This is a genomic window from Streptosporangium sp. NPDC023963 (assembly GCF_040639135.1).
Taxonomy (GTDB): Bacteria; Actinomycetota; Actinomycetes; order Streptosporangiales; family Streptosporangiaceae; genus Streptosporangium.
In genome coordinates this window covers 6883-120163 of sequence record NZ_JBEZZK010000020.1, presented here as the reverse complement: position 1 = coordinate 120163, position 113281 = coordinate 6883, and the positions used below count along the sequence as shown (strand labels likewise).

The window sequence follows — 113281 nt, the reverse complement described above, 5'->3', positions numbered from 1 at the left end:
GTCGCCCACGCCGAGCGGCTGGCCTCCTCCCCAGACCCGCTACTGGCGCTGTCGGAGTGGATGGAGCGGGCCGTACGGCACTTCAGCACCTTCCGCGGGCTGGTCGGCATCCTCGCGCAGAGCATGTACGACGAGGGGACCCCCTCGCACGCCATGTGCAGCGCGATGCACCACGGCGGCGCGGACCTGCTCCGCGCCGCGCAGGCCGCCGGCCTGGTGCGCGCCGACCTGACCCCCGACGAGCTCTTCGCCGTCCTCAGCGGCGTCGCCTGGGTGCGCGAGCAGTCCCTGCCCGGCAGGGACGGCAGCCCTCGCATCCTCCGCCTCTTCCTGGAAGGGATCACCACGCGCGACCGGGAGCCCTGAGCGGGCCCCGACCCGCCCGTCCCCGGCAACGGGTGACCGGGCGCACCGCGCGATCCCTCGTCGATGGATGGTGATAAAAACCAACCGACCAGATAGTTTTATAGTGTTTTCCGTCCGCGCCGACGGAGCGCGGGGGGCGGCGCCGGGGCGCACCGGCCCGTGCGGGCCTACAGGGATGAGACGACCTTGGCGAGCAGCTCGTACGAGCGGATCCGGGCGGCGTGGTCGGGCACCTGGGTGAGCACGAACAGCTCGTCGGTGCGGGTCTGCCGCAGCAGCCCGGCCAGGCGGGGGGCGATCCGGTCCGGGGAGCCGACGAACTGCGGCTCGATCCTCTCCCGCAGGAAGCGCTCCTCCTGCGGGGTGAACGTGTGCGCGGCCGTCTCCGCCTCGGTGGGGAGCACGGTGGCCGGGTCCACGGTGCGCATCAGGATCTGGCCGAACACGAAGGAGGAGGCCAGCCGGTACGCCCGCTCGTCGGTGTCCGCGGCGACGACGATCACCGCCACGCACGCGTGCGGTTCGGGCAGCCACGGCGAGGGCCGGAAGGCCCGCCGGTAGGCGTCGAGCGCCTCGGGGGCGCCGCCCCCCACGATCGCGTGCGCGTATACGTAGGGCAGGCCCGCCCGGCCCGCGTAGGCGCCGCTGCCGGCGCTGGAGCCCACCATCCACAGCTCGGGCGGGATCGCGGCCTCCGGGATCGCACGCACGCCGCCGCTGCCCCCGGCGAAGTACTCGCGCAGCTCGTTCAGCGCGTCGCCGAAGTCCAGCCGGCGCGGGTCGCCGATGCGGGCCGCCACCTCGCCCGAGCCGCCCGGGGCGCGCCCGAGTCCCAGGTCGACCCGGCCGGGGTAGAGACCGGCCAGGACCCCGAACTGCTCGGCGACCACCAGGGGCGAGTGGTTCGGCAGCAGCACCGCGCCCGAGCCGACCCGGATGCTGGAGGTCGCCTCCAGGATGGGCCCGGCGAGCACCGCCGGGCTCGACGCCGCCAGTGCCGGCGTGTTGTGGTGTTCGGCCACCCAGTGGCGCCGGTAACCGAGCGCCTCCACGGCCTTGGCCAGGTCGATCGAACGGCGCAGCGCGTCACCCGCCGTGTCGCCGCGCCAGACCGGCGCGGTGTCGTGCACCGAGACCGCGATTCCCTCAGGCAATGCCCTCTCCTTCATCCTGTTCGCACATGTGGAAGCATCCTGTTCGCGTACATGCGGAGGCTTCCTCACGTTATGTTCGCAAGTTAAATCGAGGATGCCTCAGCTTGTCAACGCCGGTTCCGCACAGTGCCCGCACACCGCGGGAAGGTCCGTGGCGCCCGCCGGACACCACGCCGTCCCCGCCCAGGTTCAGCTCCCACCCCAGAACGCGCGGACCGGCCGGCACGCCGGCCTTCCGCGTCGGAACGCCAACGGCGCCCGCTAAAGCAGCACCGAGCGAGCGATGAACCGCCCGGCCGGCGGGCCCGGAACGTCGTCGGGTCGACGTTCACCCGCCGTCTCACCGCGCCGGTCGTGCTCGCGACCAGGCCCTGGCCCACCCCGCCATTCGGCGACTCTCCGCGTTCGCCACATCACCGAACGTGGATGATTGATGCCTGCAAAGGGTACTAAACCTCTTTGAATGCCTAATCAACGGCATCGTCCATCAAGCACAACGGGGGAAACGATGACGGACTCCAAGGACACCAAGGATTCCAAGAACAAGGCCGCGAAGGGCTCGGGGAAGAGCAAGAAGGCCGCGATCAAGGCGACACGCTCGGCGAAGGAAGCGAAGAAACAGTCCGGGCAGCCCGAGGCCAGGGTGCCGGAGACGGGGCCCGCCCACCAGGGCGCGCGTGCCGCCCAGCCGCCGAGGGCGTGAAATCATGATCGGGTGATCGGGGTGAAACCCGGTCACCCGATCATGGAGTGACGCGATGCCCGCCTATCTACGATTTCCCACGATCTTCGGTGACATGGTCGTCTTCGCCGCCGAGGACGACCTGTGGATGGTCACCGCCGGCGGCGGGCGGGCCTTCCGGCTGACCGCAGGGGTGGCCGAGGCCGGATATCCGCGCTTCTCCCCCGACGGTGACCTGCTCGCCTTCGTCGGCCGCGAGGAGGGGCCGGAGGAGGTCTACGTGATGCCCGCCGACGGCGGCGCGGCACAGCGGGTGACCTACCACGGGGCGCGTTCCAGCGTCACCGGCTGGGACCCCCGCGGCGGCGTCGTCTACGCCAGCGACCAGGGCCAGCCCTTCGACGGGCGCACCTGGCTGCACCGGGTGGAGCCGGGCGGGGTGCCCGAGCGCCTGCCGTACGGCCCGGCCAACACCATCTCGTACGGCCCGCGGATCGTGCTCGGCCGCAACACCGCCGACCCCGCCCGCTGGAAGCGCTACCGGGGCGGCACCATGGGCGACCTGTGGATCGAGACCGGCGAGGACGGGCGGTTCCGGCGGCTCACCGCGCTGCCCGGCAACCTCGCCTCGCCCTGCTGGACCGGGGACCGGGTCTACTTCATCTCCGACCACGAGGGGGTCGGCAACGTCTACTCCTGCGACGCGGACGGCGGCGGCCTGCGCAGGCACTCCGACCACGCCGACTACTACGCCCGCAACCTGTCGGGCGACGGCCGCAGGCTCGTCTACCACGCCGGGGCCGAGCTGTACCTGGTGGAGGACGGGGAGTCGCGCCCGATCGAGGTGCGGCTGCGCAGCTCGCGCACCCAGCGCAACCGCCGTTTCGCCTCGGCCGAGGACTTCCTGGACAGCGCGACCCTCAGCCCCGACGGCGTCGGCCTGGCCGTCACCACCCGCGGCAAGGCGTTCTCCTTCGCCGCCTGGGAGGGTCCGGTGCGCCAGCACGGGGCGCTGTACGGGGTGCGGTACCGGCTGCTGAACTGGCTCAACGACGGTGAGCGGCTGGTGGCGGCGGCCAGCGACGAGGGCGACCGCGAGGTGCTGACGGTGCTCACCGCCGACGGCACCGTCGAGCCCGCCAGGCTCGACCACCTCGACACCGGCCGCGCCATCGAGCTGGAGGTCTCCCCCGTGGCCGACCTGGTCGCGGTGGCCAACCACCGCAACGAGCTGATCCTGGTCGATCTCGCGCCCGGCCCCGCGACCGGCGGGGTCTCCGGCCGTACGGGTGAGGAGGACCGGGCGCGGGGCCGGGTGATCGACTCCAGCAGGTTCGGCGCGATCGAGGACCTGGCCTGGTCCCCGGACGGCCGCTGGCTGGCGTACGCCTGCCGCGACACCGCGCAGACGACGGCGGTGAAGCTGTGCCGTGTCGAGACGGGCGAGACGTTCCTCGCCACCCGGCCGGTGCTGTGGGACGCCCGCCCGGCCTTCGACCCGGGGGGCGACTACCTGTACTTCATCGGCCGGCGCGTCTTCAACCCGGTCTACGACGAGCTCCACTTCGACCTGAGCTTCCCCCTGGGCTCCCGCCCCTACGCGATCGCGCTCCGCGCCGACGTCACCTCGCCCTTCGTCCCCGAGCCCCGGCCGCTCGGGGACGACGATGACGACGACGGTGACAGCGGCGGTGACGGCAGCGGTGACGGCGGCGAGAACGGGGGCGAGGACGGCGGGCCGCCCGAGGTGGTCGTCGACCTGGACGGCATCGAGGACCGGGTCGTCGTCTTCCCCGTCCCCGAGGGGCGCTACGACGCCATCGCCGGGATCAAGGGCAAGGCCGTCTACCTGACCTTCCCCGTCGAGGGCAGCCTGGGCGACGACTACGCCGACTCCTCCGACGGCACCCTGCACGTCTACGACTTCGCCAAGCAGAAGCAGGAGACCCTGGTCGGGGACGTGTCGGAGTTCGCGCTCGGCCGCGACGGGACCACGCTGCTCTACCAGTCGGGCAAGCGGCTGCGGATGGTCAAGGCGGGCGAGGAGCCCGAGGACGACGACGCGCCCGGCCGTGCGAGCGGGTGGGTGGACCTGTCCAGGGTGAAGGTCTCCATCCGGCCCGAGGCGGAGTGGCGGCAGATGTTCAGGGAGGCCTGGCGGCTGCAGCGGGAGAACTTCTGGACCGAGGACATGGCCGGGCTCGACTGGGACGACGTCTACCGCCGCTACCTGCCGCTGGTCGACCGGGTCACCACCCGGGGCGAGTTCTCCGACCTGCTGTGGGAGCTGCTGGGCGAGCTGGGCACCTCCCACGCCTACGAGAGCGGCGGCGCCTACCGGTCCCGGCCGCACTACCGGCAGGGCAAGCTGGGCGTCGACTGGGCCTTCGCGGACGGCGTCTACCGGATCGCGAGGATCGTCGGCGGCGACCGCTGGGACCCGGAGGCGACCTCGCCGCTCAACCGCCTCGGGGTGGACGTACGGCCGGGTGACGCGGTGCTGGCCGTGAACGGCCAGCCCGTCGGCGCGGACGCGAGCCCGGACGAGCTGCTGGTCAACCAGGCCGACCAGGAGGTCCAGCTGACGGTCCGGCGCGGGGACGAGCGGCGGACCGTCACCGTGCGGGCCATCGGCGACGAGCAGCCGGGCCGCTACCGCGACTGGGTGGAGTCCAACCGGGCCCGCTGCCACGAGCTCGGCGGCGGCCGGATCGGCTACCTGCACATCCCGGACATGGGGCCCGAGGGCTACGCCGAGTTCCACCGGGGCTTCCTCGCCGAGTACGACCGCGAGGCCCTCGTGGTGGACGTCCGCTTCAACGGCGGCGGCCACGTGTCGGCGCTGCTGCTGGAGAAGCTGGCCCGGCGCCGCCTGGGCTACGACTACCCCCGCTGGGGCGTGCCCGAGCCCTACCCCGACGAGTCGCCGCGCGGCCCGATGGTGGCCATCACCAACGAATGGGCCGGCTCCGACGGCGACATCTTCAGCCACACGTTCAAGCTGCTGGGCCTGGGTCCCCTGATCGGCAAGCGCACCTGGGGCGGGGTGATCGGCATCTGGCCCCGGCACCACCTGGCCGACGGCACGGTCACCACCCAGCCGGAGTTCTCCTTCGCCTTCGACGACGTGGGCTGGCGGGTGGAGAACTACGGCACCGACCCCGACATCGAGGTCGACATCACCCCGCAGGACTACGCGGCGGGGGTGGACACCCAGCTGGACCGCGCGATCGAGGCCGCCAAGGAACGCCTGGTCCTCCAGCCGCCGCACACCCCCAACGCGGCGGCCAGGCCCCGGCTCGTGGTGCCGCGCCTGCCGCCCCGCTAGACGAACAGGACCGATGTCGTCACCGGCCGTACGCCGGCGTCGAGGGCCGGCCGTCCGCGGGCCACGCGGCGTCGTCGCGCGCGATGGCCGCCGACTTCTCCCACCAGGTGTTCAGGTCGTCGTAGATCTGTTCGATCTTGACCTGGATCCGCTCGATGGTGTCGGGCCCGAGGTACAGGTGCCGGGGCAGGGTGTCCTGGCCGACGACCTCGTGGATCAGGGCCGCGGCCTTGGCCGGGTCACCGAGTTGCGCGTGGTTGGCGTCGTGGGCCCAGTCCAGGGTGACGTGCGCGGGAGTGCCGTCGTAGTCGGCGATCCGCTCCCTCGCCAGCGACAGCGAGCTCGCGTCCAGGAAGTCGGTGCGCAACACGCCGGGCTCGACGACCATGCACTGGATTCCGAAAGGCGCCATCTCCGCGGCGAGAGCCTCGCTGACGCCGGCGACGGCGAACTTGGAGGCGCTGTACAGGCCGACTCCCGGCTCGCCCTCGAAACCGGCCCGCGAACCTATGTTGACGATCTTGCCTGAGCCCTGGCGGCGCATGCCGGGCAGCACGGCCCGGGTCATGGTGATCAGACCGAACACGTTGAGGTCGAACAGGGAGCGCGCCTCGTCGTCGCCGATCTCCTCCAGGGCGCCCAGCAGACCGCGGCCGGCGTTGTTGACCAGCACGTCGATGCCGCCGAAGCGGTCCGTCGCGGCCTGGACCGCGGCGGGGACGGCGGCGCTGTCGGTGACGTCCAGCGTGACGGCGAGGACCCGGCCGGAGGTCCTGAGGTCGTCGGGAAGCCTGCCGGGGTCGCGTACGGCGACGACCACGTCGTCCCCGCCCCTGAGGGCGGCCCGGGCGATCTCGGCGCCGAGGCCGCGGGAGGCACCGGTGATGAACCAGATGGCCATGATGTCGTGTCCTTCTCCTTCGTGAGTCCTGGCGGATCCGTTTCCCGCCACTGACGGATTCGAGTCTGCGCGGCTCACATGCGGGGAGGAAGGTCATGACTTTCCTGGGAGGTCCCCACCCAGGAAGGGGACGCCGGGTGGAGGCCGCGCCGGGCAGGGGACGGAACGAGCCGGGCGTGCCGGCCTCCCCTCCTCGGGACGGCCCGCGGGCGGTCAGGTCGCCTGGCGGGCCCGCGGCGATCTTTCCGTCTCCCGCACGGCCGATGGGCGTAGCCGCTCGAAGGCGGCCGCGGTCGCCGAGACGGGTTCGGCCTGATAGACGACGAGCTGCTGGTTCGGCGCGCCGTTGACGGTGAAGGCGGAGAACTGGATGTCCAGATCGCCCACGCGCGGATGTCTCAGGTGCTTGGTCTCCTGCGTCTTCGGCTTCACCTCGTGGCGGGACCACAGATCGGCGAACGCGGGGCTGGCCGAGCTGAGCTCCTCGGCGAGCCGGTTGATGCGCGCGGACTCCGGGTCGTGGCCGTAGGCGGCCCGCAGTTCGGCCACGCAGGAGTGCGCGGCCCGCTCCCAGTCCCGGTAGAACTCCCGCCCCGCGGGGTCGGTGAACACCATGCGGGCCAGATTGCCGGCGGTGAACCCCTCGTGAAGGGCGGTGGCGAGCGTGTTGGCGGCCAGGATGTCCAAAGCGGGGCCCAGCACGAACGCCGGCGAGGTGGGCCAGCCGTCCATCAGCCGCAGCAGCTGCGGGCTGACAAGGTCATCGGCGGCGTCCCGGCGCCGGGCGGCCGGCCGGACCAGGCGGCGCAGGTGCTCGGCGGCCTCCTCGTCCAGGCTGAGGGCGCGTGCCACCGCCTCGACCACCTGCGGCGAGGGGCTCGACTCCCGGCCCTGTTCGAGCCGTACGTAGTAGTCGCTGCTCATGCCCGCGAGCATCGCCACTTCCTCGCGGCGCAGCCCCTTCACCCGGCGGCGCCCGTGTTCCGGCAGGCCGACGTCCTGTGGTGTGAGGGCCTCGCGACGGGCGCGCAGGAACTCCCCCAAGGGTGTAATTTGGGGCATTTTGCCAGGTTAGATGATGAATTCCGGGTTCTCCATGGCATGACAGCGCCAAGGTGCCTTTCCTAGGAAAAGTACGCCCTGGTTGTGGCGATCCCTTGGCCGTCCCTCTCGTCTAGCCTCGGTTCCATGGACGGTGGCGGCATGACCTTGGGGGAGTTCCTGCGCCACCACCGCGCGTCGACGCGCCCCGAGCAGGCTGGGCCGCGGGCGCGGGACCGCCGGGTACCCGGGCTGCGCCGGGAGGAGGTCGCCCGGCTCGCGGGCCTGAGCGTCGGCCACTACACCCGCCTGGAGCAGGGACGTGAGCTCCATCCCACCCGGCAGACCGTGGAGAGCCTGGCCCGCGCGCTGCGGCTGGACGAGCCGGCCGCGGCCGAGTTGCACCGGCTGGCCCACCCGTCCACCTTCCGCCGGCGCCCGGCGCGGAGAGAGCGCGTGGCCCCGGAGGTGCTCCGGCTCATGGGCGGCTGGACGGACGTCCCCGCGTACGTGCTGGGCCTGTCGCAGGACATGCTGGCGCGCAACCCGCTCGCCGGCGCGCTGCACGGCCGGTTCGCCCGCGGCGACAACCTGCTGCGCATGATCTTCCTCGATCCGGCGGGGCGAGAGTTCTTCCGCGACTGGGACGCCACCGCCCGCGCCGCCGTGGCCGAGCTGCGCGGGACCGTGCTCACGGCGCCCGGCGAGCAGCGCCTGACGGAGCTGGTGGGCGAGCTGTCCATCCAGAGCCCGCCGTTCCGGCGCCTGTGGGCCGAGCGGGCGTCCGGTCCGCCCCCGCGCCGCGGCGCCCGCCTCTTCCACCCGGAGGTCGGCGAGCTCCGCCTGGCCAGGGAGGTCCTCCTCATCGCCGGCACACCCGGCCAGTGCCTGGTCACCTACCAGGCCGAACCGGGCTCCCCGTCGGCGGAGGCGCTGGCTCTGCTCGGCACTCTGGCCGCACCCGACCTCACCGAACGCCGGGCGCTGGGCCTCAACGGCCGAGAGGGTCTCTGACGAGGTCCGGGGCGAGGGGCCGGGGCCATGGTCCGGGGCGAGGAGCCGGGGTCTTGGGCGGGGTGAACGCCGGTGCCGGCCGCCACGAGCTCCGGCCGGGACCCGCGTCTTCCTGGGTGTGACACTCCCAGGAAACCGGCGGCCTTCTTCCCTCCGGGCGAGCTGGACAGACTCGGACCTGTCAGCGGCCGGCCCCGCGCCGCGACGACGGAGGGAAGGTCCCACGAACGCCGGCACGCAACCCGGCCGGCCGCACCGCCAGGCCGCCGGGCCCCTCCCCCGCTACCGCTCCTGCTCCCGCTCTCGAGGGAGGGTCGGCCGGTGAGCCCCGCCCGGAACATTCCACGACTCAGACCAGGAAGGCCCTCCCATGAAACCGAACGTGCTGTTCGCGCTCAGCGTGCTCACCATGCTGACCGCCGCGTGTTCCGGCCCTGAGCCCGGCAGGGCGCCGGCCCGCGGCACCGGTGGCCATCCCCACGTGGGCATGTGGGTGACCGCCGACGGCCGCATCCGGCAGGAACTCCTGCCCGACGGCCGGTACGAGGAGGAGCGCGACGGTCGCGAACGTGCCTACACCGGCCGCTACACCGTCACCGGCGATCACATCGACTACGTCGACGACACCGGCTTCACGGCCACCGGCGACGTCCGCGGCGGTGTCCTCTACCACGAACACCTCGTGCTTTACCGGGAGCGGTAGGGACGCCGTGCTTTAACGGGAGCCGGCCGATCCAGCCGCGGGGAAAGGGAACTCGCCGCCGCCCGCCACGTGCTCGATCAGTTCGAGCACGGCCTGGCGCCCGCCGTTCGCCTCGGCCCAGCGGCTCACCCGGCACGCGGCCTTGGCGTAGAGCCGCTGGTCGGCGCTCGCGGCACGCAGCCAGTCCTCAAGAGTCCCGGGCAGCGCCTCCTCCGAGTCCACCAGGCACCGGTCGCGGGCCGTCTCGGGGGCCAGGTAGCGCGGGTCGCCGGACACCAGGACGGCGAGTCCCTCGTCGAACCACTGCGGGACCCGCCGCGACCCGAGCCGGGCGTGCAGCTCGACGTGCGACATCTCGTGCGAGGCGATCACCGGGTCGATGCCGCGCGGCGACAGCATCACCGTGCGGCTCAGCACCGCGACCCCCCGTTCCCCTCCCCCGCCGATCCTCCGGTAGCACGCGCCGGTCACGCAGGCCAGCACGCCGGGAGAGCTCTCGCGCCCGCCGTAGAAGTCCTCCACCCGCCGGGCGGCCGCGTCGACCACCTCCGCCACCTGCCGTTGCCGCGCCGCGGGCAGGTCCGGCTCGACGTACAGGCCCGGCCCGATCCGCTCCATTCCGTAACAGCCGGGACAGGTCGTGGCGGCGACCGACGGGAAGGCGACCGCGACCCCTGCCAGCGCGGCGACGATCAGCGCGCCGAGCAGGGCGAGCAGCCACCCTCCTCTCCTGCGGAGGGTCCGCCGGCGGTGTCGGTCCATCACGTCACTCCTGTCGCCGATGAGGTGAAGACTCCGGAGAATTCTCACCCACGAGCGACGATTCCCTGCCATCACGGGAGTCCCCTCTTCGACAGGCCATCACCACTCCAGGAGACGAAGATGCCCGCACAGAAGCCCGCGCAGCCGCTCGACCACACCTTCACCGCGCCGATCGAGAAGGACGGGGCCTTCGCCACCTTCGTGACCGTGCCGGGCTCCGCCGAGATCCTCGGGACGAGACGGGCCGTGAAGGTCGGCGGGACGATCGACGGCCACCCGTTCACCGCCACCCTCATGCCGTCCGGCGGCGGGCCGCACTGGCTTCCCATCAGAGCCGCGCTGTGCAAGCTCATCGGCAAGGACCAGGCCGGCACCGAGGTGGCGTTTCACCTCGATCAGCGGTTCAGCTGACGAACCACCCGAGGATCAGCGGTTCAGCCGATGAACCACCCGAGCCGACCGCGCCGCCATACCCGGACCGTGGCGCGCGCCGGGCTCAGGGCAGCGAGGCGGGCAGCCCGAAGCGGACGAAGTGCTCGGAGCCGATGAACGAGGTGATCTCGGCGATCCGCTCGCCGCGCAGGGTGAACACGTTGATCGACCAGGCGAGATGGGCGGCGGCGTCCTCGTCCCAGCGGTAGCAGCCCACTCCGGGCTGGCCGTTCGCACCGACAGGGAGGTGCCGCCAGCTTCCGCAACCGGTCAGCGGGACCCGTACGGCGAAGTCGGTGACGGCCTCCAGACCGCGGTACCAGTGCGCCATCGGCGGCATCGACCAGGTGACGTCCTCGGTCAGCAGCGCGACCAGGGCGTCGGTGTCTCCGCGTTCCAGCGCGGAGGAGTAGCCGGCGACGATCTCTCTTACCCGGGCGTCGCCGATCTTCCGCAGCGTCGGCTGCTGGGCGCGGGGGAAGGCCTTGTCCGCGACGACCTTGCGCGCTCGCGCCAGGGCGCTGTTCACCGACGTGGTGGTGGTGTCCATCATGGTGGCGATCTCGGCGGCGGAGAAGCCGAGAACCTCGAACAGCAGCAGCGCCGCCCGCTGGTTGCCCGGCAGGTGCTGCAGGGCCGCGACGAAGGCGAGCTCGACGGCCTCGCGCTGCTCGTAGCGCGTGTCCGGGCCTGCCGGACCGCCGGTGAGGCCCGCGTCGGGGTAGGGGCTCAGCCAGGCGACGTCGGTCAGCGGGGTGTCACCGAGCACGGCGCGCTCGCTGGAGGGGCCGAGGTCGACGGGCAGTGCCCGCCTGCCCCGGGTGGCGATGATGTCCAGGCAGGTGCGGGTGGCCACGGTGTAGAGCCACGAGCGCAACGAGCCGCGGCCCTCGAAGCGCGTGAGTCCCCGCCAGGCTCGTACCAGGGCGTCCTGCAGGGCGTCGTCGGCGTCGTGGGTGGAGCCGAGCATGCGGTAGCAGTGGGCGTGCAACTCGTGGCGCAACGGCTCCACGAGGCGGGTGAACGCGGCGTCGTCCCCGCCACGCGCCCGGACCAGGTCGTCCTCACCGTCACGCTCCCCCACCGGGTCCATGTCCGCGTCCGTCTCCGTCTCCGCGCCACGCTCTGGGTCCGCTTCCACGCCACGCGTCCGGACCAGGGCGTCCTCCCCGTCACGCGCCCGGACCGGGCCGGCGTCCCCGGCGTCCCCGGCGTCTTCCGCCGCCCCGCCCGCGGACCACGAAGAAATCTTCCTCACGAACGACGATTCTGCCTCACGCCGGAAGTCTTCCTCTCTGAGCACCGCAGCACCGTCCCAGACCTCTCCAGGAGATTGCCATGAGCCCCGCGACGATCGTCACCGCCGATCACCTCAAGGTCCCCGACGCCACGCTCTACTACGAGGTACGGGGCCAGGGGCCCCTCGTGGTGCTCGTCGGCGCCCCGATGCACGCCGCGCACTTCGCACCGCTGGCCGGCCTGCTCGCCGACGACCACACCGTGCTCACCACCGACCCCCGGGGCGTCAACCGCAGTACCCTCGACGAACCCGGCCAGGACTCGACCCCACGGATGCGCGCCGACGACCTCTCCCGGCTTCTGACCCACCTCGACGCCGGTCCGGCCGCGGTCTTCGGCTCCAGCGGCGGCGCCGTCACCGCGCTCGCGCTCGCCGTCGCCCACCCCGAGCAGGTGCGCACCGTGATCGCGCACGAGCCCCCGCTGAACCGCCTGCTCGACGACCCCGAGGAGCGTGACGCCGCGGTCGAGGACATCATCGCCACCTACGTCTCCGGCGACGTCGCGGGCGCCTGGGCCAAGTTCATGATCAACGCCAACATCCCGATGCCCGAGTTCGAGGAGCCGGCGGACGGTCCCGCGGAGGTCCCGGCCAAGCCCGATCCGCAGGAGGCAGCGGACGAGCGCTTCTGGTTCCTGCACGAGATGCGCGCGACCACCCGCTGGGAGCCCGACATCGCCGCCCTGCGTGCCGGGCCGGTCTCCATCGTGGTCGGTATCGGAGAGGAGTCGGCGGGCCAGCTCTGCGATCACGCGTCGACCGCACTCGCCGCGGCGCTCGGCACGAAGCCGACGTACTTCCCCGGCGGCCACATCGCCTTCGCCGACGACCCCGACGGATTCGCTCCCCGGCTGCGCGAGATCCTGCGGGAGAACGAGGTCCCGCGGGAGAACCGAGCGACGACGCCGTGAGCACGTACGAGAACGCACGAGAACGCACGGCCACGTGCTCGCATGTGACGGATCCCGCCGCGGGGGCGGGGATCCGTCACGGCGGGGGCGGGGACGGGGATCAGGCGAGGTTCAGCTGCCAGGAGACGCCGAAGCGGTCGTTGGTCCAGCCGAAGCGCTTGCTGAAGCCGTAGGAGCCGAGCGGCATCAGCGGCTCGCCGTTCTCCGACAACGCCGCGTACAGGCGCTCGATCTCCGCCTCCGACTCGCACTGCACGTACAGCGAGATCGACGGGGTGAAGCCGAAGGCGTGCTGCACATTGCTGTCGATGGCCATGTACTCCCGGCCCGCCAGCGTGAACGTGGCGTGCTGCACGCTGCCCTCCGTGCCGGGCCCCTCGGGACCGTAGCGGGCGATGGCGAGGATCTCGGCGTCGTCGAACAGCGACGTGTAGAAGGTCATCGCCTCCTCGGCGGTGCCCTGGAACATCAGGAAAGTAGTGATCTTCTGCGACATCGGGTGAACTCCTGGCAGGGGTGTGAGGGACGAGGATGCCCCTTGTCACGGGGACGGCCTGTTCGCCGGCGACTCCGGCGCCAGATTCGCCGAAAGCTTAGAACGTGCGCTCGATAACTGTTTCAGAATTAACTTATATAAGTCAAATACGATGCATTGATGGGCGAGGTCCGTGATGCCTCTGCCCTGTCGAACGCTCCGGAGTCGGCGCGGAGGGCCGCCAAGGGGGAATCACGGGAACTCACGGCAAGGGAAGACCGCCCCTGACCTGCAACGCATCAGGTCATAGGGGTGCGTACCGAGATCTTGTAAACTGCAGGTCAGGGGTTCGACTTCCCTCGTCGACCCGCATGCGAAAGGCCTGCTCCCCTTTATCCGTTGGGCCGGCCCCTCCCTGTTCACGGGAACTCCGTGATCTTCCGTGACCGATGGCTTCTCGCGCCTTCTTGAACGTCTGCCGAGCGCCTTGGCGATGACCTCGTCCCGGTCCTGACCAGGATGCCGGTGGCTTAAGCGCCGTCCGCGTGGAGGAGCACCTGTGTGGGATATCAGCCGCTTTCGAGTTCGGTAGGGAATTTCTGCACAAAACATGCACTCAGCTCATTGCGCCAGAAGCTCTTATCCGCCGACTCGCATATCTTCTTGGCGCACAGTTCGTCAACCGAGCGTGCGGTAGTCACACAGCCGAAACAGGATGTCTCTTGACGACCAGTCCCACGATTCGCCGTCATCGAATTCTCTCAGGAGAGAAAGGATGAGCAACTCTCATGAGGCTACAGATTCCAACACGGATCGGATTCTATTAACAACCTCCTCAATTTCATTCCTGTCATGATCATTCGCCCAACTGCGCCAGAACCAAGAATCCGCAGGCACAGCAGCGCCCAACGCCCTGACGGCCAAACCAGAAAGCTCCGGAAGAGCTTTCGGCTCCAGCCACTCGGATATTCCAGGGTAGTCTTCTGCCCAAGAAGTCTCACCCTCACGAGAAACGTTTAATGCACATATGGCAGCAGCAGCGATCACCTCTACCTGGAGGGCGGGGGAAGCCCGCCCCTCTTCTCCCCTCACGATAGAACCGAAAGTCTCCTGAACAGCCTGCACCCGACGCGAGACGGACAGCCCTTCGATCTCGTCAAGAAAGTCCTCGGCGGCGTCATTGTCGAATGGCCCCGTTCCCCATGTTCCCATAATTACTCCACCAAATGATCAGTCCAGATACTTGCCCCGCGGGATTTCGATCTCCTCTCTCCGGTTCAAAAGAGTCACACCCCTGGCCCTCAACCCTTCCATCACGGTCTGCTCCATGCGACGAACTGCATCCTTGGAAGCACCGCAGGCAGAGTGAAGTATGTAATACTCACGATATCACTCAGCTTATATCCAGCCTTCCGGACAGCATGCTTGGACCTCATGGACTTGTTCACCCGCTCCCTGATGCTGGAGATAGAGCTCCCCACGTACTTTTTCCCGTCACGAAGGTGAATCACATACACCCCGGCAGCGGTCGGAACATCGAACTTCGTCCCTGGGCGGGACTGTACGGTTTTCGGCTCTGTCCCGTAATCGGTGGTAGCCGTGCGTGACCGGTGCCAGGGTGGGGTGTGCTGGAGATCGACGCTCTTGCGGGTGTGGTGTTTTCGGGGTTGTCTGCCCTGGTCATCGAGGGTGTGGTGGACGAGGGCAATCTGATTCGGGTGGTGGCGCGGACTCGGGACGATCCCGTGCTGTGTCCGGTGTGCGCGACGCCGACTGGCCGGGTGCATGGGTTTTGCGGCCGAATGGTCGCGGACCTTCCCGTGGACAGCCGGCGGGTGGTGGTGTCGGTGCGGATGCGGCGGATGGCCTGCCCGGTGTGGAGTTGCTCGCGGCGGACGTTCCGGGAGCAGGTGCCCGGGCTGCTGGAGCGCTACCAGCGCCGGACGAACCGACTCGCCGACCAGTTGGGCGCGGTGGTGAGAGAACTCGCGGGCAGGGCGAGTGTCCGGTTATCCCGGGCCTTGAGTGTGCAGGTAGCGCGGTCGACCGCGTTGCGGCTGCTCAGGCGGCTGCCGCTGCCTGCGGTCGAAGTGCCGCGGGTGCTGGGCGTCGATGACTTCGCGTTGAGACGCCGCCACCGGTACGCCACGATCCTCATCGACGCCGAGACCGGGACGCGGATCGACGTGTTGCCAGGTCGCGGCGCCGAGGTGCTGGAGGTGTGGCTGCGTGCTCATCCCGGCGTGGAGATCGTCTGCCGGGACGGTTCCCTCACCTATGGTGAGGCCGTCCGCCGGGCACTGCCCGACGCGGTGCAGGTCAGCGACAGGTGGCACCTGTGGCGGAACGTGTGCGGCAAGACCCTGGCCGAGGTCCGCTCCCATACCTCCTGCTGGGCGGCGGTCAACCCGCCCCGTCCCGGGGGCGTCCGCGAGCGAACCACCCGCGAGCGCTGGCATCAGGTTCACGACCTCCTCGGCAAGGGTGTTGGCCTGCTGGAATGCGCCCGCCGACTCGACGTGTCCCTGAACACCGTCAAACGCTACGCCCGCAGGAGCGAGCCCGAGGAAGTCCGTCGTGCTCCGCGCTACCGACAGACCCTCGTCGACCCCTACCGCGACCACTTGCGCGCCCGCCGCGCTGAGGATCCGGCCGTCCCGGTGATGCGGCTGTTCCATGAGATCAGGGAACTCGGCTACACCGGCAGCCTCAACCTCCTCTACCGCTACCTCACCCAGGGCCGAGCCGAAGGCGACCGGCCCGTCATCACTGCCCGCCATCTGACCCGGCTCTTGCTCACAGACCCCAACCGGCTATGCGACAAGGACGCTGACCTGCTGCGAGATCTCACCGCCGCATGCCCCGAGCTGGCCGCACTCGCCCGCCTCGTCCACGCCTTCGCTGAGCTGCTCACCCCTGCCATCGGAAACGACACCCAGCTCATCGCGTGGATCACCGCCGCACGCGCTGCCGACCTACCTCACCTGCACGGTTTCGCCAACGGAGTGGAGCTCGACCGCGCAGCCGTCGATGCCGCTCTCACCCTGCCCCATCACAACGGCCGGACCGAAGGCGTCAACACCCGCACGAAAAGGATCATGAGACAGATGCACGGCCGCGCCGGATTCGATCTCCTTCGCCACCGCATTCTCCTCCCGTGACCATTACCCAGCGCTACCACCGATTACGGGACAGACCCTGGCGGGAAGGTGACCGTGCGTCACATCCTCATGGACTTGGTCATCCAATCACCTGGAGACGCGAAAGACATGCGTTTCGCAGCCCAAGGGATCGGATTAGAGCAAGTTCCGGACGCGAACCTTCGCGGGATATACGCGGGATGGCGTCGACGGCTGGCCAGCTGCTGAAGCTGGTTATCGGTGCAGGTCGGAAGGATGACAAGAGTTGTGAGTGCGGTTGTCTTCTCATCCGACGGTCGCAGTCATCCGAGCTGCCAAGGTCTCCTGCCCTGACCTTCACGATCCAGTGGTCACAGAGCCGTAGGGAGCTGATCGCCGATCATTTCGAGCAGCGCGGCGTGCGTCTCGTGGTCGGCCGCCGCGACGAGCCCGCCCGCGCCGGTGTACAGCGGCTGGCCGTGGATGCCCGTCACCACACACCCGGCGGCCTGGCACAACGCGATCCCGGCGGCGAAGTGCACGTTGTCCCGCGGGTGGCCGTCGGTGACGTACGCGGCTCGCCGGCCGGCGGCGACCCAGGCCAGCGCCAGAGTGGTAGACAAAACGCGTGGCTGGAAGCGCTCGGCGAACCTCGGGTCGGCGAGCAGACGGCCCGCCCGGAAGCCCGGCTCGTTCGGGAACGGCGGATCGAGGTTGAGGTCCACCAGCCGCGACTCGGACGACGGCACGAGTTCCTCGTCCACGCCGTCGCGGCGGACGTGGGCGCGATCACCGTCCGTCCAGAACACCTCGTCGGCGAACGGGTCTGCCGAGGCGGCCACTGTAAGGTCCCGGCCGACGCGCAGGGCGACGTTCACCGCGACCAGCATGGTGCGCGCGGCGTAGTTCAGGGTGCCGCACAGGGGGTCGACCAGCCACATGCGCTCCGCTCCGGCCGAGCCGGTGCGCCCGCTCTCCTCGCCTGTCACGACGTCGTCCGGCCGGGCGGCGCGGATGACGTCAAGGATGGCGCTCTCCGCGTCGATGTCGGCGGAGGTGGCGAAGTCGGTCGCGGTTTTCGCGAAGCGCTCCAGCGACGCACCGTACATGGCTCTTACGACGGCGGCTCCCGATCCCGCCGCGGTGAGGGCCACTTCCTCGTCCGTGATCGACATGTGGACAGGATAGGCGCGATCCCTCACCTTTTGATCGGCGGGATCGGCGGGATCGGCGAGCACGCGGCCCGCATCCGGCTGCTTCACGACTCGCCGTGACCGGGAGGCACGGGACCCTCGCGAGGCCCGCACCTGACTGCCGGCGGCCAGGCGCCCGCTCCGACCTTGCGGCCGGGATGGCCGGGATGACCGAGACGACCGGCGGGGGTCGGAGGTCGGGGTCGAGGGTCGGAGGTCGAGGATCGGAGGCCGGGGTCAGGGCGGGCTGCCGCCGGCGGAGGCGACCAGGCGGGCGGCCAGCGCCCTGACCTCGTCGCGCAGCTCGGCGGGAGTGATCACGGTGAACGGCCAGCCGAGCCCGGCGAGCATCTGCGCCATCCCGTCCAGCCGCTCGGCCCTGGTGTCCAGCAGCACCCCGCCGGAGGTCTCGGCCAGCGTCGCCGTGGCGGCCGGGATCCGCGCGGCGGCCTCCTCCAGGGTGGTCTCCAGCAGCACCCTGACCTCGTGCCGGTAGGGCACCGCCGACAGTGACCCGACCACGTGGGCCACCGGGTCGAAGCCGTCGGGCACCTGGAAGCCCCGTTCGGTGTGCGCGGCGCTCGCCACCCGGTCCACCCGGAACGTCCTGATCTCCCCGCTGCCGTGGTCGAGCCCGGCGACGTACCAGCGGCCGGAGTGGAAGACGATGCCGTACGGGTCGAGATCGCGCTCGGAGGCGTCGCCGCGCCAGGAACGGTAGGCCAGCCGGACGGTGACCCGGCGCCGGGCGGCGCCGGCGAGGGCGAGCAGCGGTCCCGCCTTCGGGGTGCTCACCTTCGGCGCCGCGTTCCCGGTGTGGCCCAGCGTCTCCGACACCGCGTCGACGCGCTCGCGCAGCGGGCGCGGGAGCACCCGCTGGATCTTGGCCAGCGCGCTCTCGGTCGCGGCCTCCCCCACCGCCAGCCCGGTCCGCCGCCCGGCCAGCAGCCCCAGCACCACGGCGGTGGCCTCGTCGTCGGTGAGCATGAGCGGCGGGAGCTTGTAGCCGGGCAGCAGCCGGTAACCGCCGTGGCGGCCCCGTTCGGCCTGGACCGGCACCCCGAGCTCCGACAGCCTCACCGCGTAGCGGCGGACCGTGCGCTCGTCCACCTCCAGCCTCGCGGCGAGGTCGGGGCCGGTCAGGCCGGGGGCGGCCTGCAGCAGCTCCAGCAGCGCGAGCACCCGGGCGGCGGTCATCGGAATTCCCTCCAAAATCAGGACCGATACTGTCCGGATTCGATCCTAGGGTGAAACCAGGCGAACAGAGGAGAGACATGATGAGCACGTACGTTCTGGTCCCTGGTTTCTGGCTCGGCGGGTGGGCCTGGGAGAAGGTCACCGGGCCGCTGCGCGAGGCCGGGCACGACGTCCACCCGGTCACGCTCACCGGCCTCGGCGACAGGGTTCACCTGGCGGGCCCCGAGGTCGACCTGGAGACCCACATCCAGGACATCGTCAACACCATCGTCTTCGCGGACCTGACCGAGGTGATCCTCGTCGCCCACAGCGGGGCCGGCGCCCCGGTCACCGGCGCGGCCGACCGGATCCCCGAGCGCGTCGCCCGGATCGTCTACGTCGAGAGCGGGCCGACGGCCGACGGGATGACCCACCTGGACCTCCACGAGCCCGAGTGGCGGGCGTTCATCGAGAGGCGGGTCGCCGAGCGGGGCGACGGGGTGCGCTACCCGCTCCCCTCCTGGGAGGAGCAGGAGGAGGCCGGGGCCGGCCTGGAAGGACTGGGCGAGGCCGAGCGCGAGTGGCTCGCCTCCCGCGCGACCCCGCAGCCGTACGGGACGATGACCCGGCCGCTGGTGCTCAAGGGCGGCACGGACGCGCTGCCCAAGACGCTCATCACCTGCTCGTTCCCGCTGGGGCAGGTGCACGCCATGATCGCCTCCGGTCACCCCTTCTTCGCCGCGCTCGCCGGGCCCGAGTGGAGCTTCGCCGAGGTGCCGACCGGGCACTGGCCGATGGTCTCCAGGCCGGAGGAGACCGCCGCCGCGCTGGCCGCGCTGGCGGGCTGAGGGAACCTCAACCGGAGGACGGGACACCGCGGCGCTCCGGGAAACCCTGGAAAGCGGGACGCCGCGGGACTTCTCGGGCTCCGGAAGGACCCAGGAAGGCGGGACGCCCGGAGGACCGGGCGGCACGGGGTGGCAGGACATTTGTCACGGTTGGTTCCGGATCGATGGATCTGCCCCGGATAACGCGCTCTCCGTAGCGTCGTCCGCATGACGAACGACGCGGTGTCCCTCAGGGACGTGACCAAATGTTTCGGGGCGGTGCGCGCCGTGGACGGCCTCAGCCTCGACATTCCCGCCGGGCAGACCGTCGCCCTGCTCGGCCCCAACGGCGCGGGGAAATCGACCACGATCGGGCTGCTGCTCGGGCTGCTGGCCCCCGGCTCCGGGACGGTACGCGTCTTCGGTGACTCCCCCGAGAGCGCGGTCCGGAGCGGGCGGCTGGCGGCGATGCCCCAGGAGGGCGGCCTCGTTCCCCGGACCACGGTCCGCGAGCTGGTCGGTTTCGTCTCCGGGACCTACCGCTCGCCGCTCCCGCTGGAGGAGGTGCTGGCGACCGCCGGGCTGGAAGGGCTGGCCGGCCGCAGGATGGAGCGGCTGTCGGGCGGCCAGGCGCAACGGGTCCGCTTCGCGCTGGCGCTGGCCGGGGACCCCGACCTGATGTTGCTGGACGAACCGACCGCGGCGCTGGACGTGCGGGCCAGGCGGGAGTTCTGGGAGAGCATGCGCGCCTTCGCCGCGCGCGGCAAGACGATCGTGTTCTCCACCCACTACCTGGAGGAGGCCGACGAGTACGCCGACCGGGTGGTGGTGATCGACCGGGGCCGGATCGCGGCCGACGGCACCAGCAGGGAGATCAAGCGCCTGGTCGCGCTGTCCACGGTCAGCGTCACCGCCCCCGGGGAGGCCGTCTCGCTGGAGCGCCTGCCCGGGGTCGTCTCGGCCGAGATCCGGGGTGGGCGGGCCCACCTGCGTACCCGCGACGCCGACGCCACCGTCGTGGCGCTGGCGGCGGCCGGAGCCGTACGGGACCTCGAAGTCGTCCCCGCCGCGCTCGAGGACGCCTTCATCGCGCTGACAGAGCTGACACCGGGATCGGCACCGGCACAGGCGCCCGGACCGACACCGGGGCCGGCACCAGGACAGGCACCGGGACAGGCACCGGGACAGGCACCGGGGATGGCGGAGGTGGAGGCGTGATGCTCGGCTACGTCCGCCTGGAGTTCACCAGGACCCTCCGCGACCCGGCATACGTGATCATGGGTTTCGCGATGCCCGTGACGATGTACCTCCTCTTCACCAACCTCGGCGTGACGGGCGACGACCGCGCCCTGGCCGCCCTCTACGTGATGGTCAACATGGCCGCCTTCGGCGCGATCGGCTCGGCCTTCAACAACGGCGGCGGCATCGCCGAGGACAGGTCGGCGGGCTGGCTGCGGCAGCTGCGGATCACTCCGCTGGCCCCGGTACGGGTGGTCGCGGGCAAGGCGGCCACCGGCATGCTCGTGGTACTGCCCGTGATCATCGGTGTGTCCCTGGCGGCGGCGCTGCTCAACGGGGTGCGGATGGAGCCCTGGCAGTGGATCTCGATCGTGCTCCTGCTCTGGGCGGGCTCGCTGCCCTTCACCCTGCTCGGCCTGGCCTTCGGCTACCTGTTCAGCGGCCAGACCGCCTCCGTGCTCAACATCGCGGCCAACATGTCGATGGCGATCATCGGGGGGCTGTGGCTGCCCGCCGAGGCCTTCCCCTCCTGGTTGCGGGCCGTCGCGGAGTGGACGCCGAGCTTCGGCTACGCCGACCTGTCGCGAAAGGTCGCCTTCGGGGAGGCGCCCCAGGTGGGCACGGCACTGATGCTGACCGGCTGGCTGGTCGTCTTCGGGATCCTGGCGGTGTACGGCTACCGCCGGTCCGGGCGCGTGGGGTGAGCCGCGTGATAGGAGTGGCCGGGTGAGCGGGAAGCCGGAAGGACCGCGAGAGGCGCGACAGGTGAGCCAGGAAGAACCCGGGCTGCCGGAGGAGGCGGCGGAGGTGGCGGCACCGGAGGTGACGGGGCGGAGAGGACCCGGCACGGTGAAACCGGCAGGTCCGGGGAGGGCCAGGCGGGGAGGTCCGGGAGAGCTCGCCTTCTACCCGTGGCTGCTGCTCGTCTACCCCCCGATCAGCGACCTCGTGGCGGGGCAGGTGCGGCCGGCGCCGCCCGCCGCGCTGGGGATCGCCGCCTTCGCCGTCCTGTACGTGCTGTGCATCCGGTTGTCCTTCCGCGACCGGCGGCGCGCGGCGGCCGTGGTGCTGGCCGGGCTGCTGCTGGTGGCCTTCCTGCTGCTGGCGGGGTTCGCGCACAACTGGTTCTACCTCGCGCCGCTGATGACCATCGCCTGCGGGGCCGTGCTGCGCGGGAGGTCCGTCTACCTCCTCCTCACGGCCCTGACGCTCGCACTGGTCGTGGTGATGTGGCGCGCGGGGGCGAGCTGGGCGAGCATCTCCCTGGCCACCTGGGGGACGGCCACCGGCGGCCTGGTGGTCAGCATCGTCCTGAAGCTGTTCTCCGTGATCGACGAGCTCCAGGAGACCCGCGAGGAGCTGGCCCGCGCCGCGGTGGCCGAGGAGCGGCTGCGGTTCTCCCGCGACCTGCACGACCTGCTCGGGCACACCCTGTCGGTGATGGTGGTCAAGGCCGAGGCCGTACGGCGGCTGGCCCCCCGCGACGGCGAGGCGGCGGCGCGGCAGGCCGCCGACATCGAGGCCGTCGGCAGGAAGGCGCTGACCGAGGTGCGGGCCGCGGTCACCGGTTACCGCGGCCGGGGGCTGGCCGCCGAGCTGGCCTCGGCGCGTACGGTCCTGGCCGACGCGGACATCGCCGCCACCGTCACCGTCACCGGGGAGCGACCGGCACCGGAGGCCGACGCCCTGCTGGGCTGGGCCGTGCGGGAGGGGGTGACCAACGTGGTCCGCCACAGCGCCGCCCGCACCTGCGAGATCACCCTGGAGGGAACGACGCTGGAGATCCGCGACGACGGCCGGGGGCGCGGCGGGAGCCACTTCGGCAACGGCCTGCGCGGCCTGTCCGAGCGGGTCGTCGCGCTCGGCGGGACCCTGGAGGCCCGCGACCGCGACGGTTTCCTGCTGAGGGTGACGCTCCCATGACCGCTCCTGACGCTCCCGTGATCAGAGTGCTGCTGGCGGAGGACCAGGGCATGATGCGCAGCGCGCTGGCCCTGCTCCTCGGCCTGGAGGACGACATCGAGGTCGTCGCCACGGTCACCCGGGGCGACGAGGTCGTGCCCGCCGCGCTCGCCGCGCGCCCCGACGTCGCCCTGCTGGACATCGAGATGCCGGGGAGCAGCGGCCTGGACGCCGCGGCCGAGCTGCGGGACCGGCTGCCGGGTTGCCGGGTGCTGATCCTGACCACGTTCGGCAGGCCCGGCTACCTGCGGCGGGCGATGGAGGCGGGCGCCGCGGGGTTCCTGGTCAAGGACGGCCCCGTGGAGGAGCTCGCCGCGGCGATCCGCCGGGCCCTGGCGGGCGAGAAGGTGATCGACCCCGCGCTGGCCGCCGCCGCGTTGAGCGCCGGTGCCAGCCCGCTGACCGACCGCGAGCGGGAGGTGCTGGCCGCGGCGGTCGACGGCGCGACGATCTCCGACATCTCCCGGCGGCTGCACCTGTCGGAGAGCACGGTGCGCAACTACCTGTCCGCCGCGATCGGCAAGACCGGCACCCGCAACCGCATCGAGGCCGCCCGCGCCGCCCGGCACAACGGCTGGCTCTGAGCCGCCGGGGCCGGGACGGGACGGGGTCAACGGGGTCAGAGGGCGGGCACCGGGGCCGGAACGGGGGCGGGGGCGGGTTCCGTGGCGTCCTCGGTGAGCCAGTCGCGCATCATCGCGTAGGTCTTCTCCGCGATCAGCTTCTGGCCCGCGGCGTTGGGGTGGAAGTAGTCCCACTTGCTGAGGTGGCCGACCGTGAACCGCTGCCTGAACACCTCGTTGCCGTCGAACCGGCAGGCGGGACCGTACGCCGCGCAGACCCTGGCGAGCGCGGCGTTGTAGGCGGCCACCCGGGCGCGTACGCGGTCGCGGCGCGCCCGGTCGGCCGCCGAGGTCGAGGTGGGCCGCGCCAGCATGGTGGGGCAGATCCGGCCCACCGCCCAGAACCCGCGCGCCACCGGGTTGCCCTTGCCGATCTGCCACAGCCGCTTGATGTCGGGGACGCTCGCCACGAACACCCGGCCGCCGGGCCGCCCGGCCCGGAACAGCGCCAGGGCCTCGGCCACCCGCCGCTCGTAGACGGCCACCGGGGTCATCAGCCGCTCCGCGGACACGCAGGCGTCCTGGGCGCCGATCAGCACCGTCACGTAGTCGGCGCGCCTGCCGACCGCGCGGGCCACCTGCCCGGCGAGGTCGGCGCTGGTGGAGCCGGGGACGGCGAGGTTCACGTTGTGCCCGGCGACGGCCGCGTTCAGGGCGCGCAGCCTGACGTACTGGCTCCGGACGCTCTGGTGGTCACCGGTGGACCATGAGCGGGAGGTGCAGGTGAGGTACCAGCCGCAGGCGTTGAATCCGGCGCTGATGGAGTCGCCGAGCGCGGCCATGATCACCGGCCGCCAGGGTTCCGCCGTCCGGGTGGCTCCGGCCGGGGCCGCCCAGGCGGTCGCGAGGGCGGCGAGCCCTGTGAATGCTGTCACAGTCGTGCGAAGCATGACACCTCCGCTGAGAGATCGCGTCTGCTTCGGATGTATCACCGCAGGCCAGGACAGTACGGCCCGTTGACCGAGTACCTTGGTTTTCTTGACACCGCGTGGCGGGTGTGCTGACGGGAGAACCGCCGTCGAACACGTTCAGTTTCCCGCATAGAGTGGCGGGGGTGAGTGTAGCGCTCGGATCAACCCGTCCTCTCGTGGTGACGACCACCCCCGTCGACGACCCCGGTGACCTGTTCGCACGACTGCCGGAGACCGCCCCCTACGCCTGGGTCAGGCACGGGGAGGGCCTGGTCGCCTGGGGTGAGGCCATCCGTCTGGCCGTGCCGCCCGGCCCCCGGCGTTTCGACTGGGCCCGTGACCGGCTCTCGGATCTCTTCGGCGAGGCGCACGTCGACGACGACGTGACGGTGCCCGGCTCGGGCCCCGTCGCCTTCGGCTCGTTCACCTTCGACCCGGAGGCCCCCGGCTCGGTCCTCGTCGTCCCCCAGACCATCCTCGCCCGCCGCGACGGCCGTGCCTGGCTGACCACCGTCGGCGAACGGCGGCTCGACGCGATCACCCCGCTCCGCACGCCGGGCAGGATCCGGTACGGCGACGGCAGCCTGACCGCGCCCGAGTGGGAGCACGCCGTGGCCAGGGCCGTCCGGCGGATCAGGTCGGGCCACCTGGAGAAGACCGTGCTGGCCCGCGACCTGACCGCCGTCGCGGAGCGGCCGATCGACGTCCGGCTGCTGCTGGCCCGCCTGGCCGAACGCTATCCGGAGTGCTACACCTTCTCCTGCGCGGGACTGGTCGGCGCCACCCCCGAGCTGCTGGTCCGGCGCACCGGGGAGACCATCGAGTCCCTGGTGCTGGCGGGCACGATCGCGCGGGGCGCCGACCAGGCCGACGACGTGGCGCGCGGCACGGCCCTGTTCACCTCGGAGAAGAACCGCCACGAGCACGCCTGCGCGGTCGCGTCGGTGCGCGAGGCGCTCGACCCGCTCTGCGCCGAGCTGAAGATCCCCGAGGAGCCCGAGCTCCTGGTGCTCTCCAACGTCCAGCACCTGGCCAGCCCGGTGAGCGGGCGCCTGTCGGACGGGGCCTCGGTCCTGGACGTGGTGGCGGCCATGCACCCGACCGCCGCCGTCGGCGGCACCCCCACCGAGGCGGCGCTCGGCGTCATCCGGGAGCTGGAGGGCATGGACCGGGCCGGGTACGCCGGGCCGGTCGGCTGGATCGACGCGCGTGGTGACGGGGAGTGGGGCATCGCGCTGCGCTGCGCCCAGATCGAGGGCTCCAGAGCCCGCCTGTTCGCCGGCTGCGGCATCATGGGCGACTCCGATCCCGCCTCCGAGCTCGCGGAGGCCCAGGCCAAGCTCCGCGTGATGCAGTACGCCCTGGAGGGCTGACGCCGGTCACCCCCCAGGCGTCTCCGGAGAGACCGGACACCTCTGCCGGGTGTTTTCCCGGAGGGACCGGTCACCCTTCCCGCGCGTCCCCGTCCCCGTCCCCGTCCCCGGGAGGGGTCAGCCTCCTGGTCGTCTCCGCCTCGTGGGCCAGGCGCCTGAGGGAGGTGAGGACGGCGTCGCCGACGGCGGTCCAGACGACGACCGCCTCGGCCATGCTGATCAGATCGGGCCGCTCCAGGAGGGCGTCGACCTCGACGGAGGCCAGCCGCCCGGTCGTCGCGGCGTACTCCCGCAGGAGAGGCAGGAAGTCGTCCTGCCCGAGGCGGTGGAGGGCCGCGAGAGCGTCGGCGAGGGTCCGCCTGGCCGGGTTGGAGGACTTGACGGCCCATCCCCGTTCGGCGATCAGCTCGTCCACCTGCCGTGCCGCCCACTCCCCTGCCTCGTCGTCCGCCGCGGGCTGCTCCCTGCGGGGGGTGAGGGCGTACTGCGCCTTGCCGAGGGTGTCGAGGTCGGTGCCCTGGGAATCCATCAGCCGCAGGACCTCGCGGGCGGCGGCGATGGAGAGCCCGCCGACCTCGACCAGCGCCCGGACGAGCTTGATCCGCCTGAGGTGCTCCCCGTCGTACCGCGCCTGGTTGGGACCGGTCCGCTCTCCCTGGGAGACGAGTCCCTCGCGCATGTAGAACTTGATCGTGGGGACCGGGATCCCGCTCCGCCTGCTCAGCTCTCCGATCCGCATGATCCTCCTCTCTCCGCTCCCTATGAGTACCACCACTCGCCGCTTCCGGTGACGGCCGGTGACCGGAGCTCCGCAGGGCCGCGGTCCCACCCGGCCGGGAACGCGGTCCGGGCGTCCACTTGCCGACGCTTCGCCATTCATGGATAGTTTCACTATCGATAGTAGTGCTTACCACTATCCATAAAAAGGAGTGCGATGTTCGCGGCTCTTGGTAGATTCGCCGTCCGGCGCCGGCTGTGGATCGTCGCCGGCACCCTGCTGTTCGCGACGCTGGCCGGAGTGTGGGGCACCGGCGTGTTCGGCAGGCTCGGGGACGGCGCGGGATTCGACGACCCCGCCGGCGAGTCGGTCGCGGCCGACGCGCTCCTGGCGGGCCCCCTCGGCCGCCACGCCGACGACGTCGTGGTCCTCTATCGCAGCGAGACACTCACCGTCGACGACCCCGCCTTCGCCGAGCCCGTCAAGAAGGCCCTGGCCTCCGTGCCGCGCGCCGGCGTGACCAGGCTGGACTCCTACTGGTCGACCGGCTCGGCCGGGTTCGTCTCCGGTGACAGGCGGGCGACCTACGTGAGCGTCCAGTTCGACTCCGGCGACGACCAGGTCAGGGTCCTGCGGCTGCGCGCGATCCAGAAGGACTTCGAGGTCCCGGGGCTCACGGTGCGCTTCGGCGGGGTGACCTCGATGACCGACCAGGTCAACCGCGAGACCATGCGGGACCTCCTGGTCGCGGAGGCGCTGTCGGTGCCGCTGCTGCTGGTCCTGCTGGTCGTCGTCTTCCGCAGCCTGCTCGCCGCGACCCTGCCGCTGCTCGTCGGTTTCAGCGCGGTCCTCGGCTCCCTCGCGCTGTTGCGCCTGGTGACCCTTCTCGTCGACCTCTCCACCTTCGCCATCCAGGTGGTCACCATCCTGGGCCTGGGCCTCGCGATCGACTACGCGCTGCTCGTGGTCGGCCGCTACCGCGAGGAACTGCGGCACGGGTACGGGGTGGACGAGGCGATCGAGCGGACCATGGGCACGGCGGGCCGGACGATCGCCTTCTCCGGCCTGGCCGTCGCCCTGTCGTTCGGCGGGCTGGCGCTCTTCCCGTCCCGGTTCCTGCGGTCGATGGGCTACGCGGGGGCCGGTGTCACCCTCATGGCGGTGCTCGCCTCGCTGACCGTGCTGCCCGCCGTACTGCGGTACGCGGGCCGGCGGCTGCGAGCGCGCGCGCCCCGGCGGCCCCGCACCGGCGACCGCTGGTACCGCGTGGCCCACGGGGTCATGCGGCGGCCCCGGCTCGTCACGGCGGTGGTGGTGTCGGCGTTGCTCGGCCTCGGGCTGCCGTTCCTGGGGGTCAACTGGGCCCGCCCGGCCGAGTGGGTGCTGCCCGCGGGCGCCGACGCGCGAGTGGTGACCCAGGAGCTCGCGGCGGGTTTTCCCGCCGACCCCACCAGGAGGATGACCGCGGTGGTGCGGGGAGGTCCCGCCACCGACGGCTACGTGCGGGAGCTCGGCGAGGTCCCCCACGTCGACGACGCCACGGTCACCGGCACCCACGGCGACCTCACGCGGGTGACCCTGGGCTACTCGGTCGACCCGATGTCCCGCGAGGCCCGCACCATGGTCGAGGACCTGCGCGCGATCCCGCCGCCTCCCGGCACGACGGCCCTGCTGACCGGGATGCCCGCCTCCCGGGTCGACATCGTCGACATGGTGGTCACCCGGCTGCCGTGGATGGCCCTGTACGTCACGGCGGTCTCGTTCCTCGTGCTGTTCGTGGCGTTCGGGTCGGTGGTCCTGCCCCTGAAGTCGGTGCTGCTGAACCTGCTGTCGCTCTCGGCGTCGTTCGGCGCGATCAAATTGATCTTCCAGGACGGCTGGCTGAGCGGGATCCTCGGCTTCGTCCCGGTCGGCGCGATCGACGTGAACTTCCCGGTGCTCATCGTGGCCATCGCCTTCGGGCTGGCCATGGACTACGAGGTGTTCCTGCTCTCCCGGATCCGCGAGGAGTGGGTCAGGACCGGCGACCCCGTCGAGTCGACGGCCGTCGGGCTCCAGCGCACCGCCGGGATCATCACGAGCGCCGCCCTGTTGCTCTGCGTCGTGGTCGGCGGTTTCGCGGCGTCCGGCATCACCTTCATGAAAATGGCCGGTGTCGGCCTGGTGATCGCCGTGGTGGTGGACGTGACGATCGTGCGGATCCTACTGCTGCCGGCCGGCATGCGGCTGCTGGGCAGGTGGGCCTGGTGGGCGCCCGCACCGCTGGCCCGCCTCTGGGAGAGATCGGGTGGTCATGACGGCTGACCTGCCGCCGGGGGCGCCGGGGGCGCCGAGGTTGCCGGGGCGCCGCGTCCGGGCGATTCCCGCCCGGCCTGGTGACCACCCGTCTAATGGGCGTACCCTCACAAGGGCAATACATCGGACATTTCCGGCAAGAAACCGATATTTTCCCAAGATCGGCGTCCTCTCGTCGCCGCACGGCCGGCCAACTCGTCAGGGAGAGGAAAACATGGCACTACTGACCACCACCCGCCTCACGGTGCGTGACTGGAGTCCCGACGACGCCGCTGAGGCCCTCCACATCTACGGCGTCCCCGAGGTCACCCGGTGGCTGTCCCCGACGATGACGGAACTCGAGGGCGAGCAGGCGATGCGCGCCACGCTGGAGTCCTGGACCCGCAGCCGCAGCGCCCTCACGCCCCCGCTGGGCCGCTGGGCGATCGTCCGCAACTCCGATCAGCGGGTCGTCGGCGGCCTCTCCCTGAGGTACCTGCCGCCCGACGAGGAGGACATCGAGATCGGCTGGCAGCTCGCTCCCGACGCCTGGGGGAAGGGCTACGCCACCGAGGCCGGCCGCGCCCTGGCCGAGTGGGCGTTCTCCATCGGCGCCCACGAGCTCGTCGCGGTCGTCCGGGTGAACAACGACCGCGGTGCGGGAACGGCCAAGCGCATCGGCATGCAGTGGGTCGGGGAGACGGACAAGTACTACGAGACGCGCCTCAACGTCTACCGGCTCTGGCCCAGCGACCTCTCCCCCGCCGACAAGGACCCGCTCCGGCCCTGAGAGGCACCGGCCGGCCCGCCGTCTCGTACGCGACGGCGGGCCGGCCTCACCCGTCCTGCTCGCCGGCCCGTTGGACGTGCTTCCGCACGCGGAGGTTAGGGCGATCGTCGAAGCCGGCCGCGCCCGGCGCCACCGCTCTAGGTCGCCGGGTGGTCGCCGGTCCGCGACGGGTCGGCGGCCGGGGAGCGGCGACGGCCTGGCGGCGCATCGTCGTCCAGGACCGGTGCCGGCAGATATTCGGCGTGTCCGCTCCGGCGCGCCCGGAGAGCGGCTGTGAGCCGAGGTGCGGCGGCACGGTCCACCATCGTGAGGCCGTCCTCGACCGAGACGAACCTGTACTCGTCGAGCTCGTCGCGCTGCAGGCTGATTCGATCCTCGTCGAGGACTCCGCAGTCGAACAAGAAGTACATGAGCGGGCGGGGCCGATCGTCTCGGGCCGGAACCCAGTCGACGACCAGCAACGAGCCCACCCTGAGATTCACTCCCAGCTCTTCGCGGATCTCGCGGGCGCACCCTTCGTGGGGAAACTCGCCGGCGTCGAGCGCCCCACCGGGAAAGAGCCAGAACGGCCGGTAATTGGGCTTGACCAGAAGGATCCGGTCCGCCGCGTTGGTGATCAATCCCCCCGTCGCGGCATACGCCGTCGACAACGAGGCGTACCAAACCTCAGGTGAAACCCATTCCCTGCCAGCCATGTCCTGCCCCTGACCTCTGGCTCCCGCCGCATCGGGGGGCGGCGGGAGCGGGTGATCGACCGGAAGTCGAGGATCTGTCCGGCGGCCGGGAACCGGAAGCGGAATCCGGCCTCAGGTCCGGCGGCCGGGAACCGGAAGCGGAATCCGGCCTCAGGTCCGGTGGAGGACCACGGGACTCAGGCGGTCGCCCAGGTCGTGTCACTCCTCGCCGGAGAACCGCCCCCAGGCGGACTGGCGGGTGACCCCGAGCGCCTCACCGATCTTGACCCAGGTGACGCCGCGCCGGCGCAGTTCGTGCACCCACGAGCGCAGATCGGCCTCGGCCTGGTCGATGTGCGCGGCGACGCGCGGAATGTGGCTAAGCATCTCCCCGTCCGTCAACGACTCCCAGGTGGGCACGCGCGGCCTTGCCGGGCTGCCGAGGCTCCCCTCGATGATCGACGCGGAAAGAGCCACGCATTCGTTGCAGATGTACACGCCGGCGCCGGCGACCAGCTTGTCCACCTCGGTGTCCGGCTTGCTGCAGAAGGAGCACCGAGCGAGCTCGGCCAGGGTGTCGGACAGTGTCACAGCGCCTCCTACGTGTCAGGATCTCCCTGACAGCCTAGGAAAGCAGGGAGTCCCTGACAAGTGGTACGCGCGTCGCGCCCTCTTTCGTACTTCCAGGCATCCTTCGGCAGCTCGAACTCGTCACTGTGCGGCAGGCAGTCCACGTCCTGCGTGGACTGGCCGAATCCCCAGTCATCGGCCGAGTCGTACGGCGTGCCGCTACCCTCGCCCGCGTACATCTCCCTGCCCGCTGTCACGACCAGCGTTCCTGAACGGCATGCGGCCGCCATGATCACCGACTGCGAAAGGAGCCCTGACGAGTAGTGGTCCCGGTTTCCGCTCAGTTCCCATCCCCGGGGAAGTGTCAAGCGGATCCCGATAAAACCGACCCGTCGGGCACCGTACGTGGAACAGCCGGTCGGCGCGTCCATGCGGGTTCCCGGCACCTCGTCAGGGCGGGGTACGGATGAGAGCAGGCGGGTTGAGGGTTCTAGTCTGGGGAGATGGCATTCATTCCACGCCACACGTCGGCCGCGACGGCACTCGCCCTACTCGGCGTGACCGGCATCGCCGCGGTGACGGTCGCGGCGGCCCCGCCGGTGCCCGTCGCTCCGGGCACACCACAGGCATCCCCGCCGGTGACCCCTGCCCCGGGCACGTCACAGGCGTTCACCGCCACGGTGACGCCGGTGTCCCCGGGCCAGCTCCGCCATTCCTGGCGTCGGGGATGCCCGGTGGGACCCGACGACCTCAGAATGATCACTATGACCCACTGGGGCTTCGACGGCAGACCCCACACGGGAAAGATGGTGATCAACAAATCGGTGGCCGGCCAGGTCGTCTCGGTCTTCAGGAAGCTGTACGGTCAGCGCTTTCCCATCCGGCGGATGCAGCCGGTGGAGGCCTACAAGGGCAGCGACGACGCCTCCATGGCGGCGGACAACACCTCGGCCTTCAACTGCCGTCGCGTCGGGACCAGCGGCACCTGGTCGCAGCACGCCTACGGCCTGGCGATCGACGTCAACACCCGGGAGAACCCCTACATCCATCCTTATCCGGGCGGCACCGTCGATCCCCCGAACGCGAAGGACTACGTCCGGCGGCCCCTGGATCGGCCAGGGGTCATCAACCCCGGTGACGACGTGGTTCGCGCGTTCGAGAAGATCGGCTGGGTCTGGGGCGGATCATGGTCGTCCTCGAAGGACTACCAGCACTTCTCCCAGAACGGACGATGACGCCTTCGCGCTGAGATCTCCCGGTGCCGTGCCACGGCGGGAGCCGCCGGCGGCCGTCTCGGCGGCATGGGACCGCCGGCCGGTGAGCCCTGGCCGGACATGAGCGGAGGCCGGACCTCAGGGGCAGGACGTCCGACGCGAGCCAGGAATCTACCATGAGCAAGGCTCTGACCTGGCCCTTAGCCATACCGAGCACGCCGCTCACCTGGTTAACCTGCACGTATGGACAACGTTGACCGGAGAGCGCCCGCGGACTTGGGAACGGCCTCCCTCGTGAGCGCCGCTCTGCTCGCACTCGTCATGGCTTTCGGCGGGTTTTTCGGTGCCCGTGCCGCCTCCGCCTCCACGTCCGCCGCCCTGCCACCCCCGTCGCCGGGACGGCAGCTCATCACCGTGACGGCCGACGCCTACCAGAGGAGCACTGCCACGCTGGTCGCCTACACCGCGAAGAACGGCCGCTGGGTGAAGGCGTACGGGCCGTGGACGGCGAACGTCGGGGAGAGCGGCATCGCCCCGCCGGGCCAGAAGCGGGAGGGCGACGGGCGCACCCCGTCCGGCACGTACGGGTTCGACTTCATGTTCGGGGTCAACCCTGATCCCGGGGTGAAGTTCCCGTACCGGCAGGCGTTCTCCCACGACAAGTGGAACGACGATTCCGCCAGTCCCCTCTACAACACATGGGTGGACGCCCGCCACGCCGATCCGGGGACCACTCCCGAGGACATGATGAACCCCCCTGCCTACGACTACGGCGCCGTGATCGCCTACAACACCGGGAACCGCACACCCCACCTGGGTAGCGCGATCTTCCTCCACGTCAGCAACGGCGGGCCCACCAGTGGCTGCGTCAGTCTGCCGGTCGACAAACTGCTGCGGCTGCTGCGCTGGATGGACCCGAAGCACTCCCCGCAGATAGACATCAGGGTCGCCTGACCGAGGAGCGACGGCCCGTACGAGCGCCGCGTCGACGATGCCACCGATCTTCCAGGGGCACTCGCCGACGTCGCGGAGCGCTTTGGAACGCACCTTGAGCCGGGCGTTCGCACGTTCGGCGGGGGTCCGAGCGCACCGTGGACCTTGTCGTGGCGGTGGGGAACCCGAGGTCGCCGGGCATCGCGGGCCGTGCCGCCCCGCCGGAGGTCGGAACTCGAGCTCAGGAGCCGAGATAGCGCAGCACCGCCAGGACCCGGCGGCTGTAGCCGGTGACGTGCAGCAGGCCGAGCTTGTCGAAGATCGCGTTGACGTGTTTCTCGACGGCGCTCTGGGAGACGTGCAGCCGCTCGGCGGTGGAGGCGTTGGTCAGGCCCTGCGCCATGTGGTCGAGCACCTCGCGCTCGCGGGAGGTGAGGCGGCTCAGCGGGTCGGCGTGGGTGGTCCTGGCCAGCAGCTGCCGTACCACCTCCGGATCGAAGGCCGCTCCCCCGGCGCCGACGCGGTCGAGCGCGTCGAGGAAGTCGGCGACCTGGGCCACCCTGTCCTTGAGGAGGTAACCGACCCCGTCCACGTCACCGGTCATCAGCTCGGTGGCGTAGCGCTTCTCGACGTACTGCGACAGGACCAGCACGCGCGTCCCCGGGTGGCGGCGGCGGATCTCCAGCACCGCCCGCAGCCCCTCGTCGGTGTGGGTCGGCGGCATCCGCACGTCGGCGACCACGACGTCGGGCCGGTGCTCGGCGACCGCGGCGACGAGCGCCTCGCCGTCGCCGACCGCGGCCGGCACCTCGTGGCCCTCCTCCAGCAGCAGCCGGACCAGCCCCTCGCGCAGCAGGGTCGAGTCCTCGGCCAGGATCACCCGCACGGAAGCTCCGCGGTGATCACGGTGGGCCCGCCGGGCGGGCTGTCGACATGGAAGCGGCCGTCCAGCGCGGCCACCCGCCGGGCCAGCCCCGACAGCCCGCCGCCCGCCGCGCTCGCCCCGCCCACGCCGTCGTCCTGTATCCGCACGACGACCATTGTGTCGCGTTCGCGAACCTCGACGGTGATCACGGTGGCGCGGGCGTGCTTGGCCGCGTTGGTCACCGCCTCGCTGACCACGAAGTACGACGCCGTCTCCACCGCCATCGGCGGTCGCGCGGACAGCTCGCAGACGACCTTGACCGGGACGCCGGAGCGCTCGGCCACCCCGGCCAGCGCGTTGGCGAGCCCGAGGGTGTCCAGTCCCGACGGGTAGACCCGCCAGGCCACCTCGCGGAGCTCGGCCAGCGCCTGCTGCGCCTCCTCGTGCGCCTGCCCGAGCAGTTCGGAGCGTCCTCTGCGCGCCCGTCCGACCAGCATGGACAGCGCCACCAGCCGTTGCTGCAGCCCGTCGTGCAGGTCCCGCTCGATCCTGCGCCGCTCGGAGTCGACGGCCGCCAGCGCGCCCGCGCGGCTCTCGGCCAGCTCGGCGATGCGGCGCCGCAGCGCCTCGGTGGGGTCGGGCCCGAGCGTGCGCACGGCCAGCCGCCGCTCCAGCGCGTACACCCCCACCAGGCCCGACAGGTCCAGAAACAGCAGGACGACGCCCCCCAGGAGGATGTAGGCGAGCAGCGGCACACTCGGCGTCATGCCGTCGAAGGGCAGGCCCCTCCCCCAGGACCAGGCGAGGGCGAGGGCCGTCCAGGCGCCGCAGACGAGCAGCACGACCACCAGGCCGCCGAGCACGCCCACCGGCACCCTGGCCGCCAGGTAGCGCAGCTCCTGCCCGTCCGGGCGATCCGCGTCGAGTTCGAGGGCGGCGGGGTCGAGACGCAGGCGCCGGGCTTCGAGCACGGCCAGCCGCCGGGCCGCCTCCCGCACGGCCGGGCGACCGGCGAACGGCAGCGCGAGCGGCAGGAACACCGCGCCGAGCAGGGCGGTGACCGTCCCGAGGACCACCGCCCACAGCAGCCGCAGCCCCTCGGCGGCGGGCGCGCGCCGCCTCCCGTGCCGCTCGACCGGCCCGGCGCCCGCGAACACCGGGACGGCCGGGGGCACCGGCGCGATCACCGGCCCCGGCGCCCCGCGGCCTTCCATCGGTCCAACCGGCCCATCTGACATGTTCCAGAGGCTACAAACGATCGGGACGTGACCGGAATGAGGTACGTGGCCGTTTCGGAGCTGCGGAAAACCACACCCCGCCGGAAGCCGCGGGCACGCACGGGCACGGGTCTCAGCCCACCGGCGGGAGCAGGGTGCCGAGTGCGGCGGCACCGTCGAGGAGGGCCCTCGACCGGGCGTCGACGCTCGCGTCCCTGGCGGCCAGCGTGGCCATCACCTCGTCCCAGCGGCGGGAGCCTCGCAGCTCCGGCATCAGAGCCCGGAGCGAGGCGACGCGATGGCCGGCCATGCGCAACTGGTGGACGATCCGCGCGTCCCGGACGTCGTCCGGGAAGTATCGTCGCGGCCCTCCAGGGGAGGTTCGCCGGGGCACGACGAGGCCTTCCGCGTCCCAGTGCCGCAACGTCGAGGGGCGCACGCCGAGCGCGCCGGCGAGCTCGGAGACGCCCATCACGTCCGAGGGGCGTACGTCGCCGATCGACTCCCCGGAGATCGTCGCGGCGGCCTCCCGGGCCAGCGCGAGTTCCCGCCGCTCGGTGTCGAGCCGGGCGTGTGCCGCGTCGAGCAGGGCGAGCAGGTCCGAGGCGGGATACGCGTGCGCCGCGCGCATGATCCTCTTGGCTTCGACCGGTCCCGCGCCGTCCGCGAGGGCCCGATAGGCCACCGCGGAACGCAGATGCGCCTCGCCGTAGATCCGGTACCCCGTGCCGGTGCGCGTCGCCGGAGGCAGCACCCCGTCGCGCTCGAGATTGCGCACCTGCTGGACGGAGCACCCGGCATGCCGCGCGACATCGATCGTCCGCATATTTCCTGATTTGCGACTTTTCACCCGTCCACCTCGACATGTTCGGGGCAAAGTCTCCACAAGCACGTGAATGACACGCTACAACACATGAGTATCGACGAGATCATCGAATTCCTCGCCGGCCTCGACGGGATCCTGATCCTCCGGCCGGCCCCCGGCGACGGTTCACCCGAGATCAGCTGGGGCGACACGTTCTTCTACTACGCGCCCGACGGCGAGGTCCCGAAGGCGACCCAGCCCTTCGCGACGATCGTGACGAAGGACTACCCGGGCGACGAGCTGTCACGGCTGGACCGTCCCGGCGTCTTCCGCCTGAACGTCTTCGCCGGGAAGGACGCCTTCGCCGGCTGGACGGGCCGGCAGCCGCGCGACGCGGCCCCGGGCGAGGCCGACCCGGGCGAGGCCGACTCCGTGATGGCGCACCCCGTGTACGGCACGCTGGGCTGGCTGGCCGTGGTGAACCCGGGGCCGCGGACGGAAACGGCGGTCCGGGAGCTGCTCCGCACGGCCCACGACCTGGCCCGCTCCCGCCACCGGCGGCGCGCCGGATCGGCGTCACCCTGATCCGGGGACGGCCGGAACACGCCGGTGGCGAAGGCGGGCACGGGACGAGGTTCCCGGCCCGCCGCGCGGCCGGCAACGATCACCTCGTCCCGGTCTGGCGCTCGGCGACCAGCCGGAAGACGCGCTTGAACTCCGCGTACTCCTCCTCGCCGACCGCCCGCGCGTGCTCGGCCTCCATCTCCACGAGGACGGCGTCCGACTTCACCATGTGATCGAGGCCCAGTTCGGTGGGCACGACGAGCTTGGCCCTGCGGTCGGCGGGATCCGGCCGCCGCTCCACGTACCCGAGCGCCACCAGCTCGTCCACCAGGTTGCCGATCACCTGCTTGTGCTGGCCCGACTGCGCGGCCAGGTCGGAGGCCCGGCTGCCCTCCACGTCCAGGTAGGCCAGCACGGCCCCGTGCCGCGGCCTGACCTGCGCGTGCCCCATCTCCGCCAGCCGGGAGAACAGCTCTTTCTGCAGGCTGAACAGCGTCCGGCCGGCCAGGATCCCCAGGTCGGGCAGCTCCCGCTTGCGCTCGCTTCTGGACACCGCACGCCTCCAATTTGGTCATAAATTTTGACTGTCACCAATTCTGACCATATCGTCACGGTGTGACGACGACAGTGGAAATCACCAGGTTCCGCGTTTCTCCGGAGCGCGCGGCGGACCTCCTGGCCGCCCGTGGCGGGATGATCACGGACTTCCAGGCCGACCGGGACGGGTTCCTGGGCGCCAGGCTCGTCCAGCTGCCCGGCGGCGAATGGCTGGACATCGTGGAGTGGCGCTCACCGGCCGACTTCGCGGCCTCCCGCGCCAAGGGCGGCAACCTGCCGGGAATCCAGGCCTTCTTCGCCCTGATCGACGAACTCGTCTCCTCGGAAGAGGGGACATCGCGATGACCATCCTGATCACCGGCGCCGACGGATCACCTGCCGGCCGCCGAGCCCGGACGACGCCCGTCCCCTGCCGCTGAAGGCCGGGAGGCAGGAGCGGGACGCGGAGGTCACCAAGACCTGCGACGCGGACCGGGCCTGCTGCACCACGCCCGCGCACACCGCCGTGACGGGCCGTCCGGGCAGGACGTTCGCCCGGTTCGCCCGCGACTACGCCGACCAGATCGGCGGGTGAGGCCGCGCCGCCGGACCGGGCTTCCGGGGGGCGTGTCACGAACGGGAAAGGGCCCGCCGGGGCAGGAGGGGGAACGGCCGGGGAAGGAGACCCCTGCGCGAACCCCGCCGCTATCCGGCAGGCCCTTCGGCGCGTCCACGGCTACGCGTGGTGCCTGCCCTTGCGCCGGTCGGACAGCCTCACCACGATGAAGACCACCACGGCGAGGATCACGATGCCCAGCACCGCCTTCGACACCACCCCCATGTAGCGCTCGACCAGATCCCACTGCTCACCGAGCAGATACCCCGCCATCACGAAGGCCGTGTTCCAGATGAGGCTGCCCAGGGTGGTGAGGAGGGTGAAGATCAGGATCGGCATGCGCTCGACCCCCGCGGGGATCGAGATGAGGCTGCGGAAGATGGGGATCATCCGGCCGAAGAAGACGGTCTTCCTGCCGTGCCTGGCGAACCACGCCTCGGTCTTCTCGATGTCGGAGACGCTGACCAGCGGCAGCTTGGAGGCGATGAACACCACGCGCTCCCGGCCCAGCAGGGCCCCGACCGCGTACAGCGCCAGCGCGCCGACCACCGATCCCAGGGTCGTCCAGAGCACGGCGTCGAACAGTCCCATGTCCCCCTTGCTCGCGGTGAACCCGGCCAGCGGCAGGATCACCTCGCTGGGCAGGGGCGGGAACAGGTTCTCGAGTGCGATCGCCAGCCCCGCCCCGGGCGCACCCAGGGTTTCCATAAGGTTGATCGCCCATCCGGCGATCCCGTCGACATTCGGTGAACTCATAGGGACAAGGCTACGGAGAGCCGCGTACGGTGTGGATGCGGAACGCTCCCCATCTCGCCTGGTACGCGCCGCACAGCACGGCTGCGGAAAACCGCAGCCGCCCGCGGCGCGTCCGTGACGGCCGGGTGTTCTCCGAGATTCCCGCACGTCAGCGAGGTATCGGACGGTCGGGACGGGGATGGCGGTGCCGCCCGCCGAGCCCGTCACGGCCCCGGGACGGGCGGCCGGGGCCGCCGATCGGCGCCCTCGCCCCGCGCCGAGTGTGACCCATCCCACATTCGCCGCCCCCGGGGCCGGCGCGTATCCGGGGTCCTTCCGGGGAAGGATCTCCGGTTCAGGCCCGAACCCGGCGAGAGCCCGGCCCGAACCCGGCGCGGATCAGACAGGAACCCGGCGAGAGCCCGGCCCGGGTCAGGCGCGGGTCAGGCGAGAGGCCGGCCCGGGTCAGGCGCCCCTGAGGTGGATCGCCTCGCCCGGCTCGATCCCGGCGCGTCCGGCGGTCAGCGTGGCGACCCAGCCGGGGAAGGCGGGCAGGTCCCGCTCGCGCACCGCGACGCGGAAGCCGACCTCCTCGCCGTAGACGACCCCCCTGACCTCGTACGGCGAGGCGCGCAGGTCGTTCTCCAGCCGCCCGGCCCTGACGTGGTCCACGGTCACGGTCATCATCCTGGCGGGCACCATCTCGACCAGCGTCGTGAGGTCCAGCGTCTTGCCGACCGACGAGCCGTACGCCCGGACCAGTCCCCCGGCGCCGAGCTTCACCCCGCCGAAGTAGCGGGTGACCACCGCCACCGCGTCGGCGACGCCCCGGCGCAGCAGGGTCTCCAGCATCGGGGTCCCGGCGGTGCCGCCGGGCTCGCCGTCGTCGTCGGCCCGCTGGACCAGGCGGCCGCCGCCGATCACGTACGCCGAGCAGTTGTGCGTGGCGTCGCCGTACAGCCGCCTGCGCGCGCCGACGAACTCCCTCGCCTCCTCCTCCGAGGAGGCCGGGCCGACCGCGCACAGGAACCGGGAGCGCTTGATCTCGATCTCGTGTTCCGTGGTGTCCTGCGGAGTCAGGTACGGGTCGGGCACCCGGCAAGGCTATCCACCCGCCGGCCGCCCCCGGACAGGGCGGTCAGCGGGCCGCCTGGAAGGCGCGGCCCGCGCGGGTGACGGTCCCGTCGTGGCGGAACAGCCCGCTGTTGGGCTCGGTGTCGGAGGAGGGCAGGCCGAACCAGGCGTAGCGCCGCACGTACGGCAGGGAGGCGAGCATCCTGGTGGAGGCGGTGACGAACGCGGCCTGCTGGGCGTCACTGGCGTAGCGGGTGCCGTTCGAGAAGTCGATGAGGGCGTACTCGGTGAGCCAGATCGGCTTGCGGTAGCGCTTGTACACGGCCTGGACGTACGACTTGAGCTGGTTCACCGCGGGCTGGGTGCGGAAGTCCGCCCCGTACCAGTGCAGCGCGATGAAGTCGACGCGGTAGTCCCGCTCCTTCGCACCGGTCATGAAGCGGTCCAGCCAGCCGCCCGGGGTGTCGGCGCCGAACGCGACGGAGGGGCTGCTGAGCACGCGGCCCGCGGACATGAGTTTCGGCCAGAGCGACAGCGCCTCCTCCACGGTCATGTTGGCCTGCTGGGGCAGGTCGGGCTCGTTGAAGGCGAGCAGGTAGGGTCCGGCGCTCTTCGCCTGGGCGAGGTTCTCCGGGGTGACGCTGCCCTTTCCCCAGATCATCGGGACGAACCCGTCGGCCCTGGGGCCGGTGACCCCCTCGCGGCGCGTGGACCAGGTGTAGTACCAGCTCGCGCCGGACTTCGCGAAGGCCGTACTGAGGCCGGGCATCTTCCACACGCCCACGCCCTTCCTGGGGGAGCTCGCGACGGAGGCGGGCGGCGGCGTCCGGGCCGGCGTGGGGGTGGGCGTGCGGGAGGCCCTGCTGCGGCCGGGGGTGGGAGACGGGGAGGGCTCGGGCGTGGCGCTCGCCGACTGAGGCGACGGCAGGGGCGGCGGCGAGGCCGTCCGCGTGGGTACGGCCAGCGGCGGGGCGGGCTCGGGGGCGGGCGCCGTGAGCTGCCCGAAGATCAGGACGCCCGTGACGACGACGGCCGCCGCGCCGCCGATCGTGATCGGGGCCGGGGGCAGCGAGGCCAGCAGGCCCGGCCGCGTCGTCTCCAGGGCGTGCGCGCCGTGGGACGCCCCCCAGGTCGTGGCGTGCGCCACCGCCTCGACGGCGGGAGGAACGGCCTGGAGGTGGTGCAGGGCGAAGCCGACGGGCAGGGGCAGCAGCGGCAGCCCGCTGAGCAGGCGGTCGATGGGCAGCAGGCCCGCCGTGCGCCCCTGGCAGACGGCGCAGTCACGGATGTGCCGGGCGAAGCGCTTGCGCCACAGCGGGCTGGGGGTGCCGTTCCAGTTCGTGGTGAGGGCCGGCAACTCGGGGCACCCGGACTCGGCGCGCAGCGCCCGCACGATGGTGCGCGCCGTCTGGACCTGCTCCTTCATCCGCTGGACGCGTACGGCGGCGTGGCGCCCCGACAGGCCGAGGGCTCCGGCGAGGTCGGCGCGGTCGAGCTCGCCGGTCTCCTCCAGCCACCACAGGGCGAGGAGCGCCTGGTCGTCGCCGTCCAGCCAGCGGGTGGCCTCGGCGACCTCGCGGCGCTGGTCGGTGAGGCCGAGCCGCAGGATGGTCACGGCGGCGAAGTCGGAGGCGGGATCGGGCATCTCCTCGGCGGTGTCGAGGTCGGCCCTGCGGTGCTGGGTGGTCCTGCGGTCCTGCTCGTGGTCGCGCACCTGGCGAACGGCGATGGCCACCAGCCAGGACCGGTACGCCTGCGGGTCCCGCAGGTCGGGCAGGGCACGGACGACCCGGAGAAACGTCTCCTGGACCACGTCGTCGACGTCGGTGTGGCCGTTCAGCGCCCGGCCGACGATGTTGTAGACGAGCGGGAGGGAATCGGCCACCAGGGCGTCCAGCGCCTGCTGGTCTCCGTCGCGCGCGGCGGCCACCATCGCCGAGTCGGGTCCGCCCCTACCGGTTCCGAGCATCGCACTCCGCTTCCTGTCGCCGTCCACGGTTCGTCGTCCCCGCGCAACGCCGGGCGCGGGGCAGGGACGATTCTCTCCATAACTCCCAATAGCGGAAGACCGATGAGCCCCCGTCATGGAGACCGGCGGCAGGTCAGACGGACAACGAAAATTTTTCTCCGGTCTTTTTTTAAGTTTGTGTTGTCGCCCGGCCCGACGCCGGTCTCCTGTGCAGGAGCAGAACACGCCCGGCGCCGGCCGGGACGCCGTCGAGCATCACGTCCATCAGACCTCGATCCCCCTAAGGACCTCATCCACATGAGTGAGACCGTTCCGGGCACCACGGCCCCGGGTCGCAGATCGGGCGCAGAAGCCACATGTCCTACCCGGTGAACGGCGCCTGCCCGGCCTCGCACCCGGTGATCGTGCCCAAGCTGCGCCAGGTGCTGCGCTACCCGGTCAGCGGCGACCCGGCCAGGTTGCGGCTCTCGTCGGGCCCCGGCTACACCATGCACGCCGACTTCTTCAACGCCTGGCCCGAGGCCGAGATGGAACGCCGCGTGCGTGACTGCATCCGTCCGATCGTCAAGTGCGGCGCCGACGGCACCCCCTGAGACGGCAGGTGACCGTCTTCGGGCGGAAGCGTACCGTCTGACCTGAACGGGGCGAGGCCCGGCATACCGGGCCTCGCCTCACCATGGGAACGGCGAGCGAAGGAGCGGCATGAAGGCGTCCACGATCGGTGCGTCAGTACTCGTCGTGCTCACCGTCCTGCTGGTCTCGCGATGTGTCGCCGCCGAGCCCCCGACCCATTCGGCCGCGAATCACCCGCCGTCGCGAAGTGCTCCCGCCGCGCTTCCCACACCGACCGGAAGCGCGTCGGGCTCCTTCAACGGCACCGACATCGCATGGCTGCAACTGATGATCCCGATGACCGAGCAGGCGGTGCGGCTGCTGGAGCTCGCCCCCGGCAGGGCCTCCGATCCGAGGCTCAAGCGGTTCGCCGAGGAGCACGTCGCCGACCGCCGTACGACACTCCGGAAACTGCGCGACCTGCTGCGGCGGTCCGGGGTGCCGGAGAGCGACGAACACGAGGGGCATGACATCCCGGGCATGGTGATTCCCGACGACTTCGCGGCCCTGGAGCGGGCCGACGGCGCCGCGTTCGACCGGCTCCTCACCAAGGACGCGCGCGAATACCTCACGCAGTCCGTCCTGGTCGCGAAGAGCGAGCAGAGGTCGGGCGCCGACCAGGAGACCAAGGCGTTCGCCGCCGCCATGGAGAAGACCCACGGCGCCCAGCTCACCCGGCTGGAGCCGTGAGAGGCGCCGCCCCCGACTCCGGTACGCGCCCGCACGCCGGCACGCGTACCCGGCGGCGCAGGGTTCCCGCCCGCCCGCCCGCCCGCCGGGCACGGCCGTCCCTGGTCCTCGCCCTGATCTACGCCGGAGCCGTCGCGGCGACCGCGACGTGCTGGTCCGACCTGACCTCGGTCTCCGGGCTCACCGGGGCACTCGCCTGGGCGGGCAGGCTCACCGGCCTGCTCGCGGGCTACGCCTGCGCCGTCCTGCTGGGGCTGATGGCCCGCGTTCCCGCGCTGGACCGCGGGGTCGGGACCGACCGGCTGGCCCGCTGGCACGCGACGGGCGGCCGCCACACCGTCGTCCTGTCGGTGGCCCACATGGTGTTCGCCGTCGCGGCCCACGTGGCGCGGTCCGGCGCGGGCGCGCCGGAGGCGATCGCGGGGCTGGTCCTGGACGGCCCGGCCATGCTGGAGGCGACGTTCGCCCTCCTGCTGCTGGTCGGCGTCGCGGTCGTCTCGGTGCGCGAGGTGCGGCGCCGGATGCGGTACGAGACCTGGTACTACCTGCACTTCGTCACCTACGGGGCCGTCTTCCTCGGGTTCGGTCACCAGCTCACCGGTCCGGACTTCGCCGGCGGCGTCGTCATGAGCCTGTTCTGGTACGCGCTGTACGTGTCCGTCGCCGCCCTGCTGGTCTGGCACCGCTTCCTCGTCCCCGTCCACCGCGCCCTGCGCCACGGGCTCCGGGTCGCCGAGGTCCGCCGGGAGTCGTCCTCCGTGGTGTCGGTCTATCTGACCGGCGAGCACCTGGACGAGCTGGGCGCGGAACCCGGCCAGTTCTTCCGGTGGCGGTTCCTGGCCCCCGGCATGTGGTGGACGGCCAACCCCTACTCGCTGTCGGCACCCGCCAACGCCCGCTTCCTGAGGATCACCGTCAAGGGCGTCGGCGACCACAGCCGCGCGCTGGCCGGGCTGCGGCCCGGCACCCGCGTGTGGGCCGAGGGTCCCTACGGCGCCCTCACCGCCGCGCGGCGCCGCAGGCCCCAGGTGCTGCTGGTGGGCGGCGGCGTGGGCATCAGCCCGCTGCGCGCGCTCTTCGAGACGCTGCCCGGCGAGGTGACCCTGGTCTACATGGCGCGCCGCGACGAGGAGTTGATCCTCCGCCACGAGCTGGACGCCATCGCCGCCGCGCGCGGCGCCACGATCCACTACACCGTGGACGAGCTGACCGGATCGTCCGGCGGGCGGAGCGTGCCACTGACCGGGCGCGCCCTGCGAACCCTCATCCCCGGCCTGGCCGTCCACGACGTCTACCTGTGCGGCCCCACCGGGATGACGGTCGCGGCACGCCACGCCCTGCGCCGCGCGGGCGTCCCCAGCCGCCGCATCCACGTGGAGTCCTTCGACTTCTGAGGTTCCCCGGCTCGACCGGCTCGCGCGGTCAGCCGGGACGGCGGTGCGGTCCGTACGGTTGACCGGGGTGGCGGTCCGGTTCGCCTGGTTCGCCCCGGCTCACCGGGGCGGCGGTGCCGCCGGCCCGGCCGGAGGGCCGCCCCGGCTCAGCTCGTGGGCGAGCTGCTCCAGCTCGGCGCCCCCCGCCATCAGGGAGGTGAGCTCCTCGGGGGTGATGTCCGCCTTGGCGTACTCGCCGAGGCTCGCCCCCCGGTTCAGCAGCAGGAAGCGGTCGCCGATCGGGTAGGCGTGGTGCGGGTTGTGGGTGATGAAGACGACGCCCAGGCCCCGGTCGCGCGCCTGGGCGATGTAGCGCAGCACGACGCCGGCCTGCTTGACGCCCAGGGCGGAGGTGGGCTCGTCCAGGATGAGGACACGGGCGCCGAAGTGGACCGCGCGGGCGATGGCCACGGACTGGCGCTCGCCGCCGGACAGGGTGCCGACGGGCTGGTCGACGTCGCGGATGTCGATGCCCATGGAGCGCAGCTCCTCGCGGACCGTCCGCTTCGCTCCCGCCACGTCGAAACGGCGCAGCGGCCCCCGGCCGAGCACGGGCTCGGAGCCGAGGAAGAAGTTCCGCCAGACCGACATCAGCGGGATCATCGCCAGGTCCTGGTAGACGGTGGCTATGCCCCTGTCGAGGGCGTCACGGGGACTGGCGAAGGCGGCGGGGGCGCCGTCCACCAGGTACGAGCCGGAGTCGGGGGCGTGCATGCCCGAGAGGATCTTGATCAGCGTGGACTTGCCCGCGCCGTTGTCGCCGAGGACGCAGCTCACCTCCCCTGCGCGCACCCGCATGGAGACGTCCCGCAGCGCGATCACGCCGCCGAACGTCTTGCCCACGTCGCGGACCTCCAGCAGGGGCGGGGCGTCCGTCCCGCCCTCCGTCACGGTCTCGTCTTCCGCCACGGTCTCGTCTCCCTTCACCGCCGCCCGGCCCGTCGCCGCCTCACGGTTCGTCACGGTCCCGTCTCCCGTCACCGCTTCACCTCCTCCGCGTACCGGCGGACGAACCGGTTGGCGAGCGTGGCCAGCAGCAGCATGGCGCCGAGGAAGAACGTGAACCAGTCGGCGTCCCAGCCGGCGAAGACGATGCCCTTGTCCGCCATGCCGAAGATCACCGCGCCGACGGCGGCGCCGATCGCGGAGCCGTAGCCGCCGGTCAGCAGGCAGCCCCCGATGACCGCCGCGATGATGTAGACGAACTCCTGGCCGACGCCGGAGCCCGCCTGCACCGAGGTGAAGCGCAGCGCCATGATCGAGCCGACCAGCCAGGCGGCCGCGGCGGTGGTCACGAAAAGCGCGATCTTCGTTCGTTCGGCGGGTACCCCGACCGCGCGGGCGGCCCGCTCGTCACCGCCCACCGCGAAGATCCAGTTTCCGGCCCTGGTCCTGGCGAGCACCCAGGTGGCCAGGGCGGTGACGGCCAGCCACCACAGGATCGCCACCCGGAAGTCGGTCCCGCCGACCGGGATCGTCCCGGCGAGCACCGCCCTCACCTCCTCGTATCCCTCGGCCCGGCGCAGGCCGCCGACCTGCACGGTCCCGGTGAGGGCCTTGGTGACGCCGAGGTTGACGCCCTGGAGCATCAGGAAGGTGGCGAGGGTGACGATGAAGCTGGGCAGCCCGGTACGCACCACGACCAGGCCGTTGAGGAAGCCGACGAGCAGCGCCACGGCCAGGGCGGCGAGCATCGCCGCCCACACCGGCAGGTCGTAGCGGGTGGCGAGGATCACCGTGACCAGGCCGACGGTGCCGGTGAGCACGCCGGCCGACAGGTCGAACTCGCCGCCGATCATCAGCAGCGCGATCGCCACCGCCATGATCCCGAGGGTGGAGGCCGGGTCCAGCCAGTTGGCCACGCCCTCGACCGAGCGGAAGACCTCCGACTGCCCCGCGAAGAAGGCGAAGACCCCGAGGGCGCCGACGACCGCGCCGAGTTCCGGCCTGATCAGCAGCCTGCGGGCGACCCCCGTCCCGGCCAGCCGCTCGTCCGCCACCGTCACCGGGTGCCGCTCTCGGCCAGTTTGGCCACCTTCGCGGCGTTATCCCTGGTGACGAAGCCGGGGCCGGTGTTGACCGGGAGCCCTCCGCCGACGGTGTTGAGGTTCTCCTTGTGGAGGGTGAGGAACGTGATCGGCAGCCAGCCCTGCAGGTACTGCTGCTGGTCGACCGCGAACAGGATCTCGCCGTCCTCGATGGCGGCGACCACGTCGGCCGACAGGTCGAAGGTGCCGAGCTTCGCCTTCGAGCCGCCGTCGGCGATGGCGTCGCGGGCGGCCACGGCCACCGCGGGGTTCAGGGTGAGGACGCCGTTGAGGGAGGTGTCCGACTGAAGCCTCGCCTTGATCTTGGATGTGGCGTCGGCGAGGTTGCCCACGTCCACCTGGAGCCGCTCGACGGTGCCGCCCAGTCCCTGGGTCGCGCCGTTGCAGCGCTGGTCGAGACCGACGTTCCCGGCCTCGTGGATCACGCAGAGCAGCTTGGTGACCCCCTCGGCCTTGAGCTTCTCCCCCGCTCCCCGGCCCGCCACGTCCTCCGACTGGCCGACGTGGGTGACCGCGCCGAACTCGCGGGAGACGTCGCCGCCCGAGTTGATGGTGATCACCGGGATCCCGGCGGTCACGGCCTTGCCGACGGACTCCTTCAGGGCGTCCGGGTTGGCCATGGAGACCACCAGGCCGTCGACCTTCTGGCTGACGGCCTGGTCGATGAGCTGGGACTGCCTGGCCGGGTCGCCGTCGCCCTGGTAGGTCACGGTGACGCCGTACCGTTTCCCGGCCGCCTCGGCGCCGTTCTTGACCACGTCCCAGAAGGCGTCCCCCGCGCTCGCGTGGGTGACGACGGCGAAGGTGCCGCCGCCGGCCGCCGGGGCGGGGCCGCTCGCCGCGCCCGCGGTCTCGCCGGAGGGCTGTCCTCCGGCCTGCCCCGCCGAACAGCCGGTCAGGGCGGAGATGCCCAGCACGGCCACCGCGACCAGCCCTGTCGTCCACTTCATCGGTACCTCCGCGCGTCGCCTCGCCGGATCTCCCTCGTCCCTGGTTTGTAACCAACGCATTACCTGCATGTCAATGATTTGTCGTGACATTAGGACTTATGAAATCGCGGCGACGGCCCGCTCCCGCCGGGGTTCCCCTTCGTACCATGACATTCGCGCCCGCCGTGGCCGGGGCTTTCGCCGCTCGTCGGCGTTCGTCGGCGCGGCGTGACGGCACGGCCCGCCAGGGCGCCCACCCCGGCACGGCAAAGCACGGCACAGCACGGCAAACAGCACGGCAACAGCGCGGCAAACAGCGCGGCGAGGGCACATCACGGCACGTCAAGGGCGCCGCGGAAGGTCACCTGACGGCGGTACGGACGGGAGGCCGCCCGTACCGGGGCCTGGGAGAGCGGGGGCGAAGGCCCGCGGGAGACTCGAATCTGAAATACGGCACGAGTATCCTGTTTATTCTCAACACGACAAAACTCCTCCCCCGCAATGAAATAGCGGAAAAGAACTCAGCGTTCACTGAACGGGACGACACCCTTCGCATCCACGACCTGGAGATAGGCGCCGACGACTGGAATCCCCGCAATCGGGTAGCTCTTTGGATCACGGCGATCGCGCGGCCGGACGCTTGCCTTCGCCGGAGAAGAGGCTATATTTACCAATAATCACAGTAGGGATTAAGGGTAATAACGATGCCCCTGCCGAATTTCCTCACGATCGGTGCTCCCAAGTCCGGGACCACCGCCCTGCACGCCGCGCTGGCCCGGCACCCGGGACTGTTCATGTCCCCGGTGAAGGAACCGAAGTTCTTCCTCAGCGACGGCCCTCCCCCGACCAGGGGAGGACCGGGCGACGCGCAGACCTACCGCGAACACGTCTGGAGGCGCGAGGACTACGAGGCACTGTTCGACGCGGCACCGCCGGGAACGCTCACCGGCGAGTCGACCCCGTTCTATCTCTACGACCTGGCGGCGCAGCGGCGCATCAGGGAGGCCATCCCCGACGCCAGGCTCATCGTGGTGCTGCGCGACCCGGTGGAGCGCGCCCACTCCAACTGGACCCACCTGTGGTCGGCCGGACTGGAACCGATCGGCGACGTGGTGCGGGCCTGCGCCGAGGAGGAGCGGCGGATCAGGGCGGGCTGGGCCCCGTTCTGGCACTATCGCGGGCTCGGCAAGTACGGAGAGCAGCTCGAACACCTGTTCACCCTCTTTCCTCGCGAGCAGGTGCTCGTCTATCGCTACCGCGACCTGGTCGACCGCCCCGCCGACACCCTCGACCGGATCTTCCGTTTCCTCGGGGTGGAGGCCGGCGTGGTCACCGAGGTCCCCCGGGAGAACGTGACCGCCCACCCGGAGCCGACCCGCGGGCACCGGGTGCTGTCGCGGGCGCTGCGCGCGGGATCGTCCGTGGGGCGGTTCCTGCCGGTGCGGATGAGCGTGGCGCTGACCGACCCGCTGGAGCGCAGGCTGCAGGAGCGCGCCCGCTCCCGCCAGCCGCTGACCTGGGACCAGCGGGAGAAGCTGATCTCCTACTTCACCGAGGACGTGGCGCTGCTGCAGCAGGTGACCGGGGAGGACTTCAGCGACTGGCTCCGTCCCCGCGAGCGCTCCGGCGGGCTGGTGGGCATCCGCCCCAACGGCCAGCGCCAGGCGCGCAACGGCCGCCCCCAGACCTAGCTGATCGATTCCAGGCCTGACCGAACGATCTCCCGGGACCGGCGAGCCGATCCCGGACACGAACGGGCCGGCCCCGGACACGAACGGACCGGCCCCGGGCACGGACGGGCCGGTCCGGGAGCGACCGTGCCGTGACCGGCGCCGGGGCGGCCGTGCCCGGGATCAGCGCAGTTCGGTGCGGAGCTCGTGCGCCCCGTCCGCGCGGGTGTACTCGTAGTAGAGCCGCCGCCCGCCACCCGGCAGGTCCACGATGTCCATGTAACGCAGGCCGCCGCCCGCGTACGGGGAGACCGCGACGGGCTCGGTGCCGAACGGGGTCAGCTCCGCCGGGTCGGTGCCGACCGCGACACCGGTCTTCTCCTCGTAGTTCTCCGACGCGGTGGCCCTGCCGTCGTAGAAGGCCACCACCCTGTCGCCGAGGAAGCGGACCGCCGCCACCCGCGCGCCCCGGGCGTCCCAGGTGCCGGGACGGCCACTGAGCGCGGTGCCCTGCCAGGTCCACTCGATGCCGTCGGCGCTGGTGGCGTAGTCGGTCACCATCTGGTCGGCCTCGTCGGCCTCGTCCAGCGGGTGGCAGGAGGCCCACAGGTGCCACACGCCGTCCCGCAGCACGATCACCGGGTCCTTGACGCCGGTCTTCGGGTCGCCGGGCAGCACGACCTGCCGCTGCGAGGCCCGGAAGCCGGACGGGTCGTCGGCCTCCAGCACCTCGACCCGCCAGTGCTTGGTGTCGTAGGTGGCGCAGCTGAGGTAGAGCCTCCAGCGCCCCTCCGGCGTGCGGATCAGGGTCGGCCGCTCCAGCGACTCGGTGTCCATCTCCTCCCTGCCGATCGTGAGCAGGGTCTCGAACCGCTCGCCGTCGGTGGAACGGGCGACGGCCACGGCGTAGCCTCGGCCCTCGCCGACGGGGCGGCGCAGCCGGTAGGCGAGGTAGATCAGGCCGTCGCTCGCCACGGCGCTCGGGGCACCGGCCCAGTGGCCGGCACCCGGCTGCGCCGGTTCGATCGCGACGGTGGAACGGTCGGGGTCGGGAAGGAAATCCTCGATTGTCACGACACCGAGATTAGGCAAGCCCTGGGTAGCACTCACGGAGAATCACCAATCATCATCACGAGCTTTGTCACCCCTTGACGGCCAAAGGGCACATCGTCCTTCGTTCCTCCGGCGCGAGAGGCACCGGCTGCCGCCGCCCCTCCCCGGCCGGATCGGCACGGTCGGGCGTAACAGGGGGTGACACGGTCCGGAGTGCCGGGTCGGCGCCGGCGGACGTGTCCGCGGCGCCGGGCCCGGTGGAGGCCTCGATGCCCGACCGTACAGGGTGCGGAGACGTGCGCGGGCGCGGCGTGCCAGGCGGCCCCCACGGTGGCCCCGCAACGGTCCCCGCGTCGCGCCCTCCCGAGCCACCGGGTCACGGCGACCCGTGCCGCTCCCGCCGAAAACCTCACGGCCCTGCCGGCCCTCGCGTCCCGCTCGTCGGCGATGACCGGCCGGCTCACCGGCGACGTGCCTTTCATGATCTTTCAGGACCGGCGGAGCGTCGCGCTCGGCAGCGGGATGGCGGGGAACGGGTTGTCCGGGGGCAGGACGAGCCGCCGGGCCTCCTGCGGGCGGGCGGTGGCGTCCAGGTGCAGGAGGGCGGCCCCGATCCCCGCCGCGCCGACCATGTAGCCGGTGTCGGCGGTGACCTCCCAGGGGCGCAGCCGCCGGTAGGCCTGGTACCAGCGGATGCCCCTGCCGTCGTGGCCGGTGGCCCGGCCGGTCAGGCTCTCCCCCAGCGTGCGGGCGAACTCCAGGTGCCGGCGGTGGCCGGTCGCCGCCCAGAGCCCGACGAACAGCTCCACCAGGCCGGCGGTGCCGCAGCACTGGCAGGCCGAGTTCCAGGATCCGCCGCTCTGGTTGGCGGGGGCGCCGCTGCGGACGATCCCCCTGGCCAGCCGCTCGGCCCAGTCGAGGTCCCCGGCGTCGCCCGACACCCGGTGCAGCTCGTAGAACATCCGGGCGACCCCGGCCGAGCCGGAGCAGAAGCCCAGGTAGTGCAGGTCGCGGCCCTGCGGGATGTGGTGCGGCACCAGCGCGCACCGCTCGGTCACGGCGCTGACCGCGCGGACGAAGTCGGCCCCCCTGCGGGAGGCGCCGAGGAAGCCGCTCTCGCCGGTCACGCCGTACAGGCGGGCGAGCAGGAAGGCGGTCCCGGCGGTGCCGGACAGGAAGCCCGGGGTGACCGCGTCCAGCGGCAGGTCCGCGCAGGCGCCCTCGCCGAAGCGGTGGCCGGGGACGACGAGCGTGGCGATGCGGGCGCCGGCCTCGACGGCGACCTCCTGGTAGGCGGGCACCCCCAGGATGCCCGCGGCGTGCAGCAGGCCGAGGATGATCCCGCCGTCGCCTCGCTGCGCGGGGTCGCCGGTCCAGCCCAGGCCGCCGTCGATGGGGCGGGCGCTGCGCACGATGCGGTCGGCGACGGCGCCGGCCTCGACCTCGAAGGCCCCCTCGCCGGTGGCCCATCCGGCCTCGGCCAGGGCGAACATCACTCCGGCCAGGCCGTGGTGGAGGGAGAGGTCCGCCTGCTCCCGCCAGGTGGCGGTGAGGTAGCGGGCCCCCGCCCTGGCGTCGTCCAGATAGCCGTCGTCGCCGGTGGCCGCGGCGAGCTCCAGGAAGAACAGGATGATCCCGGCCGCCCCCGAGTACAGCGACAGGGGGTGGTCGGGCATGGCGGCCCGGCCCCGGGGATCGGGGTTGGCCCGCCAGTGGCGCCCCCGCTCATCGTCCACCGCCGCCGAACGGATCCAGCGCGCGGCCCCGACCGCGGCGGCCAGCGGGCTCTCGGCCTCCGGCTCCAGGCTCATGGCGGCTCCTTCGTACGGCGAGACAATCATTTTACCTGTATTTCCTACAGGATCAATAGGTAATCCGGTGGCCGACACGCGGAACCCGCCCGCGGGAGTCTCCCGGCGGGCCCGTCCGCGCCCCCTCCCGGCTCACCGGCGCTCAGGCCGGGCGATCGCGGAGGAGCAGGTCGCTCATGACCGACCCCGCCAGGTCGAAGCCTCCGACATGGGCGAGGTAGCCGCCAGGCTCGAAGACCGATCCGTCCAGCGGGATGAAGACGCCACCCGCCTGGCGGATCAGCAGCGACCCCGCCGCCATGTCCCACGGACTGACCCTACTGCCGTAGGCGACGTCCGCCCACCCTCCCGCGACGTGCGCCAGCTTGAGCGCGGTGCTGCCGGGACGGCGCGTGGAGGCGAACGCCTCCACCATCCTGCCGAACCGGCGCAGCGCCTCCTCCCCGCCCTCGGCCAGCTCCCGGGGGGTGGGATAGCTGGTCAGCAGCACCCCCTCCCGGTCACGCGCGGCGCCGGAGCTGCGCAGCCGCACGCCGTTGCACCAGGACCCGCCCAGGTCGGCCCGGAACTCGTCGTCGCGCACCGGGTCGTACACCACACCGGCGACCACCTCGTCCCCGACGGCTGCGGCGATCGACACGCAGAAGAACGGCAGCCCGGCGGCGAAGTTCGCGGTCCCGTCGATCGGGTCGACGTACCAGCGGATCTCGCCGGAGCCCATGCTGCCGCCCTCCTCGCCGATGATCGTGCTTCCCGGGACGCGCCTGTCGATGACCTCCCGGATGGTCTCCTCCGCGGCGTGGTCGTGCTCGGTCACCGGATCGTGGAAGTCGCTCTTGGTCTCGACCGCGGGACGCGACCTGAACGCCTCGCGGAGCCGGTCGCCCACCGCGCGGGCGGCCTCGACCGCGACGGCGGAGAGATCTGCTGCGGTGCTCTGATCCATGCTTCCTCCATTGACGCGAATCCGGCGCGTGAACCCGGCGACGCGAACCCGGTGACGCGAGCCCGGCGACGCGAACCCGGTGCGCGAACCGCCTTCCATCTTGTACGAGGACACCGGCCCCGTACGCGTCCGCCGGGCACCTCGACGGGCCCTGGCCGGTTTTTGTCAAGACATTCTGATGTCCGCTAGCCTGACGGCGCGGCGTGTCAACCGGGAGGGCGAATGACGGCGCAGCTCGCCATCGATCTCGACCGGTCCAGCCCGGTCCCGCTCTACTTCCAGGTGGCCGAGCAGATCTCCGAGGCCATCCGCCGCGGCGACCTGCCCCCGGGATCGCGGCTCGACAACGAGATCCTGCTCGCCGACCGGCTGGGCCTGTCGCGTCCGACCGTCCGCCAGGCGATCCAGTATCTGGTCGACAAGGGCCTGCTGGTGCGCAAGCGGGGCGTCGGCACCCAGGTGGTGCACGGCCAGGTCAAGCGTTCCGTCGAGCTGACCAGCCTCTACGACGACCTGCGCAGGGCCGGCCAGGAGCCGGCCACCAGGGTGCTGGTCCTGGGGCCGGCCCCGGTGGAGGAGGAGGTCGCCACCGTCCTCGGCGTCGCGCCCGGCACCGAGATGCTGCGCCTGGAGCGGATCCGCTACGCCGCCGGGGAGCCGCTGGCCCTGCTGCACAACTGGCTGCCCTCCGGGCTCGCGCCGCTGACCGCCGAGGGTCTCCAGGAGCGCGGGCTGTACGAGATGCTCCGCGCCGCGGGGGTGCGGATGCGCGTGGCGAACCAGCGCATGGGGGCGCGGGCGGCCACGGCGGCCGAGGCGAGGCTGCTCGGCGAGCGGCGCGGGGCACCGCTGCTCACGATGGTCCGCACCACCTACGACGACCAGGGCAGGGCCGTCGAGCACGGCTCCCACGTCTACCGCGCCTCGCACTACTCCCTGGAGGTCACGCTCATCGAGCGCTGACCGGGCGAGGAGGACACGCTCGTCGGACACCGGCCGGGCGAGGAGGGCCCCCTGGCCGAGCACCGGCCGGGCGAGGAGAGCACGCCGACCGAACACCGGCCGGATGAGGAGAGTACGCCGGTCGAGCGCCGGCCGGACGCCGGCGGGATGGCGGGGTGGCGGGGTCCCCGAGGTCAAATCTGTCCCAAACCACCGGCGCGCGGCAGTGCCCGGCGCGTGATGATTCGTCCCTTGGGGATGTCATATGCGTAACCACTGCTCAGGAAGCCCGCCGTATGACCCCAGATCCGAGACAAGACTATGCGCGGCCGGAAAGATGAGTGGGCGGCGGTCCTCGCCCTGCTGGGAGGCGTCACGTCCGCGACCGGGAGCGTCATGCTCGTCGAGGGCGAGCCGGGGACGGGGAAGTCGCTGCTGCTCGCCGAGGCCGCGAGCGTCGCGACCGCGCGGGGAACGGCGGTGGCGAGCGGGCGGGCCGACGAGCTGGGGCGGCTGACCCCGCTGGGACCGCTGCTGGCTGCGCTCGAGGAGTCGCCGACGGCCTCGATGCCCCTGACCAGAAGCGCCTTCCCCGACGGGCCGGGACTGCTGCTGTGGCTGGCCGAGCAGGTCCGGACCTCGCTGGAGCGGAGGCTGACCTCGGGGCCGCTGCTGGTGGTGCTGGACGATCTCCAGTGGGCCGATCCCGCCACGGTGATGGCCCTGCGGACGATGCCCTCGCGGCTGGCCTCGCACCCCGTGGCGTGGCTGCTGGCCTGCCGCGACACCCCGGGACGCGGCGAGGCGGGACGGCTGTTCGACCTGCTGGAGGAGGAGGGGGCCACCCGGATCGCCCTGTGCCCCCTCGACGAGGGGGCGGTGGCCGAGGTCTCCGCCGACATCCTGGGCGCGGCCCCCGGGGAGGGGCTGGCGGCGCTGGCCGCCCAGGCCGGCGGCAACCCGCTCCTGCTCGCCGAGCTTCTCACCGGGTTGCGTGAGGAGGACGCCATCCTGGTCGAGGACGGCGTCGCCCGGCTGGCCGGGATCACCCCCGCCGGGGCGGTGCTGCCCCTGCGCCTGCACACCGCCGTCCGGCGGCGCCTGGACGAGCTCGGCACCAGGACCCGGTACCTGCTGGAGGCCCTCGCGGTGCTCGGACGCTCGTTCACCCCGGCGTACGCGGCCGAGATGCTCGGCGAGACCCCGGCCGCGCTGCTCCCCCCGCTGGAGGAGGCGCTGGCGGCCGGGGTGCTCGTGGCCACCCGCGACGAGCTGACGTTCCGGCACGAGCTGGTGTGGCGGTCGATCGTCGACGAGGTGCCGTCACCGGTGCGGCGGGCCCTGCGGGAGCAGGTCGAGCGCGCCGCCGGGGCCCGCGGGACCCTCGCGGCCCGCGGCGGCGGGACGGGCGGGCTCGTGGACCTGGCCCTGCTCGCGTGGGACGAGGGCGGGCTCTCGCGGGGGCTGGACCTGGCGCGCGAGGCCGTGGAGCGACCGGCCCGCGGCCGGCACCGGCAGCCGAGGGCGGTGCTGGCCTCGATGCTGATCGACCTGTGGCTGCTGGACGAGGCGGAGTCGGCGACGGAGAGCGCCGCCGAGGAGGCCGACGCCGAGGGCGAGCCCGCCTGGGCCGCCGAGATCCCCGTCCTGCGCGCCCGGCTGGCGCTGGCCGCGGGCCGGCCCGGCGGCGCGATCGAGCACGGGGAGGCCGGCCTGGCCGCCGCCGGGACCCTGGACGCCCCGCTCCTGGCCTCCTCGGCCCTGTCGGTGCTCGGCACCGCGTCGCTGCGGTCGGGCGACCTGCCGGGAGCCATCAGGTACATGGAGAGGGACCTGGTCAGGTCGGCACCCGGCATACCGCCGTGCGCCCGGCTGCGGTCGGAACTGGCGGCCGGGCGGATCAGCGAGGCGCGCGACGGCGCGGCGGGCGGCATGAGCTCGCTCGGCGGGATCTACGACGCGCTGCCCCGGCACATCGGGGCACTGAACGGCGAGCCCGCGGCCGCGGCGTGGCTGGTGCGGGTGGCGATGGCGGTGGACGACCGGCGCAGGGCCGACGCGGTGGTCGGCGCGGCCGAGGACATCGCCCGGCGCAACCCCGCCCTGCCCGGCCCGTCGGCGTCCGCCGACCACGCGCGGGGGCTGCGGGAGGGTGACTCCGAGGCGCTGGGCCGCGCGGTGGCCGGGCACGCCGACCCCTGGGCCAGGGGTTCGGCCGCGGAGGATCTCGGCGTGCTGCTCGGCGCGGGCGGCGGCTGCCGGGACCTGGCCGTGGAGAGCCTGAAGACCGCGCTGGCCTGCTACGGGGCCGTGGAGGCCGCCCGGGACGCGGCGCGGGTACGGGGCAGGCTGCGGCTGCTGGGCGAGCGATGCCGCCACTGGGCCAGGACCGACCATCCCGTGTCGGGGTGGGCCAGCCTGACCGGCACCGAGCAGGCCGTCTGCGACCTGGTCTCCCAGGGGCTGACGAACCGGCACGCCGCCGAGCAGATGTTCATCAGCGAGCACACCGTCGCCTTCCACCTGCGGCAGGTCTTCCGCAAGCTGGGCATCCGCTCGCGGGTCGAGCTGGCCAGGCTGGCGGCGGAGGAGAACGGCCACCGGCGCCCCCTCTGAGGCCCGGCCGAGGCGCCTGCCCTGAGGCCCGAGGCCCTGCCGGAGACACCCGGCCGGGGAGACGCCCGGCCTGAGGCGCGGCCTGAGGCGCGGCCTGAAGCCCGGCCGGGCGGGAACGGCCCCGTCAGGCGAGGCTGCGGACCATGCGGGACGTGTGCTGGGGCATCTCCCGCGCGACGTGCTCGTGGACCAGCCGGACCGCCGTCGCCCCCTCCCCCACGGCCGAGGCGACCCGCTTGACCGACCGGCTCCTGACGTCGCCCACCGCGAAGACTCCCGGCAGGCTCGTCTCCAGGGGAAGGCCGCCGTCGAAGCCGGTGACGACGAAGCCCCGGTCGTCGAGGGTGACGGCGGAGGAGAGCCAGCCCGTGCGGGGGTCGGCGCCGATGAGGACGAACAGGGAGCGCGTCTCCAGGAGCGTCCGCTCCCCCGTGCGGCGGTTCTCGACGAGGACCGCCTCCAGCGTGCGGGCGCCGACGAGCTCCCGCACCTCGGTGCCGAGCGTCACCTCCACCCGGGGGTGGTCCCGGATCCGGTCGGTGAGGTAGCGCGACATGCGCTCTCCCAGGTCGCCGCCGCGGACGACCAGGCGCACCGACGAGGCGTACCGGGCCAGGAGGATCGTCGCCTGTCCCGCGGAGTTCCCCCCTCCCACGACCACCGCCGGACCGCCGCCGCACGATCCGGCCTCGGCCACGGTCGCGGCGTAGTGGACGCCGTTGCCCTCGAAGGACTCCAGGCGCGGCACGTCGAGCCTGCGGTAGCGCGCCCCGGTGGCGATGACGATCGTACGGCCCCTGACCGGCCCTCCCTCGCCGAGCCCGACGTCGTAGTGGCCGTCCATCCGCTCCAGGGACACGGCCTCGGCCGGGACGCCGAAGCGGGCGCCGGACCTCCTGGACTGGATGAGGGCCCTCTCGGCGAGCTCCCCGCCGGAGATGCCCGAGGGAAAGCCGAGGTGGTTCTCGACGCGGGGGGAGGCGCCCGCCTGCCCGCCGGCCGCGACCGCCTCCAGCACCACCGTGTCCAGCCCCTCCGACGCCCCGTACAGCGCGGCGGCCAGGCCCGCGGGACCGGCTCCCACGATGACGAGGTCGTGGACGTCCCCGGGCGCGGTCCGGGCGGGCAGCCCGGTCGCGCGGGCCAGCTCGGCGTCGGAGGGGTTGCGCAGGACCCGGGTCCCGCCCAGGATCACCACGGGGGTCTCGTCCGGCGCGACGCCGAGGTTGAGGACGAGCGCCTCGGCCTCCCCGTCCTCCTCCAGGTCGATCCAGCGGTGCGGCAACCGGTTCCTGGCGGCGAACTCCCGCAGCCGCCGGCTGCCGGGCGAGTAGCGGGAACCGACGATCCTCAGTCCGGCCCCGCCGGCGGTGGGCAGCGGGCGGCGGACGAGGTAGGCCCGCAGGATCAGGTCCCCGATCCCGCGGTCGCGGGTGGCGATCCTCCTCAGCCGCTCGACGGGGACCGTCAGGACCTCGCCCGCCTCGCAGACCACCGAGGTCAGGAACGCCCTCCGGCCGGTGATCACCCCGAGCTCGCCCGGGAAACGGCCCGGCCCGTGGATCCAGAGGACCCGCTCGTCCTCGACGACGGCCACCTTGCCCGTGAGGATGACGACGAACTCCGGGTGCTCCTCACCCTCCTTGATCAGGAGCTCGCCCGTCCGGACCGGCCTGCGGACGCCGTGGGCCGCGAGCGTGGCGATCTGCGCCTCGTCCAGGCGGGGAAACGCCCCCTGGTGGTCCGGAGTCTCGGTGAGCGCGTCCATCTCAGCCGCTTCCCTCGCCCACCGGCGTGATCGCACCCTCCGTCCGTGCGCGCGGCGCGGCGCCCGGCGGCATCCGCTTCCTCTTCCCCCAGTTCCGACATCGCACGATATTTGATGACATGACCGGCCATCCTCATCCGTAGGTGACGGCGAGCTCGTCCCCGGCGAGGTCCACCCGGACCACGGCTCCCTCGTCCGCCTCTCCCGACAGGAGCGCGCGGCCGATGCGCGTCTCGACCTCCCTGGCGATGAACCGGCGCAGCGGGCGGGCGCCGTACACGGGGTCGTAGCCCCGCTCGGCGATGTGCCGCAGCGCCGCCTCGGTGACCTCCAGCCGGATGCCCCGCTGCTCGAGGCGGTTCCGCAACTCGACGAACATCAGGCCGACGATGCGCTCGATCTCCTCGGGGGTGAGCGGCTTGAAGATCACGATGTCGTCGACGCGGTTGAGGAACTCGGGGCGGAAGTGGGCGCGCAACTCGGCCATGACCCGCTGCTGCGCCTCGGGCTCGATCTCCCCGCTCGACGTGACGCCGTCGAGGAGGTACACGGAGCCGAGGTTGGAGGTCATGATCAGGACGGTGTTGCGGAAGTCGACGGTCCTGCCCTGCGCGTCGGTGAGCCGCCCGTCGTCGAGCACCTGCAGCAGCGTGTTGAACACGTCGGCGTGCGCCTTCTCCACCTCGTCGAAGAGCACCACGGAGTACGGCTTGCGCCGCACGGCCTCGGTCAGCTGGCCGCCCTCCTCGTACCCGACGTAGCCGGGGGGCGCGCCGACCAGGCGGCTGACCGTGTGCCGCTCCTGGTACTCGCTCATGTCGATGCGGATCATGTTGTCCTCGGTGTCGAAGAGCGCCTCCGCGAGCGCCTTGGCCAGCTCCGTCTTGCCGACGCCCGTCGGCCCCAGGAAGACGAACGACCCGATCGGGCGGCGCGGGTCCTTGATGCCGGAGCGGGCCCGGATGACGGCGTCGGCCACCAGCCGTACCGCCTCGTCCTGGCCGATCACCCGCTCGTGCAGGATCTGGTCGAGCCGCAGGAGCTTCTCCCGCTCGCCCTCGCGCAGCCGGCTCACCGGGATGCCCGTCCACCGGGAGACGATCATCGAGATCTCCTCGTCGGTGACGACCTCGCGCAGCAGGCGCGACGTGCCCTGCTTGGCCGACAGCCGCTCCTCCTCGGACTCCAGCCGCCGCAGCAGCTCGGGCAGCCTGCCGTGCCGCAGCTCCGCGGCGCGGTTGAGGTCGTAGTCGCGCTCGGCCCGCTCGGCCTCCGCGCGTACCTGCTCCATCTCCGCGCGCAGGGCCTGGACGGCGCGCAGGGCGTGCCGCTCGGCCTCCCACTGCGCCCGCATGGCGTCGGACTCGGCGTGCAGGTCGGCGAGCTCCCTGCGCAGTTCCTCCAGCCGGGTCCCGCTCGCGGCGTCCTCCTCCTTGGCGAGCGCGGCCTCCTCGATCTCCAGGCGCATCACCCTGCGGGTGAGCTCGTCGAGCTCGGCGGGCATCGAGTCGATCTCCGTACGGAGCATCGCGCACGCCTCGTCCACCAGGTCGATGGCCTTGTCCGGCAGGAAGCGGTCGGAGATGTAGCGGTGGCTCAGCACGACGGCCGCCACCAGCGCGCTGTCCTGGATCTTCACCCCGTGGAAGATCTCCAGGCGCTCGCGCAGGCCGCGCAGGATGGACACGGCGTCCTCGACCGACGGCTCGTCGACCATCACCGGCTGGAACCGGCGCTCCAGGGCGGCGTCCTTCTCGACGTGCTTGCGGTACTCGACGACGGTCGTCGCCCCGATCATGTGCAGCTCGCCGCGGGCCAGCATGGGCTTGAGCATGTTGCCCGCGTCCATGGCGCCCTCGGCGGCTCCGGCGCCCACCACGGTGTGCATCTCGTCGACGAAGAGCAGGATCCGTCCCTCGGCGGCCTTGACCTCGTTGAGCACCGCCTTGAGCCGCTCCTCGAACTCGCCCCGGTACTTGGCCCCGGCCACCAGCGATCCCATGTCGAGGCTGAAGACCGTCTTGCCCTTGAGCCCCTCCGGCACGTCCCCGTGGCTGATCCGCAGGGCGAGGCCCTCCACGATGGCGGTCTTGCCCACCCCGGGGTCGCCGACGAGGACCGGGTTGTTCTTGGTCTTGCGGGACAGGATCTGGACGACGCGGCGGATCTCGGCGTCGCGCCCGACGACCGGGTCGAGTTTGCCCGAGACGGCGTCCGCCACCAGGTCGCGCCCGTACTTCTCCAGCGCCTCGTACGCCACCTCGGGCATCGCGGACGTCACCCGCTGGTTGCCGCGGATCGCGGTGAGCGCCTTGAGGAAGCCGTCCCTGGACAGTCCCTGCTCGTGCAGCAGTCGCCCGGCGGAGGCCGAGCTGCCCTCCTCGATCAGGGCGATGAGCAGGTGCTCCACCGACACGTACTCGTCCTTCAGCCGGTCGGCCTCCCGCTTGGCCGTCTCCAGCAGGCGCGAGAGCCGCTGCGTCACGTAGACCTGGCCGGGCGAGGCGCCGGGGCCGCTCACCCGGGGGCGGCGGCCCAGTTCCGCCTCCAGATCGGTCCTGAGCCGGTCGGTGTCGACGTTCGCGTACGAGAGCAGGCGGGGGATCAGCCCCTCCGGCTGGTCGAGCAGCGCGAGCAGCAGGTGCTCGCCGTCCACCTCGGTGTGCCCGAAACGCAGGGCCTTGGTCTGCGCGTCGTGCAGCGCCTCCTGCGACTTCTGTGTCAGCCGGTTCATGTCCACGGCGGGCCTCCGATGGGTCGGGGACGACCGCGCTGGGCGGCCTCCAGGTCGGCGATGCGGTCCAGCAGGTCCAGTACGAGGCCGATCGCCGCGTAGTTGATCGAGAACCCGGCCCGCAGCCGCCGGACGCGCGCCATGGCGGGCAGCTGGGAGGGCGGGAGCCACAGGTGCCCGGAGGCGTCGGTCCAGGCGTCGAGCACGCCCAGCACGACGAGCCGCCGCACCAGCTCGGGGTGGGTTCCCGTCGCCCGGGCGAACGTCTCCAGATCCAGGCGCTCGGGCCTGGCCAGCTGGTAGGTCCTGGCCGTCTCCCGCGAGGTCTCCTCCCGGACCTCCCGCCGGTTCTCTCCCCGGGTCTCCCGCCGGTGGGAGGCCGCGCCCTCGCCCGAGACGGGCCCGGCGCGTTCTCCGCCCGCCGGGTCCGCCGGCGGGCGGGCGGGGCGCGGGTCGGGACGGGGCGTCCCGTGCTCGGGGAACGGGTGGGTCATCGCCGCCTCCTCGGGTCGAACGCGGAGACCGCGGCGAGCTGCTCGAACAGCCGCCGCTCCTCCTCCGACAACCGGTCCGGGACCATGATCCGCACCTCGGCGTACAGGTCGCCGGCCTTGTCGCCGCGGCCGGGCATCCCCCGGCCGCGCAGCCGCAGCCGCCTGCCGCCGGACGTCCCCGGCGGCACCTTGACCTTGGCCTCGCCCCCGGGGGTGTCGACCACGACGGGGGCGCCGAGCGCCGCCTCCCACGGGGTGACCGGGAGCAGGACGTGAAGGTCGCGTCCCTCGATCCGGTAGCGGGGGTGCGAGGCGATCCTGACGATCAGGTAGAGGTCACCCGCGGGTGCCCCGTCGCCGCCCCGGCCGCCCTGCCCGGCCAGCCTGATGCGCTGCCCGTCGGTGACGCCCGGCGGGATGTCGATCCGCAGCTCGCGCGAACCGACGGTGATGGAGCGAGGTCCGCCCCGGTAGGCCTCCTCGACGGTCAGGACGATCTCGGCCTCCTGGTCGGCGCCGGGTATCGGCCCCCAGCCCCCGCCCGACCGGCCTCTCCTGCCGGAGAACAGCCCTTCGAAGAGGTCGTCGAGGTCGACCCCCTCCTGGAAGCCGCCGAAACCCGCGCCCCCGCCCCGGGCCCCGGCCCGGCCCGCGCCCGCCCCGCGGTTCCTGGCACGCGCCCACGTCTCCGGGTCCACGTCGTCGGGCACCTGGCGGAACTCCGGCCCGAACGCGTCGTAGCGACGCCGGGTCCCGGGGTCGGACAGCACGCTGTATGCCTCGGAGACCTCCTTGAAGCGGTCCTCGGCGGACGGGTCCTTGTTGACGTCGGGGTGGTGGGCCCGCGCCAGCTTGCGGTAGGCGCGCTGGACGTCCTCCTGGCTCGCCCCCCGCCGCACGCCGAGGATCTCGTAGAAGTCCCGGTCGGGGGGCATCATGCCCCCTTGGCCACCACGACCAGCGCGGGCCGCAGCAACTGTTCGCCGTCCCCGTAGCCGGGCCGGACCACCTGCAGGATCGTGCCGTCGGGAACGCCCTCCCGCGAGAGCACGCCCACCGCCTCGTGCCTGGCCGGGTCGAACACGGCCCCGGTGTCGTCGCGGCGCGCGTAACCGAGGCGGGACACCACCTCCTGCGCCTGGTCGCGGATCGCCCGCATCCCGGCGACGATGGAGCCGGGATCGGTCTCCGCGTGTTCCAGGGCGCGGTCCAGGTTGTCCAGCACGGGCAGCCACTCCCCGGCGGCCCGCGCCCGCTCGTCCGACCGCGTCCGCTCGGCGTCCCTGCCGACGCGCTTGCGCAGGTTGTCGAGGTCGGCGAGGGCGCGCCGCCGGCGGTCCTGGAGATCGGCCACCATGGCCTGGAGCTCCAGGACGCGTTCCTGGAGGTCGTCCTGGGCGTCCGGGGCGTCCTGGGCATCCGGGGCGTCCTGGGTGCCGGGGACGTACCCGCGCCCCTCCTGGACCTCCGGCCCCCGGTCACGCGCCTCCTGACCACCGCGCCGGGTCTCGGACCCCTGGGCGCCCTGAGGTCCCCGGGTTCCGTGCCGGTCCGGGGGCCGGTCCGGGGGCCGGTCCGGGCGCCCGTCGTGGGCTCGCGCCTCGCCGGCGTCCCGCTCCCGGTCGTCCTCCTGGCCGTACGGCTCCCGGCCGGGCGGGTCGTACTCGCCGCGCGGCTCCCCTTCACGGCGCGGGACGTGCCGGCCACGCCCGGGTGTCTCACTCATCGGTCGTGAACTCCGCGTCGATGACGTCGTCGTCCCGTCCGCCCGGGGAACCGGACGCCCCCGCGGCTCCCTGGCCGCCCGCGGCCCCCGGGGCGCCGGAGCCGGCCGCGCCGAGGCTGTGGTAGATCTGCTGGAGCTCGGCGGTGAGCGAGCGGACCCGGTCGAGCGGGGCCTCCTGCTTGATCGCGTCGCGGGCGTCGTGCGCCAGCATGTCGGCCCGCGCCCTCTCGTGGACGGGTACCGAGTCGCCCAGCTCCGTCAGGCGGCGCTCCACCTGGTAGGCGGCGCTGTCGAGCTCGTTGCGCGCGTCCACCACCTGCCGCATCCGCTGGTCCTCCTCGCGGTGCCGCTCGGAGTCGGCGACCATCCGCTCGACCTCGCTCGTGTCCAGGTTCGAGCTCTCGCTGATCGTGATGCGCTGCTCGGCGCCGGTGTCCTTGTCCTTGGCCGAGACGTTCAGGATCCCGTTGGCGTCGACGTCGAAGGTCACGTCGACCTGCGGCACCCCGCGCGGGGCGGGCCGGATGTTCTCCAGCCGGAACCGGCCCAGGGGACGGTTGTCGGCCGCGCGCTCGCGCTCGCCCTGCAGCACGACGACGTCCACGGCGCTCTGGTTGTCCTCGGCGGTGCTGAACGTCTCGGAACGGCGGGCCGGGATGGTCGTGTTGCGCTCGATGACCTTCGTCATCACCCCGCCGAGCGTCTCGATGCCGAGGGAGAGCGGTGTCACGTCGAGCAGTACGACGTCCTTCAGCTCGCCCTTGATGACGGCGGCCTGGACCGCGGCGCCCAGCGCCACGACCTCGTCCGGATTGACCGTCATGTTCGGTTCCTTGCCGCCCGTCATCCGGCGTACCAGGTTCTGCACGGCGGGCATCCTGGTCGAGCCGCCCACCAGGATCACCTCGTCGATGTCGTCGGCGGTGAGCTTGGCGTCGGCCATGGCCTGCTGGACGGGCCCCTTGCACCGTTCGAGCAGGTCGGCGGTGATCTCCTCGAAGGTCGAGCGCCTGAGCGTGGTGTTCAGGTGCTTGGGGCCCGAGGCGTCCGCGGTGATGAAGGGCAGGCTGATCTGCGTCTGGGTGACCGCCGACAGCTCGACCTTGGCCTTCTCCGCGGCCTCGAACAACCGCTGCAGGGCCTGCGGGTCCTGGCGCAGGTCGATGCCGTTGTCCCGCTGGAACTCGTCGGCGAGGTGGTCGACGACGCGCCGGTCGAAGTCGTCGCCGCCCAGGTGGGAGTCGCCCGCGGTCGCCCGCACCTCCACGACGCCGTCCCCGATGGCGAGGACGCTGACGTCGAAGGTGCCGCCGCCCAGGTCGAAGACGAGCACGGTCTCGCTCTCCTGGCGGTCGAGGCCGTAGGCGAGAGCCGCCGCGGTCGGCTCGTTGATGATCCGCAGGACCTCCAGGCCGGCGATCTTCCCGGCGTCCTTGGTGGCCTGGCGCTGGGAGTCGTTGAAGTACGCGGGCACGGTGATGACCGCCTCGGTGACCTTCTCCCCCAGGAACTTCGAGGCGTCGTCCACGAGCTTGCGCAGGACGGCCGCGGCGATCTCCTCGGGCGCGTAGAGCCTCTCGTTGATCTTGAAGCGGACGGCTCCGTCGGGCCCGGGGACGACGTCGAACGACACGGCGGTCAGCTCGCTGGCGACCTCGTCGTGGCGGCGGCCGATGAAGCGCTTGGCCGAGTAGATCGTCCCCTTGGGGTTGAGGATCGCCTGGCGGCGGGCCAGCTGCCCGACCAGACGCTCACCGTTGTCGGTGAACGCCACGACCGAGGGCGTCGTCCGCGCCCCCTCGGCGTTGGGGATCACCGTGGGCTTGTCGCCCTCCATCGTGGCGATCACCGAGTTGGTGGTGCCCAGATCGATTCCGACTGCTTTAGGCATGCTGCCCTCCTGTGCGCTGTGGCTCCCGCTGTGCGCTGTGGCCCCTCCTGTGCGCTGTGGCTCCCGCTGTGCGCTGTGGCCCCTCCTGTGCGCTGTGGCTCCCGGCACTCGACGGACGGCCCGGCGGCGGACACGGGACGGGGGCGCGGACGGGACGGGGGCGCGGACGATGCCGCCCGCGCCCCCGTCCGTGCGGGCTCCGGCCCGGGGACGCCGGTCGGAGCCGGTCAGATCTGCTGATGCATCTGCTGGGACGTGCCCACGTCGAGCAGCCGGCGCGCCTCGGCGGCGTGCGGGGCCGCGACCAGCACCTCGTAGCGGTCGGCGACGATCGCGCTCGACGAGAGGAAGTCGCGCTTGCCCCCGGTGAGCGCGTGGCCGACCAGCCCGAAGATCGCTCCGGCGATGGCACCCCAGATCAGGCCCCACAGGACCAGGATGAAGGGGAACCGTCCGGGAGTGAAGATCGCGAAGAACAGGCCGATCAGCAGTCCGAACCAGGCTCCGGTCGCCGCGCCCATCCCCGCGGCGCGAAGATAGGTCAGCCGCCCGAGCACCTGCTCGACGAGCCGGAGACCGACTCCGACGATCATCGTGTGCTCGACCGGGAACTTCTGGTCCGACAGCCGGTCCACGGCACGTTGTGCCTCGGCGTAGTTGCCGAAACCCGCCACCGTCTCGTGGCCGGTCAAACTGATGTCAGGTCGCATGGCACTTCCCTTCGACGGGCACCCGCGAGGTGAATCCGTACGCGACCCACCCTGATCCCGGGACGGCGTCCCCACATCCCCAGACCTGACAGTCATCGCCGGCCCCGGTCATCCCCGGCGCCGGTGTCCGCCCCGGTCAGCCGGGGCCCAGGCCGTGCCGGAAGGCGTAGGTCACCGCCTGGGCCCGGTCACGCAGTCCCGCCTTGGCGAAGAGGTTGTTGATGTGCGTCTTGACCGTCGCCTCGGAGATGAACAGCTCCCCGGCGATCTCCGCGTTCGAGCGGCCCGCCGCTATCAGCCCCAGCACCTCGCTCTCCCGGCGGGTCAGCCCGTCCGGCAGGCCCGGCGCGCGGCGGCTCCCGGTCACCGCCTCGGCCAGCCGCCGCTGGACGGCGGGGTCGAACTGGGCCTCGCCCTCGACCACGGTGGCGATGGCCGAGGCCAGGGACTCGGCGTCGGTGTCCTTGGTCAGATAGCCCCGCGCCCCCGCGCCCAGCGCGGCGAAGATCGACTCGTCGTCGGAGTACGTCGTCAGGACCACCACGTGGATGTCCGGGTGGGCCTCCCTGATCCTGCGGGTCGCCTCCACCCCGTCCATGCGGGGCATCCGCAGGTCCATCAGGACCACGTCGGGCCCGAGCGAGCCGGCCAGCTCGACCGCCTCCCGCCCGTCGGCCGCGGCCCCCACGACCTCGACGCCGGGCAGCAGGCCCAGCAGCAGCACCAGCCCCTCGCGCACCACCGTCTGGTCGTCGGCCACCAGCACCCGCACGATCACCTCGGCCACCTCGGCCACCTCGTCCCTCGGACCCGCCCGCCTGCCCTCGCGCCGCTCCCGCGCCGGAACGGCCTCACGATCGCGCGGCACCGGCGCGTCGGGGCGTACCGTACCGGCACCGGCGTGAACCGTCCACGGCGCGGCGCCCACCCCCGCGGCGGCGCCGCGCCGCGGGCGGCTCACGCCGGGACCCGCAGCAGGACCTCGAAACCCTCCGTGCCCGGCCGCGCGGCCAGCGAACCGCCGATCAGCTCGGCCCGCTCGCGCATCCCCACCAGCCCGTACCCCCCTTCCCGCGACACCGGCGGGCCCGGCGGGCCGCCCGTGTCGCGCACCTCCAGCTCGCACCACGCGCCGGCGCGGCGCAGAGCCACCGACACCGCGGCGCCCGGCGCGTGCTTGCGCACGTTCGTCAGCGCCTCCTGCGCGGTCCTGGCCACCGCCAGCCTGGCCCCCGCCTCCAGCGAACCGAGGTCCCCGGTGACCGAGACCGCGCAGGGCGAGCCGGTCACCGACCGGAACTCCACCGCCAGCCGCTCCAGCCGCTCGGCCAGCGGAAGCTCCTGCCCGCGCAGCGCGTCGAGCGCCCGGCGGGTCTCCTCCAGCCCGGCGCGCGCCAGCCGCACGGCGCGGTTGACCCGGTCGAGGGCCGCCACGGGGTCCCCGCCCTGCTCCAGCAGCAGCCGCGCGCCCTCCAGGTGGACGATCTGCGCCGACTGCGAGTGCGCCAGGATGTCGTGGACCTCCCTGGCCAACCGCGCCCGCTCGGCCAGCACGGCCTCCCCCGCCCGCGCCTCGGCGAGCGCCGTCGCGTGCTCCCTGGTCGTCCTCACGTGCCGTATCAGGAAGATGACGACGGTGGCGTAGGTGAGGCCGAGGATGTTGCCCCACACCTCCCAGTCCCGCAGCCCGACCAGGAAGGACAGGGCCGCCGTTCCGGCGATGTCGGCCGTGACCAGGAGCACCGCCGACCAGAAACGGGTCCTGAACGGCGCGGTGAAGACGACGAAGTACACGAACCCCATGCCGCTGAAGTCACTGATCGCGTTCAGGACGAACCCGCCGGTCAGGGTGGCCGCGAGCAGCCAGGTGTTGCGCCGCTCGTCCCTGCCCAGCAGCACCCACACGCAGCAGCCGAAGACGGCGGCGCTGAGGGGGAGCAGCTTGAGCACGTCCGGCCAGCCCATCTCGAAAACGGCGAGCAACGGGCTGAAGAGCAGGTACACCGCCAGCGCGACGGCGAGGAACCAGCGCACCGAGGGGCGGCGGAAGAACGTCACGACCACAAATTATCCGTGCCCCCGGCGGCGGGCCATGGGCCCCCGGGTGGAGATCGCCTCCACCCCCGGCCGCCGCGCCCTCCCCCCGGGTGGACATCGCCGGTTCCACCCCGGGGACCGTGCGTCCCCACCCGCCCCGGGGCCATCGTCGAGGCATGTCAGCAATCAGCGTCACCCACCTCGGCAAGTCGTTCGGCGGGGTACGAGCCGTCGACGACCTGTCGTTCACGGTGGAACGGGGAACACTCACGGCCTTCATCGGCCCCAACGGGGCGGGCAAGACCACCACCCTGCGCATGATCCTCGGCCTGGTCACGCCCACCGAGGGCACCGCGACCGTCGGCGGCGGGCCCTACCGCGACCTGGAGCGTCCCGTCGCCACGGTCGGCGCGGTCCTGGAGGCCGCGGCCTTCCACCCGGGGCTGAGCGCCCGCACCCACCTGGAGGCGCTCCGCCTCGCCGCGGGCCTGGGTTCCGGGCGCGTGGATCACGTGCTGGAACAGGTCGACCTCACCGCCTCGGCCGGCCGCAGGGTAGGGGGATTCTCCCTGGGTATGCGCCAGCGGCTCGCCCTGGCCTCCGCCCTGCTGGGGGACCCGGAGATCCTCATCCTCGACGAGCCCGCCAACGGCCTGGACCCGACGGGCATGCGCTGGCTGCGGGGCTTCCTGCGGGCCTACACCCACCAGGGGCGCACGGTCCTGGTCTCCACGCACGTGCTCGCCGAGATCCAGCAGGTCGCCGACCACGCGATCGTCGTACGGGCGGGACGTCTCGCCTGGCAGGGCCCGCTCACCCCGGACACCGACCTGGAGGAGCTCTACATGGAGGTGACCGCGTGAACGGCCTGATCCGCGCCGAACTCCTCAAGGCGCGCGCGAGCCGCACCACCTGGATCCTGGCCGCCCTGGCGCCCCCGCTGTGCGTGGCGTGGGCGGGGCTGATGGTCTTCCTGATGGGGCAGGGCGGCGGGATGCCGCTCGACGCGCAGATCGAGAACGTCTACAGCATGACCCAGCAGGCCTACGTCTTCACCCTGGTGCTCGGCGTCCTCGGCATGGCCGGGGAGAACCGCCACCAGACGATCACCTGGCAGTTCCTGGTCAGCCCCGGGCGGGACCGGGTGGTGACGGCCAAGCTGGCCGCGTACGGGATCGTCGGCCTGGTGATCGCCACGGTCTCGGCGCTGGTCACGCTGGTGGCGGGCCTGGTCATGCTCGGCCTGGCCGGCTATCCCGCCTGGACCCCCGCGGTGCCCGCGGTCCTGCTCGGTTCGGTGCTCGCGGTCGTCCTGTACGGCCTGCTCGGGGTGGGCCTGGGGGCCCTGATCCGCAACCAGGTCGCGGCGGTGGCGGTGGCGCTGGCCTGGTTCATGTACGCCGACTACCTGCTCGTCAGTTTCCTGCCCGACCTGGGCAGGTGGCTGCCGACCGGGGCCGCCCGCGCCCTGAGCGGCATGCCCCTGGGCGGCGAGCTGCTGCCCGTCTGGGGCGGCGGGCTGCTGTTCGCGGGCTACGTCGCGGCGGCCGTGCTCGCCGCCCGCGCGCTGACGCTGCGCCGCGACGTCACGTGACCTCGCCGTACGACGGCACGGGCGGCGGGACGGTCCGCGTCACGGCGTGCCGTCCCGGCCGGCCGTACCGGGTGAGCCCCGGGGACACGCCCCACGGCGTGCCCCCGGGGCTCACGCCATGGCGTCGCGGACGGCGGCGTGGGCCGCGTCGCGCATCGCGGCGTGCAGCCTCGCGTTGGACTCCCGGTCGGTGCGCACCTCGACCATCCGCAGCCCTTCGCCGCGCAGCGCCTTGACCAGCTGGCCCGGCTCGTCCACGAAGGTGTACGGCGTGCCGGTGGCGGCGGCCACGTAGCCCAGGTCCACCCCGTGCGAGGTGCCGAAGACCCGCTCGAAGGGGTCGCGCAGCGCGGCCTGGGGCAGCAGCGAGAAGATCCCGCCGCCGTCGTTGTTCACCACGACCAGGCAGAGGTCGGGGCGCGGCTCGCGGGAGCCGAGGAGCAGCCCGTTCTGGTCGTGCAGGAAGGTCAGGTCGCCCATCAGGGCGTAGGAGGGGCCGTTGTGGGCGAGGGCGGCGCCCATCGCCGACGACACCACGCCGTCGATCCCGGCGGCCCCCCGGTTGGCCATGATCCGCAGGCCCCGCCGGGGACGCATCGCCTGGTCGAGGTCGCGGATCGGCATGGAGGAGCCGGAGAACAGCAGCGCCCCGTTGGGCAGCGCCTCCGCCAGGTCGCGGGCCAGGCGCGGCTCGCTGAGCCCCGAGCCGTCCAGCACCTCGTCGATCGCGGCCCTGGCCGCCGTCTCGGCGCGGCGCCAGGAGTGCAGCCACGTGTCGTCGCCCGCGGAGACCGGGATCTCCACCACCTGGGCCACCTGGGTGGCCGAGCGGGTCGGGTCGGGCCAGCGGGTCATGTCGGAGGCGACCACGATGTGCTCACCCGCGCGCCTCAGCCAGTTGAGCAGCGGCCGGGACAGGCCGGGGCGGCCCAGGGTGACCACGACGTCGGGGCGGTGCCGGTCGGCGAACTCCGGGGTGCCCAGGAGGAAGTGGTAGGCCGACATCGCGTGGTCGCCGTAGCGGGCGCCGCCGTTGGGCTCCGACAGGACCGGCCACCCGGCCATGCCCGCCGCCGCCACGTACCTGCGGGTGTTGGTCGCGCCGTCGCCGACGACCAGCACGCCCCGCCGGGTCGGCGGCAGGTGCAGCGCCACCGGCGGGGAGGCCACCCTGGCGCGGACCCACGGACCCGCGGCGTCGCCCTCCAGGGACTCGGACCACGACGGATCGCCGTCCGGGATCAGCGGCTCGCGGAAGGCCACGTTGAGGTGGACGGGCCCCGGGTCGTACGGGCCCATCGCGCGCTGGTAGGCGCGGCAGGCCGTCGACCGCCAGTAGGCGACCTGGCCGGGGCGGTCCTCGGGCACGCCGATCTCGCTGAACCAGCGCACGGCCGTGCCGTACAGCTTGATCTGGTCGACGGTCTGGCTGGCACCGGTGTCGCGCAGCTCGGGCGGGCGGTCGGCGGTGAGCACCAGCAGCGGCACCCCCGACTCGTGCGCCTCGATGACGGCCGGGTGGAAGTTGGCCGCCGCGGTGCCGGAGGTGCAGATCAGGACGACCGGACGATCGCTGCGGCGGGCCAGGCCCACCGCCAGGTGGGAGGCCGAGCGCTCGTCCACCCGCACGTGCAGCCGGAGGCGGCTGTCGGCGTGCACGGCCAGGGCGAGCGGCGCCGAACGCGAACCCGGTGCGAGCACCACGTCCGTCAGACCGCAGCGGGCCAGCTCGTCGACCAGCACCGTCGCGAGCGCGGTCGCGGGATTCACCGCACCGCCTCCTTATCTCCGTACCCGGGGGTGAGTCCGTCCTGAGGCGCGCGAAGGCGCCCTCGCCTGCGCGGAGCGGCGCGCCCGGGGGCCGGATCCGTTCGGGCCCCCGCCGCCCCCGGGGAGCGGGCGACGTGCCCTCGCCGCCCGCGGCCGCGCCGTAACCTGTCGTCGGCCGCCCCTAGGGACGGCGCGGGAACCTGCCGAAGTCGGGGGAGCGCTTCTCCTTGAACGCGTTGCGTCCCTCCTGCGCCTCCTCGCTCATGTAGTAGAGCAGGGTGGCGTCACCGGCGAACTGCTGCATCCCCGCGGCGCCGTCGGTGACCGCGTTCAGCGCGCCCTTGAGCATGCGCAGGGCCAGCGGCGACTTGTCCAGCATCTCCCTGGCCCACTTGACCGTCTCGGCCTCGAGCTCGGCGAGCGGCACGACCGCGTTGACCAGACCCCAGTCGAGGGCCTTCTGCGCGTCGTACTGGCGGCAGAGGTACCAGATCTCGCGGGCCCGCTTCAGGCCGACGGTCTCGGCCAGCAGCCAGGAGCCGTAGCCGCCGTCGAAGGAGCCGACCTTGGGGCCGGTCTGGCCGAAGACCGCGTTGTCGGCGGCGATGGACAGGTCGCAGCACACGTGCAGCACGTGGCCGCCGCCGATGGCGTAACCGGCGATCATGGCGATGACCGGCTTGGGACAGCGGCGGATCTGGACCTGCAGGTCGAGCACGTTGAGCCGGCCGACGTGCGGGGTGGACTTGTCGACGTAGCCGTCGTCGCCGCGGATCTTCTGGTCGCCCCCGGAGCAGAAGGCCCGGTCGCCCGCGCCGGTGAAGATGATCACGCCGACCTCGGCGTCCTCCTGGGCGACGTTGAAGGCGTCCTTGAGCTCGAAGAGCGTCGTCGGGCGGAACGCGTTGTGCCGCTCCGGACGGTTGATCGTGATCTTCGCGATGCCCTCGCCGGTCTCGTAGATGATGTCCTCGTACTGTCCGGACCTCTTCCAGTCGACCGCGCCGTCGCGCTCGGAGGCCGTCTCCGCCACCACCTGATCGTCCACGCCCGGCTCGACCCGCTCCGTGCCCACGATGGCTTCACCCTCTCCGCTTTACCGGGACCGCCCCGGCTGTTGTCCGGCATTCGGCACTAACCTTACGACTGTGATGACCATTCCTGTGCATGAGGAGTGGCTTTCCGTGCAACGGGAACTGCACGCCGTGGTTTCGGCGCCGGGCCCGGAGCTGTTCCGGGCCGTCGGCGCGGCACTGGACGGCCGCGGTCCCGCCGTGCTGCCCCTCTCCCCCGCCCTGCCCGCCCCCGCTCTGCGGGCGACGCTCGACGCGCTGCGCCCGACCCACGTCGACGGGGTCCGCCGCGAGGGCGGCGTCGGCGTGCCCGCCGAGGTCGCGGTGGTCATCGCCACCAGCGGCTCGACCGGCGCCCCCAAGGGCGCGCAGCTGTCCGCCGAGGCCCTGATCGCCTCCGCGTCGGCCTCGCTGCGGCGCCTGGACGCCGGGGCGGGCGAGCGCTGGCTGTGCTGCCTGCCCCCCTCCCACGTGTCCGGCCTGCAGGTCCTGGTGAGGTCGCTGCTGGGCGGGACCGAGCCGATCGTGCACGACGGGTTCTCCCCCGAGGCCGTGCTCTCCAGCGGCACGGACCACGTCTCGCTGGTGCCGACCCAGCTGCGCCGGCTGCTCCAGGTGAGTTCGCCGCGTCTCCCGCGCCTGTCGATGTTCAGGACGATCCTGCTCGGCGGTGCCGCCGCTCCCCCCGCCCTGCTCGCCGAGGCCCGCGCGGCCGGGGCCAGGGTGGTCACCACGTACGGCATGAGCGAGACCTGCGGCGGGTGCGTCTACGACGGCGAGCCCCTCGACGGGGTGGAGGTCGGCATCGGCGACGACGGCCGGATCCGCCTGGGCGGGCCCGTGCTGTTCTCCGGCTACCGGCTGCGCCCCGACCTCACCGAGGCCGCCCGCGACGGCGGCTGGTTCCTCACCTCGGACCTGGGCGTCCTGGAGGGCGGGCGGCTGCGCGTGCTGGGGCGGGCCGACGACGTCATCAACACCGGGGGCGAGAAGGTCGTCGCCGCGGCGGTGGCCGCCGTGGTGGCCGAGCATCCCGCGATCGTCGACGCCGTCGTGGTCGGCCGTCCCGACCCCGAGTGGGGCGAGCGGGTGGTGGCCGTCGTCGTCTCGCCCTCCCCGCCGTCCCTGGCCGAGGTCCGCGCCTTCGCCAAGGAGCGGCTGCCCGCCTACGCGGCCCCCGCCGAACTGATTGTTGTGACCGAAATACCACTTTTGGCCAATGGCAAGCCGGATCTCGAAGCTCTCCGTTATGGTCGTGATCGGGAACCGTGAAGGTGCCGCGACACGTCCAACAGGTAGCCGAAGCAGGAAGGACAAGCCCGATGAACGTCACCCGCAAGACATGGGTCTCGGCTGGAATCGTGAGCCTGGTCCTCGCCGGCGGCATCTCCGTCACGGCGGCCGCCGCGTCGGGCGGCATCGGGAGGGCGGAGAAACCGTCGGCCGAGCCGGTGCCGGTCGCCCCGAACGAGCCGGGAACCTCCTCCCAGGAGCCGTCCCCGACCGCGCCCGTCCCTCCCGCGGAGGACTTCGTGGTGTCCAGGGAGGTCAATCCCGACCCCCGGAAGGTCGTCGAGTACTGGAGCGAGAACCGCCTGGAGCAGGCGGAGCCCTTCCCGATGCCCATGGTCGACGGCCCCGTGCGCGAAGGCACCGTGGACCCGGCGCAGGAGGGCCCTGCGGAGAGCCCCGTGGAAGTGATCGAGTAGGCCCTCTCGGGCGCCCACGTGCGGGTGGATCGCCGGGAAGGCGGTCCGCCCTTCATATTTTCCGGGTCGGGTCGGGAACAGAAAGTTCTTGCCTGGGGTTATTGGTACTGGTGCGCCGAGCGGCCCCCAGACCGCCCCACCCCAAGACCAGCAGACCGTAAATTCAGACGACTCCGTGATGGAGGAGGTGTCCTCATGCCCCCAACCGCCGTGGCGACCTCATCTGAGGCCCCGACGACCCTCGACCAGCTCCTTGACCGAGGGCGAGTCCAGGGCCATCTTTCACTCGCGGAGCTGCGCCACGCCTTCGCCGAGGCGGGCATCAGCCCGACCGAGGGCAGGTCGATCCTGCGCGAGCTCACCGAGGCGGGCGTCAGCCTGGCGGCCGAGAACGAGCCCGCGCTGTCCGCGTCCGGCGCCAAGAGCACCCGCAAGACCCCCGTCCGCAAGGCCAAGGCCGCGCCCGTGAGGAAGGGGGCGGCGAAGACCGAGACCACGGCCGGCGCCCCGGACGCCGCCACGACCGGCGCGGAGCCCGCGGGCGACCTCAAGACCGCCAGGCCCGTCAAGAAGGCCGGGACCGCCAAGAGCGCCGCCAAGGACGCCAAGGACGCCAAGGACACGGCGGCGGAGCTCGACGACGAGTGGAACCCGCCGGAGGAGGCCGAGGTGGAGGTCGAGCCGACCCTCGACCTCGACGACCAGTCCTCCGTCATGGGCGACTCGGTGCACACCTATCTGAAGTCGATCGGCCGTCGCACCCTGCTCACCGCCGCGCAGGAGGTCGAGCTGGCCAAGCGCATCGAGGCCGGGCTGTACGCCGAGTCCAAGCTGGAGGCCGACCCGGGTCTGTCCGCGGCCGCGCGCGACGATCTGGAGTGGATCGCGGAGGACGGCCGCCGGGCCAAGGACCACATGCTGGAGGCCAACCTCCGCCTGGTCGTCTCCGTGGCCAAGAAGTACACCGACCGGGGCATGGCCCTGCTCGACGTGGTCCAGGAGGGCAACCTGGGCCTGATCCGCGCGGTGGAGAAGTTCGACTACACCAAGGGCTACAAGTTCTCCACCTACGCCATGTGGTGGATCCGCCAGGCCATCCAGCGCGGCTTCGCCGACTCGGCCCGCACCATCAGGCTTCCGGTGCACGTGCTAGAGATGCTCTCCAAGCTGTCGCGCGTCGAGCGTGACATGCACCAGCGTCTGGGCCGCGAGCCCACGCCGGAGGAGCTGGGCGTCGAGCTCGACAAGACCCCCGACCAGATCGAGGAGCTGCTGCGCACCAGCCGCCAGCCGATCAGCCTCAACGCCACCATCGGCGAGGACGGCGAGACCACGATCGGCGACCTCATCGAGGACGTCGACTCGCCCGAGGCGTCGGAGGTCGTCGACCGCCAGCTGCTGGGCGAGCAGCTGCGCGGCGTGCTCGGCAACCTCTCCCCCAGGGAGGCCAAGATCATGGCCCTGCGCTTCGGCCTCGTCGACGGCAAGCCCCACACCCTCGACGAGATCGGCAAGTGTCTCGGCCTGACGCGCGAGCGCATCCGCCAGCTGGAGAAGGAGTCGCTCTCCAAGCTCCGCCACCCCAGCAACACCCGCCCGCTGCTCGACTGGGCCAGCTGACCGGCGTCCGGTCGTTCCGGAGTCCCGACAGTCCCGAAGGGCGCCACCGCGAGACCTCACGGTCCGCGGTGGCGCCCTTCGGCGTGTTTCCGGCCCCTGCGGGGAGTGCCCCCCGGAGGGACCGGCAGGAGCGCGAGGCGCCCCTCCCCGAGGGGCCGGTACGCGGACCGGGGCGACGGTACCCGTACCGGCCCTCGAAGGTCTTGAAGGTCTTGAAGAGGTCAGCCGCCCATCTCGGCGACGAGGCTTCTGGGGCGCATGTCGGTCCAGGAGCCCTCGACGTAGGCCAGGCAGCCGGCGCGGGAGTCCTCACCGTGGACGACCTCCCACCCCGGGGGGACGTCGGCGAACGCGGGCCACAGCGAGTGCTGCCCCTCGGCGTTCACCAGCACCAGGAAGGACGCGCTCTCGTCGTCGAAGGGGTTGGTCATCGGATACCTCCAGCGTGGGTGTACCGGGTGGCGGACCCGGCTGTGTGAATTCGCCCGGCACCGGGATCCCCGGCCGGCGCCGGCCGCCCGCGCGGGCGGCGCGGGAGTTTCCCACCGGCGCGCCCAGGGGTCGGCGACCGCTGTTCCCCACCGGACACGAGGAGCCGTTCAGCGCGAGAAAAGGCAGACGAAAATGACATAACTACGCGCACCTCAGCGAAGTGCCTGGTCACGGCGTTGAGGGAGTGGCCGGGGAGGCCACCGAGACGGAGTACTTTATTAGGGAAGCCTAACCTAAAGTCCGCCATATTGGGAGGCCGGGCCGAGAAGACCGGTCATCAGGGCCGAATCACCGTCGCCTCCCCCGGACCCGGTCCGGAACGGCGAAACCGCCCGTCACGGGAACGCGTGACGGGCGGCGAGAGGCCGTTCGAACCGGGTCCGCGGGTGGAGACCGGCGGGCGGATCAGATCCGCGCCCGAGCCCCCGCGGTCGAAGGTCCCGGTGAGGACCGGGGGCGAGGGCCGGGAATGGAGATCGGAATGGAGCTCAGCGGGCCGAGGCGGCGACCGGGCGCGGCACCCTGGGGATGCCGGTCAGCCGGTTCTGCTCGCGAAGGGTGCGCAGGCGGTTGACCTCGGCGGTCCACTCGGCGCCCTTCGGGGTGGCCCTGCCCTTGCGGCGGCGGATCCGGTCGTCGTACGACCTGATCCCGAACGTCGCGCGCTGGTTGGCCTCGGCCGCGCGCAGGGCCTCGGTGAGCGCCCTGTCGAAGGCCAGCCCGGCGGCCCGCAGCTCCTGCACGGGGGCCGCGGCGGCCTGCGCCCGGCGCACCTCGGCCTCGGCCTCGCGCGCCTTCTCCAGAAGCTCGGGGAAGCTCTTCCCGACCTCCTGGTCAGCGTGGTGACGAACCTCCGCCTCCCGGCTCACGCGCGGTCGGAAAAACGCCATCTTCTTCCCTCTCTCGCCGGTCGCCGGTCTCCTCCGGCAGATCACCGCTCGTAGCCTACGCGGTCCGCACCCGCCCCACACACTCAGGGACCGGGCCTCCCGCGGAGCGGTCCGCACCACCGCCCCTCTCACTGTGCTGCGCCACCGGCCACCTCGCCGCACGGCGCCATCAGCCGCCCCGCCGCACGGTGCCGCCGGCCGCCCCGCCGCACGGCGACGCCGAGGAACGTCCGTCCTGACCGGCGCGCCGTCCTTTACGCAGTAAGGTGAGCGGTGGCAGGATGCCTCCCATGCCTGCCAAGCGACCGCCCGTCCCGCTCTCCAGGGAGCGCATCATCGACGCCGCCCTCCACATCGCCGACGGCCAGGGGCTCCGGCGCCTGACGATGCGGCGGCTGGGCGACGCGCTCCAGGTGGAGGCGATGGCCATCTACCACCACCTGCCGCGAGGCAAGGACGCCCTGATGGACGCGCTGGCCGAGCACGTCACCACCGTCCACGCCGAGCCCGGCGAGAGCTGGCAGGACAGCGCGAGGGCCTGGTGCAGGGCGAGCCGGGCCGCGCTGAGGGAGCATCCCGGGGTGCTGGCCCTGGCCCTGACCAAGCCGCCGAGGGGCAGGGCGGCGATCGCCATCAGGGAGCAGACCGACCAGCTGGCCGACGCGGGACTGGCCGACGCCGCGGGCGCGGTACGGGCCCTTCGGGCCTACGTCTTCGGCGCGGTGGCCGTGGAGGTGCAGCAGTCGGGCTGGGCCGAACCCTCGGGCGACGAGGACGAGCCCTGGCGTCCCCCGTCCAGGGGAGGCGGCAGCCCGGGGGCGGACACCGACTTCGAGCACGGGCTGGACGCGCTCCTGGCCGGCCTGGGCGCCCGGTGAGCGCATCGGACCCGGTAGGGGACGGTCAGGGGTTCGGAAACCCGCGTCGGCGCACGTCAGCAACTTGTAACCGATCGTTTACCTGCTCGGCGGCGTGTCGCACTTGGTCGAATATCCTTATATGAGGCATGCTGTGTTATAGGTCACATCCCCTGATAAAGCCCTGACGGACTGACCCCTTACCAGTTCTCAAACAGTCCTAACGGGCTATGTCGCCAAGGTGCGATCGATCGCACACTTGATCTGCTTGATGTGCGGCTCCCGTTCTGTTAGGGACCGCATGGCCATATATCAACATTCAGATGCTCGTCCCCGTCATACGTGGGAACGGAGACCCATCGGTGACGGTGCCGCCGGATGTCCGATGCCCACCCGTGCCCGGTGTGACCCGGGCGAGCCGACACGAGAGATCCGGAGGCACGCCGATGTGCCCGCACGAGCCGTCCTGTCCGTCCGCCGACGCGCTGGACCGCGAAGCCGCCCGCACCATGGCGGCCCACCCCGAGCAGGGCTGGAGCCTGCTCTGCAACGGTGTGGTGCTGTTCGACGACACCGGCGAGCTCCTTCCGGACGGTGCCGTCATCGAGCCGCACCGGCCACTGGCCGGCGTCGTCTGAGGCCCGTCACACCCGGCCGGTCACGCTGAGCGGGTCCACCGAGCCCGGCCGCATCCTCGTGTCGAGCCACTCGGCGGCCACCTCGCCCACCCTGGCGGGGTTCCTCCCGAGGTCGTGACCCTCTCCCGGCAGCACCACCAGGCGCGCGGCGTCCGCCGCCTCGGGCACGCCGAACGGGTCACGGTCTCCGTTCACCACCAGCACGTCCACACCCGCCGCGCGCAGCTCCCCGGCGCGTGACCGCTCCGGCTTCCCCGGCGGGTGCAGCGGGAACGCCAGCGCGACGACCGCGACGGCCCCGACCCGGTCGGCCGTACGGCACGCGACCCTGGCCCCGTTGCTCCGCCCGCCCTGCGCCAGCGGCAGCCCCGGATAGCGCCCGCGCAGCGCGGCCACCAGCGTCTCCCACGCCTCGTCCTGCTTGACCGCCGACCCCGGCGCGCGGGCTCCGCGCATCCGGAACGGCTGGAGCACCCGCGCGACCGTCGCGCCGATCGCCGTCGCGGCGTCGCGCACGGCCAGCAGGTCGGGGGCGTCCACTCCCCCGGCCGAGCCGTGGGTGAGCACCAGCAGGAAACGCGGGACGGCCACCTCGTCGATCTCCACCAGCGCGGGGCCGTGCGGGGTCGCGATCTCCATGGGAGGGACCGCGCGCGGGGGGAACCCGGATCCCGGCGTGGACGCGCCGGCGGGAGGGGTGGACTCGGAGGTGGACACGGATCTCCTCCTATTGACTGATGCCCGGCGGCCGGCGTGAAGGAACAATCGAAGCGTGCAGGACTATCAAGATATCCGCCAGGACATGCATGCCACCGTCGAGGCCCGGCGCGACCTCGGCCCCGAGTACGAGGCCGCCCTCATCGAGTCGTTCGTGTCACGTCTCGACGCGACCATCGCCCACCGGGTGCGCGCCGAGATGCACGCCGCCGGGGCGCCGAAGGCCAAGTCGGCCAAGTCGCGCAAGGGCTCGAACGGCTCGATCCCGATCGCCCTCGGTTCGATGGGCATCGGGATCCCGCTGACCGCCGTCGCGGCGCAGACCTCCGGCACCGCCGGGCTGCTGCTGGCCTGGGGCGGGATCGTGGCGATCAACTTCGCCCACGCCCTGGGCCGCTGGCGGGAGCGCGACTGACACCCGCCGGGGTCCCGCCCGGTCCCTCCGTCCCGGCCGAGAGGTTCAGCGATCCCGGTCCAGGCCCGGAAGCCTCAGCGATCCCGGCCAAGGCCCGGAAGGCTCAGAGGCCCCGGTCGAGGCCCGGAAGGCTCAGAGGTCCCGGTCGAGGCGGAGGCGGACCTCACCGGCGAGATCCTCGTCCGCGCTGTCCAGGCCGTAGCGCCACACGCGCTCGGCGTCCTCGTCGCGCCCCCTGAGCGGGAGCGTGCGGGCCAGGAGCTCGATGGCCAGCGCACCGGTCTCGACGTCGCCGCCCTCCTCGATCGCGGCGGAGAACTCCGCGCACGCCAGCTCCAGGTGAGCGATGCCGAGCATCACCCGCAGCCTCGGCACCTCGGCCGCGTCGGGCACCGCGAGCGCCTCCAGGAGCACCTGGGCGGCCTCCCCCGGCTCGCCCTCCTCCAGGAGTGCCTCCGCCAGCCGCTGTGCGGCACGAGGAGCGATCTCCGGGTCGGCGGTGGCCAGCGCGTCACGCAGCGACCGCTCGGCCTCCTCCTCGCCCGTGGCGAGCCTGGCGAGGGCCATGTGCGCCAGCGGGACGTAGGCGGGATGGCCCACGCCCAGCGCGGCCTGCCAGGCGGCACGGGCCTGGTCGGCCAGGCCCTCCCGCTCGAAGCTCCCCGCGAGCAGGCAGGCGGCCTGGGCGGCGAACTCCGGATGCCCGGTCGCCAGCGCGGTGCGCGCGGCCGTGCGGGAGCCCGCCACGTCCCCGCTCTCCTCCAGCACCACCGCGAGACCCACCGCCGCCTGTGCCCGGTCGGGCTCGTCGGGATCGGCGACCAGCTCGGCGAAGATCGCGGCGGCGCCGTCGAGGTCGCCCGCCTCGGCCAGTCTTCGCGCGGTGTCCAAGGGACGGGTGTCCACCTCAGGCATGCAGGATCCTTCCGGATACGGAGACGCCCCGAGCCTAACGACTCGGGGCGCCCTCCGTCCTGTCGCATTCCCCGCGAATATCGCGGGTCGCGCGGGCTTGCGGTCCCGGCGGGACCCTGCGGCGATCAGTCCTCGTACGCCTCCAGGGGAGGGCAGGAGCAGACCAGGTTGCGGTCGCCGTAGGCCTGGTCGATGCGGCGGACCGGCGACCAGTACTTGCCCTCGCGCACCGACGGCAGCGGGTAGGCCGCCTCGGTGCGGCTGTAGGGGTGGCCCCACTCGTCGGCGACGAGGCTGTCGGCCGTGTGGGGGGCGTTGCGCAGCGGGTTGTCGGTCTTGTCGTACGCCCCGGAGGCGACCTTCGCGATCTCCTCGCGGATCGCGATCATCGCCTCGCAGAACCGGTCGAGCTCGGCCAGGTCCTCGCTCTCGGTCGGCTCGATCATCAGCGTGCCGGCCACCGGGAAGGACATGGTCGGGGCGTGGAAGCCGTAGTCGATGAGGCGCTTGGCCACGTCGTCGACCGTCACCCCGGTCTCCTTGGTGATCTGGCGCAGGTCCACGATGCACTCGTGGGCGACGAGGCCGCCGCGGCCGGTGTAGAGGACCGGGTAGTGGGGGCTGAGCCTGCGGGCCAGGTAGTTGGCCGACAGGATGGCCTGCTCGGTGGCGGCCTTCAGGCCGTCGGCGCCCATCATCCGGATGTAGGCCCAGGAGATGGGCAGGATGCCCGCGGAGCCGTACGGCGCCGCCGAGACCGGGCCCACCGCGGTCCCCTCGCGCAGCGGGTGGCCGGGCAGGTAGTCGGCCAGGTGGGCGCGGACCGCGACCGGGCCGACGCCGGGGCCGCCGCCGCCGTGCGGGATGCAGAAGGTCTTGTGCAGGTTCAGGTGGGAGACGTCCGCCCCGAACTCGCCGGGCCTGGCCAGGCCGACCAGTGCGTTGAGGTTGGCGCCGTCGACGTAGACCTGCCCGCCGGCCTCGTGCACCAGCTCGCAGATCCGGACGATCGTCTCCTCGTACACGCCGTGCGTGGACGGGTAGGTCACCATGATCGCGGCGAGCTGCTCGCGGTGCTTGTCGATCTTCGCGACGAGGTCGTCGACGTCCACGTTGCCCTGGTCGTCGCAGGCGACCACGGCCACCCGCATGCCCGCCATCACGGCGCTCGCGGCGTTGGTGCCGTGCGCGGAGGAGGGGATCAGGCAGACGTCGCGGCCCGAGTCGCCGCGCGCGGTGTGGTAGGCGCGGATCGCCAGGAGCCCGGCGAACTCGCCCTGGGAGCCGGCGTTCGGCTGGAGCGAGACGGCGTCGTAGCCGGTGACCTCGGCCAGCCAGCGCTCCAGCTGCCCGATCAGCTCGACGTAGCCCGCGGCCTGGTCCTCGGGCGCGTAGGGGTGCAGCCCGGCGAACTCCGGCCAGGTGATCGGCTCCATCTCGGTGGTCGCGTTGAGCTTCATGGTGCAGGAGCCCAGCGGGATCATCGACCGGTCGAGCGCGATGTCCTTGTCCTGGAGCCTGCGCAGGTAGCGCAGCATCGCCGTCTCGGAGCGGTGACTGTGGAAGACCGGGTGGGTCAGGTAGTCGCTGACGCGCGCCAGCGAGGCGGGCAGCGCGTCGTGCGCGGCGGCGTCCAGATCGGCCAGCACGGCGCCGCCGATCCCGAAGGCGGCCAGGACCTGCTCCAGGTGGAGGGGCTCGGTCCTCTCGTCGCAGGTGACGCCCACGTGGTCGGCGTCGACCAGGCGCAGGTTGACCCCGTTGTCGCGGGCCGCGGCGACGACCGCCTCGGCGCGGCCGGGAACCCTGGCGAGCACGGTGTCGAAGAAGGTGTCGTGCACGACCTCGACGCCGCCCTGGCGCAGGCCCTCGGCCAGCACGACGGCGTGCCGGTGGGTGCGACGGCCGATCCTGCGCAGGCCCTCGGGGCCGTGGTAGACGGCGTACATGCCGGCGATCACCGCGAGCAGCACCTGCGCGGTGCAGATGTTGCTGGTGGCCTTCTCGCGGCGGATGTGCTGCTCGCGGGTCTGGAGCGCGAGCCGGTACGCGGGGCGCTGGTCGGCGTCCTGGGAGACGCCCACCAGGCGGCCCGGCAGCTGGCGCTGCAGGCCGTCACGGACGGCCATGTAGGCGGCGTGCGGGCCGCCGAAGCCCATGGGGACGCCGAAGCGCTGGGAGGAGCCGACCGCGATGTCGGCGCCGAGCTCGCCGGGCGCGGCCAGGAGGGTGAGGGCCAGCAGGTCGGCGGCGGCGACCACCTGGGCGCCGCGCGCGTGGGCGGCGTCGGCGATGGCGCGGAAGTCGCGGACCCTGCCGCTGGCGCCGGGATACTGCACGAGCACCCCGAAGCACTCGGGAAGCTCCTCGGTGAAGTCGCTCTCGACCAGCTCGATGCCGAGCGGCTCGGCGCGGGTGCGCAGCACCGCCTTGGTCTGCGGCAGCGCGTCGGCGTCCACCACGAACACCTTCGAGGGGCTGCGGCCCGCGCGGCGGGCCAGGGTCATCGCCTCGGCCGCAGCGGTGGCCTCGTCCAGCAGGGAGGCCCCGGCGACGTCGAGGGCGGTCAGGTCGGAGACGACGGTCTGGAAGTTGATCAGGGCTTCCAGGCGGCCCTGGGAGATCTCCGGCTGGTAGGGCGTGTACGCGGTGTACCAGCCCGGGTTCTCCAGGAGGTTGCGGCGGATGACGCCCGGGGTGATCGTGTCGTGGTACCCCAGGCCGATCATCGAGGTGAGCACGGTGTTGCGCCCGGCGAGGACCCGGAGCTCGGCGAGGGTCTCGGACTCCCCGGCCGCCGGGGGCAGGCTCAGCCGCTCCGAGGAGCGGATCGCCTCGGGCACGGCCACCGCGACCAGGTCGGCGACGGAGGCGAATCCGACCGCCTCCAGCATGCGGGTCTGGCCGGCGTCGTCCGGCCCTATGTGGCGGGTCGCGAAAGCGGGGGAGCCGAGTTCGCTGAGCGATGACAGGTCGGTCATTGGTGAAGCCTCCCGGGACGGGGTGGAGACCGGCGCTGGGCGCGGGCGTATGCCTGGTCTCCCCCTCTGTCATCACGACCGTCGTGCGGGTCGTGACCTGAGAGCTTCACCTGCCCCTTGTCGGGAGGCTTGCACCGTCGGTGAGTCGCGCCTGGCGAGCGCGCCTGCTTTCCAGAGTTGCCTCGTCCGTGCGGTACCGGGTGCCTGAGAGATTCCGGGGAGGTTGCTCCTTCGGCGCCCCGATCGTGGTCGGGGTCTCTCCCGCACAGGGTCAGTGGCAGGTCCGAGTTTACCCGGTTCGTCGTGCTCTGCGACGGCGGGCCAGCTCATCGGCCTGATGATCTCCTAAAGGGCCCTCGCTCGACTCCGCGCGTTCGCCGGGCAGATCCGCGAGGGAGCCCTCCACCTCCTGCCACACCCGTCCCAGAGCTATCCCGAAGACTCCCTGACCGCCCTGGAGGAGGTCGATGACCTCGTCGGGCGAGGTGCACTCGTAGACGCTCACCCCGTCGCTCATCAGGGTGATCCCGGCCAGGTCGTTGACGCCCCGGTCGCGCAGGTGCTGCACGGCGATGCGGATCTGCTGGAGGGAGACGCCGGTGTCGAGGAGACGCTTGACGACCTTGAGGACCAGGATGTCGCGAAAGCCGTACAGCCGCTGGGAGCCGGAGCCGTGGGCGGCCCGCACGGTGGGCTCGACCAGGCCGGTGCGCGCCCAGTAGTCGAGTTGCCGGTAGGTGATGCCGGCCGCGGAACAGGCCGTGGGGCCTCGGTAACCGATGTCGGCGGGCACCTTCACCGGTTGCCCGTCGAACAGCAGACCCTCTTCACCCGCGCGCTGACGTGCCGACTGGCGCCGTTCCGGGTCATCCTGATCGGCGTTTCTACCCTCGCCGCTGCTGACCGCCACGCGGACCTCCGGCTTTCTCTCATCCCACGGCCTGATCTGGGGGTTTACGCACGACCGCGGGTTTCACTTGCACCGTAGGACTGGGGCCAAGTCCAGTCAACGACCCCACTCGGCGCGTCGTGAAGCGTAAATGCACCGAAATTCCTACCCCGCGCGGCCGAAGTCCTCGGGCGTGATCGTGTCAAGGAACTCCCTGAACTTCTCCACCTCGTCCTCCTGGTCGTCCGGGATGATCACCCCTGCCTCCCGGACCACGTCCTCACTCGCGAAGATACGTGCGCCGGTGCGAAGTGCCAAGGCGATCGAGTCCGAGGGGCGCGCGCTCACCTCGACCCCGTTGGAGAACACGAGATCGGCGAAGAAGATGCCGTCGCGCAGGGCGACGATGTTGACCGTGCTCAGCCGGACCCCGAGCCCTTCGAGCACGTCGCGGAACAGGTCATGCGTGAGCGGCCGGGGCGGTGGTTCCTCGGCCTGGGCCATGGCGATCGCCGTGGCCTCCGTCATGCCGATCCAGATAGGTAGGTAACGCTCCCCATGCGTCTCTTTCAGCAAGACGATCGGCTGGTTGGAGGGCATCTCAACTCGAACGCCCACGACCTCCATCTGCAACACGGGCTGCTCCGTCTTCGCTGGATTCCGACCGGTTTGTTCAACGTAACACTCGTGGGGGTACGAGTGCCTGGTCAGGTTCTCACCGGCCCAGGGCCCCACGAACGCCGGAACGCAGCAGGGAGGCGTGCAATTCCAGCAGCAGGCCGGAGATCTCCCTGGCCGTCTCGTCGGCCTGGTCGATGGCCCCGGGCCTGCGGCGGCGCAGGAGCGGGGCGACGGCCTGCTCCACCAGACCGGCCTCGCGCTCCGCGGCGGCCTTGACGGCTCGCAGATGGCGGGCCCGCAGGCCGAAGGCGGCCAGGGCTCCGACGCTGCGGGCCACGGCCAGCGCCTCGGCGTCGTAGTAGCGGGCCACGGCGGCCAGCAGGCCGTAGTCCTCCAGCTCGGCGAGGGTCTCCTCGTCGAGCTCGGCGGCGGCGAGCAGCTCCTCGCGGGTGAGCCGGATCTCGGGGGGCGCGTCGTCGGGGACCGCGCGCGGCCTGGCGGCCGGACGCTCCTCGCGGTCGGCCGCCTCCAGGTGATCCTTGATGACGCGCAGCGGCAGGTAGCGGTCACGCTGCTCGCTGAGGATGTAACGCAGCCGCTCGACGTCGGCGTAGGTGAACTTGCGGTAGCCGGAGGGACTGCGCTCCGGCTCGATCAGCCCCTCGCCCTCCAGGAAACGAATCTTGGAGATGCTGACGTCGGGGAACTCGCCCTGCAGGAGAGCGAGCACCTCCCCGATGCTCATGTGCGCACGAGCGGCCTGCGAGCTCATCATCCTCCAGCGGCGCCGCGGGTGAGGAAGACGAGGCGGAACTTGCCGATCTGCACCTCGTCCCCGCCGTACAGCGGGACCTCCTCGATGCGCTCGCGGTTCACGTAGGTGCCGTTCAGGCTGCCGACGTCGCGGACGGTGAAGACCCCGCCGCCGCGCCGGTAGAACTCCACGTGGCGGCGCGAGACCGTGATGTCGTCGAGGAAGATGTCGCTCTCGGGGTGACGGCCCACGGTGGTGAGGTCGCTGTCGAGCAGGAACCGGCTGCCGGCGTTGGGGCCGCGCATCGCGACCAGCAGCGCGGTGCCCGGGGGCAACTGCTCGACGGCCTGCCGCTCGGCGAGAAGCGTCTCACCTGTCTCCGCCTCGTAGGCCTCGATCCCGGAGAGGGAGATCGTCGATGTGCTGTCTCCGGGGGTCTCGGCTTTGGTAAGCGGCGACCCGCATCGTGAACAGAAACGGGCATCCTCAGGATTGGCATGACCGCACTGCGTGCAGTAGACGCTCGGCATCGATCGGCTCGGCCTCCTACCGCGAAGACGCGGCAACGGTGCTCAGTGATGCGCGCCTCGCTTCTTCGCTTCTCAAGTGTTTTCTCGGACTGCGAATGCCGCAACATACAGTGATGAGGCGCGAAGGTCAAGGTTGACGCTGAACCGCGGGTACGGTCGGTGACAAAGTTACAGTGGGGTACTGTCCCCGGTCCATGGCGCCGCGCTGTCTTTGTGGCAACCGCTCGGCCCGCGGCCCCCGTCCGGGCGCCTTCCCGCGCCTCCGGCGCGCCGGCCGGGGCCGGGGAACGTCAGCCGCCCGCGGCCTCCTCCACCACCCTCGCCCAGTGCTCGATCAGGGTCTGCGCGGAGTCGACGTCGAACCCCTCGGCCCACAGGTGGGTGACCGCCTCCGTCGGGTCGGGCAGCACCAGGGTCCAGCTGCCGTCCTCGGCGACGACCCGCACCCCGTCGGTGGTGTCGATGCGGTAGTGCTCAGCGGCCTCGATGACCGAGCGCATCACCGCGCCCTTGGCGGCCCACGGGGTCGGCACGGTCCGGCGCAGCAGCTTGGCCTCGGGGATCCTGGCGTCGATCTGGCTGAGCGAGAGCCGGGTCCTGGCGACCAGGCCCAGCAGGCGCAGGAACACCGCCAGGCCGTCCACCGTGGGGCCGAACTCGGGCACGATGAAACCGCCGCGCCCGTCGGCCGCGAAGATCATCTCCGGCCCTCTGGCCGCGGCGGTGAGCGCGTCGATCGCGGTGGAGGTCCACTCGGCCTGGACGCCGTGGAACCTGCAGACCTGCTCGGCCACCCGGGTGGTGGTGACCGGCAGCGCCACCCTGCCGCCGCGCCGCTCGGCGGCGACCAGGTCGAGCACCACCAGCAGGGCGCGCTCCTCGCTGATCAGCTGGCCCTTCTCGTCCACCAGCGCGACCCGCTCCCCCACCGGGTCGAAGCGCACCCCGAAGGCGGCCCTGGAGGAGCTGACGAGCTCCGACAGGCGCTGCAGGTCGCGGCGGCGCTCGGCGAGGGTCTCGGTGGGCGAGGCGTCGTCCAGCCGGTTGTTGACGGTCAGCACGTCCACCCCGACCCGGCCCAGCAGGCTGGGCAGCACCAGCGAGGAGGTGCCCCCGGCGCAGTCGACCACGACCTTCATGTCGGCGTCGCGCACCCCGCTGATGTCGATCAGGCGCAGCAGCTCGTGCGTGTAGTCCTCCACCGCCCGGGCGGGGAAGCTCAGCTCGGCGATCTCCCCGGGGAAGGCGCGGCGGAACTCCTGCCGGGAGAAGACCCGGTCCAGCTTGCGCTGGGCCGCCGGGGAAAGGTCCGCGCCGTGCTCGTCCATGAAGACGATGTCGACGCTCTGCGGGTCGCCGGGGGTGGTGCGCAGCGCGATGCCGCCGACGGCGTTCTCCCTGGCGGTGTGGAAGCGGGCCACCGGGAGCGGGGACGCCTCCAGGTCGAGCACGTTGATCGCGCTGGCGTTCAGGGCGCTGATCACGGCCCGCTTCAGCGCCCGCGCGGCGCGGGAGGAGTCGCGGGAGGTGATGACCGAGGCGCCCTTCTTCAGGGTGGTGGCGTAGGCGCTGGCCAGCCGTACGCACAGCTCGGGGGTGATCTCGACGTTGACCAGCCCCGAGACTCCCCGGGGGCCGAACAGGTTGCGCTGGGCGCGCGGCTCCCAGATGACGCTGTTGTTGATCACCGCCCCGGCCTCGATGGTCTTGAACGGGTAGATCTTGACGCCGGAGGAGATGTACGCCTCGGCCTCGATGATGCACTCGTCGCCGACGACGGCGCCCTCCTCGACCCTGGCGCCGGTCATCAGGTCGGTGTTCTTGCCGATCACGCAGCCGCGCAGGTGGGCGCTGGGCCCGACGTAGACGTTGTCGTGGACGACCGCGCGGTGCAGGAAGGCCCCCTCCCTGACCACCGCGTTGCTGCCCAGCACGGTGTACTCGCGCAGCTCGGCGCCCGCCTCGATCTTGGCGTAGTCGCCGACGTAGAGGGGGCCCTTCAGGACGGCGTCGGCGTCGACCGAGGCCCCCTCGGCGACCCAGACGCCCGGCGAGACCTCGAAGGCGTCGATGTCGACCTTGACCCGGCCGGACAGGACGTCGGCCTGGGCCTTGAGGTAGCTCTCGTGGGTGCCGACGTCCTCCCAGTAGCCGTCGGCCACGTATCCGTACAGCGGGGCGCCGCGCTCCAGCAGCCTGGGGAACACGTCACCCGACCAGTCGACGGACTCCCCGGCCGCGATCTCGTCGAGGACCTCGGGCTCCATCACGTAGATGCCGGTGTTGGCGGTGTCGGAGAAGACCTGGCCCCAGGTCGGCTTCTCCAGGAAGCGCTCCACCCTGCCCTGGTCGTCGACGATGACGATGCCGAACTCCAGCGGGTTGGGGACGCGCTTGAGCCCGATCGTGACCATCGCGCCGTTCTCGCGGTGGAAGCGGATCATGTCGGTCAGGTCGATGTCGGTCAGCGCGTCGCCGGAGATGACCAGGAAGCGGTCGTCGCGGAGCCGGTCGGCGGCGTTCTTCACGCTGCCCGCGGTGCCGAGCGGCGTGTCCTCGGTGGCGTAGTACAGGCTCATGCCGAGCTCGTCGCCGTCGCCGAAGTAGTTGCGGACCAGGGCTGCCAGGAACTGCACGGTGACCACCGTCTCGGTGAAGCCGTGCCGTTTCAGCAGGCGAAGCACATGCTCCATGATCGGCCGGTTGATCACGGGTAGGAGAGGTTTGGGCTGGTTCGCGGTCATCGGCCGGAGCCGTGTCCCCTCCCCGCCCGCCATGACGACGGCCTTCACAGATCACCTCTTAAGGCGTTTGGCCTCGCTTGTCAGCTGACGCACCTGTACCCAATACAGCACTCCGGACCACCAGTACAGGCCGGTGCCCCAGATGGCCAGGGACCAGCCGACGATTCCCGCCGCCTCGGCGTACCAGGAGGGATGGTGGGCCAGGAAGAGCAGTGGGAAGGCGTAGAGCAGGTTGGCCGTGGCGGCCTTGCCGAGGAAGTGCACGGGCAGCGCGGGACCGTACCCGAGGCGGCGCAGGATGAGCGGGATGCCCAGCAGCATCACGTCGCGCAGCGGGATGGCCAGCGCCAGCCACCAGGGGATGATCTCGCGCATGGCGAGGCCGAACAGGGTGGCCAGGATGTAGAGCCGGTCGGCCAGCGGGTCGAGCAGGCGGCCGAGCCTGCTGGTCTGGTTCCAGGCACGGGCGATCTTGCCGTCGAGCCAGTCGGAGAACCCCGCCAGCATCAGCAGGGCGACGGCCCAGCCGTCGGCCTTCGGGCCCAGCACCAGCCACAGGAAAACCGGCACCCCCAGAAGCCTGGCCAGGCTCAACGCGTTGGGGACCGTCCAGATTCGGTCCTCGGCCCCCGATGCTTCCGGATTCACCGGCTGATCTCCCTCCCCGTACCTGATGGTGACACTACTGCGTCCGATGCGGCCGGGTGGATGGTGGGCGCGGGGGATACGCGTTATCGTTCCGTTCGACCAACGCGGGAGCCCGGAGAACCGGGCTGAGAGGACGGCCGAGACAGCCGCCGACCGCCAGAACCTGCTCCGGGTAATGCCGGCGAAGGGAGTTTGCGCGATGATCGACGCGCGTATTTCCAGCTCCAAGATCTATCAGGGCGACCTGCGCGTCCCCATGCGCGAGGTGCGCCTGACCGACGGGACCGCGGTCACGCTGTACGACACCTCGGGCCCCTACACGGACCCGTCCGTGACCACCGACGTCACCCGCGGCCTGCCGCGCCCGCGCGAGGAGTGGATCCTGGAGCGGGGCGACACGGTCCGGTACGGCGGCCGGCCCGGCGCCCCCGGCGACGACGGCTACCGCGACCGCGACGCCTGGGCCCGCGACCTGCGCTCCCTCGACGCGGTCTTCACCGGCGGCGGCGACCGGCCGCTGCGCGCGGCGGGGGCGCCGGTCACCCAGCTCGCCTACGCCCGCCGCGGCCTGGTCAGCCGGGAGATGGAGTTCGTCGCGGTCCGCGAAGGCGTGACGCCGGAGTTCGTCCGCGCCGAGGTGGCCGCCGGGCGGGCGATCATCCCGGCCAACGTCAACCATCCCGAGAGCGAACCGATGATCATCGGCCGCAACTTCCTCGTGAAGATCAACGCCAACATCGGCAACTCGGCCGTCGCCTCCACCGTCGAGGAGGAGGTGGACAAGATGACGTGGGCGATCCGGTGGGGCGCCGACACGGTGATGGACCTGTCCACCGGGCGCGACATCCACACCACCCGCGAGTGGATCATCCGCAACTCCCCCGTGCCGATCGGGACCGTCCCGCTCTACCAGGCGCTGGAGAAGGCGGGCGGCGACGCGGCCGGCCTGTCGTGGGAGATCTACCGCGACACCCTGATCGAGCAGTGCGAGCAGGGCGTGGACTACTTCACCGTCCACGCGGGGGTGCGCCTGGCCCATGTGCCGCTGACCGCGCGGCGCAGGACAGGGATCGTCTCCCGGGGCGGCTCGATCATGGCGGCCTGGTGCCTGGCGCACCACCGCGAGAGCTTCCTCTACGAGCACTTCGCCGACATCTGCGAGATCCTGGCCCGCTACGACGTGGCGTTCTCGCTGGGCGACGGCCTACGCCCAGGATCGATCTCCGACGCCAACGACGAGGCCCAGTTCGCCGAGCTCAGGACGCTGGGCGAGCTCACGGGGATCGCTCACGCGCACGACGTCCAGGTGATGGTCGAGGGCCCCGGCCACGTCCCCATGCACAAGATCAAGGAGAACGTCGACCTGCAGCGCGAGCTCTGCGACGACGCCCCGTTCTACACCCTCGGCCCGCTGACGACCGACGTCGCGCCCGGCTACGACCACATCACCTCGGCCATCGGCGCGGCGATGATCGGCTGGTACGGCACGGCGATGCTCTGCTACGTCACGCCCAAGGAGCACCTGGGCCTGCCGGACAGGGACGACGTGAAGACCGGCGTGATCACCTACAAGATCGCGGCGCACGCGGCCGACCTCGCCAAGGGCCACCCGGGCGCGCAGGCGTGGGACGACGCGCTGTCCGACGCCCGGTTCGAGTTCCGCTGGGAGGACCAGTTCGCCCTCTCCCTGGACCCCGGGACCGCCCGGTCCTTCCACGACGAGACGCTGCCCGCCGCCCCGGCCAAGACCGCGCACTTCTGCTCGATGTGCGGCCCGAGGTTCTGCTCGATGAGGATCAGCCATGACGTGCGCAGGTTCGCCGAGGAGCGCGGGCTGACCGGCGCCGAGGCCCTGGAGGCCGGGATGCGGGAGAAGTCCGAGGAGTTCTCCCGCGAGGGCGGCCGGATCTACCTGCCCGTGGAGGGTCTCTGAGCCGCCAAGATCGACCAGGTGGCGTACTGCGGGCGCTCCCGTACCCTCTACCCTTCAAACCATGACCAATGACACCACGCTCTTCCTGGGGCAGTGGATCCGCTCGCCGGGCACCGTCGGAGCGGTGGCGCCGAGCTCGCGGCGGCTCGCCGAGGCGGTGGCCTCGCCGGTCCCGCACCGGGGCGACCCGGTGATCGTCGAGCTCGGCCCCGGCACGGGCGCGTTCACGGCGGAGATCCAGCGCCGGCTGGGCGGCCGGGGGCACCACATCGCCGTCGAGATCAACCCGAGGCTGGCCGAGTTCCTCGCCGCCAGGAACCCGGGAGTGGACGTCGTGGTCGACGACGCGGTGCGGCTGCCCCAGCTGCTCCAGGAGCGCGGCCTGCCCCGGGCCGACGCGATCGTGAGCGGGCTCCCCTGGGCCGCCTTCTCCGAGGAGACCCAGGCCCGCCTGCTGGGCGCGGTCACCGGGATCATGGGCCCGCACACGGCCTTCACCACCTTCGCCTACAGCTTCGCCAAGCGCCTTCCTCCGGCGCGGCGCTTCAGGAGGCGCCTGGTCGACACCTTCGAGGAGGTCGTCACCGGCCGGACGGTGTGGGGCAACGTGCCGCCGGCCTTCGTCTACCACGCGCGCAGGCCGCGGCTGGAGCCCGCCCCGCAGGCCTGATCCCGCGGGCCGGGGGCCGGGACGCCACGAAGATACCGAACTACGTTCTACGATTGCGCCCGCAGCCAGAATGGAGTTGATCATCGTGGACTTCACCCTCCCCGAGAGCGCCCTCGCCGTACAACGCGGCGTCGGCGACATCTGCGCCCGCTACGACCTGGACTACTGGCAGCGGTGCGAGAGCGAGAAACGCTGGCCCGAGGAGGTCTGGCAGGACCTGGCCAAGGGCGGCTGGCTCGGCCTGGCCGTGCCCGAGGAGTACGGCGGCGGCGGCCAGGGCCTGCTGGAGCTGGCCGTGGCCACCGAGACCCTGTCGGCCTCGGGCTCGGCCGGCGGCTCGGCGTTCACCTACGTGCTCACCCCCGGGTTCGGCGCGATGACCCTGTCCAGGCACGGCAGCGAGTGGCAGCGCGACGAGCTGCTGCCCAAGCTGGCCACCGGCGAGCTGGAGACCTGCTTCGCGCTGACCGAGCCCGACGCCGGGTCCAACGCCCTGGGCATCTCCACCTTCGCCCGCCGCGACGGCGCGGAGTTCGTCGTCAAGGGCCAGAAGATCTGGATCACCGGCGTGCAGCGCGCCACCTGGATGCTCCTGGTCACCCGGACCATCCCGGCCGCCGAGGCCAAGCCCCGCTCCAACGGCCTGACCGTCTTCCTGGTGAACGTCCCCGAGGCGGTCGCCGCCGGGCAGCTGTCGTTCCGGCCGATCCCGAAGCTGGGCGCCAACACCACCCCGTCCAACATGGTCTTCATCGACGACCTCCGGGTCCCGGAGAGGAACGTGATCGGCGAGGTCGACCAGGGCGCGCTGGTGCTGTGGGACATCCTCAACCCCGAGCGCGTCCTGCTCGCCGCCTCCGCGCTCGGCGGCGCCGAGGTGGCGCTGCGGGTGGCCGTGCAGTACGCCAAGGAGCGCGAGGTGTTCGGCCGCCCGATCGGCGCCAACCAGGCCATCGCCTTCCCCCTCGCCCAGGTCAAGGCGAAGATCGAGCTGGCCAGGCTGATGCTCTACAAGGCCGCCTGGCTGTTCGACAGGCAGCTGCCCTGCGCCACCGAGGCCAACATCGCCAAGCTGTCCGCCTCGCAGGCCGCGTGGGAGGCTGCGGACCACGCCTTCCAGACGCACGGCGGCATGGCCTACTCGCTGGAGTACCCGGTGGCCAACCTGCTGACCGGCGCCCGCATCGGCAAGGTCGCCCCGGTCACCGAGGAACTCCTGCTCAACTACCTGGCCACCCAGGTTCTCGGGCTGCCCAGGAGCTTCTGACCCGATCACCCGGTGGCCCTGATTACCCGGCGGCGCGCGCGGGCATGACCGTCGGCGACGGCCAGCACGAGGAGTAGCCGATGTCCGCGTACGCCAGCACGGTGATCAACGCCTCCGCCGACGAGGTGTGGGAGTACCTGAGGGATTTCGGCAACGTGGCGGAGTGGCTGCCGGGGATCACCGGCTGCGAGATCGAGGACGGCGGGGACTCCCGGCCGGGCGCGGTGCGCAGGCTGGAGGGCCCCGGCGGAGCCTTCAGGGAGCGGCTGCTCACCCTCGACGACGCCTCGCGCTCGGCGACGTACGAGATCCTGGAGAGCCCGCTGCCGGTCCGTGACTACCGGGCGCTCTACCGGGTCGCCCCCGTCACCGACAGCGGGAGGGCGTTCGTCGAGTGGTCGGCCACCTTCGAGACCGACGACGCGGCGAAGGTGGAGGGGTTCGTCGTCGGCCAGGTCTTCGAGCCCGGCCTGGCCGCCCTGCACGGGCGCTTCTGACCGGGCGCCGCCTCGGGGCGGCCGCCGCCGTACGGGTCCGGGTGGCGTCCCCGGCGGAGGTCGCGGCACGGACCCCGTCCCGTGGTCGCCCGGCAGCCTGTCGTGACGGGTATCGGCCGGCCGGAAAGACCCGTCTACCGGAAGGCCTCCGCGAGGCGGGCCGCGGCGTACTCGCGCGCCTCGGTCGCCTGGTCGAAGAAGCCCGGCAGGCCGAAGAAACCGTGGATGGCCCCCTCGTATCTCCTGACCTCGACCGGCACCCCGGCCGCGGCGAGCCGGGCGGCGTACTGTTCGCCCTCGTCGCAGAGGGGGTCGCACTCGGCGACGATCACCGTCGCCGGGGCCAGGCCGGACTTGTCGGCCAGCCTGGCCGGAGCCAGCCGGGGGTCGGCCGGGTCACCGCCGTACTGCGCGACGAACCAGGCCATCTCGTCCGCGCCGAGCCCGAAGCCGGTGGCGTAGGCACGGTAGCTCCCGGTGTCCATGGCCACGTCGGCCACCGGGTAGACGAGCAGCTGATGGGCCAGCCGGAGCCCGGCGTCCCTGGCCTGCCAGGCGGCCACGGCCGCGAGGTTGCCCCCGGCGCTGTCACCGCAGACCGCGATGCGCCCCGGGTCGATCCCGTAGGCGCCGGGACGGGCGAAGACGTCCTGGACGACGCTCCACGCGTCGTCGGCCGCCGCAGGGAAGGGGTGGTGGGGCGCGAGCCGGTAGTCGACCGAGACCACGACCGCCCCGTTGCGCACCGCGAGGTCGCGGCCGAGGGCGTCGTTGCGCTCGACGCTCCCGAAGACCCAGCCTCCGCCGTGGAGGTAGACGATCGCGGGAAGGGGGCGGTCGCCCTCCTCTGGCCGGTAGACCCGGACCGGCACGCCCCCGACGACCTCGTCCCTGACCATCGGGAGGGGAATGATCGGACCCCGCTGCTCGGCGAAGGCGTCCAGGGTCCGCAGCTCGGCGATCATCTCGGGGGTGAGCGTGGAGAGAGGGGCACCGAGGTCCGTCTGGAAGAGCTTCAGGTAGGCCTCGGCCTGCGGGTGCAACGGCATGATCGGCACTTTACCCGCCGGACGTCACCGCCGGGCCTCCTCGACCAGGGCCTCGATGAGCCGGTTGTCCCCGGCGCGTCCGGGGTTCCACTGCACCCCGACGCAGAACCGGTGCCCCTGCAGCTCGACGCCCTCGACGATCTGGTCGTCGGCCCAGGCCACGGCGAGCAGGCCGGTGCCCAGCCGCTTGACGGCCTGGTGATGGGGCGCGGTCACCTCGGCCGTGTCACCCACCGTCTTGCCGAGCCTGCTGGAGACGCTGATCTGGATGCGGTGCGCCTGGGCTGCGGCGTGGCGGTCGTGGTCGACCACCTCGGGGAGCCAGGGGATCAGGGTCCCGCCCTGGGCGACGTTCAGGACGTGCATGCCCCGCCCCGAGGCGAGCAGCGGCAGGCCGGCCTTGACGGCGGCGCGGGCCAGCGCCAGCTCGAAGCGGTCGCGGTGCGGCTGGGGGTCCCTGACGCGCTCCTCGGGGGCGGCCCCGTAGAGGGAGGGGTCGAGCTCGCCCCCTCCGGCGAGGATCACGCCCGACAGGCCGCCGACGTAGTCGTCGATCCCGCCGAGGTTGAGCGGGGGCAGCAGCACCGGGGCGCCGCCCGCCTTCTCGACGGCCCGCGCGTAGGAGGGCGGCGACAGGACGGCCTCCCTGACCCAGTCGCCCCAGCGGGCGGCCTCGAGGTAGGCGGTGATACCGATCAAGGGTCGGGGCATGCGTTCTCCAGGGGGCGTGCGCGAGGTGGCGCCACCTGTTTCGGACAGCACCGATCCCATCTCCAACAGCTCCTCTATCATGGCGCACTCCATTTCGGTCATGTCACACATTCGAGGTATCAGTGTCGTCTCGCCAGGAGTCCCCAACTCTCACCGCGGGGACGGTTCACACCCCCGGCGACCCGGAACTCCGCCATGACCGCAGGGCTTACGACCAGTAAACTCTCCATTCAAATGGAACGTGATTATTATTCGCCTATGTCGCTCGCCGTCAATTAATTGGTCACGCAAAATAACTTTTCAATTACGGATAGTTAGATTTCCCACCATATTGCTGAGAAACGGTTGTGACGTCTACATGGTGATGGAAGACTCAAATTCGAGTGACCAGGTGAGCCGGGGCTCCCGGTCGCTCGTCACCCGGAGCCGTCAGGGAGGTGGATCTGCATGATCGGACTTTGATCCGATCAATTAGGGTGGGTTCGTTAAATGTCGTTGAATCCGCATCTCGTCAAGGAAAGTTTCGCCCTCGTCGAACCCGTCGCGGACAAGGCCGCGGCGTACTTCTACGGGCGCCTGTTCGCCGAGAGCCCGCACCTGCGGGCGATGTTCCCCCCGGCGATGGACGTCCAGCGCGACCGCCTGTTCAGCGCGCTGACCAGGATCGTCTGGAGCCTGGACAGCCCCGGCAGCCTGGCGTCGTTCCTCGGCCAGCTCGGCCGCGACCACCGCAAGTACGGGGTCCTCGCCGAGCACTACACCGCGGTCGGCAACGCGCTCCTCGCCACGATCAGGCGCTTCGCCGCCGAGATCTGGGACAACGAGATAGAGGCGGCGTGGGTGGCCGCGTACACGGCCGCCGCCAATCTCATGATCGAGTCAGCCGAGTCGGACGCGGGCGTGTCGCCCGCCTGGTGGCTGGCCGAGGTGATCGACCACGAGCTCCGCACCCCGGACATCGCGGTGATCACCCTGCGGCTCGACCAGCATCTGCCCTACGTGCCCGGCCAGTACGTCAACGTACAGACCCCGCGCTGGCCGCGCGTCTGGCGCACGTTCTCCATCGCGAACGCGCCCAGGGACGACAAAACCGTCCGCCTGCACGTCCGCGCGATCACCGGCGGCTGGGTCTCCACCGCGCTGGTCCAGCACACCCGGATCGGCGACACCCTGACCCTGGGTCCTCCGATGGGCACCATGGTGCCCGCCGACTCGGGGCGCGACATCCTGTGCGTGGCGGGCGGCACCGGCCTGGCCCCCATCAAGGCGATCCTGGAGCACGTGATCGGCTCCGGGCGCCGCCCCAACGTCCATCTGCTCTACGGTGCCCGCACCGCCGCCGAACTCTACGATCTGACCGACCTGGTACGGATGGAGTCGGCCTTCCCGTGGCTGCGGGTACTGCCCGTGGTCTCCGGCGAACCGGGGTACGACGGCATGCGGGGCCAGGTGGCCGAGGTGATGGAGCGGTTCCACTCGTGGGCCGACCACGAGGCCTACGTCTGCGGCCCGAGCGCCATGGTCAACGAGACGGTCCGCAGGCTCCAGCGGGGCGGAATGCCGCTGCCGCACATCCACCGGGACATCGTGCAGGGCGAGCTCTGAACGACAATCGGGACTAACGCCCCGAACTGATCACGCAAATTTCATAGAGCACGGCGCGACACGGCGTGGCATGGCAGCATGAGGCCCAATCCGAAAGGAGATGGTCATGCACGACGGCCCCCCTCCCAGCCCGTGCCCACCTCTCGACCGCCACCCGCGCGGACCCGTCCGCCGCCATCGCCATCCGTCCGGCTCTCCGGCCGGAACCGTCCGCCCGCACGCACCCGTCCCCGGTCCCCTCCACCGGCGGCGGCTGCGCCGAGGTCAGGACGACGCCTGTCCCCGGCCCCCGGCGGGTCCAGGCCGCCCTGCCCTGCCCGCCCCTCGCGACACGGTGCGCTGAGCCGATGGCCAGACCCGTCACCCTCGTGACCTTCATGCTTCCCGCCACGCTCCGGCACTGGGCGGGCGAGGCCACCGAGATCCGCGTCTTCGCCGTCGCCGACCACGACGACGGCCACCCCACGCTGGGCTCCGCCCTCGACATGCTCCGCCGCACGCACCCGTCCCTGGAGCAGCGACTCCGCGACGACTACGGGTGCATCCGCCGCCACATCAGCATGTTCGTCTGCGGCGAGAACGCCCGGCACCTCGGCGGCCTCGACTGCGCGCTGCCCCCGGGCGCCGAGATCTTCGTGCTGCCCGCCCTCTCCCGCCGCCAGGAGACCACGAGCTGACCGCCCGCGAGAAACACCGGGCCAGGCGGCGGGCAGGAGACGAGGACCGAGGGGGCGGCGGGCCGGGAGACCCCCGGTCCGCACGCCCCTGGCGACTCCGCAAGGGGGCGACCCTGCTCCTCTAAGGGGCGACCCTGCCGGCGGCCACGAAGGCCGCGTGCGTGAGGGGCATCAGCTCCGCCCAGGCCGCCTCCATCTTCTCCGCCACCATCTCGATCTCGCGCTGCGGGAACGAGGGCACCCTGGCCTGCTCGTTCTTGGTGCGCAGGGAGAGGAAGTGCATGAGCGAGCGGGCGTTGCAGGTGGCGTACATCGAGGAGAAGAGACCGACGGGCAGCACCGCCCTGGCCACCTCCCTGGCGATCCCGGCCTCCAGCATCTCCTGGTAGGCGGCGTAGGACTGCCGGTACGACGACTCCATCGCCTCAGTCACGATCTTGTGCTGCTCGGCGCTGCCCTCGGCGAAGACGTACTTGCCCGGCCGGCCCTCCTGGACCAGCTTCCGCTCCGCCCCCGGAACGTAGAAATTAGGCTGAAGCTCCCGGTAACGCCCACTTTCCTCGTTGTACGAGTTGTGAACGACGATCCCGTTGGCCAGGAAATTGTGCCAGGGACCTTCAACGGAAAGGTCGTAGGTCATTTCCTCGCCACCGTCCTCGATCGAAGTGATCAAATCCGGTTTGGCCACGGAGATCTTGCCCCCGCGCCTGGCCAGTGCCTGCTCCTCGTTGCTCTTCTTGCGGTGACAGGGCAGGCAGGCGGGCGCGAGGTTGCTCTCGTCGAGTGCCTTCAGCAGGTCGGCGGCGACAGGAACAACATGATCGAGCGCCAGGTCCTCTCTGGCGAAGTCACCGGAACAGATATGGCACGTGTCGGTCTCCCCGATGAGCCGCAATCGCTGCATGGAGGTCCAGACGCCGATTCCGGTACGCAGGCTCGGAGGGATCAACGCCTGGGAGGGGCGGGAAACGGCGGCCCCGGCCATCAGCGCGTCCCCGACCTCCAACTCCCCGGCTTTCCGCCATCCGTCGGGAGTGAGCACCGCGTGGTCCACCGAGCACCTGAGCTCCCGCCCGCTCGCGGTGGCCAGGCGAATGAGCTTTTTGACCCCGGACTCCATGACGTCCAGGATCCTGGCTCGTGACGCCTGCAAGGTCGTCTCGTCATAGCAGCGGACGTGGTTACGGCGGACTGAATCGAGCTTTCGCAACCGCTTGGAGGGATGCTCCACCCTGAAGGCGGCCACCGCCCGCTCAGCGGCTTCGCGCGTGTCGTACAGCCCCAGGTAGTGCAACCGATTCATGTGCCTGACCTGAGCGTTCCACTTTTCCGCTCTTTTGTGCCATGACACTCCTCCACCGGCGCGAGGCAGGGTGTCCTCGACGCCGTGGTGCCAGAGCCGGTACAGCTCCTCGATCGTCCGCCGGCGAAGGTGCCCCTTCTCGCTCACCAGCGTGATCTCGGAATCACCGGCGAGGCACCATCCGACCCGGTGCCGGTGGAATTCACGGAAGACGAAGATCGGCGCGCTGACGAGGAACGTCATCGAGTTGTGCTCGAAGGGGCTGCCGTGCCGGTCGCGCATCAGGAAGTTGAGCAGCCCCCTGGAGCGCTCGGGGTCCTTGCCGATCTCCTCCAGGGACTGCTCCCCCGCGGTCGACACCCGCGCGGCCCAGAGCACGTCGGTGTCGGAGGCGCTGTGCTTGACCAACTCCACGGTCACGTCGTCGAGAAAACGTGCCTCTGCCCCATCGCCCGTCAACTGGTTCCCCCTCGTCGCGCCAACAGTCGCCACATTATTCCAGGGGCCCAGCCGCCCCGGGGGCGGGCACCCGTCACAACCGGTATATCCGGCGGGCGTTTCCCGAGCCGATCATCTGGGCCACCCGGGCGGCGTCCGCGGTGCTCCACTCGCCGTCGGCCAGTCGCGCGGCGAGTGCCCCGGCCAGGCCGCGCCGGTAGTGCAGGGCACCGAGGTGGCAGGTCTCGGCCACGCCGTGGCCGCCGGAACCGAACAGCTGCTTGTGGAACGGCACGAGTTCCAGCAGTTCCGCCATGACCGCGGCCGACCCCGTGGCGCTGCGGGTCAGGGCCGCTCCCACGTCGACGTAGACGTGCGGGAGGGCACTCGCCAGATAGGCCGCCTGGCGATGGAACGGGTGGCAGTGCAACAGGACGACGGGGACGCCCATCGGCTGCGTCGCCGTGATGAATCCGGCCACCGGCGCCGGACCGGCGCCGTACGGACCGGAGTCGGGACCCCAGCCGGAACCGGCGTGACCTCCGAAGGGGCCGGGACCTCCGGCGTCCCCGGCGGCACCTGGGCCGCCGTGCCCGCCGTGCCCGCCGCCCCCGTAGGCCTCGTGACCGCCGTACGCGCCGCGACCGCCGGAGGTGGCACGGCCGGCGCGCCCCGGGTGGGCGCCGTGCCGCGTGCCGCCGGCATGGCGGGCGGGGCCGGTGTGGAACTGCAGCGGCCGCCCGTACTCCCTGGCCACGTCGATCGCCGTCCAGAGCAGGTGGCGCAGGAGCACCTGGTCGGTGAGCCTCTCCCCCGGGCAGGCCAGCCGCCGGGTGGCCGCCGCGATCACCGCTCCCCTGCTCGGCCTGGCCGGCTCGAGGGGCCGGCCGGAGCGGTGGGCGGTGACCGACTTCAGCGCGACGGCGCGGACGGCCCGCTCGGCGAGTTTCCGGGCGAGGGCGGAGATGTAGGAGACGCCCGAGACGGCGGTGCCGGCGACCTCCTCCTCGGCCCGCTCGATGTGGACGACCCGCGCGGTGTCCGCGCCGCCCGCGTGCCCCATCTCGGCCGGTGGCAGCACCTCGCCCCCGCCGGGGCCGCCGCCGAGGTCGCCGGAGTCGCCGGATCCGTCGAACAGGAAGGTGGAGATCCCCGCGGCGCCCAGCAGCCGCCGGTTCACCTCGTCCGCGCCGAGCTCCGCCCTGCGGGCCAGGTAGACGGCGGGCGGCACGTGCGGGGCGAGGCCGAGAACGGGGGCGCACCAGCGCCGGACGGCGGCGCCCGCGGGGGTGTCGAAGTGGGTGGTGCCCGGCGGCGCGGGGGCCTCCGCGTCGGTGAGCAGCGTCTCGAACCGAGCCCGGGTCAGCTCGTCGCGGCGCACGCCGCGGCAGTTGTGGTCGACCAGCGGCGCCAGCAGCGCCTCCCGTACGGCGTCGGGCAGCTCGACGGGCAGCACGCCGTCCGACCTCATGCCCGCTCCTCCCCCGCCGCCGGGCGTACCGGCCGGTCCTGGCCCGGTACGCCCGGCGGTCTCCACGACGGGAGAACTCTAGGGTCGCCCGGCGTGACCGCCGGGCGCGGAATACGAGGTCTTTACCCGCTCTTGCGGCAGAGCCGGAGAACATTGGCGATGATCTTCGCTCCCGAGCCCCCCTCGGCGGTGAGGATCGACTCGGGATGGAACTGCACCGCGAAACGGCGTCGCTCCACGTCCTCGATGGCCATCACCGCACCGTCCGGGGTGAGCGCGGTGGCGGTGAACCCGGCGACGCCCGGCTGCTTGGCGTGGACCGAGTGGTAGCGCGCGGCGGTGAACTCCTCGGGGAGCCCGTCGAGCAGGGCGCTGGGGCCCAGCCGCCGTACCTGGCCGCGCTTGCCGTGCTCGGGGTAGGACAGCAACTCGAGGGTGCCGCCGGCCTGCTCCACCATGCCCTGCAGGCCGAGGCAGACGCCGAACACCGGCAGGTCGCGCTCGTAGAGGTCGCCGACCAGGGCGGGCAGCCCGAAGTCGGACGGCCAGCCGGGGCCGGGCGACAGCACCACCAGGGAGGGCGCGATCTCGTCGATCATCGTCACGGGGAAGCCGTGCCTGAGCGTGACGACCTCGGCGCCCTGCTGTCGGAAGTAGTCGGCGAGGGTGTTGACGAAGGAGTCCTCGTGGTCGACGAGCAGCACCTTCATCCCGCTGCCCGGCAGCGCGGCGGCCACCTCCGCCTCGGCCCGCTCCTGCGGGGCCGCGCCGACCGCGGCCAGGGCGCCCAGCAGGGCACTGGCCTTGAGCTCGGTCTCCCGCTCCTCGGCGTCGGGGTCGGAGTCGAACAGCAGCGTGGCCCCGGCCCTGACGGTGGCGACCCCGCCGCGGATCTGCGCGGTGCGCAGGGTCAGGCCGGTGTTCATCGAGCCGTCGAAGCCGATGTAGCCGACCGCCCCGCCGTACCAGCGCCGCGTGGTGGCCTCGTGGTCCTCGATGAACTGCATCGCCCAGGTCTTGGGGGCGCCGGTGACGGTGACGGCCCACATGTGGGTGAGGAAGGCGTCGAGGGCGTCGAACTCCGGACGCAGCCGGCCCTCGATGTGGTCGACGGTGTGGATGAGCCGGGAGTACATCTCGATCTGGCGGCGGCCGATCACCTGGACCGTCCCCGGCACGCAGATGCGGGACTTGTCGTTGCGGTCCACGTCGGTGCACATGGTCAGCTCCGACTCCTCCTTGATGCTGGACAGGAGGGTCCGGATCGCGTCGGCGTCCTCGATGGGGTTGCCGCCGCGGGCGATGGTGCCGGAGATGGGACAGGTCTCGACGCGGTCGCCGCTGACCCGGACGTACATCTCCGGGGACGCGCCGACCAGGTGCTCGCCCTCGCCGAGGTTGAACAGGAACTCGTACGGCGCCGGATTGACCTTGCGCAGCCCCCGGTAGAAGGCGGCCGGGTCGGTGCAGGACGCGTGGAAGACCTGGCCGGGAACGACCTCGAACAGGTCGCCGCGGACGAACTTCTCCTTGGCCGCGGCCACCACCTTGGCGTAGGAGCCCCTCTCGGGGTCGGCCGGGAGTTCGGACGGCGGCGGGGTCAGCGGCACGACCTCCCCCTCGCGGGCGAGCCCGTGGGTGGAGACGCCGTCCACGGTGAACTCGTAGCGGAACTCCTTGCTGGTCTCCCTCTTACGGTCGATCACCATCACCCGGTCGGGCAGGTGCAGCACGAGGTCGCGCTGGTCCGCGGCCCGTGTCAGGACCTGCCTGATCGGCTCGAACTGGAAGGCCAGGTCGTAGCCGAAGGAGCCGTACAGGCCCAGGTGCTCGTTCTCGCCCTTGAACGCGGCGATGACCTCGCGGATCGCGGTGAAGACCGTGGGACGGCGGCTGCGCATCTCCTCGGGGAGGATGTCCTCGGACTCCGCCACGTAGACCTCGACGAGGTCGGCGGTCGGCTCCTCGACGGGCTTGCCCGCCGCCAGCAGGCAGGACACGACGGCGGGCAGGACCACCCTGCCCCGGGCGTTCAGCGCGCGGGCGGAGATCCTGCGCCCCCTGGCGACGATCTCCAGGCAGGGGTCGACGTAGGCGAGGTGCCATCGGCTGTAGCGGCCGGGATACTCCATCCCGGAGGAGAGCACTCCGCCACGGCGCTCGCCGAGCGTCGTGACGACGTCCTCAAGCACCGTCTCGGGCACGTCGGACGCGGTGACCTCGACCCCTATGCCGCCGGCGGTGGTATATCGGCTCGTCTCCACTGCGGTATCGCCCCTTTTGATGTCCCTGATGCCCAGAGGGAGCGGACGCAGAAAAGGCCGCCTCCCTGGGCGGCCGCCTGTCTGCTCGCGAATGCGAAACCTGCGCCGCCTAGAAGCGGCGCCACCACTGAAGGGTAATCGGGTCTCGCATGTGGCCAGAGTACCGGCGGCGACCGCGATCATGCAACGTGACACCACGCCGGCCCCGTACCGGCGGGGAAACCGTGAAGATCCCCAGGCAGGGGGCGGAAGCCGGCGGGACCGGAGGATGACGAGCCTCACACCGGCGAGCCCTGGCCATCGCGAGCCCTGTTCTGTTACCAGTGGGTAATCACGGGGCTGCGCGAGGAGAGCACATGGGGACGATCACTTGGCCGCGGACGGCCGTCCACCGGGTCACGGTCGAGCGCGACCTGCCGGTACCGATGCCCGACGGGGTCACCCTGCTGGCCGACCGCTACGTACCGGCCGGCGCCGTGCGCCCGCCCACGATCCTGATCCGCTCCCCGTACGGAAGGCGCGGCGTGTTCGGGCGGACCTTCGGGCGCGGGTTCGCCAAGCACGGGTTCCAGATCGTGATACAGAGTTGCCGGGGCGGCTTCGGCTCGGGCGGCCTGCTCGACCCGCTCGGCGACGAGCACGACGACGGGCTGGCCACTCTGGCCTGGCTGCGTGCCCAGGACTGGTACGGCGGGAGCCTGGCCATGCACGGCCCCTCCTACCTGGGGTACGCCCAGTGGGCGATCGCCTCGTTCGCCGGGCCGGACCTCAAGGCCATGTCCACCTCGGTGACCGCCTCCCAGTTCCGGGACGCCGCCTACGTGGGCGGGGCGTTCGCGCTGGAGTCGTCGCTGATGTGGACCACGCTGACCGCCTCCCTGGAGCGGCCGTTCGGCGGGGCGAGCGCGCTGCTCATCCCGCGCAGAACGCGTCGCGCGGCCCTGTCGGGGCGCCCGCTCGGGGAGCTGGACACGCTGTCGGCGGGCAGGGGCATGCCGTTCTTCCAGGACCTGCTCACCCACCACGCCGAGCCCGCCGCCTACTGGGGCAGGCGCGACTTCTCCGCCTCCGTGGGCGAGGTGGAGGCCGCGGTCACCATGGTCGGCGGCTGGTACGACGTCTTCCTGCCCTGGCAGGTCAAGGACTACGCGGCGATGCGGGCCGCGGGGCGGCGCCCGTACCTGACGATCGGCCCCTGGTACCACGCGGACGTGAGGCACGGCCGGGTGGCCAACGCCGAGGCGCTCGCCTGGTTCCGCGCGCACCTGCTCGGCGACCCGTCGGGGCTGCGCGAGCAGCCGGTCAGGCTGTACGTGACGGGCGCGGACGAGTGGCGCGACTACTCCGACTGGCCGGTGCCCGGCGTGCGGGAGCAGCGCTGGCACCTGCGTCCCGGCTTCGCCCTCTCCCCCGACGCCCCCGGCGTCCCTGAAGCCCCCGGCGTCCCTGACGTCCCTGGCTCCTCTCGTACCTCTCATGCCTCTCATGCCGTCGAAGGCCTTGGCGGCACCGTCGGCCCGGGCCCTGGCGGCACCGTCGGCCCGCACGGCGCCGAGCCCGACCGCTTCCGCTACGACCCCGCGCACCCGACGCCCGCGCTGGGCGGCCCGGTCCTGCTGGGCAACTCGGAACCGCGTGACAACCGCAGGCTGGAGGCCCGGCGCGACGTGCTCGTCTACACCGGCCCCGAGCTGCGGCGGGACACGGAGATGATCGGCCCGGTCTTCGCCGACCTGTACGTGCGCACGGGCACCGGGCACGCCGACGTGGTGGTCCGGGTCTGCGACGTGCACCCGGACGGCGCCTCCTACAACGTGTGCGAGGGCGTGCGCCGCCTGGTCCCCGGTGACCCGCCCGCCGGGGACGACGGGATCCGCCGGGTCCGGGTGGATCTGTGGCCGATCGGGCACCGTTTCCGGCGCGGCCACCGGATCCGCGTGCACATCGCCGGAGGCGCGTATCCCCGGATCGCCCGCAACCTCGGCACCGGTGAGCCGCTGGGCACGGGCAGCGCGATGGTCAAGACCGACCACGAGATCTTCCACGACCCGTCCCACCCGTCCGCGGTCGTGCTGCCCTTCGTCCCCTCCTGACCCCCGGGGTCCCGCCTGCCCTCGGGGGTCCCGCTCGCGCCCCCGGGATCCCACCTTGCCCCCGTCCGCCCCCGTCCGCCCCCGTCCGGCCGCCTCCGGCCGTCCCAGGGCGACCTCGCCCCGGCTCCGCCCGTTCCCCGCCCCGCCTCGGTCACGGGTGCGCCGGGGCTAGGGTCGGAGAGTGCGCGCGGCCAGGTTGATGTCGTTGGTCCTGCTGCTCCAGGCCCGGGGCGGCATGACCGCGGCGGAGCTCTCCAAAGAGCTGGAGGTCTCCGAGCGGACCGTCCACCGTGACGTGCTGGCCCTGTCGGAGGCCGGCGTGCCGGTGTACGCCGACCGCGGGCGGGGCGGGGGCTACCGGCTGCTGGACGGGTACCGCACCCGCCTCACCGGGCTGGACCGCGCCGAGGCGGAGGCGCTGTTCCTGTCGGGCGTGCCGGAGGCACTGCGGGAGATGGGACTGAGCGAGGTGGCGGCCACGGCGCGGCTGAAGGCCTCCGCCGCGCTCTCCCCCGGCCTCCGCGACGCCCCCGCGACCGCGGCTCAGCGCTTCCACCTGGACGCCCCCGGCTGGTTCGCGAGCGAGCGGCCCCCACCGGCGGCGCTGGCGCCCCTGGCCAGGGCGGTGTGGGGGGACCACCCGGTCACCGCCCTCTACCGGCGTGCCACGCGCACCCGGCCGGGTGAACAGGCCAGACAGCCCGGCCGGCCCGGCGAAACCCGGGAAACCGGGCGGACCGAAGGAACCGGACAGGCTGAAGGCGGCGGGCGGACCGAGCGTGACGGACGGGCCGGGGAGAGCGAGCGGTCCGAGCAGGCCGGGGCCGCCCGGCGGCGACTGGAGCCGTACGGGCTCGTGCTGAAGGCGGGAGTCTGGTACCTGGCGACCCGGTTCGCCATCTACCGGGTCGACCGCTTCGACGAGGTCGAGATCCACTCCGGCCTGCGCTTCGAGCGGGACGAGACCTTCGACCTGGCCGCGTTCTGGGGCGAGAGGGCGGCGCAGTTCGCCGGGTCCCTGCTCACCGCGCACGTCACCGTACGGCTCAGCCCCGCCGGGCGCCGCGCGCTGCCCGCCGTCGCCGACCCCGCCGCTCTCGGCTCCGCCCTGGCCTCCGCCGGCGAGCCCGACGGGCAGGGGTGGGTCACGTTCCGCCTGCCCGTCGAGTCCCCGGAGGTCGCCTACAGCCAGATCCTCCGCTTCGGTCCGGAGGCCGAGGTCGTCGACCCGCCCGGCCTCCGTGCCCGCCTCGCCGAAGCGGCCACCCGCCTGCGTGACCTGTACGCCTCCCCCAGCTCCCCCGCCGGCACTCTTGGCACCTCCGGCACCGGCGGCGCCTCCGAGCTCCGCGACATCGAAAACGCCTCCGGCCCCGGCGACCCCGGCGACCCTGGCGACACCGGCGGCACCGGCGCGCCAGGCCGCTGACCCCGGCCGGGGATCTCAGCCAGGAGTCTCAGCCGGAGATCTCAGCCGGTTCTCCCGGCCGGTGGTCCCGGCCCGGGGTCGCGGCGCCGGTCCCGGTGGTGGTCAGCGGTAGCCGGTGGCGTCGGCGGGTTTGCCCTTGCTCTCGACCTCCTCGATGTAGCGCCAGGCGTCGGGCCTGCTGCCGTCGACGTCGGTGAAGCCGTACACCTGGGCGAGCTGCCCGCTGGACACCGACTGGCCCGACCAGCGCATCCGGTCCTCGTCGGTGGCGAGGGCGACGACCGCGCGGCCGGTGTAGGCGGGCGTCTCGGAGATCACGAAGTGCGGCTGCTTGGCGGTGGCGTCCAGCCAGTTCTCCTCGGTGACGCCGAAGATCTCCAGCATGCTCTCCGACCTGAGCCAGCCGGGGCTCAGCGAGATCGCGGCGCAGCCGTGCGGGCGCAGCTCGTGGGCCTGGCTGAACGCCAGGCGGTTCACCGAGATCTTGGCCAGGTCGTAGAAGGCCGACAGCCGGTAGTTGACGGTGTTGTACTCCAGGGTGCCGTCGGTCACCTCGATCACCATGCCCCCGGGATTCTCGATCAGCAGGGGCAGGGCGTGGTGGCTGGTGATCAGGTGGGTGTCCACCGCCAGCCGGAGGATGCGCAGGCCGTCGTCGAGGGAGTGCTTCCAGACGGGGACGTGCCACTCGGTGAGCGGGTCGGCGCCCCAGACGTCGTTGACGAGGATGTCGAGCCTGCCCTGCTCGTTCCTGATCCGTTCCACCAGGGCGCGCACCTGCTCCGGAACCAGGTGGTCCACCTGAACCGCGACGCCGTGCCCGCCCCCGCGGGTCACCAGCTCGGCCGTCTCCTCGATGGTCTCCGGCCGGTCCATCTCCGAGCGCCGCTCCCGCGTGCTCCTGCCGGTGCAGTAGACCGTGGCGCCGGCCGCGCCCAGTTCCACCGCGATTCCCCGGCCGGTCCCCCTCGTCGCCCCCGCGACCAGGGCGACCTTTCCTTCCAGCGTTCTTGTCATGAGGCCAGCGTGACGCGAAAACAGGCCACCTACTGTCATGTTTTCGCGTCACCGGCCGAAGGGCTTCGCGTCACACCGGCCGAGGGACACGGACCGGGGCGGAAGGCCGGGCCGCGGCGCGGAACGGCCGGCGGGAAGGGGACCGTGGTGTCCGGCGTCCCGCCAGGACACCCGTGCCGGGCGTTCCGGCCGCGGATCGGGGATCTCACGGCGCACGACCCCGCCGAAGCAAGTAGTTGCTGGTCAGTGGCACAACACAGACCTCGGACGGCCGTCGGGGTCCTTCGCGCGCAATCGATGGGTTGCTAGCGTTTTTTCGGAGTGGCCAGAACGGCGAGTCATCCAGGGGGTCCCATGAGCGAGTCTCCGACGCTACCGCTGCACATGCGGCGAGCCGATTTCGATCCCGATCCGGAGCTGGAGGCGATGCGGGACGCGGAGGGGGTCAGGCTCGTCAGGACACCGCCCGGCGTCGACGCCTGGCTGGTGACCCGCCACGAGGACGTGCGCGCGGTGCTGAGCGACACGGAACGGTTCAGCAACGCGCGGACGGCCACGTTCCAGCTGCCCGGCGACCAGAACAGCGAGGAGGAGCTCGCCGTGCTCCGCGCGGGCAACCTGCTCGCCTTCGATCCCCCCGAGCACACCCGGCTGCGCCGGATACTGACGCCGGAGTTCACGCTCCGCCGGATACGCCGGCTGGAACCGCGGATCACCCGCATCGTCGAGGACCACCTGGACGCGATGGAGAGCGCGGGCTCCCCCACCGACCTGGTGTCGTCGTTCGCGCTGCCGATCCCCTCCCTGGTGATCTGCGAGCTGCTGGGCGTGCCGTACACCGACCGGGCGGGCTTCCAGCGCAGGACCGGCCTGTTGCTCGACGTCTCGGCGCCCATCGAGGAGCGCAGGGCGGCGCAGCTGGAATCGCGCGCCTACATGGCCGAGCTGGTCGCCCGCGCCCAGGCCGACCCCGGAGAGGAACTGCTCGGCACTCTGGTACGCGAGCACGACGACCTGACGACGGACGAGCTCATCGGCATCGGCGGCCTGCTGCTGGTGGCCGGTCACGAGACCACCGCCAACATGCTCGGGCTGGGCACGCTGGCCCTGCTGCGCCACCCCGACCAGCTGGAACTGCTCAAGAAGGAACCCGAGCTCGTCGACGCCGCGGTGGAGGAGCTGCTGCGCTGGCTCAGCATCGTCCACTCCAGCACCTTCAGGACGACCACCGCGGAGGTCGAGATCGCCGGCCGCAGGATCGGGCCCGGCGAGCTGGTGATGTGCGCGCTGCTCGCCGCCAACCGCGACCCCGCGTTCCTGTCCGATCCGGGGGTGCTGGACATCACCCGGGGAGCGCCCGGCCACCTGGCCTTCGGCCACGGCGTGCACCACTGCCTGGGGGCGCCGCTCGCGCGGATGGAGATGCACATCGCCTTCCCCGCGCTGCTCAGGCGCTTTCCCGAGCTGCGCGCGATCGAACCCGACGCGCACTTCCGCTCCTTCAGCTTCGTGTACGGCCTGTCGTCCCTGAAGGTCGCCTGGTGACGTCGCGGCAGGACCGTACGACGTCGCGGCGAGACCGTACGCCGGCCCGCCGGACGGGGGTTCCGGCCACCGGCGGAGAGCGCCGGGAGGCATGACGGTCCCGGGACAGCCGGAGGTGCGGCCTACCGGGTTCGAGCACGACGACCATTCCACCGATCCGACACGGGGGACCGCGGCATGTCCGACCAGGAGACGGCGAGTGTGCTGTTCATCGGGAACGCCACGACGCTCATCCGCTACAACGGGTTCACCATCCTCACCGACCCCAACTTCCTGCACCGCGGCCAGTACGCCTACCTCGGTCACGGGTTGTTCACCAGGCGACTGACCGAACCGGCGCTGGCCGTCGACCGGCTCCCGCCTCTGGACGCCGTTCTCCTCTCGCACATGCACGGCGACCACTGGGACCGGGTGGCCCGCAAGGGGCTGGACCACAGCACACCGATCGTCACCACGCCGCACGCGGCGCGGAAGCTGAAGCGGCAGGGCTTCGGCGGGGCGGTCGGCGTGGCCACCTGGCATGACCACGAGCTCCGGAACCCGGGCGGCTCGGTGAAGATCACCTCACTGCCCGCGCGCCACGGCCCCGGCCTGGCGGATCTCCTCCTGCCACCCGTCATGGGAAGCATGCTGGAGTTCTCCGGCCCGGACGGCCGCGTGCGCCTGCGCCTGCACATCAGCGGCGACACGCTCATGGCGAGGGAGCTGGACGCCATCCCGCGGCGCTTCCCCGACGTCGACGTGGGCGTCGTCCACCTGGGCGGCACGAAGCTGCTGGGCGTCCTGCTGGTGACGATGGACGGCCGGCAGGGGGCCGAATGGGTGCGCCTGATCAAGCCGCGCCGCGTGCTGCCGGTGCACTACGACGACTACGGCGCCTTCAGCTCGCCGCTCTCCGACTTCCGCGACCACGTCGAGCGGAGCGGTCACGGAGACCGCGTCGTCTACCTGTCCAGGGGCGAGAGCCATCGGCTGCCCGAAGTGTCCGAGCGGCCGTGAGCGGTACGGGCAGATCGCGCCGCCGCCGCCCCGGCGGCCGCCCGCTCGGCCTTTCCGTCTCCTGTGATAAGCAGTTCATTACCCGAGGGAGCGAGGAGAACATGGCGGACAACACCGAGTTCGAGCTGCGCGGGATCAACCACCTCGCGCTGGTGTGCTCGGACATGAAGCAGACGGTCGACTTCTACTCCGGCGTCCTGGGCATGCCCCTGATCAAGACGATCGAGCTGCCGATGGGCTGGGGGCAGCACTTCTTCTTCGACTGCGGCGGCGGCAACGCGCTGGCGTTCTTCTGGTTCCCCGACGCGCCCGAGGGCGTTCCCGGCATCTCGGCGCCCAGGAACCTGCCCGACCGGGGTGAGCTGCTCTCTGCGGTCGGCTCGATGAACCACATCGCCCTCGACGTCGCCCCGGACCGGATCGAGGAGTACCGCGACAAGCTCATCGCCAAGGGCGTGGACGTCGGGGTGATCCTCAACCACGACGACAGCGAGCTCGGCGTAGCGCCCGCCATGGGCGAGGGCGTGTTCGTCCGGTCGATCTATTTCAAGGACCCCGACGGCATCCTGGTGGAGTTCGCCGCCTGGACCAGGGACCTCGGCCTGCCGGAGGACGTACGGCACGAGCCGAGGACCGCCGCCGACAGGACCGTCTGAGCCCGCGCGCCGGCGGGCCACGGGAGGCCCCGCCGGCGGTGCCGGCGGTGCCGGTGGTGCGGGTGGTGCGGGTGGTGTCGCGCGAGACCGCGCACCGGCGAGATCGACCGCACCCGAGACCACGCGCCGGCGGGGCCGGGACGTCGCACGGGATCTCGCAGGCGGGGCGACGGCATCACACGGGAGCTCGCGGGATCTCGTGGGGGAAACGACGGGATCTCACGGGATCTCACGGGATCTCGCGGGGAAACGACGGGATCTCGCAGGCAAGGATGACGTCGTCGCACGTGACCGCGACCGGCGGTTCGGGACGCTGTGTGACATGTCTCGCGCCGGGCGACACGTCGCGCGCCGCATGAGCGCCGCAGGACACGCCTTCACCCGTCACGCCTTTACAAGGAATTGCTCGATCATGTCAAGGAAGCCACGCCGGGAATTCGGTGACAGGTGGGATCCCGTCGGCGAAGGGGGTCAGCCCGGAAGGCGTGACCTCCGTGACCTCGGCGGCGACCTTCGCGAAGGAGCCGAGCTACCGTTCGTCGCGCCACCGGTGCCGCTCGGCGCTCGGTGACCTGAATGCAACGGCCGTGTAATTACGCTGCCGGTCAGCCGAAGGGGACGGTCCTGTCCGGACCCCCTTTCTCCAGCTCAAGGAGACCGTGTTGACCACTCCAAACGGGAACCGGAGCGATCGCAGCCCATGGAACTGGCTGCTTATCGTGCCGATCATCCTACCTTTGCTCCCGTTTCTCTTCAATTCCGACGAGCCCCGGCTTTTCGGCTTTCCGATGTTCTACTGGCTCCAGCTCGCCTTCATCGCGGTCGGTGTCACGTGCACCACGATCGTGTACCAGATGACGAAGCGGCGGCGGTGACCCGATGGAAGCTCATCTGACAGAAATCATCATCTTCTCCGCACTGTTCCTGCTGGTCAGCGGCATGGGATTCGTAGCCGCGCGCTGGCGCCGTCCGGAGAACCTGGCCAGCCTCGACGAGTGGGGGCTCGGCGGCCGCAACTTCGGTCCTTGGGTCACCTGGTTCCTGGTCGGCGGCGACCTCTACACCGCCTACACCTTCGTGGCCGTGCCCGCCCTGCTCTGGGGCGCGGGCGCGATGGGCTTCTTCGCGGTGCCGTACACGATCGTGGTCTACCCGATCGTCTTCCTGGTACTGCTCCGCCTCTGGTCCATCTCGCACGTACACGGCTTCGTGACCCCGGCCGACTTCGTCCGGGCCAGGTTCGGCTCCCCCACGCTGGCGCTGCTGGTCGCGATCACCGGCATCGTCGCGACGATGCCCTACATCGCGCTTCAGCTCGTCGGCATCGAGGCCGTGCTGAAGTCGATGGGCGTCACCGGCCACCTGCCGATCATCATCGCGTTCGCGATCCTGGCCGCGTACACCTACCAGTCGGGCCTGCGCGCCCCGGCGCTGATCGCGTTCGTCAAGGACACGCTGATCTACATCGTGATCCTGGTGGCGATCTTCGCGATCCCCGCCCAGATCGACGGTGGCTGGTCGGGCATCTTCGACGCCGCCCAGGCCAAGTTCGACGCCAGTGCCGCACCCGGCGACGGGATCCTGCTCAACGCGAACAACCAGCTGCAGTACGTCACGCTGGCCCTGGGCTCGGCGCTCGCGCTGTTCCTCTACCCGCACAGCATCACCGGCATCCTGGCCTCCAGGAACCGTGACGTGATCAAGCGGAACATGTCGGCGCTGCCCGCCTACAGCCTGCTGCTCGGCCTGATCGCGCTGCTCGGCTTCATGGCCATCGCGGCCGGCATCCAGCCCATCGGCAAGGACAACAACACGATCGTGCCGCAGCTGTTCGACAAGATGTTCCCCGACTGGTTCACCGGCGTCGCCTATGCCGCGATCGGCATCGGCGCGCTGGTCCCCGCGGCCATCATGTCGATCGCCGCGGCGAACCTGTTCACCCGCAACATCTACAAGGAGTACCTGAAGCCGGACGCGAGCGACGCCGACGAGGCCCGCGTCTCCAAGATCACCTCGCTGCTCGTCAAGGTCGGCGCGGTGCTGTGCATCCTGTTCCTGGACACCGGCTTCTCCATCGACCTGCAGCTCATCGGCGGCGTCATCATCCTGCAGACGCTCCCGTCGGTGGCGCTCGGCCTCTACACCCGCTGGTTCCACCGCAGCGGCCTGATCGCCGGATGGGTCGCAGGCATGGGGGCCGGGATGCTCCTGCTCTACAACATCGGCAACCCGGCCACCGGCAAGCTGCACTTCGCCGGGTCCGCGTTCCCGCTGGAGAAGCTGGGCCTGGACACCAAGATGACGATCTACGCGGGCATCCTCGCGCTCGCGGTCAACCTGGCCGTCGCCGCGCTCGGCACGGTCATCGCGCGCGCCATGAAGACGGCCGACGGTGTCGACTCCACCGAGCCCGACCACTACTTCGCCGACGAGGGCGACCCCAGGATCAAGGATCTCGACCTCGACGTCGCCACCCACGGAACCCATGGGACGGCTCCAGGTCCCAACCCCAAGACCCCGAAGCCCCAGGGCCCCAAGCCCTAGGCTCCGAAATCCGTCGGCACCCCTGACGCGTCACCCGGGTCCGGGGGCCCCGCCCCCGGGGGCGCGGCCCCGCCCACCCACCCGGGCCCCGCCACGAGC

At 71.9% G+C, this 113281-nt stretch carries 102 protein-coding genes, 1 pseudogene and 2 riboswitches (1 of these 105 cut by a window edge); of the genes and pseudogenes, 48 read left to right on the top strand and 55 right to left on the bottom strand.

The genetic code is table 11. From position 1 onward, the window contains the following. Positions 1 to 366, top strand: the 3' portion of a protein-coding gene (locus tag AB0F88_RS38540) for a helix-turn-helix domain-containing protein (protein ID WP_362695965.1). 231 nt of this gene lie to the left of the window's left edge; 366 of the gene's 597 nt are visible here — the last part of the coding sequence; the start codon falls outside the window, past its left edge; it ends in the stop codon at positions 364 to 366. A 167-nt stretch (positions 367 to 533) separates the two neighbouring features. Here AB0F88_RS38540 and AB0F88_RS38535 read toward each other — a convergent pair whose 3' ends face one another. Then, positions 534 to 1520: an LLM class flavin-dependent oxidoreductase gene (locus tag AB0F88_RS38535; protein WP_362695963.1), complete on the bottom strand. Its 987-nt coding sequence runs from the start codon at positions 1518 to 1520 to the stop codon at positions 534 to 536. Positions 1521 to 2028: 508 nt separating this feature from the next. On the opposite strand from AB0F88_RS38535, the gene AB0F88_RS38530 reads away from it, so the two are divergent. Then, the gene (locus AB0F88_RS38530; RefSeq protein ID WP_362695961.1) at positions 2029 to 2223 is read left to right on the top strand and encodes a hypothetical protein; all 195 of its coding nucleotides are present in this window, start codon (positions 2029 to 2031) and stop codon (positions 2221 to 2223) included. A 55-nt stretch (positions 2224 to 2278) separates the two neighbouring features. Then, positions 2279 to 5530, top strand: coding sequence for a PDZ domain-containing protein (locus AB0F88_RS38525; protein ID WP_362695959.1), 3252 nt, complete (start codon positions 2279 to 2281; stop codon positions 5528 to 5530). Positions 5531 to 5549: 19 nt separating this feature from the next. Here the strand turns inward: AB0F88_RS38525 and AB0F88_RS38520 are convergent, their stop codons facing one another. Beyond that, a complete protein-coding gene (locus tag AB0F88_RS38520) occupies positions 5550 to 6431 on the bottom strand; it encodes an SDR family NAD(P)-dependent oxidoreductase (protein ID WP_362695957.1) in 882 nt (293 codons plus the stop codon). Positions 6432 to 6644: 213 nt separating this feature from the next. Next, positions 6645 to 7493 carry a helix-turn-helix transcriptional regulator gene (locus tag AB0F88_RS38515; RefSeq protein ID WP_362695955.1) on the bottom strand — a complete coding sequence of 283 codons (849 nt, stop codon included), beginning with the start codon at positions 7491 to 7493 and terminating at the stop codon, positions 6645 to 6647. A gap of 126 nt (positions 7494 to 7619) precedes the next feature. On the opposite strand from AB0F88_RS38515, the gene AB0F88_RS38510 reads away from it, so the two are divergent. Further along, positions 7620 to 8486, top strand: coding sequence for a helix-turn-helix transcriptional regulator (locus AB0F88_RS38510; RefSeq protein ID WP_362695953.1), 867 nt, complete (start codon positions 7620 to 7622; stop codon positions 8484 to 8486). A 370-nt stretch (positions 8487 to 8856) separates the two neighbouring features. Beyond that, on the top strand, positions 8857 to 9189 hold the full coding sequence (locus AB0F88_RS38505) for an Atu4866 domain-containing protein (RefSeq protein ID WP_362695951.1): 333 nt from the start codon (positions 8857 to 8859) through the stop codon (positions 9187 to 9189). Positions 9190 to 9201: 12 nt separating this feature from the next. Here AB0F88_RS38505 and AB0F88_RS38500 read toward each other — a convergent pair whose 3' ends face one another. Beyond that, positions 9202 to 9951 carry a hypothetical protein gene (locus AB0F88_RS38500; protein WP_362695949.1) on the bottom strand — a complete coding sequence of 250 codons (750 nt, stop codon included), beginning with the start codon at positions 9949 to 9951 and terminating at the stop codon, positions 9202 to 9204. 120 nt (positions 9952 to 10071) lie between these two features. On the opposite strand from AB0F88_RS38500, the gene AB0F88_RS38495 reads away from it, so the two are divergent. Beyond that, complete coding sequence (locus AB0F88_RS38495) at positions 10072 to 10362, top strand: DUF1905 domain-containing protein (protein WP_362695947.1); 291 nt, start codon at positions 10072 to 10074, stop codon at positions 10360 to 10362. Between the two features lie 85 nt (positions 10363 to 10447). Here AB0F88_RS38495 and AB0F88_RS38490 read toward each other — a convergent pair whose 3' ends face one another. Continuing rightward, on the bottom strand, positions 10448 to 11641 hold the full coding sequence (locus AB0F88_RS38490) for a sigma-70 family RNA polymerase sigma factor (RefSeq protein ID WP_362695945.1): 1194 nt from the start codon (positions 11639 to 11641) through the stop codon (positions 10448 to 10450). A gap of 80 nt (positions 11642 to 11721) precedes the next feature. Between AB0F88_RS38490 and AB0F88_RS38485 the strand changes: the two genes are divergently transcribed. Beyond that, a complete protein-coding gene (locus AB0F88_RS38485; protein WP_362695943.1) occupies positions 11722 to 12594 on the top strand; it encodes an alpha/beta hydrolase in 873 nt (290 codons plus the stop codon). 100 nt (positions 12595 to 12694) lie between these two features. Here the strand turns inward: AB0F88_RS38485 and AB0F88_RS38480 are convergent, their stop codons facing one another. Both AB0F88_RS38480 and AB0F88_RS38475 read right to left on the bottom strand, forming a co-directional pair. After that, entirely contained in the window at positions 12695 to 13090 is a 396-nt protein-coding gene (locus AB0F88_RS38480; RefSeq protein WP_362695941.1) for a VOC family protein, read from the bottom strand. Between the two features lie 765 nt (positions 13091 to 13855). Beyond that, complete coding sequence (locus AB0F88_RS38475; protein WP_362695939.1) at positions 13856 to 14281, bottom strand: DUF4259 domain-containing protein; 426 nt, start codon at positions 14279 to 14281, stop codon at positions 13856 to 13858. A gap of 443 nt (positions 14282 to 14724) precedes the next feature. Here AB0F88_RS38475 and AB0F88_RS38470 point away from each other — a divergent pair, with 443 nt between their 5' ends. Then, complete coding sequence (locus AB0F88_RS38470) at positions 14725 to 16230, top strand: ISL3 family transposase (protein ID WP_362696071.1); 1506 nt, start codon at positions 14725 to 14727, stop codon at positions 16228 to 16230. A gap of 329 nt (positions 16231 to 16559) precedes the next feature. Here the strand turns inward: AB0F88_RS38470 and AB0F88_RS38465 are convergent, their stop codons facing one another. Together AB0F88_RS38465 and AB0F88_RS38460 are read right to left on the bottom strand one after the other, a co-directional pair. Next, the gene (locus tag AB0F88_RS38465) at positions 16560 to 17363 is read right to left on the bottom strand and encodes an inositol monophosphatase family protein (RefSeq protein ID WP_362695937.1); all 804 of its coding nucleotides are present in this window, start codon (positions 17361 to 17363) and stop codon (positions 16560 to 16562) included. 255 nt (positions 17364 to 17618) lie between these two features. Next, the gene (locus AB0F88_RS38460; protein WP_362695935.1) at positions 17619 to 18578 is read right to left on the bottom strand and encodes a YafY family protein; all 960 of its coding nucleotides are present in this window, start codon (positions 18576 to 18578) and stop codon (positions 17619 to 17621) included. Positions 18579 to 18658: 80 nt separating this feature from the next. Here AB0F88_RS38460 and AB0F88_RS38455 point away from each other — a divergent pair, with 80 nt between their 5' ends. From AB0F88_RS38455 to AB0F88_RS38435, 5 genes are all read left to right on the top strand, one after another. Continuing rightward, complete coding sequence (locus tag AB0F88_RS38455; protein WP_362695933.1) at positions 18659 to 19405, top strand: alpha/beta hydrolase; 747 nt, start codon at positions 18659 to 18661, stop codon at positions 19403 to 19405. Between the two features lie 207 nt (positions 19406 to 19612). After that, entirely contained in the window at positions 19613 to 20602 is a 990-nt protein-coding gene (locus AB0F88_RS38450; RefSeq protein WP_362695931.1) for an ABC transporter ATP-binding protein, read from the top strand. Further along, positions 20602 to 21327 carry an ABC transporter permease gene (locus AB0F88_RS38445; RefSeq protein WP_362695929.1) on the top strand — a complete coding sequence of 242 codons (726 nt, stop codon included), beginning with the start codon at positions 20602 to 20604 and terminating at the stop codon, positions 21325 to 21327. The genes AB0F88_RS38450 and AB0F88_RS38445 overlap by 1 nt, the downstream gene beginning before the upstream one ends. Positions 21328 to 21388: 61 nt before the next feature. Beyond that, complete coding sequence (locus AB0F88_RS38440; protein WP_362695927.1) at positions 21389 to 22546, top strand: sensor histidine kinase; 1158 nt, start codon at positions 21389 to 21391, stop codon at positions 22544 to 22546. A gap of 17 nt (positions 22547 to 22563) precedes the next feature. Then, on the top strand, positions 22564 to 23169 hold the full coding sequence (locus AB0F88_RS38435) for a response regulator transcription factor (RefSeq protein WP_362696069.1): 606 nt from the start codon (positions 22564 to 22566) through the stop codon (positions 23167 to 23169). 35 nt (positions 23170 to 23204) lie between these two features. Here AB0F88_RS38435 and AB0F88_RS38430 read toward each other — a convergent pair whose 3' ends face one another. Continuing rightward, positions 23205 to 24083 (bottom strand): GDSL-type esterase/lipase family protein, encoded by an 879-nt coding sequence (locus tag AB0F88_RS38430; protein ID WP_362695925.1) that lies wholly within the window; start codon positions 24081 to 24083, stop codon positions 23205 to 23207. A gap of 215 nt (positions 24084 to 24298) precedes the next feature. Here AB0F88_RS38430 and AB0F88_RS38425 point away from each other — a divergent pair, with 215 nt between their 5' ends. After that, the gene (locus AB0F88_RS38425) at positions 24299 to 25492 is read left to right on the top strand and encodes an isochorismate synthase (protein ID WP_362695923.1); all 1194 of its coding nucleotides are present in this window, start codon (positions 24299 to 24301) and stop codon (positions 25490 to 25492) included. A gap of 70 nt (positions 25493 to 25562) precedes the next feature. Here AB0F88_RS38425 and AB0F88_RS38420 read toward each other — a convergent pair whose 3' ends face one another. Then, the gene (locus AB0F88_RS38420) at positions 25563 to 26231 is read right to left on the bottom strand and encodes a MerR family transcriptional regulator (protein ID WP_362695921.1); all 669 of its coding nucleotides are present in this window, start codon (positions 26229 to 26231) and stop codon (positions 25563 to 25565) included. Between the two features lie 195 nt (positions 26232 to 26426). On the opposite strand from AB0F88_RS38420, the gene AB0F88_RS38415 reads away from it, so the two are divergent. After that, a complete protein-coding gene (locus AB0F88_RS38415) occupies positions 26427 to 28514 on the top strand; it encodes an MMPL family transporter (protein ID WP_362695919.1) in 2088 nt (695 codons plus the stop codon). A gap of 205 nt (positions 28515 to 28719) precedes the next feature. After that, a complete protein-coding gene (locus AB0F88_RS38410) occupies positions 28720 to 29274 on the top strand; it encodes a GNAT family N-acetyltransferase (RefSeq protein WP_362695917.1) in 555 nt (184 codons plus the stop codon). A 137-nt stretch (positions 29275 to 29411) separates the two neighbouring features. Here the strand turns inward: AB0F88_RS38410 and AB0F88_RS38405 are convergent, their stop codons facing one another. Together AB0F88_RS38405 and AB0F88_RS38400 are read right to left on the bottom strand one after the other, a co-directional pair. Further along, positions 29412 to 29969: an NUDIX hydrolase gene (locus AB0F88_RS38405; RefSeq protein WP_362695915.1), complete on the bottom strand. Its 558-nt coding sequence runs from the start codon at positions 29967 to 29969 to the stop codon at positions 29412 to 29414. Positions 29970 to 30167: 198 nt separating this feature from the next. Next, positions 30168 to 30539, bottom strand: coding sequence for a ClpX C4-type zinc finger protein (locus tag AB0F88_RS38400; RefSeq protein ID WP_362695913.1), 372 nt, complete (start codon positions 30537 to 30539; stop codon positions 30168 to 30170). Between the two features lie 482 nt (positions 30540 to 31021). On the opposite strand from AB0F88_RS38400, the gene AB0F88_RS38395 reads away from it, so the two are divergent. Both AB0F88_RS38395 and AB0F88_RS38390 read left to right on the top strand, forming a co-directional pair. Further along, positions 31022 to 31753, top strand: a complete 732-nt coding sequence (locus AB0F88_RS38395) for a M15 family metallopeptidase (RefSeq protein ID WP_362695911.1) — start codon at positions 31022 to 31024, stop codon at positions 31751 to 31753. A gap of 222 nt (positions 31754 to 31975) precedes the next feature. Then, entirely contained in the window at positions 31976 to 32686 is a 711-nt protein-coding gene (locus AB0F88_RS38390; protein WP_362695909.1) for a L,D-transpeptidase family protein, read from the top strand. 18 nt (positions 32687 to 32704) lie between these two features. On the opposite strand, the pseudogene AB0F88_RS38385 reads toward AB0F88_RS38390, so the two are convergent. The 4 genes and pseudogenes from AB0F88_RS38385 to AB0F88_RS38370 form a co-directional block, all read right to left on the bottom strand. Further along, positions 32705 to 32815: pseudogene (locus AB0F88_RS38385) on the bottom strand (IS5/IS1182 family transposase); the annotation flags it as partial. 91 nt (positions 32816 to 32906) lie between these two features. Next, entirely contained in the window at positions 32907 to 33551 is a 645-nt protein-coding gene (locus tag AB0F88_RS38380; RefSeq protein ID WP_329079758.1) for a response regulator transcription factor, read from the bottom strand. Beyond that, entirely contained in the window at positions 33542 to 34744 is a 1203-nt protein-coding gene (locus tag AB0F88_RS38375) for a histidine kinase (RefSeq protein WP_362695907.1), read from the bottom strand. Before AB0F88_RS38375 ends, AB0F88_RS38380 begins: the two co-directional genes overlap by 10 nt. Positions 34745 to 34880: 136 nt before the next feature. After that, complete coding sequence (locus tag AB0F88_RS38370; RefSeq protein ID WP_362695905.1) at positions 34881 to 35573, bottom strand: MerR family transcriptional regulator; 693 nt, start codon at positions 35571 to 35573, stop codon at positions 34881 to 34883. Positions 35574 to 35660: 87 nt separating this feature from the next. On the opposite strand from AB0F88_RS38370, the gene AB0F88_RS38365 reads away from it, so the two are divergent. Beyond that, complete coding sequence (locus tag AB0F88_RS38365; protein WP_362695903.1) at positions 35661 to 36137, top strand: DUF6194 family protein; 477 nt, start codon at positions 35661 to 35663, stop codon at positions 36135 to 36137. Positions 36138 to 36216: 79 nt separating this feature from the next. On the opposite strand, the gene AB0F88_RS38360 is transcribed toward AB0F88_RS38365, so the two are convergent. Next, on the bottom strand, positions 36217 to 36669 hold the full coding sequence (locus tag AB0F88_RS38360; RefSeq protein ID WP_362695901.1) for a MarR family winged helix-turn-helix transcriptional regulator: 453 nt from the start codon (positions 36667 to 36669) through the stop codon (positions 36217 to 36219). Positions 36670 to 36731: 62 nt separating this feature from the next. Between AB0F88_RS38360 and AB0F88_RS38355 the strand changes: the two genes are divergently transcribed. Further along, positions 36732 to 37019 (top strand): antibiotic biosynthesis monooxygenase, encoded by a 288-nt coding sequence (locus AB0F88_RS38355; RefSeq protein WP_362695899.1) that lies wholly within the window; start codon positions 36732 to 36734, stop codon positions 37017 to 37019. Between the two features lie 370 nt (positions 37020 to 37389). Here AB0F88_RS38355 and AB0F88_RS38350 read toward each other — a convergent pair whose 3' ends face one another. From AB0F88_RS38350 to AB0F88_RS38340, 3 genes are all read right to left on the bottom strand, one after another. After that, a complete protein-coding gene (locus AB0F88_RS38350) occupies positions 37390 to 38025 on the bottom strand; it encodes a DedA family protein (protein WP_362695897.1) in 636 nt (211 codons plus the stop codon). Positions 38026 to 38469: 444 nt separating this feature from the next. Next, positions 38470 to 39099, bottom strand: a complete 630-nt coding sequence (locus tag AB0F88_RS38345; protein WP_362695895.1) for a YigZ family protein — start codon at positions 39097 to 39099, stop codon at positions 38470 to 38472. Between the two features lie 43 nt (positions 39100 to 39142). Next, positions 39143 to 41047, bottom strand: coding sequence for a sigma-70 family RNA polymerase sigma factor (locus AB0F88_RS38340; protein WP_362695893.1), 1905 nt, complete (start codon positions 41045 to 41047; stop codon positions 39143 to 39145). Between the two features lie 356 nt (positions 41048 to 41403). Between AB0F88_RS38340 and AB0F88_RS38335 the strand changes: the two genes are divergently transcribed. From AB0F88_RS38335 to AB0F88_RS38325, 3 genes are all read left to right on the top strand, one after another. After that, on the top strand, positions 41404 to 41640 hold the full coding sequence (locus AB0F88_RS38335) for a DUF1996 domain-containing protein (protein WP_362695891.1): 237 nt from the start codon (positions 41404 to 41406) through the stop codon (positions 41638 to 41640). A gap of 109 nt (positions 41641 to 41749) precedes the next feature. After that, complete coding sequence (locus tag AB0F88_RS38330; RefSeq protein WP_362695889.1) at positions 41750 to 42349, top strand: DUF305 domain-containing protein; 600 nt, start codon at positions 41750 to 41752, stop codon at positions 42347 to 42349. Beyond that, the gene (locus AB0F88_RS38325) at positions 42346 to 43743 is read left to right on the top strand and encodes a ferric reductase-like transmembrane domain-containing protein (RefSeq protein WP_362695887.1); all 1398 of its coding nucleotides are present in this window, start codon (positions 42346 to 42348) and stop codon (positions 43741 to 43743) included. The genes AB0F88_RS38330 and AB0F88_RS38325 overlap by 4 nt, the downstream gene beginning before the upstream one ends. Positions 43744 to 43842: 99 nt before the next feature. Here the strand turns inward: AB0F88_RS38325 and AB0F88_RS38320 are convergent, their stop codons facing one another. From AB0F88_RS38320 to AB0F88_RS38310, 3 genes are all read right to left on the bottom strand, one after another. Then, on the bottom strand, positions 43843 to 44673 hold the full coding sequence (locus AB0F88_RS38320) for an ATP-binding cassette domain-containing protein (RefSeq protein ID WP_362696067.1): 831 nt from the start codon (positions 44671 to 44673) through the stop codon (positions 43843 to 43845). Positions 44674 to 44759: 86 nt separating this feature from the next. Further along, entirely contained in the window at positions 44760 to 45788 is a 1029-nt protein-coding gene (locus tag AB0F88_RS38315) for an ABC transporter permease (RefSeq protein ID WP_362695885.1), read from the bottom strand. Beyond that, entirely contained in the window at positions 45785 to 46780 is a 996-nt protein-coding gene (locus AB0F88_RS38310) for a sugar ABC transporter substrate-binding protein (protein ID WP_362695883.1), read from the bottom strand. The genes AB0F88_RS38315 and AB0F88_RS38310 overlap by 4 nt, the downstream gene beginning before the upstream one ends. 146 nt (positions 46781 to 46926) lie before the next feature. Here AB0F88_RS38310 and AB0F88_RS38305 point away from each other — a divergent pair, with 146 nt between their 5' ends. After that, on the top strand, positions 46927 to 47436 hold the full coding sequence (locus AB0F88_RS38305) for a hypothetical protein (protein WP_362695882.1): 510 nt from the start codon (positions 46927 to 46929) through the stop codon (positions 47434 to 47436). 27 nt (positions 47437 to 47463) lie between these two features. Then, complete coding sequence (locus AB0F88_RS38300) at positions 47464 to 48450, top strand: sulfotransferase (protein ID WP_362695880.1); 987 nt, start codon at positions 47464 to 47466, stop codon at positions 48448 to 48450. Positions 48451 to 48612: 162 nt separating this feature from the next. Here AB0F88_RS38300 and AB0F88_RS38295 read toward each other — a convergent pair whose 3' ends face one another. The 3 genes from AB0F88_RS38295 to AB0F88_RS38285 form a co-directional block, all read right to left on the bottom strand. After that, on the bottom strand, positions 48613 to 49503 hold the full coding sequence (locus AB0F88_RS38295; protein ID WP_362695878.1) for a hypothetical protein: 891 nt from the start codon (positions 49501 to 49503) through the stop codon (positions 48613 to 48615). Positions 49504 to 49970: 467 nt separating this feature from the next. Beyond that, entirely contained in the window at positions 49971 to 51293 is a 1323-nt protein-coding gene (locus AB0F88_RS38290; RefSeq protein WP_362695876.1) for a lanthionine synthetase LanC family protein, read from the bottom strand. Between the two features lie 142 nt (positions 51294 to 51435). Further along, positions 51436 to 52239 carry an inositol monophosphatase family protein gene (locus AB0F88_RS38285; protein WP_362695874.1) on the bottom strand — a complete coding sequence of 268 codons (804 nt, stop codon included), beginning with the start codon at positions 52237 to 52239 and terminating at the stop codon, positions 51436 to 51438. 222 nt (positions 52240 to 52461) lie between these two features. On the opposite strand from AB0F88_RS38285, the gene AB0F88_RS38280 reads away from it, so the two are divergent. Together AB0F88_RS38280 and AB0F88_RS38275 are read left to right on the top strand one after the other, a co-directional pair. Then, positions 52462 to 53202: a GntR family transcriptional regulator gene (locus AB0F88_RS38280; protein ID WP_362695872.1), complete on the top strand. Its 741-nt coding sequence runs from the start codon at positions 52462 to 52464 to the stop codon at positions 53200 to 53202. Between the two features lie 300 nt (positions 53203 to 53502). Then, positions 53503 to 55797, top strand: coding sequence for an AAA family ATPase (locus tag AB0F88_RS38275; protein ID WP_362695870.1), 2295 nt, complete (start codon positions 53503 to 53505; stop codon positions 55795 to 55797). 124 nt (positions 55798 to 55921) lie between these two features. On the opposite strand, the gene AB0F88_RS38270 is transcribed toward AB0F88_RS38275, so the two are convergent. From AB0F88_RS38270 to AB0F88_RS38230, 9 genes are all read right to left on the bottom strand, one after another. Continuing rightward, positions 55922 to 57565 carry an FAD-dependent oxidoreductase gene (locus AB0F88_RS38270; protein ID WP_362695869.1) on the bottom strand — a complete coding sequence of 548 codons (1644 nt, stop codon included), beginning with the start codon at positions 57563 to 57565 and terminating at the stop codon, positions 55922 to 55924. A gap of 133 nt (positions 57566 to 57698) precedes the next feature. Next, complete coding sequence (gene clpB, locus AB0F88_RS38265; RefSeq protein ID WP_362695868.1) at positions 57699 to 60305, bottom strand: ATP-dependent chaperone ClpB; 2607 nt, start codon at positions 60303 to 60305, stop codon at positions 57699 to 57701. Beyond that, positions 60296 to 60793 (bottom strand): chaperone modulator CbpM, encoded by a 498-nt coding sequence (locus tag AB0F88_RS38260; RefSeq protein ID WP_362695866.1) that lies wholly within the window; start codon positions 60791 to 60793, stop codon positions 60296 to 60298. Before AB0F88_RS38260 ends, clpB begins: the two co-directional genes overlap by 10 nt. Continuing rightward, positions 60790 to 61728, bottom strand: coding sequence for a DnaJ C-terminal domain-containing protein (locus AB0F88_RS38255; protein ID WP_362695864.1), 939 nt, complete (start codon positions 61726 to 61728; stop codon positions 60790 to 60792). The genes AB0F88_RS38260 and AB0F88_RS38255 overlap by 4 nt, the downstream gene beginning before the upstream one ends. After that, a complete protein-coding gene (gene grpE, locus AB0F88_RS38250; RefSeq protein WP_362695862.1) occupies positions 61728 to 62519 on the bottom strand; it encodes a nucleotide exchange factor GrpE in 792 nt (263 codons plus the stop codon). Before grpE ends, AB0F88_RS38255 begins: the two co-directional genes overlap by 1 nt. After that, complete coding sequence (gene dnaK, locus AB0F88_RS38245) at positions 62512 to 64410, bottom strand: molecular chaperone DnaK (RefSeq protein WP_362695860.1); 1899 nt, start codon at positions 64408 to 64410, stop codon at positions 62512 to 62514. The genes grpE and dnaK overlap by 8 nt, the downstream gene beginning before the upstream one ends. 227 nt (positions 64411 to 64637) lie before the next feature. Continuing rightward, positions 64638 to 65120: a general stress protein gene (locus tag AB0F88_RS38240; protein ID WP_362695858.1), complete on the bottom strand. Its 483-nt coding sequence runs from the start codon at positions 65118 to 65120 to the stop codon at positions 64638 to 64640. A 136-nt stretch (positions 65121 to 65256) separates the two neighbouring features. Next, positions 65257 to 66081, bottom strand: coding sequence for a response regulator transcription factor (locus AB0F88_RS38235; protein ID WP_362695856.1), 825 nt, complete (start codon positions 66079 to 66081; stop codon positions 65257 to 65259). Continuing rightward, positions 66078 to 67178 carry a histidine kinase gene (locus tag AB0F88_RS38230; RefSeq protein ID WP_362695854.1) on the bottom strand — a complete coding sequence of 367 codons (1101 nt, stop codon included), beginning with the start codon at positions 67176 to 67178 and terminating at the stop codon, positions 66078 to 66080. The genes AB0F88_RS38235 and AB0F88_RS38230 overlap by 4 nt, the downstream gene beginning before the upstream one ends. A gap of 155 nt (positions 67179 to 67333) precedes the next feature. Here AB0F88_RS38230 and AB0F88_RS38225 point away from each other — a divergent pair, with 155 nt between their 5' ends. Together AB0F88_RS38225 and AB0F88_RS38220 are read left to right on the top strand one after the other, a co-directional pair. After that, the gene (locus AB0F88_RS38225; RefSeq protein WP_362695852.1) at positions 67334 to 68020 is read left to right on the top strand and encodes an ATP-binding cassette domain-containing protein; all 687 of its coding nucleotides are present in this window, start codon (positions 67334 to 67336) and stop codon (positions 68018 to 68020) included. Next, complete coding sequence (locus AB0F88_RS38220; RefSeq protein WP_362695850.1) at positions 68017 to 68751, top strand: ABC transporter permease; 735 nt, start codon at positions 68017 to 68019, stop codon at positions 68749 to 68751. Before AB0F88_RS38225 ends, AB0F88_RS38220 begins: the two co-directional genes overlap by 4 nt. A 111-nt stretch (positions 68752 to 68862) precedes the next feature. On the opposite strand, the gene menD is transcribed toward AB0F88_RS38220, so the two are convergent. After that, positions 68863 to 70521, bottom strand: coding sequence for a 2-succinyl-5-enolpyruvyl-6-hydroxy-3-cyclohexene-1-carboxylic-acid synthase (gene menD, locus AB0F88_RS38215; protein WP_362695848.1), 1659 nt, complete (start codon positions 70519 to 70521; stop codon positions 68863 to 68865). A 181-nt stretch (positions 70522 to 70702) separates the two neighbouring features. Continuing rightward, a complete protein-coding gene (gene menB / locus AB0F88_RS38210; protein WP_362696065.1) occupies positions 70703 to 71554 on the bottom strand; it encodes a 1,4-dihydroxy-2-naphthoyl-CoA synthase in 852 nt (283 codons plus the stop codon). Between the two features lie 118 nt (positions 71555 to 71672). Between menB and AB0F88_RS38205 the strand changes: the two genes are divergently transcribed. The 3 genes from AB0F88_RS38205 to AB0F88_RS38195 all read left to right on the top strand — a co-directional run bounded on the left by AB0F88_RS38205 (position 71673) and on the right by AB0F88_RS38195 (position 74923). Next, on the top strand, positions 71673 to 72866 hold the full coding sequence (locus AB0F88_RS38205; RefSeq protein ID WP_362695846.1) for an AMP-binding protein: 1194 nt from the start codon (positions 71673 to 71675) through the stop codon (positions 72864 to 72866). Positions 72867 to 72916: 50 nt separating this feature from the next. Next, the gene (locus tag AB0F88_RS38200; RefSeq protein WP_362695844.1) at positions 72917 to 73303 is read left to right on the top strand and encodes a hypothetical protein; all 387 of its coding nucleotides are present in this window, start codon (positions 72917 to 72919) and stop codon (positions 73301 to 73303) included. 195 nt (positions 73304 to 73498) lie between these two features. Continuing rightward, entirely contained in the window at positions 73499 to 74923 is a 1425-nt protein-coding gene (locus AB0F88_RS38195) for an RNA polymerase sigma factor (protein ID WP_362695842.1), read from the top strand. 221 nt (positions 74924 to 75144) lie between these two features. Here the strand turns inward: AB0F88_RS38195 and AB0F88_RS38190 are convergent, their stop codons facing one another. Both AB0F88_RS38190 and AB0F88_RS38185 read right to left on the bottom strand, forming a co-directional pair. Next, entirely contained in the window at positions 75145 to 75354 is a 210-nt protein-coding gene (locus AB0F88_RS38190; RefSeq protein WP_362695840.1) for an MbtH family protein, read from the bottom strand. Positions 75355 to 75903: 549 nt separating this feature from the next. Continuing rightward, entirely contained in the window at positions 75904 to 76305 is a 402-nt protein-coding gene (locus AB0F88_RS38185) for a hypothetical protein (RefSeq protein WP_362695838.1), read from the bottom strand. A 290-nt stretch (positions 76306 to 76595) separates the two neighbouring features. On the opposite strand from AB0F88_RS38185, the gene AB0F88_RS38180 reads away from it, so the two are divergent. Next, positions 76596 to 77183, top strand: coding sequence for a TetR/AcrR family transcriptional regulator C-terminal domain-containing protein (locus AB0F88_RS38180; protein WP_362695837.1), 588 nt, complete (start codon positions 76596 to 76598; stop codon positions 77181 to 77183). Between the two features lie 425 nt (positions 77184 to 77608). Beyond that, a complete protein-coding gene (locus AB0F88_RS38175) occupies positions 77609 to 77800 on the top strand; it encodes a DUF5999 family protein (protein WP_329094021.1) in 192 nt (63 codons plus the stop codon). A gap of 6 nt (positions 77801 to 77806) precedes the next feature. Here AB0F88_RS38175 and AB0F88_RS38170 read toward each other — a convergent pair whose 3' ends face one another. Further along, positions 77807 to 78439: an alpha/beta family hydrolase gene (locus AB0F88_RS38170; RefSeq protein ID WP_362696063.1), complete on the bottom strand. Its 633-nt coding sequence runs from the start codon at positions 78437 to 78439 to the stop codon at positions 77807 to 77809. Positions 78440 to 78572: 133 nt separating this feature from the next. Here AB0F88_RS38170 and AB0F88_RS38165 point away from each other — a divergent pair, with 133 nt between their 5' ends. Next, positions 78573 to 78932: a hypothetical protein gene (locus AB0F88_RS38165; RefSeq protein ID WP_362695835.1), complete on the top strand. Its 360-nt coding sequence runs from the start codon at positions 78573 to 78575 to the stop codon at positions 78930 to 78932. Between the two features lie 132 nt (positions 78933 to 79064). Here the strand turns inward: AB0F88_RS38165 and AB0F88_RS38160 are convergent, their stop codons facing one another. From AB0F88_RS38160 to AB0F88_RS38125, 8 genes are all read right to left on the bottom strand, one after another. Beyond that, complete coding sequence (locus AB0F88_RS38160; RefSeq protein ID WP_362695833.1) at positions 79065 to 79847, bottom strand: hypothetical protein; 783 nt, start codon at positions 79845 to 79847, stop codon at positions 79065 to 79067. A gap of 125 nt (positions 79848 to 79972) precedes the next feature. Beyond that, entirely contained in the window at positions 79973 to 82828 is a 2856-nt protein-coding gene (gene gcvP, locus AB0F88_RS38155; protein ID WP_362695831.1) for an aminomethyl-transferring glycine dehydrogenase, read from the bottom strand. Between the two features lie 181 nt (positions 82829 to 83009). After that, a riboswitch (glycine riboswitch) is annotated at positions 83010 to 83102 on the bottom strand. Positions 83103 to 83117: 15 nt separating this feature from the next. Next, complete coding sequence (locus AB0F88_RS38150) at positions 83118 to 83648, bottom strand: MerR family transcriptional regulator (protein ID WP_362696061.1); 531 nt, start codon at positions 83646 to 83648, stop codon at positions 83118 to 83120. A gap of 234 nt (positions 83649 to 83882) precedes the next feature. Continuing rightward, a complete protein-coding gene (locus AB0F88_RS38145) occupies positions 83883 to 84353 on the bottom strand; it encodes a bifunctional nuclease family protein (protein ID WP_326639501.1) in 471 nt (156 codons plus the stop codon). A gap of 79 nt (positions 84354 to 84432) precedes the next feature. After that, a complete protein-coding gene (locus AB0F88_RS38140; protein ID WP_362695829.1) occupies positions 84433 to 85110 on the bottom strand; it encodes a MerR family transcriptional regulator in 678 nt (225 codons plus the stop codon). After that, the gene (locus AB0F88_RS38135; protein ID WP_329079681.1) at positions 85110 to 85622 is read right to left on the bottom strand and encodes an FHA domain-containing protein; all 513 of its coding nucleotides are present in this window, start codon (positions 85620 to 85622) and stop codon (positions 85110 to 85112) included. The genes AB0F88_RS38140 and AB0F88_RS38135 overlap by 1 nt, the downstream gene beginning before the upstream one ends. A 290-nt stretch (positions 85623 to 85912) precedes the next feature. Further along, a complete protein-coding gene (locus AB0F88_RS38130; protein WP_362695826.1) occupies positions 85913 to 88414 on the bottom strand; it encodes a mannose-1-phosphate guanyltransferase in 2502 nt (833 codons plus the stop codon). 3 nt (positions 88415 to 88417) lie between these two features. Further along, on the bottom strand, positions 88418 to 89014 hold the full coding sequence (locus AB0F88_RS38125) for a CDP-alcohol phosphatidyltransferase family protein (RefSeq protein ID WP_350977386.1): 597 nt from the start codon (positions 89012 to 89014) through the stop codon (positions 88418 to 88420). Between the two features lie 94 nt (positions 89015 to 89108). Next, positions 89109 to 89221: riboswitch (TPP riboswitch) on the top strand. Between AB0F88_RS38125 and thiC the strand changes: the two genes are divergently transcribed. From thiC to AB0F88_RS38105, 4 genes are all read left to right on the top strand, one after another. Continuing rightward, positions 89214 to 90947, top strand: coding sequence for a phosphomethylpyrimidine synthase ThiC (thiC, locus tag AB0F88_RS38120; protein WP_362695824.1), 1734 nt, complete (start codon positions 89214 to 89216; stop codon positions 90945 to 90947). (Overlaps the previous riboswitch by 8 nt.) 61 nt (positions 90948 to 91008) lie before the next feature. Beyond that, on the top strand, positions 91009 to 91617 hold the full coding sequence (locus AB0F88_RS38115; protein WP_362695822.1) for an SAM-dependent methyltransferase: 609 nt from the start codon (positions 91009 to 91011) through the stop codon (positions 91615 to 91617). An 85-nt stretch (positions 91618 to 91702) separates the two neighbouring features. Beyond that, a complete protein-coding gene (locus AB0F88_RS38110; protein WP_362695820.1) occupies positions 91703 to 92884 on the top strand; it encodes an acyl-CoA dehydrogenase family protein in 1182 nt (393 codons plus the stop codon). 80 nt (positions 92885 to 92964) lie between these two features. Beyond that, on the top strand, positions 92965 to 93381 hold the full coding sequence (locus AB0F88_RS38105; protein WP_362695818.1) for an SRPBCC family protein: 417 nt from the start codon (positions 92965 to 92967) through the stop codon (positions 93379 to 93381). A 134-nt stretch (positions 93382 to 93515) separates the two neighbouring features. Here the strand turns inward: AB0F88_RS38105 and AB0F88_RS38100 are convergent, their stop codons facing one another. Both AB0F88_RS38100 and AB0F88_RS38095 read right to left on the bottom strand, forming a co-directional pair. Then, entirely contained in the window at positions 93516 to 94430 is a 915-nt protein-coding gene (locus tag AB0F88_RS38100; RefSeq protein WP_362695816.1) for an alpha/beta hydrolase, read from the bottom strand. Between the two features lie 24 nt (positions 94431 to 94454). Beyond that, positions 94455 to 95141, bottom strand: a complete 687-nt coding sequence (locus AB0F88_RS38095) for a gamma-glutamyl-gamma-aminobutyrate hydrolase family protein (protein ID WP_362695814.1) — start codon at positions 95139 to 95141, stop codon at positions 94455 to 94457. 489 nt (positions 95142 to 95630) lie between these two features. Between AB0F88_RS38095 and AB0F88_RS38090 the strand changes: the two genes are divergently transcribed. Both AB0F88_RS38090 and AB0F88_RS38085 read left to right on the top strand, forming a co-directional pair. Further along, a complete protein-coding gene (locus AB0F88_RS38090) occupies positions 95631 to 96746 on the top strand; it encodes a globin domain-containing protein (protein ID WP_362695812.1) in 1116 nt (371 codons plus the stop codon). A gap of 347 nt (positions 96747 to 97093) precedes the next feature. After that, on the top strand, positions 97094 to 97423 hold the full coding sequence (locus tag AB0F88_RS38085) for a hypothetical protein (protein WP_362695810.1): 330 nt from the start codon (positions 97094 to 97096) through the stop codon (positions 97421 to 97423). 121 nt (positions 97424 to 97544) lie between these two features. On the opposite strand, the gene thyX is transcribed toward AB0F88_RS38085, so the two are convergent. From thyX to AB0F88_RS38070, 3 genes are all read right to left on the bottom strand, one after another. Next, positions 97545 to 99146, bottom strand: a complete 1602-nt coding sequence (thyX, locus tag AB0F88_RS38080; protein WP_362695808.1) for an FAD-dependent thymidylate synthase — start codon at positions 99144 to 99146, stop codon at positions 97545 to 97547. Between the two features lie 112 nt (positions 99147 to 99258). After that, complete coding sequence (locus AB0F88_RS38075) at positions 99259 to 100635, bottom strand: amidohydrolase (protein WP_362695806.1); 1377 nt, start codon at positions 100633 to 100635, stop codon at positions 99259 to 99261. A 122-nt stretch (positions 100636 to 100757) separates the two neighbouring features. Then, on the bottom strand, positions 100758 to 102899 hold the full coding sequence (locus tag AB0F88_RS38070) for an anthranilate synthase component I (protein ID WP_362695804.1): 2142 nt from the start codon (positions 102897 to 102899) through the stop codon (positions 100758 to 100760). A gap of 356 nt (positions 102900 to 103255) precedes the next feature. On the opposite strand from AB0F88_RS38070, the gene AB0F88_RS38065 reads away from it, so the two are divergent. Both AB0F88_RS38065 and AB0F88_RS38060 read left to right on the top strand, forming a co-directional pair. Then, positions 103256 to 104992, top strand: a complete 1737-nt coding sequence (locus tag AB0F88_RS38065; protein ID WP_362695802.1) for a CocE/NonD family hydrolase — start codon at positions 103256 to 103258, stop codon at positions 104990 to 104992. A 181-nt stretch (positions 104993 to 105173) separates the two neighbouring features. Then, the gene (locus AB0F88_RS38060) at positions 105174 to 106421 is read left to right on the top strand and encodes a WYL domain-containing protein (RefSeq protein WP_362695800.1); all 1248 of its coding nucleotides are present in this window, start codon (positions 105174 to 105176) and stop codon (positions 106419 to 106421) included. Positions 106422 to 106523: 102 nt separating this feature from the next. On the opposite strand, the gene AB0F88_RS38055 is transcribed toward AB0F88_RS38060, so the two are convergent. Further along, the gene (locus AB0F88_RS38055; protein WP_362695798.1) at positions 106524 to 107438 is read right to left on the bottom strand and encodes an SDR family oxidoreductase; all 915 of its coding nucleotides are present in this window, start codon (positions 107436 to 107438) and stop codon (positions 106524 to 106526) included. A gap of 354 nt (positions 107439 to 107792) precedes the next feature. Here AB0F88_RS38055 and AB0F88_RS38050 point away from each other — a divergent pair, with 354 nt between their 5' ends. From AB0F88_RS38050 to mctP, 5 genes are all read left to right on the top strand, one after another. Continuing rightward, positions 107793 to 108983: a cytochrome P450 gene (locus tag AB0F88_RS38050; RefSeq protein WP_362695796.1), complete on the top strand. Its 1191-nt coding sequence runs from the start codon at positions 107793 to 107795 to the stop codon at positions 108981 to 108983. 177 nt (positions 108984 to 109160) lie between these two features. Continuing rightward, complete coding sequence (locus AB0F88_RS38045) at positions 109161 to 109982, top strand: MBL fold metallo-hydrolase (RefSeq protein WP_362695794.1); 822 nt, start codon at positions 109161 to 109163, stop codon at positions 109980 to 109982. Between the two features lie 101 nt (positions 109983 to 110083). Then, positions 110084 to 110638, top strand: coding sequence for a VOC family protein (locus AB0F88_RS38040; protein ID WP_362695792.1), 555 nt, complete (start codon positions 110084 to 110086; stop codon positions 110636 to 110638). A 662-nt stretch (positions 110639 to 111300) separates the two neighbouring features. Continuing rightward, complete coding sequence (locus AB0F88_RS38035; protein WP_362695790.1) at positions 111301 to 111513, top strand: DUF3311 domain-containing protein; 213 nt, start codon at positions 111301 to 111303, stop codon at positions 111511 to 111513. A gap of 4 nt (positions 111514 to 111517) precedes the next feature. After that, a complete protein-coding gene (gene mctP / locus AB0F88_RS38030) occupies positions 111518 to 113182 on the top strand; it encodes a monocarboxylate uptake permease MctP (RefSeq protein ID WP_362695788.1) in 1665 nt (554 codons plus the stop codon). Positions 113183 to 113281: the final 99 nt, after the last annotated feature.

Coding starts and splice junctions, on each gene's coding strand:
- AB0F88_RS38515 (WP_362695955.1), bottom strand. CDS start 7,493: ATGCCCCAAATTACACCCTTGGGGGAGTTCCTGCGCGCCCGTCGCGAG.
- AB0F88_RS38180 (WP_362695837.1), top strand. CDS start 76,596: ATGCCTGCCAAGCGACCGCCCGTCCCGCTCTCCAGGGAGCGCATCATC.
- grpE (WP_362695862.1), bottom strand. CDS start 62,519: ATGAGTGAGACACCCGGGCGTGGCCGGCACGTCCCGCGCCGTGAAGGG.
- AB0F88_RS38290 (WP_362695876.1), bottom strand. CDS start 51,293: ATGAGCCTGGAGCCGGAGGCCGAGAGCCCGCTGGCCGCCGCGGTCGGG.
- AB0F88_RS38445 (WP_362695929.1), top strand. CDS start 20,602: ATGCTCGGCTACGTCCGCCTGGAGTTCACCAGGACCCTCCGCGACCCG.
- AB0F88_RS38405 (WP_362695915.1), bottom strand. CDS start 29,969: ATGGCTGGCAGGGAATGGGTTTCACCTGAGGTTTGGTACGCCTCGTTG.
- mctP (WP_362695788.1), top strand. CDS start 111,518: ATGGAAGCTCATCTGACAGAAATCATCATCTTCTCCGCACTGTTCCTG.
- AB0F88_RS38175 (WP_329094021.1), top strand. CDS start 77,609: ATGTGCCCGCACGAGCCGTCCTGTCCGTCCGCCGACGCGCTGGACCGC.
- AB0F88_RS38280 (WP_362695872.1), top strand. CDS start 52,462: ATGACGGCGCAGCTCGCCATCGATCTCGACCGGTCCAGCCCGGTCCCG.
- AB0F88_RS38370 (WP_362695905.1), bottom strand. CDS start 35,573: ATGCGGACGATCGATGTCGCGCGGCATGCCGGGTGCTCCGTCCAGCAG.
- AB0F88_RS38420 (WP_362695921.1), bottom strand. CDS start 26,231: ATGCGGATCGGAGAGCTGAGCAGGCGGAGCGGGATCCCGGTCCCCACG.
- AB0F88_RS38300 (WP_362695880.1), top strand. CDS start 47,464: ATGCCCCTGCCGAATTTCCTCACGATCGGTGCTCCCAAGTCCGGGACC.
- AB0F88_RS38485 (WP_362695943.1), top strand. CDS start 11,722: ATGAGCCCCGCGACGATCGTCACCGCCGATCACCTCAAGGTCCCCGAC.
- AB0F88_RS38075 (WP_362695806.1), bottom strand. CDS start 100,635: ATGAGGTCGGACGGCGTGCTGCCCGTCGAGCTGCCCGACGCCGTACGG.
- AB0F88_RS38520 (WP_362695957.1), bottom strand. CDS start 6,431: ATGGCCATCTGGTTCATCACCGGTGCCTCCCGCGGCCTCGGCGCCGAG.
- AB0F88_RS38185 (WP_362695838.1), bottom strand. CDS start 76,305: ATGGCGTTTTTCCGACCGCGCGTGAGCCGGGAGGCGGAGGTTCGTCAC.
- AB0F88_RS38105 (WP_362695818.1), top strand. CDS start 92,965: ATGTCCGCGTACGCCAGCACGGTGATCAACGCCTCCGCCGACGAGGTG.
- AB0F88_RS38415 (WP_362695919.1), top strand. CDS start 26,427: ATGTTCGCGGCTCTTGGTAGATTCGCCGTCCGGCGCCGGCTGTGGATC.
- AB0F88_RS38510 (WP_362695953.1), top strand. CDS start 7,620: ATGGACGGTGGCGGCATGACCTTGGGGGAGTTCCTGCGCCACCACCGC.
- AB0F88_RS38410 (WP_362695917.1), top strand. CDS start 28,720: ATGGCACTACTGACCACCACCCGCCTCACGGTGCGTGACTGGAGTCCC.
- AB0F88_RS38335 (WP_362695891.1), top strand. CDS start 41,404: ATGTCCTACCCGGTGAACGGCGCCTGCCCGGCCTCGCACCCGGTGATC.
- AB0F88_RS38040 (WP_362695792.1), top strand. CDS start 110,084: ATGGCGGACAACACCGAGTTCGAGCTGCGCGGGATCAACCACCTCGCG.
- AB0F88_RS38350 (WP_362695897.1), bottom strand. CDS start 38,025: ATGAGTTCACCGAATGTCGACGGGATCGCCGGATGGGCGATCAACCTT.
- AB0F88_RS38170 (WP_362696063.1), bottom strand. CDS start 78,439: ATGGAGATCGCGACCCCGCACGGCCCCGCGCTGGTGGAGATCGACGAG.
- AB0F88_RS38375 (WP_362695907.1), bottom strand. CDS start 34,744: ATGGAAGGCCGCGGGGCGCCGGGGCCGGTGATCGCGCCGGTGCCCCCG.
- AB0F88_RS38530 (WP_362695961.1), top strand. CDS start 2,029: ATGACGGACTCCAAGGACACCAAGGATTCCAAGAACAAGGCCGCGAAG.
- AB0F88_RS38195 (WP_362695842.1), top strand. CDS start 73,499: ATGCCCCCAACCGCCGTGGCGACCTCATCTGAGGCCCCGACGACCCTC.
- thiC (WP_362695824.1), top strand. CDS start 89,214: ATGATCGACGCGCGTATTTCCAGCTCCAAGATCTATCAGGGCGACCTG.
- AB0F88_RS38255 (WP_362695864.1), bottom strand. CDS start 61,728: ATGCCCCCCGACCGGGACTTCTACGAGATCCTCGGCGTGCGGCGGGGG.
- dnaK (WP_362695860.1), bottom strand. CDS start 64,410: ATGCCTAAAGCAGTCGGAATCGATCTGGGCACCACCAACTCGGTGATC.
- AB0F88_RS38085 (WP_362695810.1), top strand. CDS start 97,094: ATGGCCAGACCCGTCACCCTCGTGACCTTCATGCTTCCCGCCACGCTC.
- AB0F88_RS38500 (WP_362695949.1), bottom strand. CDS start 9,951: ATGGACCGACACCGCCGGCGGACCCTCCGCAGGAGAGGAGGGTGGCTG.
- AB0F88_RS38160 (WP_362695833.1), bottom strand. CDS start 79,847: ATGCCTGAGGTGGACACCCGTCCCTTGGACACCGCGCGAAGACTGGCC.
- AB0F88_RS38205 (WP_362695846.1), top strand. CDS start 71,673: ATGACCATTCCTGTGCATGAGGAGTGGCTTTCCGTGCAACGGGAACTG.
- AB0F88_RS38480 (WP_362695941.1), bottom strand. CDS start 13,090: ATGTCGCAGAAGATCACTACTTTCCTGATGTTCCAGGGCACCGCCGAG.
- AB0F88_RS38100 (WP_362695816.1), bottom strand. CDS start 94,430: ATGCCGTTGCACCCGCAGGCCGAGGCCTACCTGAAGCTCTTCCAGACG.
- AB0F88_RS38045 (WP_362695794.1), top strand. CDS start 109,161: ATGTCCGACCAGGAGACGGCGAGTGTGCTGTTCATCGGGAACGCCACG.
- AB0F88_RS38055 (WP_362695798.1), bottom strand. CDS start 107,438: ATGACAAGAACGCTGGAAGGAAAGGTCGCCCTGGTCGCGGGGGCGACG.
- AB0F88_RS38310 (WP_362695883.1), bottom strand. CDS start 46,780: ATGAAGTGGACGACAGGGCTGGTCGCGGTGGCCGTGCTGGGCATCTCC.
- AB0F88_RS38390 (WP_362695909.1), top strand. CDS start 31,976: ATGGACAACGTTGACCGGAGAGCGCCCGCGGACTTGGGAACGGCCTCC.
- AB0F88_RS38240 (WP_362695858.1), bottom strand. CDS start 65,120: ATGCGACCTGACATCAGTTTGACCGGCCACGAGACGGTGGCGGGTTTC.
- AB0F88_RS38465 (WP_362695937.1), bottom strand. CDS start 17,363: ATGTCGATCACGGACGAGGAAGTGGCCCTCACCGCGGCGGGATCGGGA.
- AB0F88_RS38475 (WP_362695939.1), bottom strand. CDS start 14,281: ATGGGAACATGGGGAACGGGGCCATTCGACAATGACGCCGCCGAGGAC.
- AB0F88_RS38140 (WP_362695829.1), bottom strand. CDS start 85,110: ATGAGCTCGCAGGCCGCTCGTGCGCACATGAGCATCGGGGAGGTGCTC.
- gcvP (WP_362695831.1), bottom strand. CDS start 82,828: ATGACCGACCTGTCATCGCTCAGCGAACTCGGCTCCCCCGCTTTCGCG.
- AB0F88_RS38090 (WP_362695812.1), top strand. CDS start 95,631: ATGTCGTTGAATCCGCATCTCGTCAAGGAAAGTTTCGCCCTCGTCGAA.
- AB0F88_RS38305 (WP_362695882.1), top strand. CDS start 46,927: ATGACATTCGCGCCCGCCGTGGCCGGGGCTTTCGCCGCTCGTCGGCGT.
- AB0F88_RS38065 (WP_362695802.1), top strand. CDS start 103,256: ATGGGGACGATCACTTGGCCGCGGACGGCCGTCCACCGGGTCACGGTC.
- AB0F88_RS38225 (WP_362695852.1), top strand. CDS start 67,334: ATGTCAGCAATCAGCGTCACCCACCTCGGCAAGTCGTTCGGCGGGGTA.
- AB0F88_RS38135 (WP_329079681.1), bottom strand. CDS start 85,622: ATGCCGAGCGTCTACTGCACGCAGTGCGGTCATGCCAATCCTGAGGAT.
- AB0F88_RS38260 (WP_362695866.1), bottom strand. CDS start 60,793: ATGACCCACCCGTTCCCCGAGCACGGGACGCCCCGTCCCGACCCGCGC.
- AB0F88_RS38285 (WP_362695874.1), bottom strand. CDS start 52,239: ATGGATCAGAGCACCGCAGCAGATCTCTCCGCCGTCGCGGTCGAGGCC.
- AB0F88_RS38455 (WP_362695933.1), top strand. CDS start 18,659: ATGAGCACGTACGTTCTGGTCCCTGGTTTCTGGCTCGGCGGGTGGGCC.
- AB0F88_RS38395 (WP_362695911.1), top strand. CDS start 31,022: ATGGCATTCATTCCACGCCACACGTCGGCCGCGACGGCACTCGCCCTA.
- AB0F88_RS38275 (WP_362695870.1), top strand. CDS start 53,503: ATGCGCGGCCGGAAAGATGAGTGGGCGGCGGTCCTCGCCCTGCTGGGA.
- AB0F88_RS38340 (WP_362695893.1), bottom strand. CDS start 41,047: ATGCTCGGAACCGGTAGGGGCGGACCCGACTCGGCGATGGTGGCCGCC.
- AB0F88_RS38525 (WP_362695959.1), top strand. CDS start 2,279: ATGCCCGCCTATCTACGATTTCCCACGATCTTCGGTGACATGGTCGTC.
- AB0F88_RS38365 (WP_362695903.1), top strand. CDS start 35,661: ATGAGTATCGACGAGATCATCGAATTCCTCGCCGGCCTCGACGGGATC.
- AB0F88_RS38460 (WP_362695935.1), bottom strand. CDS start 18,578: ATGACCGCCGCCCGGGTGCTCGCGCTGCTGGAGCTGCTGCAGGCCGCC.
- AB0F88_RS38200 (WP_362695844.1), top strand. CDS start 72,917: ATGAACGTCACCCGCAAGACATGGGTCTCGGCTGGAATCGTGAGCCTG.
- AB0F88_RS38450 (WP_362695931.1), top strand. CDS start 19,613: ATGACGAACGACGCGGTGTCCCTCAGGGACGTGACCAAATGTTTCGGG.
- AB0F88_RS38190 (WP_362695840.1), bottom strand. CDS start 75,354: ATGACCAACCCCTTCGACGACGAGAGCGCGTCCTTCCTGGTGCTGGTG.
- AB0F88_RS38330 (WP_362695889.1), top strand. CDS start 41,750: ATGAAGGCGTCCACGATCGGTGCGTCAGTACTCGTCGTGCTCACCGTC.
- AB0F88_RS38505 (WP_362695951.1), top strand. CDS start 8,857: ATGAAACCGAACGTGCTGTTCGCGCTCAGCGTGCTCACCATGCTGACC.
- AB0F88_RS38115 (WP_362695822.1), top strand. CDS start 91,009: ATGACCAATGACACCACGCTCTTCCTGGGGCAGTGGATCCGCTCGCCG.
- AB0F88_RS38095 (WP_362695814.1), bottom strand. CDS start 95,141: ATGCCCCGACCCTTGATCGGTATCACCGCCTACCTCGAGGCCGCCCGC.
- AB0F88_RS38050 (WP_362695796.1), top strand. CDS start 107,793: ATGAGCGAGTCTCCGACGCTACCGCTGCACATGCGGCGAGCCGATTTC.
- AB0F88_RS38270 (WP_362695869.1), bottom strand. CDS start 57,565: ATGGACGCGCTCACCGAGACTCCGGACCACCAGGGGGCGTTTCCCCGC.
- AB0F88_RS38495 (WP_362695947.1), top strand. CDS start 10,072: ATGCCCGCACAGAAGCCCGCGCAGCCGCTCGACCACACCTTCACCGCG.